The following is a 113,758-nucleotide window of genomic DNA, read 5'->3' as shown; positions in this document are numbered from 1 at the left end:
CGTGGTACGCCGCCACCCGGTACGAGTCCAGCCGCAACCGTTCCGCCAGGCTTTCACAGCGCGCGTGGGTGAGCGCGTACACCAGGGTCGGGGTGTCGTGGGCCAGCACCACCTCGACGGTCCGGTCGTCGACGGCCCGGTCCTCGGGCAGTCCGGGCCGGGTGCGCCGCACGGCCAGGCTGATGCCGGGCCGGTCGAAGTCGGCGACGATCACCTGGGGCTCGCGCATCCGCAGCTGCCGGGTGATGTCGGCCTGCACCGGCGGCGCGGCGGTCGCGGTCAGGGCCAGCACCGGCGGGCGGCCGAAGGTGTCGATGACGTCGGCGAGCCGCAGGTATTCCGGGCGGAAGTCGTGGCCCCACTCGCTGACCAGGTGGGCCTCGTCGACGGCGACCAGGGTGATCGGCCGGGGGCCGGTGGTCAGCTCGCGCAGCGTCTCATCGTTGGCCAGCTGTTCGGGACCGAGCATCACGAAGTCGGTCGCGCCGGCGCGCAGGGCGGTGAGGACGTCGGCGCGCTGGCCGCTGTGCAGGCCGGAGTTGAGCAGCACGGCCCGTAACCCCAGCGCGGTCAGGGAACGGACCTGGTCGCGCTGCAGCGCGATCAGCGGGGAGACGACAACGGTGACGCCCGTACGGGCCAACCCGGCGACCTGGTAGATGGCGCTCTTGCCGCTGCCGGTGGGCAGCACGGCCAGGGTGTCGCGCCCGGCGGCGATCGTCTCGGCGGCGCGGCGCTGGGCGGGCCGCAGGTCGAAGCCGAACACGGACCGGGCCAGCTCAGCGACGTCGGGCATGGGCCGACTCTAGAACGGCTCCCGGTAGGGACGGCTGCGTACCCGGTCGTGGAGCCGGCGCAGCCACGGCCGGCGGACCTCGGGCCGGCGCGCCAGAGTGGCGACGAAGATGCCCCAGTCGGGCCGGAACGGGCCGGGTGGCTGCCGGGGCGGCGGGTCGTCCCGCCGGGCCTCGTCGGGCATCGCGCCCGCCCCGGGCACCGGCCGGCGTTCGCGGTGGAAGGCCAGGTGGCGCCACACGTCGTAGGCCAGCGGGACGGCCCCGGGCGCCGGCCAGAGCTCGCCGTTCTGCGGGTGCCGCGGCACCAGGACCAGGTCGGCGGTGACGTCGGGCAGCCCCGGTCCGGCTACTGCGAGGGTCCGGGCCGGTGTGCCCGCCGGCAGCAGTGTCTCGATCGACCGGCGGAAGACGTCGGCGACCGGGCCGTCGGGCACCGTCACCGGCGTACCGTCGGTTTCGGCCAGCAGGTCGGCCAGCGCGGCCGCGACCGCGGCCGCCCAGATCGGGTTCCACCAGCCGTCCGGGTGGATCGGCGGCAGCACCGGTCGTTGCGCGGGCAGCGCCTCCCAGCTGGTCACCGCCGGCGGGCCGTCGGCACCGGCGAGGCGGTGCACGGCCGGCGGGTGCAGCCACACCGCCTGCCAGTACGAGCAGTCGTCGATCCGCGTGGCCACCTCGCGTCCGCACCGCTCGCAAGCCAGGTTGGGCCCGTCCCGGCCGTCGAGCCCGCAGCAGTAGCCCGCGCTGCACCCCGGGATGAAGACGGTCCCGCGCACGTCACCGGGCGCGATGACCACAGCCCCGCGCGGTCCGCCGGGCAGCAGGTGCGCCGGCGCGTACCAACCCCGGGCCTGCGCCTCGGCCGCGCCGACCTCGTCCCAGGTGCGCCACGGCGGTCCGAAGGGTTCGGGGTTCACCGCGTAGGTGCCGGGCTCCATGAGCGGGCCCAGCAGGTCGTGGCCGTACAGCTGGCCGGCGTGCACCGGCAGCGCCACCCGCGACACCGGCACGGTCAGGACGGCACCGCAACCCGCACACGCGAACACCGCCACAACCTAGCGGTCGGGCAGCTCGACGGTGATGGCGAGGCCGCCGCCGGGGCGCGGCTCGGCCGTGATCGTGCCGCCGTGGGCGGTCACGATCGACCGGACGATGGACAGGCCCAGGCCGCTGCCCTCGGTCGAGCCGATCCGGTCGGTCAGCCGGCGGAACGGTTCGAACAGGCCCGGGATCTCGTATCCGGCGATGACCGGCCCCGGATTGGTGACGGTGAGCCGCTGACCGGCGCAGGAGAGGCGAACCTCGCCGGCGGGCACGTTGTAGGTCATCGCGTTGCGCAGCAGGTTCTGCACCAGGCGTTCCAGCAGGATCGGGTCGCCGTGCACCGGCGCCGGAGCCAGCGAGGCGTGCAGGGTGATGCCGGCGGCCGCCGCCTCGGGCCGGCCCGCGCTCACGAGCCGCTCGGTGACCGCGGCCAGGTCGACCGGTTCGCGGGTCGTCAGGTGCTGTTCCGAGCCGGCCAGCACCAGCAGGCCCTCGATGAGCCGTTCGTGGCGGGCGTTGACGCTGAGCAGGGTCTCGCCGAGCCGGCGGGTCTCGGCGGGCGCGCCGGGCCGGCTCAGGGCGACCTCGATCAGGGTCCGGTTGATGGTCAGCGGGGTGCGCAGCTCGTGCGAGGCGTTGGCGACGAAGCGGCGCTGCGAGCCGAAGGCCGCGTCCAGGCGGGCCAGCATGTCGTCGAAGGTGTCGGCCAGCTGCCGCAGCTCGTCCTTGGGGCCGCTCAGGCCGATGCGCTCGTGCAGGTTGCGGTCGGCGACCCGGCGGGCGGTCGCGGTGATCTGCTGCAGCGGGCGCAGGGTCCGCCCGGCCATCAGCCAGCCCAGCCAGATGCCGATGACGGCGACCCCGGCCAGTGCGATGGCGCCGCGTTGCAGCAGCGAGGTCAGCGTCTGCCGGCGGAACTGCGTCTGCAGCTCCCCGGCCAGCTTCACCAGCTGCACACTCTGCAGCTCCTGGGTCGGGGCCGGCTCCGTCGGGTAGGTCTCGGCCGGGACGGACGGCGCGGCGGCGACCCCCATCCCCGGTACGGCCAGCACGGCGTCCTGGCTGAAGGAGCTGGTGTTCAGCGCCTGGGCCAGCAGCAGGTAGGTGATGGCCAGCAACGCGGCCCCGGCCAGCAGGAACACCCCGCCGTAGAGGGCGGTCAGCCGGGCCCGGACGGTCAGTCGGTGGGTCGTCACGGGATCTGGTACCCCACTCCGGTCACGGTGGTGACCACCTGCGGCGGTCCGAGTTTGCGGCGCAGGTTCAGGATCGTCACCCGGACCACACCGGTGAACGGGTCGGTGTGCTCGTCCCAGGCCTTCTCCAGCAGCTGCTCACTGCTGACCACCGCCCCGTCGGCGCGCAGCAGCTCCTCCAGCACGGCGAACTCCTTGCGGGACAGGGCGACGTGGTGGCCGTCGCGGTAGACCTGGCGGCGGGTGGTGTCCAGGCGTAGGCCGGCGCGTTCCAGCACCGGTGGTGCCGCCGGGCGGGCCCGCCGGCCCAGGGCCCGGACCCGGGCGATCAGCTCGACGAAGGCGAACGGTTTGGGCAGGTAGTCGTCGGCGCCCAGGCCCAGACCGGCCACCCGGTCGGCCAGACCGCCCGAGGCGGTGAGCATCAGCACCCGTACGGGCGAGCCGGAACCGACCACCGCCCGGCACACGTCGTCGCCGTGCACCACCGGCAGATCCCGGTCCAGCACGAGCACGTCGTAGCTGTTCACCGCGAGCCGTTGCAGCGCGGCATCCCCGTCGTACGCGGTGTCCACGGCCAGTGACTGCAGCCGCAGCCCCTCCGCGATCGCGTCGGCCAGCACGACCTCGTCCTCTGCCACCAGTATCCGCACCGGCACATGGTGCCTGGCGAACCCGTTAGAACCCTGTTAGCGCCGGCGCTAATGACCGGTTAACCGGCGTTCTGGTGTCGTGGCTCCGACCCGAGAAGGAGCTGTGATGACACACCGATACCGGATGCGGCTGATCGCCGTACCCCTGCTGCTCGTGGCCGCGCTGAGCGGATGCACCGCCGACAAGAAGGAGCAGCAGGTGGCCTCGGCCGGCGGCAAGCCGAGCGCGGGCGCGTCGGCGCCGGCCGACAACGCGGCCCTGGGCCGCAAGTTCGCCCAGTGCATGCGCACCGCGGGGATCGACGTGCCCGACCCCGGCCCCGACGGGATGGTCGGGATGCCCGCCACCGCCGTCGGCGACGAGGCCTCGGGCAAGAAGATGGATGCCGCGATGGAGAAGTGCCGGGAGTTCCTGCCCGACGGTGGTGAACCGCCGAAGGCCAGCGCCGAGGACCTGGCCAAGGCCCGCGACTACGCCAAGTGCGTGCGGGAGAACGGCGTGCCCGGCTTCCCGGACCCGGACCCGGAGACCGGCGGCTTCAAGATGGATGCGGACGACACCACCGACCTGGAGAAGCTGTCGAAGGTCGGCGACAAGTGCCCGCAGTTCGGCACGGGAGTGATGCCGGGCATCGAGGTGAGCCGGTGACCCGCCGCACCACGCTGGTCGTGATCGCGGCGGTGGCCACCCTGGGCGCGACGGGCGCGGCCGCGGTCGTCCTGGACGACGAGCCGGACACCCCGCCGGCGGCTGCGGGACCGGCGGCCACCACCACGGTACGGCGTCAGACGCTGGCCAAGTCGGTCACCGTCGACGGCGAGCTCGGCTACGGCGAACCGGTCCCGATGAAGTCGGCGGCCGGCGGCACCGTGACGTGGCTGCCGAAACCGGGCCGCACGATCGAGCTCGGCGGCACCGTGCTGCGCGCCGACAACCGCCGGGTGGTGCTGCTCACCGGCGTCCTGCCGCTCTACCGGCCGCTGTCGCCGGGTGTCGAGGGCCCCGACGTCCTGCAGTTCGAGCGCAATCTGCGCGACCTGGGCTACGGCGGCTTCACCGTCGACGACGAGTACAGCGCCGCGACCGCCCGCGCGGTCCGCACCTGGCAGAAGAAGCTCGCGCTGCCGCGGACCGGCACCGTCACCTCGGCGTGGGTGGTCGTGGCCGCCGGCACGATCCGCGTCGCCGAGCACAAGGTCCGCGTCGGTGATCCCGCCTCGGGCGAGGTGCTCACCTACACCGGCGCGGCCGCGGTCGTCACGGTCGACGCCGAGGCCGACGCCGCCGACTGGGCCCGCCCCGGCGCCAAGGTGTCGGTCACCCTGCCCAACGGCAGCAGGGCCCCCGGCACGGTGACCCACGTCGGCGCCAAGGCAACCGCCGAGCAGGGCAAGGATCCGACGGTCCCGGTCACGATCAAGCTGCGCGACCCGAAGGCCGGCGGCGGGCTGCGCGAGGCCCCGGTCGAGGTCACCTACACCGGTGAGCAGCGCCGGAACGTGCTGAGCGTGCCGGTCGCGGCGCTGGTCGCGCTGGCCGAGGGCGGGTACGGCCTGCAGGTCGTCGAGGCCGGCGCCACCCGCTACCTGCCGGTCCGGGTCGGCATGTTCGCCGACGGCCGCGCAGAGGTCAGCGGGGCCGGGCTCGCCGACGGCATGACCGTGGGGATGCCGGCATGATCCGGATGAGCGAGGTCGGCAAGACCTACCCCGGCGGCGTCGCGGCCCTGAACGCGGTGTCGATGCACGTGGACGCCGGCGAACTGGTCGGCATCGTCGGCCCGTCCGGCTCCGGCAAGTCGACGATGCTGCACCTGCTCGGCGCCCTCGACCGCCCGTCGACCGGCACCGTGAGCATCGACGGCCACGACGTGGCCAGCCTGCCCGACAAGGCCCTGTCGGCGTTGCGGGCCCGCACGATCGGCTTCGTCTTCCAGCAGTTCCACCTGGCGCCGGGCGTGTCCGCCCTCGACAACGTCGCCGACGGCCTGCTCTACACCGGCGTACGCCGCCGCGAGCGCCGCCGCCGGGCCGCGAGCACCCTGCAACGCGTCGGCCTTGAACACCGGGCCCACCACCGCCCGCACGAACTGTCCGGCGGCGAACGCCAGCGCGTGGCGATCGCCCGGGCGGTCGTCGGTGACCCGGCGGTGCTGCTGGCCGACGAGCCGACCGGCAACCTCGACTCCGTGGCCAGCGCGGGCGTGCTGGAGCTGCTGCGCTCGCTGCACGCCACCGGCACCACGGTCGTGCTGATCACCCACGACCGGGAGATCGCCGGGGGACTGCCGAGATGCCTGCACATGCGCGACGGCCGGCTGGCGCAGTCATGACCGCCCGCCTGCGTCCCGCCCGCCTGGCCCCCGGCGACGTGCTGCGGGTCGGGGCAGCCGGCCTGCGGACCCGGCCGCTGCGGATCGTGCTGTCCGCGCTGGGGATCGCCATCGGCATCGCCGCGATGCTGGCCGTGGTCGGCATCTCGGCGTCCAGCCGCGCCGACCTCAACCGCACCCTGGACCAGCTCGGCACCAACCTGCTCACGGTCGCCCCCGGGCAGACGATGACCGGCGAGGACGCGAAGCTGCCCGCCGAGTCACCGGCGATGGTCCGGCGCATCGCCCCCGTCGAGTCGGCCACCGCCACCGGCCGGCTGGCGGCGAAGGTCTACCGCAACGAGTACATCCCGGTGGGGGAGAGCGGCAGCATCGCCGTCCTCGCCGCCCGGCCGGACCTGCTCGGCACGGTCGGCGCCCGGCTGTCCGCGGGCCGCTGGCTCAGCGACGCCGCCGACGGCCCGGCCGTCGTGCTCGGCGCGGCGGCCGCCCGGCGCCTCGGCATCGAAGCGCCCGGCCCGCGGGTGTGGCTGGGCGGGCAGTGGTTCAGCGTGGTCGGCGTCCTGGCGCCGGTGCCGCTGGCCCCGGAACTCGACTCGGGCGCCCTGGTCGGCTGGTCGGCCGCGCAACGGCTGCTCGCCTTCGACGGCTCACCGACCACTGTCTACACCCGCTCGGCCGAGGAGTCGGTGGAACAGGTCCGCCAGGTGCTGGCGGCGACGGCCAACCCCGAGGCCCCGAACGAGGTCAAGGTGTCACGGCCCTCCGACGCGCTCGCGGCGGCCCGGGCGGCCGACAGCGCCCTCAACGGCCTGCTGCTGGGCCTGGGCGCGGTGGCCCTGATCGTCGGCGGGGTCGGGGTGGCCAACACCATGGTCATATCGGTGCTGGAGCGGCGCGCGGAGATCGGCCTGCGCCGGGCGCTGGGGGCGACCCGCGGCCAGATCCGGCTGCAGTTCCTGTGCGAGTCGCTGCTGCTGGCCACGCTCGGCGGTGTCGCGGGGGTGCTGATCGGTGCCGCGGTCACCGCGGGCTATGCCGGGTACCGGTCGTGGTCGCCGGTCGTGCCCGGGTGGGCCCTCGCCGGTGGGGTCGCGGCGACGATGCTGGTCGGGATGGTGGCCGGGCTGTATCCGGCGGCCCGTGCGGCGCGGCTGCCCCCGAGCCAGGCGCTGTCGCACTGACATGTCGTAGTCTGGCCGACTTTGCTTCTCCAGGAGGTCGCGATGCCGAAGTATCCGCCGCAGGTCACCCAGCGCTTCCACGGCACCCCCGAGCAGGTGGCCGCCGGCCGGGTGGGTGCACCGCCGGCCAGGTGGGACTCGATCGTCATCGAGCCCTACGACCCGGCCTGGGCGCAGCGGTTCGCCGCTGCCCGCGCCGGCCTCCACGAAGCTCTGGGTGATCTTGTCGTCGACGTCGCGCACGTCGGCTCCACCTCGGTGCCGGGTCTCGACGCCAAACCCATCGTCGACATCGACCTCCTGCTGCCGGCCACCGAGCCGGAGTCCGGCTATCTCCCGGCCCTGGAAGGACTCGGCTACCGGCTGGTCCTCCGGGAGCCGTGGTGGTACGGGCACCGCATGCTGGTCAGCGCCGCCGAGGACATCAACCTGCACGTCTGGCCTCAGGACGCGCCCGAGCCGATCCGGCACCGCCTGTTTCGTGACTGGCTCCGCGCGCATCCCGACGACCGGGACCTGTACGCCTCGGCGAAACGCCGCATCGCCCGGGACACCGTCGCTCACCCCGGCGACTACAACCTCGCGAAGAACGACGTCATCGACGCCATCTACGCGCGGATCTTCGCCGCGACCGACTGACCTCGGGGCTGTCCCCCGGTCCGGTGATGGACTCTGCGTGGCGGCTGCCCTTCAATGAGCAACAGCGTGGTGACCTGCGGGACCGGGCCGGCTACCGGCCGTACCGTCGCGCCCGGCGAATCGCAGATCCCGGTAATTCCGGATTGAACCGGGATGGTCATCGCCGGCCGGGGGTACTCACGCCGCTCGCATTCCCGCACATCGGTCCACCACGGACCGGTCCCTCGAACAGGAGCGAGACGCGATGACCGAGCCGTCCCCGACAAGACGGGCCCCGCAGGAGCCGCAGCTGTCTCCCGAGCAGATCGAAGCCGGCGACAAGTACGCCGACCTGCACGATCCAGGCCCTGGCGAGCAGTACGCGGGCGAGGCCGTCCCCGACCCGTGGGAGGAGGCGTCCGATGGCGAGCTGGAGCCTGGTGCCGTGCCTGGTGACTCTCAGAACTGAGTTCAACACGCTGTCACCCGGCCGGGACAAGTCGACCGACGGGTCCATCGGCGACACCGCACACTCGCAGAGCTCGTCGGATCACAACCCGGACGAGACGGGCAGCACCCCGTACGAGGACGCCGACTCGATCAACGAGGTCCACGCCATCGATGTGGACAAGGACCTGCGCAAGGCCGGCTGGAGCATGCAGAAGGCGGTGGAGATCATCGTCATGCGGCACCGTGAGGGCCGCGACAACCGCCTGCAGAACGTGATCTACAACCGCCGGATCTGGTCCCGCTCCTGGGGGTGGACCACCCGCACGTACACCGGGGCCAACGCCCACACCCAGCACGCGCACTTCTCCGCCCGCTACACGACCGCCCAGGAACGCGACACCCGGCCCTGGGGCCTACTGGAAGCCGAGGACGACGACATGGCCACGATCACCCAGTCCGACTTCAACGCCCGCATGGACGCGTGGTGGACCGCCCGGATGAGCCCGAACGCCCGCGAGAACCCGCAGCGCGCCGCCCTGCGGGTGGCGCCGTGGCAGCAGAACGTGGGCCGCACCGGGCGCAGCGCGCACGAGGTGGTGTTCACCGACATGCTGCAGTTGCTGCAGCAGGCCGCCGGGCAGAACCCGCAGGCGGTGGGGGAGCTGGTGGTGGCCGGGATGGAGGACACGGCCGTCGCCGACGCGGTGATCGGCGCGCTGGCCGATCCGAAGCGTTCCGACGAGGAGATCGCGGCCTCGCTGCGCACCGCTCTGGGCGACCGTGCCGCAGAGGTCGGCCGGCTGCTCGCCGCCTGATCAGGCCCGAGCTGCCGGGGCAGGCCCGGTCATGGGGCTCGGCGTGCCGAGATGCCCGCCAGCACCGTCCCCACGCAGAGGGCGGCGGCGCTGAGCCCCAGCGACCAGTGGATGCCGACGACCGCGCCGAACAGCCCGACCGTGACCCCGCTGCCGAACCGCAGCCCGTTGGCCGACATCCCGTAGACCCCGATGACCCGCCCGCGGTCGGCGGGCGGAGCGAGCAGCTGCACCAGGGTCTGCCCGATCGACATCGACGCCAGGTTGGCCACCCCGCCCACGACCAGCAACAACACCGACAGCGGATAGCTGGTCGAGACAGCGAACAGCACGGTGCTCAGCCCGTAGACGCCCGTACTGACAACGGCCGCGGCCACGGTCGGCCGCAGCCGCCCGGTGGCCTCGAGCAGAATGCCGCCGATCACCCCACCGGCGCCGTTGGCGAAAAGCAGGATCCCGTACGCCGTCCCGGCGCTGCCCGCCCCCAGATCCTGCGCGAAGATCGGCATCGACGACTGCATCGAGGCCCCGACGAAGAACGACCCCAGCCCACCCAGTATGATCATGCTGACCAGCGTCCGGTTGGCACTGACCTCCCGCAGCACCCGCACCGAGTCGACAATCCCCATCCGCCGGCGCGGCGCCCGATCGTCGCGGGTGTGCCCGGTGAACTTCGTCCGGAAGAGGAACAACGTCAGCGGCAGATAGAACGCCACATTGACGAAGATCCCGGCCGTCGGCCCGAGCCCGAGCAGCAACGCCGACCCGATGACCGGCCCGAACAGCACCCCCAGGCTGCGGAACGTGGCATTCAGGCGTACGGCGGAAGGCAACTCGTCGTCGCCCACGAAGTCGTGCAGCATCAACTGCTCGGCCGGCCCCCACAACGACCCGGCCAGCCCGTGCAGCACCAGCAGCACACACGCCGACCACACCTGCAGGGAATCGGTCAGGAACAGCACACCCCAGGCCACCGACACGAGAGCGAACAGCGTCTGCGCCGCCTGAATCACCCGCCGGCAGTCGAACCGGTCGGCCAGCCCGCCGAAGTACACGGAGAAGAACAGAAAAGGCAGCCAATGGCTGATGACCTGGAAGCCGGCCAGGGCGGGGGAGTGGAACTTCTCCCAGAGCACCCAGTACGTGATGACGTGCTCGATGTTGTCGGCCATCATCGCGAGCGCCGCCCCGAAAAGATAAGGACGACAGTCCTTGTTCCGGAGGGCGGCGAACTTCCGGGGAACGACGGCAGCCACCGGCGCGTGCGCGGGTATTCCGCAGGCGGCACACATGACAGTCAGACCTCCCCGCGGGCAGCTTCCCCGACCTGACCGGTGACCGCACCGCCGGTGCCGCACCAGGTGACGTGAATTACCCGCTGGTGCCGCGTCGCGCCGCTGTCTAGGGTCTGGCGATGCCCCTGCTCGCCGTGACCATGGAAGCGCCCGACCCGGCCCGGACGGCCCGGTTCTGGGCTGGTCTGTTGCGCCGCGACGTGGTCGAGGACGCCGGTGGCCTGCTGCTGCCGGGCGAGGACGCCCAGCTCGGCCTCCGCTTCGTCGCCGGCCGCGCCGGCCTGCTCGGAGCGAGCCGCATGCACCTGCACCTGACCAGCCGTGACCTCCAGGAGCAACGGCAGACGGTGGCGACGGCGCTGCAGCTCGGCGGCAACCACCTCGACGTCGGACAGAAGCCGGAAGAGGAACACGTCGTCCTGGCCGACCCGGCGGGCTACCCGTTCTGCGTGATCGAGCCCGGCAACGCCTACCTTGCGGGGTGCGGCGTCCTCGGCGAACTCACGTGCGAGGGCAGCCGCGAGGTGGGCGTGTTCTGGAGCAAGGCACTGGGCTGGCCGCTGGTGTGGGACCAGAACGAGGAAACCGCGATCCAGTCCCCACGCGGCGGCACGAAGATCGCCTGGGCCGGCCCACCCGTACCCCCGAGATCCGAACCGAACAGGCAACGCTTCGAACTCACCGCCGCGGCAACCGACGACCTGATCTCCTTGGGCGCCACTCGCTGGGAGAACGGTGCACTCGCCGATCCGGACGGCAACGAGTTCCACCTCAGGTAGACCTCGTCAGGCGCGGGCACCCCGCATCGCTGCCACCACCGCCGTGCGTACGGGTTCGTGAATGAGCGGCGGCAACTCCTCGGGCCGGAACCAACGGATCTGGTCATGTTCCTCCGGAGCGACGTTTGCCGGTGTCCCCTGCCAGTCACCGACAAGCCAGGCGCTGAAGCGCGCGGATCCCTCTCCGTGGCCCTTCTCCAGCCGACACAGATGGATCGCCGAGCCTGGTGCTATCCGCACGCCGAGTTCCTCGTGCATCTCCCTCGCGAGCGCGACCAACTCGGTCTCGCCTGGATCGATGTGCCCGCCGGGCAGATCCCACACGTCCGGGTAGACCTGGCGGTCCGGGCTTCGGTGGACGAGCAGGACTCGACCGTCGCGAACCAGCGCCGCGACCACGATCTCAGGCATGCCTCGGGATTGTGGCATGACCGTCCGACAGAAAGCCGCGACTGCGGCGGTCAGTCCCGGTCACGGCGCGGGCCGAGCAGCCGTTCCAGCAGTCGCGGTTCGCCGGGCCAGGCGGCCATCAGCACCTCCCGGGGCACCCGCCGCCCCGCGTACCGCAAGGCCAGCGCCACCACGACGATGTCATCCAGCGGCCCGATCACCGGAATGAACTCGGGAATCAGATCGATCGGACTGGCCACCCAGATCCCGGCGATGACGATGGCGATCCGAGCCCGCCGCGGCACCCGAGGATCCTTCCGCAACCGCCGCACGGTGGTGACACAGTCCGGAATGAACGCCGCCAGATCCCGCAGAATCCCCGGCGGCAACCGCCGAGCCAGGACCAGCAGCAACGCCCAGCTGACCACCAGACAGGCCACGGCGACACCGAGCCCGATAAGCCAGTCCCGCAAGCTCGTCACCCACCGAACCCTACGGCTCCGCAGCCGCCCCCGAACCCAGTCCCGCCGTGTCAGTCGCGGTGCCAGCGCAGCGGACCCGGGTGCAGGCTCCACCAGAGCCGCCGCCACCAGGACCTCTTGGCCCGCAGCGCCTCGGCATACGCGATCGCCTGCTGCCCGGCCCGCTCAGCCTGCTGCCCATCAGCCGCCCCGGGCGCGAACCCCACCGTGTTGACGGCGCCCACAAGCTCATCCAACGGCGGCATCTCATAGCCCGCAGGCGGCGCGGCAGCCCGCACAGCGCCGAGCCCGTCACGATCCGGCGCATCCTCCGGCCGCCACCCGACAGACGCGGCATCCACCGCGACGACGCCGCCCGCTGTCTCCGACGCGGACCCCGCAGCGGCGCCTCGCCCTCGACCGGCGTCGTCGCCCGGCCCAGCCCCATCGGCCATGCCGGCCTGCCCCGCTTCGCTGCCGCCGGGGCCGTCGACGGCGTCCCGCCGAGCCGACCCGCCCAGACCCGACCCGCTCAGGCCCAACCCGCCCAGGCCCAACCCGCCCAGGCCTTCATCCGATCCGTTCCGGCTCGTGCCTGACGTGCGGGAATCCGCGCCCAATCCATCCAAGTCCGTCCCCGACCGGCCAAGACCCGCGCCCCACCCGCCCGAACCTGGGCCGCCCGGACCGGGCCCGCCCGGACCGGGCCCGCCCGGACCGGGCCCGCCCGGCCGTGAGCCCCCCGGATCCGAAGCGGCACGCGGCCGCCCCCACCGCCGAGCCTTCCGCTCCCGCGGCACCGGCGGCAAAGCCGCAAAAGCCGCCGCCTCGGTAGCCGCCAAATGCCCAGGAACCGGCCTCCCCGCCAACCGCAGAGCGTCCGTGAACTCCAACCAGGCCCCAGTGATCCGCTCATCCGGCGCCCCCACCCCGAGCCGCCGCTGCCGCAAACCCCGCCGCATCACCACCACAGTCGCCGCCGCCGCGATCAGCACCAGCAGCACCGACCCCGAAGCCCCGGTAGCCACCAGCACTCCAGATGCTCCACCGCCCCCAGCCGCCGGCGCCTGAGCAATTACCGGAGGCGCCGAAGCACTCGGCGCCTCGGATGCCGGCGGCGGCTCGGAAGGAGGCGGCGGCGACGGCTTGGGCGTGAAGTCCTCCTCAACCGGCCGCGGCTGGTCACTCTTGGGCGACGGATCAAACGCCACCCACCCCAGCTCGTCGAACAACACCTCGGGCCACGCAACAGCATCACCACCGGTGACCGTGCCCCCGCCCTCGGGCACGTCGAACCCGACCACCACCCGCGCCGGCAGCCCGGTCAGCCGCGCCAGCAACGCGAACGACGCCGCGAACTGCTCCGACGTCCCCCGCTGCCCGCCCTGGTTGCGCGGCCCGAACAGGAAGAACTGCAGATTCGGGTACGCATGCCCGCTCGGCGAGTCCGCGACCTTGCGGTAGTGCTCGGCCAGGAACTCCTCGATGGCCGCCGCCCGGTCGAACGATCCGGCGTTGCCGTCGGACAGCTGCTCGGCCAGCCGCGTGATCGAATCGGGCACTCCCGCACCGACGGTCAGGAAACGCGCCACCGCGTCACCGGTGGGGGAGTCCGCCGCGGGGAGCAGGTTGAAATCAGGCTCCTGAGCTTGGGACGTCACCGTGTACCGCAGCCCCGGCTTCAGTCCCTCCGGGCTGATCAATGTGCCACTCGCCGGGTCGTACGCGACGCGTACCCCGTCCACGCCGGTCGGCGTCGGGACCACCGGCAGGAGCCGCCCGGTCAGCTCATCCACCGTGATGTCCTGCGTGACCTGCCGCGACGGCACGTCGGGCAGCGCGGCCGCGGCCGGCAGCACCCGCCCGGCGTTGCGGTAGGTCGCGCCGACCCGCCACGTCACCCCGTCGTAGTCGGGCAGCACCGCGAGCCGTAACCGCATCCTCCCCTTACCGGCAGCGTCCGGGGCGACGTCGAGCAGCTTCTGCTCCGGCGTCAGCGCCCAGCCGGAGATCCGGTTCAACGGACTCTCGTCCAGGCTGTCCACCTGCGGCGGTTCGACGTACCGCCGGGGGTCGACCGGGGTCGCGGAGACCCGGCCGCCGACCCACGGCCCGACCACGACGATCAGCCCGATGAGGACCACCAGCCCGGCGGCCGCTCCGGCCAGCGCCCGTCCGCGCACGGCCGCGCGGGTCTTCGCCGGTACGCCGGACAGCGCCGGCCCGCTCGCCGGCCGGGCACTGACCGCCAGCGCGACGGCGACGAGTCCGGCGAACAGCACCGTCGGCCACCCGGCCGTCCCCGCATTCGGCCCGACGACGTAGAGCGCGCCTCCATAGAGCGCAGCCGCCGGCACACACCCGAGCAGCACCCGCCCGGACCGCACCGCCACCTCGGCCCCGGCCAGCCCGGCCAGCCAGGCCGCCACCACCGGAACGACGACGGTGTCCGGCGTCGACTCCACCGGAATCATGGCGGTGAGCAGCCGCGGAATCCCGTTGACCAGCGCATCGGTGACGATGCCGCCGAGCGCCCCGGTCATCTCGGCCCGGTTCGCGGCCACCCGCAACGCCCCGAGCGTGTACCCGGCCAGCAGCAGCACCGACATCGGCGCGATCGTCCACGAGGGCAGCCGCCGCGCCGCCACACTGACCCCGACGGACCCGAGCGCCGCGCCCGCGACGAGCTGCATGAGCAATGCGTCGGCATAGATGCGCTCGAGCACCACCCCGGACAGCCCGATCAAAATCACCAGAGCCACGGGTACGACCGCAGCCCGCGCCCACCTCACCATCGGAGCACCCCGCCCGAGGTGTCCAGGGACCGTCGCCGCCGCCTCGTCACCATCCCCGCACCCCGTCCCAGGCGCCGGCGAACTGCACGCCGTCCTCGGCCTCGATGACGATGAGCCCGCCACCGGCCGACACCGGCGCAGCGTCCCGGTCACCGAACAGCCCGGCGATGACGACCGGATAAGCGCCTCGCAAGGCGGTCACCGCACCCAGATCGGCCCGCCCACCCGGCCCGGTCAGATAAACAAGCGTGTCCCCGAGCCGGTTCTGCCGCAGACTGCGCAAGGTCTGGCTGAGATCACCGGCCCGCAGCTCAGCCTCGGTGAGCACATCCAGGAACGGTCCCTCGGCCATCCCCGACACCAGATGCAACGCGACCGGAAGATCCTCCCGAACGGCGGCCGCCACGATCGAAGCCGCAGCCTCGCAACAGGACTCGAACGAGTCAGCCGTCCCGGCACGAACGTCGGGATGTGCCCCGGCCCGATCATCGAGCAGCACAATGATGGTCGGCTCACTGGTGTCGAGCTGCTCGCGAACCATGAGCTCACCGACCTTGGCCGAGCTCCGCCAGTGCACCCGCCGCAGCTCGTCCCCGATGACGTACTCCCGCAACGAATCGAAGGTGATGCTGCCCTGCGGCACCTTGTCGATCCGCCCGTCCAGACTGCGCGCCATACCGGCCGGGACAGCCCGCAGCAGATGAATCCGCGGATGCACCCACACGCTGGTGACCCCGCCATAGGTCCGCGACAACGTCATGAGCCCCAGCGGGTCGGTCCGCGTGACCCGCAGCGGACCAACCGGCACCACACCCCGCCGCTGCGTAGGAACGGGATACTGCACGGTGGTGTCCCGCCCGGGCCGCAACCGCAGCAGCGGAACGGGCACACTCGCCGAACCACACCGATCCGCGGCCACCAGGTTCGCGGCCCGCAGCTTGCTGGTGTTGTGCACGGTGAGCGTCATGGTGGCCGGCTCGCCGCGAGCCACCCGGTCCGGGCTGGCCACCCGATCGACGCCGAGCCCCGGACGCCACACGGCGAAGACGACCCCGCACAGCACGGCGACAGCCGCAGCGGTGCCGAGCAACGCCAGGTCCGGATACCCGAACCTGAAGCCGGCACCGAGCAGAGCCAGCGCGGCAACAAGGACGCCTGCCCCGCGCGCGGTAACACCGCCAAGCCGCCTCACGCCGCCACCGACCGAGGTTCGCCGAAGCCGGCCAGGCCCTGGTAGCCGTCGCTCCGCCACCGGCCCAGGCCCGCCGCGCACCAGCAGCAACTACCGCCGTGCCGACCCGCCCTGCGCTCAGTGCAGACGCTCATGCTCCGACGCGCTGGTTGTCGGGCAGCGGCACCGGCACCGATCGCACCGCGTCCTCCAGCACCTCCACCGCCGTGACCCCGCGCAACTGAGCATCCGGCGACAACAGCACCCGATGCGCGAACACCGGCCCGATCAACGCCTTGAAGTCCTCCGGCAGCACATACCCGCGCCCGTTGATCAGCGCGTAAGCCGACGCCGCCCGGGTCAGCGCGATAACCCCACGCGGACTCACCCCCACCCGAACCTGCGGATGGTCCCGGGTCGCGGCGGCCAGACGCACCGCGTACGTGTAGAGCGGGTCAGCGATGTGCACCCGCAACGCCATCCGCACCATCTCCCCGACGGTGGCCGTGTCGGTGACCGGCTCCAGCGCGTCAGGCGAGCGCATCGCCGCCCCGCGCAGCACCTCGACCTCGACGTCCTCGGCGGGATACCCGACCGACAGCTTGACCAGGAACCGGTCGAGCTGAGCCTCCGGCAGCCGGTAGGTCCCGTCCATCTCGACCGGGTTCTGCGTGGCCACCACCAGGAACGGCTGCGGCACCGGGTGCGGCACGCCGTCGACGGTGACCCGGCGCTCCTCCATGACCTCCAGCAACGCCGACTGGGTCTTCGGCGACGCCCGGTTGATCTCGTCGGCGATGACGATGTTGGCGAACACCGGACCGGGGTGGAACTCGAACCCGCGACTGGCCTGGTTGAAAATCGTCACGCCGGAGACGTCGGAGGGCAGCAGGTCGGGCGTGAACTGGATACGCCGCCACTGACCGCGCACGGCCGCCGCGATCGCCCGGGCCAGCGTCGTCTTGCCCACCCCGGGGACATCCTCGAGCAGCACGTGCCCCTGGGCGAAGAACGCCGTGAGTGCGAGCCGGACGACCTCGGGCTTGCCCAGCACCACCGTGCCGATGCGGTCGGCGAGCTGGGCCGCGACGGCGGCGAAGCCCTGGATGTGCTGGGGCGGCAGGGGTTCGTTGCTCACAGGGGTTCCTCAGCAGGTGGGCAGGTCGTTGATGTCGTCGCCGCCGTCGAGGTTGAGCCAGGCGAACGGGATGTAGTTCTTACCCTCGTACTTGACCTGGACCCACCAGTTCGACTCCTTGTGGTTGTTGTAGATGTAGGAGTCGATGCTGGTGCCCTTCTTCTTGCAGTACGCCTCCAGCCGGGTGCCGGGCTTGGCCCAGCCGACCTGCTTGCTCTGCTGGGACGTGCTGGCGAAGATCTCGTTGCCGTTGCGGCCGTCGCGGTCCTTGTCGCAGTAGTCCGCGGTGTCGCCGTTCTCGCCGTTGTTGCAGGTGGCCGTGCCGAACAGCGCGTCGGTCGCCTGGTTGCGGGTGCGGGCGTCGCTGGTGCCGGCAGCGGTCTTGGCCGTCACCGTGAGCGTGTAGCTGGTGCTCGGCTTCAGGCCGGTGACCTTGAGGCTCGAGCAGCTGCCGGACGCGGAGCCGCCGCCATTGTTCGACTTGACCGTGCAGGTGGCCTGCGCGCCGCCGGCGTTCACGCTGAACGAGACAGTCGCCGTGTTGAACGTCGCGGACGACCCGGTGATCGTGACCACGGGCTTGGGCAGCGTCTTCGCGGTGGCGGTCGCCGCTTCGCTCTCGCCGGCCTCGTTGACCGCGCGGACCTCGACCGAGACGTTCTCCCCGGTGCCGAAGCCGTTGAGCGTCACGCCGGTGCCGTCGGTGACCTCGGTGGTCTTCCCGCCGGCGGCGACCACGTACTTGGTGATCGGGCGACCGTTCTCGGCCGGCGCGGTCCAGGTGACCTGGATGGTGCCGGCCTTGTCGCTGACGGTGGCCGCGTCGATGTTCTCCGGCCGGTTCGGCTTGGCGAACGGCACGACGCTGTTGCTGATCGGTGAGGCTTTGGAGCCGGCGCCACGCTCATTGATCGCGACGACCGTGAACGCGTACTGCTTGCCGTACTCCAGCTCGCCGTCCTTGATGGTCATGGACGTCTCGCCCTTGACCTCGCCGAGCGGGGCGGAGGTGCCGTCACTGACGGCGGTCACCGCGTACCGCTCGATCTCCAGGCCCTGTCCGTTGGCGGCCGGCCAGCTGACCGCGACCGTGCCGTCGGGTTTCGCCTCGGCCGTCGCGGCTGTCGGTGCGTCGGGGACCTCGGAGGTCGGGCGCACCGGGTTGCTGGTGCGGGCCGGGCCGTCGCCCTTCTTGTTGACCGCGTGCACCGCGAACCGGTAGGTCTCGCCGTTCGTCAGGCCGGTGACGTTGAGCGAACGCTGGTTGGCGCCGACCTGGAAGGTCTTGTCGGCGCCCTCGACGACGTACTTGGTGATCTCGGCGCCGTTGGCCGGGGCGGCCTGCCAGGACACCCGGGCTTCGGCGTTGCCGGCGGCGGCGCGCACGTTGCGCGGCGCGCCCGGCTTGCTGACCGGGGGCTTCTTGGGCTTCTGCGGGGGCGGCGGCGGGTCCGGCGGGGTGGGCGGCGGGTCGCCCCCGAGGACGTCGTCGGCGTACTTGTCGACGACGCGGACCTGGTGGGCGTTGTCGACGACGCGCGCGGTGGAGGAGCCGGGGGCGTTGATGAACAGGTAGTTCTCGCGGACCTCGAGCTCGAGAGGGCCGCCGGCCTGCTTGAAGGGGATGCTCTTCTGCTCGCGGCCGGCGGTGTCGAACACGTGCACGGTGCCGGTGGACTCGTCGGCGACGTAGAAGAAGCCCTCCCAGGCGACCGCCGGTTGGAGTTCGCCGCCGTCACCGGGCACCACGAAGTCGGCGACGCCACCGGTCGACGGCACCGCGTACACGTGCCGGGCGTCGGGGACGGTGACCGGCACGACCTGCCCGTCGGTGTGCTCGGGCAGCGTGCCCGGGCCGCTGAGCGGCAGGACCTGCTGGGTGCGGGTGTCGCCGCGGAAGGTCGTGAGGGTGTTGGTGGTGCGGTCGAGGACCGCGACGCCGGTCTCCAGGGTGGACAGGGCCAGATCGTGGCTCGGCGTGGCGACACTCTCGGTGCGGATCTGCACCGGACCGGCCTGCCCGCCCGCCCCGCCGGTGGCATCGCCGTCAGGCAGGGGAGCAGCGGTGATGGCGGACACAGTGCCCTCGCTGGGCACGGCGATCCACAGCCGGCCCTCGCCGTCGAACACGCCGCCGGTGATGCCGGGCGGGTAGCGCAGGGATTCGCCGATGGGGGTGAGCGAGCGCGGGTCGAGCTGACGCACCTCGCCCTGGACGGCGTCGATGACGAACGCGGAATCCTCGTGCAGGGCGACGCTGACACCGATGCCGGCGGTCATGGCGGGCCCGACGAAGATCTGCAGGGAGGTGAGATCCATCGAGCTGATGACACCGGTCTGCATGTCGCGGAGCAGGACGAAGCGGTCGTTCTGCGAGATCTGGACCTGGTGGCCGCGAGCCTGGGGAACGTTGACGCGGGTGTCGACCCGGGCGGTGACGCCGTTGATCCGGGCGGCCTCGCTCTTGGTCTTGCTCCACACCCAGGAGGCGGCGTCGTAGCTGGCGACGGCCTGATCGGCGGCGCCCAGGCCGAGGACGGTGAGTCCCAGGCCGGCGACAAGGCTCAGGACAGTGCCCATGGTGACGAGCCCACCACGACTGCGCCACCGGCGCTTGCGCTGGCCGATCACGACATCTGCACTGGCCACAGCCTGCCTACCTCCCCGTTTGCCGGCGGCGCCCGTTCAGGACGCAGGCCATCATAGGGGGATGGCGGGTGGTGTGGACACCCGGCGAGTCACGGTTGTGGATAGTGATGATCGCCGAGAGTGATCATCATTTGCCGGGCGAGGGCTTGGCCGAGCGAGGGACCCGGCTGGTGCAGACCTGCGGCGAGGTGGAGAACTGGCTGGTGGTGTAAACGGCCACGACAGCGAAGCAATAGTCCAGGTCAGCGTTGAGTCCATTGAGATCGAACGTGGTCGTGGTCGGGCCGACCTGACCCATCGGCCGAAGCTGTTCGCCGGGCTTGCCCCCGGTGACGACGAAAGAAGCACGACCGTTGGCCGGATCAGCCCAGAACAGCTTGACCGACGATCCGTAGTCGCGCATGCGCACATCGCTAGGAGCGGGGCCGGCCAGAGTTGGCACATCAGAGGCCGGATCGTCACCCCGATTGGCCAGGACAACAACAAGCGCGACCACGGCGATGATCACCCCGAAGACCGCGGCGATCGCCGCGAAAAGGGCCGGGGCCTTCCGGGAGTACGACGAATCGCCGGTGCTCGTGGGGACGGCCGAGGTGATCGGCGGCGCGGAGATGATCTGCGGCATGGGCTGATAGACGTCGCCACGAAAGTCGGTCGCGGCAGGCGGTGGTCCAGGCTGCGCAAAAGCCGGGGGTACGCCGTGAGCGCCGCTCGGCGGGACATGAGGCGGCACGGGCTGCCCGTAGGCGGGCGGCGCTGACTGTGACGCGGGGGTATGGCCGTAGGCAGGCGGCGCCGATCGTGACGCGGGCGGCTGGTCGTAGGCAGGTGGAGTCGACGGTGACGCGACGGTCTGGTGGTAATTCGGCGGCGCCGGCTGTGACATGGGCTGGTCGTAGCCGGGGGAAGACGGCGTTGGCGCGGGCACGGCAGGCTGGCCGTAGCTCGACGGTGCCGGCTGCCCGTAGGTCGGATCCGCTCGGAGCTGTCCCGGGTCGGGTTCGGGGAAGTAGCGGGGTTGGGGCTCCGCCACGGGCTGCTGTGGCACAAGGCTTTGCTGGGGCCGTACCAGTGCCTGTTGGTCCTGGGGTGCCTCCCGCTGCGGCGGAACCTGGAAGCGTTGCAGCTGATCGGCCGGCAGCTCCATGCGTACCGTCGGTGGGTCTTCCCCCAGGTAGGAGCCCGCGCGGACGACGGCCCAGTGGTCCGCGCCGAGCACGGCCGGGCCGTGCGCGGCCACCCGGCCGAACGCGCGCCGGGCCTCGTGCCGGTTCTCCATCTCCTCAGCGACCACGCCGAGATCAAAGGAAATCCCCAGCATCACCGGGTCGGTGTCCCCGAGCCGCCACTGCCCGGCCGCGTACGCCTCCTCCAGCACCCGCCGCGCACCGGAAGGATCATCGGCCCGCTGATGCACGGTGGCGAGCTGCTGAGCGGTGAGCAGGACGTCAGGGTCGTCCTCGCCGAGATTGGCCCGTCCCAGATCAACGGCATGCTCGAGCACAGCGCGCGCCTGGCCAAGATCGCCGGAATCGGCAAGGGCCTGCGCACGCTGCCGGGCGGCGAAGAGCGGGGACGGCTGAGACACGCAGGCCATGCTGCCCTTTGCCGTCCGGCGGCGCCAGTGCGGACAGGCGCGGTGTCCCGATATGTCCGGTCCGGGGGTGGCGTGTGGGGGTGCCGGAGGGCCGTGTATATTTCTCTCCTGTGCAGCCCGCCGGGCGGCCACTTGCGGATGCGAACCGCAGGTCGAACCGGTTACGCTGTGCTCACCTTGTCCGGGTGGCGGAATGGCAGACGCGCTAGCTTGAGGTGCTAGTGTCCTTTATCGGACGTGGGGGTTCAAGTCCCCCCTCGGACACACATTAAGCACACGGCCGAGATCGGAACTGACGATCTCGGCCTTCAGTGTCTTCAGGCCCGGCTTGTAGGTCATCATCAGGCCGATGCGGCTGTAGAGCTCCGCCTTGTCGCGTGGATCAGCCTGGCGGAGGACGTCGAGCAGGCTGCTGAGCCCGTCGACAACCGCCCCAATTTGATCTTCGTTGAGTCGCTGTGGGGGGCCGCGCTGATCCGGAGGGCGGCGGCAGCGGTCGCCCGGACAGCGGACGTCTCGCGGATCCAGCCGGCGATGAGGGCGGGGTCGGTGCCGGCGTCGAGCGCGGCGCGTTAGCGCTCGGTCTTGGCGTCGCAGTCCGCGATTCTCTGCTGGAGTCGTTCGCTCTCGTCGTTGGCTTGGTAGGCGGCGAGTTGGGCGCGGTAGTGAGCATCGGCCAACGCATGGAGGTTCGCGGTGAGGGTGCTGCCGCTCAGCTCTTGGCGCAGGAAGCGATCGATGGGCTCGATAATGGTGTCGTAGCGTAGGTAGAGCAATGGCGGGTGGGCGATCTCGTGTTGCCGGGCGAAGTCGCGGGACGCCTTGCAGCGGTAGTACAGCCGGCCGTGGTTGGGGTTGCCGACTGCGAATGGCCCGTCCCCGCGATCGAGGAGGTTGTCGAACCAGATCGTGAAGTCGTCGGCGTCCCGCTGCTCCATGAGGTCCCGAACAGCCGCGAGATCGACTATCTCGTCCTGCTCCTTCTTCTGGACGAATGCGGCCAGATGAGCCGCCCTCCTCCGTGGCAGGTCGGGCTGCGCACGACTTTCGCTACGCCGGCCGACGTGACCACGACACGATCGCAAAAGCCTTGCGGCCGGTATACACCGCATCGACCGAGCCGCGGGCATGGATGGGGCCACTCGCGAGCTCGCGGGACGGCCCTCAAATTTCCAGGAACGGTTGGAGGCTGCCGTCGGGGAGCCCGATGAGCAGGGCCCGGTCGAGGAACGAGTTGTTGACCTCGCAGCTCGTCTCGGGGATCAAGATGCAAGCGTGGCAGGCCGCGCGGTTGAGGCTGTCGGCACCGGATGCCTCGGTTTCCATGCACAGCGGATCGGACGAGCACCAGGAGATGCGTTCCATCGCGGTTCGTAGGGCTGCGGCGAGGTGTCGGGGTTCACCTTCGGCGACGACGCCGCCGAGGCTTCCGGCGGAGTCGCTGGTCGCGGTGTAGATCAGCACGCCTGCCATGTCATCGGAGACGTAGAGCCTTTCGCGGAGGGCGGCGGCGGGGTAGCCGGCGTTGAGGCTCCATTCGTTGATCATGGTGTGGGCCAGGGTGTGGACCAGCACGAAGCGGGCGGTGACCGGAGAGGCGGGCGCGACGGGTCCGGTGGTGCCGGTGCGGGAGGCGAGCAGCGCCTCGTGATGGGCGCGGATCATGGCCGCCCGGTGGCGGGCGGGTGCCGAGGCCGGGCTGATCTCCCATTCGCGGAGCCGGTCTTCGTCGAGGCGCAGGAACACGCCTTCGCCGATGACCTCGATGCCGGGCAGCCAGGTGGTGGCGGTGAGGCTGAGGGGAGCGTGTCGTGCGGTGTCGGCGAGATTGGTCGGTGGGTGCAGTCTGGTGAAGGCCTGCAGGACCCGGACCTCGCGGAGGCGTTTGACCAGCATCGGTGTCGCCAGGGCGCGGGGGAGGGGGTGGTCGGGGTCGGGGCGGGCTGCGACGCAGGTGAACTCGTGGGTGTCGGCCTCGTGGGAGAGCTGTTTGAACTCCTCGACGCGCAGGTCGTCAGCGGCTTCGAAGCCGGTGGTGGTGGACGGGTCGGGTCGTTCACCGGCGAGGTAGCTCTCGTAGTCGCGGACCGCTCGGACGACTTCCTCGGCGGTGTAGCGGTCGCCGAAGGTCTTGGCGGCGAGGCGGGCGATGACGTCGTCGGGTTCGCCGTGCCACATCGTCAGGTGGGGGTGGATGTCGGTGTACAGCTGTCGGGAGAACGGCGGGATGGACAGGGCGGAGCGCATGACGGCGAACCAGGCTGCGGACGAACCGCGTTGCAGGACGCGTGGAGGCTTGTCGCAGCCCTGTTCCCGGGCGCCCTGTCCGAGCCACGGCCGTCCGCCACCGCAGGTGTATTTGATGCGTTTGAGCGCTCCGGCGCTGAAGGCGCCCTCCATCGATGAGTATTTTCCGCAGCTGCAGCGGATCTCGATGGAGCGTAGGGCGGCGGTGCGTCCGGTGGTGGAGAACGAGAGACGGTGCTGGGTGTCGTGGCCGCCGCCGGGGCGTCCGACGTGTACCCAGTGCCAGTAGGGGAAGTCGCCGAGGTGCCCGTCCTCGCAGACGACCACGAACCGTGACGGGGTGAGCTGGCCGGAGCAGGCCGCGCATTCGGTCTTGTCGGGTGGTGAGTTGAAGTCGCCGAAGCGGCGCAGGTTCTCCTGGCAGCCGTCGGGATTGGCGGTGGTGCGTCCGGGGCAGCTGTACATGTCGGGGAAGCGGCGGACCCGGACACCGTCGCCGGCCGGTGGGTCGGCGTACGGGGGCAGGCGGAAGCGTTCGACGCCGAGGCGGCGTTGCAGGCGGAACTCGCGTAGTTCGGGTGCGTCGTCGGTGTTCCAGCCGTCGAGGCCGCTGATGATGTAGGACTGTTCGCCGACGGCGACCATGGAGCCGATGCCGTAGGTGGTGATCAGTTGATTGCGGCGGACGCTGCCAAGGGGCTTCTTCTTCGGTGGCGGCGGGGCGGAGCCTTGTTTACTCTTGCGCAGGGCCATGTCATCGCTCCAGGTACAGGTCGGATTCCACGTCGACGTCGCGTAGGCTCCACATGGTGTCCCAGGCCTCGTCGAGGTCGTCGTCGCCTTCGAACGAGCGCAGCAGGGCCGATCCCGGTGGGCGTTTCCTGTTCGGCTGCTTGCGCGGCGCCTCGTACAGCAGGGCGCCGGAGGCGGCCATCGCGCACCAGTCGTCGATGAACGCGTCGAGTTCGTCGGCAACCTGCTGCTGCTCGGCCGGGGCGACACGGGCGACACGAGCGACGATGACCGCCGCGTACCGGCGGACCTCGGTCACGAAGCCGGCGACGTCACCGGCGGCGGTGTTGGGTCGGGCTGGCGGGTGCATCAGCCGGACGAGCCCGACCAGAACGGCGTGCAGGGCACGGTCGCGGGCCCGGGCCGCGAACGGGGTGACGCTGGTCGACTCGACCTGCCGGTACAGCGCGGAGTGGTAGGGGCGGAACCCCTCGTAGTGCGAGCGGTCCCGTGAGCGTGCGGCGTTGAGCATCGTCACGACCAGGCCGGGGTGCAGGCGACCGACGCGGCTGGACGCCTGGATGTACTCCGCGGTGGTCTGGGGCTGTCCCATGATCGCCATGAGTCCCAGGCGGTCGACGTCGACGCCGACGGAGATCATGTTGGTGGCCAGTACGGCGTCGACGGTTCCCGGGTCGGGCAGAGCGACGAACAGTTCCCCGAGTTGGCGGGGGATCTCGCTGGAGTCGATGCGGCTGGTCAGTTCCCGCTGGTGCACGACGTCGCGCACGGCGACGTCGTCGCGGACGGCGAGCTGACGCAGGCGTTCCACGACGTCGGCGTGGACCTGCAACTCGGCGGCCGACAGTAGTCGCAGGCTGCTGAAGTAGCCGATCAGCGTCCAGTAGGCGTCGCGGACCGCGTCGTTGCCGTCGGTGGTGAGCGCACCGTGCAGCAGCGCCGCGTAGGTGCGGATCAGCAGGCTCGCCTGGCTGGTCCCGGGTGCCATCAGTCCCAGATACAGCCGGGAGCCCTTCGCGTCTGGTGCCGCCTCGACGGCGAACCAGGAGTCGCGGGCGTCCAGGGCCGCCGGGGGGAACTGGCGCACGTCGCGGTCGAACAGGCGCAGGGTCTGGTCGCCGGCGCGGCGGATGGTGGCGGTCGAGGCGATGATCTTCGGGGTGTCTGCGGCGACGTCGATGGCGCACTCGTACAGCCCGGAGAGGCTGCCCAGCGGCCCGGAGATCAGGTGCAGCTCGTCCTGGACGACCAGCTCCGGTGGGGGAGTGCCGTCCGGGGCGCCAGCGCGGTTGAAAAGGTGGGCGACCTTCTCGCGCCAGGCGATCTGGGCGAACTTGTCGGAGGTCGCGATCACCAGGGTCGGTCGGACCGTGTAGAGGTCCTCGTCGATCACGTGGACCGGCACGCCGGTCCGGAACGGGCAGCTCTGGTCGTGGCAGCGCAGCGTGGCGGTGCCCGCCGCGGTGTCGATCGTGTGGTTGGTGTGGTCCATGGCGGTTCCGCACCAGGGGCAGGCCTGCAGCTGTACCGGGTTCTTCTCGCGCAAGGTCCTGCCGTTGCGGAGCTGGTCCAGGCTCTTCTGAGCGTCGGCGAGGGTGTTCGGTGTCGCGGCACGGCCGACCCACATGCCGATGGAGATCGGTTCGTCGCCCAGCGGTGCGGTGCGGTCGGCGCGGATCCGTTCCATCGCGCAGATCAGCGTCGCGGCCCGTTCGAACTGCTGCAGGGTCAGCAGTCGCAGGGTGTAGCGCATGATGACGGTGACACCGCCGCCGGTGCGGTCCTGACCGCGCTCGTGGGCCCTTAACCGGCGCAGGAAGGTCGTGAACGCGATCAGGCCCAGGTAGGCCTCGGTCTTGCCGCCACCGGTCGGGAACCACAGCACGTCGGCGATCCGCCGGTCCGCATGGTCGCGGTCGGTGACACCGTTGAGGCAGAGCAGCAGGAAGCCGATCTGGAAGGGCCGCCACGCCGGGGTCGTCTCGTCGGGTCGTCCGGTGCGTCCGGCGCGCATCCAGGCCGTGCGGGCCCGTTGGGTGGCCATGGCCCGGTTCATCAGCCGGAACGCGGTCATCGCCGTGGGATCACCGGCCAGCCGGGCGATACCGCTCTCCATGCGGCGTGCCGTCTCGGTGCAGGCGGCGAGCTGGTCGGCCGCGACCGACGCGAACTCCGTGGCCTGGAACGCCGCGGCGTGCCCGGCGCGGTCGGTGATCCACGCACGGTACTGCGTCACGACGCGTGTCAACGACGCGAGGACCTCGGTGTCGGTGCCGGCAGCGAATCCGAGCATGGACTGCTGCTCCACCTCCGGGTTGGAGTCGCTCAACAGCACGTCGGTGCGGGGCACGAACGAGGTCCACACCGCGTCCGTGCGGGCGGGGGCGACGTGCGGGCGTTCCCGGGGCCCCGGGGGATCCCAGCGCCAGTCGGCGGCGCAGCCGTGTCCGGTGGCGAAGTGGGGTGCGTGCCGGTGCAGCAGGCGGCTCTGCAGGACCTCCGGGTCGGTGCTCGGTGTGATCCGGCTGCGGTCGACGATCGCCGCGGCCCCGTCCGTGGTCGACACGGTGATCACGGGCTGGAACAGGCACCACCGGTCGACAAGTTCCGCCGGGTCGGCTTCGGCGACGTTCACGATCCCGACGGTGATGGTCGCGGTGCCGTGCTCGTCGGTCGCGCGTACCCGCACACGCACCTGGACGTCGGGGACCTCCGCGAACGTGTGCGTGTTCGACCCGACCGCGGTGGTGGTCACCGGGATCGGGTCGAACACCAGGGCGCGGCGTCGCCAGCGCACGGTGTCGGCGTCGTCGGTGGCCCGCAGCTCGCGACGCTTGGCCTCGGTCGGTGCGCCTGCGGCGTCGATCGGCTCGTACCGGGCGGCCCGGATCCGCAGGTGGATCGTGGGAGCGCCGACGGCGTCGACGGCGAAGGTCATACCCATGGCGGACGGCGCCCTGCTGTTGGCCAACGACACGCCGGTGTCCGGCGCCTCGCCGTAGTCGACGCGGGCGAGGTCCACGTCCGTCTCATCGACGGCCTGTTCCACGACGACTGCGGCCTGTCGCGACGGGTACAGCACACCGGTGACGTAGGCCGTGGCGGGCTCCTCGTCGAGGATCTCGTCCGCGCCCTTCGCCGGTCCGAGCAGGTCGTTCTCGACGCCGTCGACGAGGGTCCGACGGAACGCGTAGTGCCGGTCGGGTGCTGCCATCACTGGTCCTCCTTGCGGTCGAAGTCGAAAGAGGCGAGGCCGACGAGACGCGGAGCGAGCCACACGCCGTGTGGGCCGAGTCCGGCGCGTTCGCCCGCCGCCCGGCTGCCGGCCACCGGGACCACCGCCTGGACCCGGACTCCGCGGATCGTCCGCGGGTAGAGCGGTGTCCAGGACTTCGTCCGCTTCATCAACCGGTGCAGAGCCGCCCGGAACGCGTCCGACATCACGGCGATCGGGTCACCGTCACGCACGACGAGATACTCCGGGGCTAGGTCTTCGCCCGAGGAATGGTCGTGGAGTCGTTCCAGCACGACGGCGTCGCCCGGTACGACGTCCTGCCGCAGTGTGCGCTGCATCCCTGCGGGATCAGCCGTGAATCCCGTCAGACCCGCCGGTTCCTCGACGTGCACGTCACCGGCCAACAGTTCCACGCCGCGCGGCAGCCGGTTGCGGCTGTACCGTGCCCAGCGGCCGGTCCGGTCGTCCTTACGGACGTCCCACCGCCCCAACGGATCCAGGCGCAACAGGTCCCGGCGGGTCCGGGTCAGAGCGACGTAGAGGGCCCGGGCGGCCTCGGCGCCGTCCACGTCCTCGCCGTCACGCAGCGGACCGGGATCGGCCACCAGCACCCGGTCGAACTCCAGGCCCTTGGCCCGGTGGAAGGAGGACACCACGACCGGGGCCCGGGGCAGGTCGAACTCGTCGGGCAACCGCCGTGCCGCGAGCAGGGCCCGCAGCCCGTCCAACGCGACGGACCGACCGCCGGGCCCGGGCGCGACCCGCAGCAATGAGCGCCAGACGACCTCGCCGTCGACACCGCCCGGCGCACCGGTCACGGCCTGCTCGATCTGATCGCGGGTCGCGGCCCGGCCGGTCGACCGGAACAGCGTGTCGATCCAGATCGGGACGATCCGGTCGCGGGCGTCGCGGGTCACCGTGTGCGCGACGCCCGCGCCCGCCAGGGCCTCCGCGGCCAGCAGTGCCTCCCCGTTCGTGCGGCACAGGATCGCGGTCGTCCCCGAGTGCGACCGCACGGCGTCGAGCACGAACCTGTCCGTGAGAGCGCCGAGGTCGAGCACCGGTGGCCCGAGGCAGTCGCGCAGCCCGCGGTAGGCGGCCTCGGCGGCCGCCGGGTCGCCGTCGTCGACGGCCCGGCGCAGCAGCGGCCCGTACTCAAGGGCGGTGCGGGCCTCGTCCGTGCCGGCGCGGAAGTTCTGCGTCAGGGTGAGCTGCACCAACGTCGAGGCGAACGTGTCCCGCAGCTGGCGCACGAACAGCCCCGCCTCCCGGGCCCGCTGGTCCGGATCCTTGACCTGGAAGCCGTAGATCGACTGGGCGGCGTCACCGACCACCGTGAACCCGCAGTCGAAGCGTTCCAGCAGTTCCTGGACGAGCTGTCGGCGGCACCCGACGAGGTCCTGGACCTCGTCGACGATCACATGGCGCAGGTCCTCGAACAGGTCGTCGGCCCGTCCCTCGCCGAGTGCCAGCGTGGCCGACGTGATCCGCTCGTCGAACGACGTCTGCGTCCAGTCGCGTTCCGGTGTCGTCTCGACCAGGATCCGCAACGCCCACGAGTCGAAGGTCTGGGCCCGCACGTAGCGGCCGCCGCCGGGCAGTGTGCCCAGCCGCTCGGTGATCTCGCGCACCGCGGCGCGGGAGAACGACAGGACGAGGATCTCCTGCGGCCGCAGCCCGCCGTCGCCGGTCAACCGGTCGATGCGCCGCATCAGCACGTGCGTCTTGCCCGCCCCGGCGCCGGCGGTGACCAGCACCGCCGCGTCCGCCGGCTGCTCGACGACGGCCCGCTGCTCGTCGGTCAACACTGCTGTGGCGAGGTCCACGCTCATCGGTTCGGACGCCACAGGTGCTCGAAACCGGTGAACGCCAGCGACTTCTCCCAGTTGACGATGTTGTCCTTCACGTCGAGGATCAGGCAGCGTTCCTTGCCCCCGTTGCGCGGACCGCGGAGCCCGCGACCGATCATCTGCTGGTAGAGGTTGGGGCTGTAGGTGGGCCGGGCGATGACGACCACCCGTGTCGCCGGGGCGTCGAAACCCTGGGCGAGGACACCGAAGTTCGTGATCACCCGGATACCGCCCCGGCGGAACCGTTCGATGAGCACGCGGCGCTCCGGGGTCGGGGTGTCGTTGTCAATCGCGGCGGAACTGATCCCCCGGCGATTGAGCATGGCCGTGAGCAGCTTCGAGTGGTTTACCGACGCGGCGAAGACCAGCACCGGCCAGTCCGGGTCGAGCGACGCGATCTCCTTCAGCAATGTCTCGTTGCGCTTATGGTCCTGACCGATGCGTTCCTCCGCCGCCGAGGGCAGGAACCGCACCGACGCCGCCGACGCGCGTTCGGCGTCGGTCACCGAGACTGTGGCTCCCGGGAGCTCCCGGTGGTCCACCCTGGCCAACATCCTCTGGTCCTGTAGGTAGGAGTACGGATCGACGTCGGGGAACAGGCCGTCGTCCAGGCGGTAGCCACCGAACCGTCCGACGAGCTGCCGTGTCTCGTCCTCGTCCGGGCGGAACGGTGTGGCGGTCAACCCGACCAGCGGCCGCTCGGTCCGCGAGCGGGTCAACCCCAGCTGTTCCAACAGGGCGGTGTAGCGCTTGTTGACCGCCCGATGGGCCTCGTCGACGACCACCACCGAGGCCTCGCGTAGCCACGCGTACGCGGGTGTCTTGAGATGCTCCTCGAGTTTCACATCCGTCGCGACGACCAACTGCGGATTGTCGGTCACCGGTGTCGCCGAGTTCCCGCCCCAGAAACGGTTGACGGTGAGCCGCTGCCGCGGGCCGACCTTCGACCACACGAACTTCCAGCTCTGCACGGCCTGCTCACACAGCTCGTCGGCCTGCGCGATCCACAGCACGGGACCGTCGAGGCCCCCCTCGCGCATCACGCGGATGATCGCCTCCACGGCCACCCGGGTCTTACCGGCCCCGGTGGGCAGCCGGAGCAGACCACGCCCCGGCGTCGACCGGCTCAGCAACTCCATCAGAGCGGCGACCGTCTGCTCCTGGTAGGGGTGCAGACCCGGCAGCTCCGTCGGCCCGAACACCTCCTCAAGCTCCGGGGGGGAGACCTTCGGTGAACCGGCGAAACCCTCGGGGAACCGTAGATCGTCGACGAAACGCCGGGCCGAGATCGAACCGTTGAACGCCCCGGGGGCGTCGTCGTGCGCGGCGCGGATGTCGGCACCGTAGTGCCGCAGCACCCCGTCGCCGTAGGCGTGGATCGCCAGCTCCGCCACGAGTTCCGGCGCCGACACGCCCCCGTCGGCGCGACGTTCGGCCTCCTCCAGACCCGACGGCAGACCCGTTCGCAGCTTCTGCTCACCGACCAGCGCCAGCAGCTTGGCCGCGGGGGTGGCCGCCTGACGCACCCGGCGGCGGTGCTCACCACCCTGCTGACGCCGCAGCCCGTCCAGGATCGCCAGGCGACCGCGCTCCCCGAGCCCCATCTGCAACGCGGCGTCGATCCCGCTCAGCAGCGCGTCGTCGTTCTCCGGTAGCAGCACCAGGACGGTGTTGCCCTCAGTCGCCTCGGACAAGACCCTCGGCTGCAGACCGTGCGGGGAACGGGTGATCTCCTCGAGCTCGGTGCACCGCGTGACCGTCCAACCGTCGAGCCCCGGCCGGTGGACCCGAAGATGCGGGAAGAGCTCGAGCAACGGCGTCGCCGGGGATTCGGCGACGTACCGGATCTCCTGCTTGATCGCATCACGCGACGACCGCATCCCCCAGGTCTCGACCATCAGCGCCGCCGCGTCGACCGACGGCACCAACAGCGCCGGCACTGACGACGAGACCAGGATGTCGTACTCCGAGCGCTGCGCCGTCACCACGATCTCCGCGTCAGGCACCTCCGAACTCCACACCGAACCGACCCGGCAGCGGGTCGTGACACCCTCCGGCCAGTCACCGCCGGCCTCGAGCACCAGGGCGTACACGGTGCCGGGCAACTCGTCGTCCGAACTGTCGGAGGCCAGCACCAGGGCCCGTTCGAGCATCTCGGCCGAGAGGTCCTCGACACGGGCCGGCAGGTCGAACGCGTCGGCCAGCGCACCGGGGACCTCGGCGACCGGCAGGACCGCACGATACTGCCCCAGAGCCGGCGCGACGCAGGCGGCGACCGGGGTGACACCCAACGACGTGCGTAGGTGCCCGACCGACTTCGCCATCCACACGAACGGCGAGTCGACGTTCATCTGCGTCGCCGCCTGCCTGCCCATCTGCACGGTCCACGTCGACACCAAGCCGTGTGCGGGCAGGCTGTGCAGGAACGCCGCACCGCCCTCCGGCGACAGCACGTGCAGGAAACGCAGTGGACCGAACGTATTTGCACCGTCCAGACGCATCGTAGACACCTGCGGACGCCGTGCGGTGTCCTCCAGGGTCTCCACATAGGCGCGCCACGCCGCCTCCCGGTACTCCACGTGGAACCACTGTTCACCCGCCGGATCCTGGTTCGCGATCGGGCGGTCTACCATGCCCAACTCGACCAGGACCTCACGGTCACCCGCGTGCATCGTCATGTCCACGGCGATCGAGGCGTCCCTGCTCCCGTCCGCGGGCACCACCGGCCCCGGCAGCAGACAGGAGCCCACCGGACGGAACCGACCGTCCATCGCACGGACCTTGATCAGATCGACCGTGTCGGGCCGGTCCCGGATGATCTCCATCGACGCCAGCGGACCGGCGGCCCGCGACAACGCCCAGAAGGCGTGCCACTGCTCGTCGGCGTAGCCGTACAGGCCCTGGCCGAGGACCGCGGCGAACCGGCCCGCCGCATCCGCCTCGTGGATGCCGAGCACGGTCAGCGCCTCGGGCACCTCGGCCTCGGCGACCACGTCCTCGCTCACGTACACCAGGTCGTCGGCCAGCGCGTCGTCCCCGGAACGTCGGAAGACACCGCCCAGTGACGGCGCCACCAGACTCCCGGAGTCCGACAGGACGATCCGCGCCCGGACCGCCTCCTCGGCCAGCGCATGGTCGGCCTCCACCAATCCGGCAGCGATCCGGATCGCCGCCGCGGACCCCTGCGCATTGCGGTCCGCGGCCAACGCCTCCAGCCAGAGCCGCACCGACGCGTCGGGTCGCCCCGCCCCAGCGAGGATGAGATTCACCCGCGCCCGCCGATCCCGCTTCTCCGCCGAGTGGTGCACCCACTCCGCCGGAGCACCGCCACCAGAGGCCCACAGCTTCAACCACTCCTCGCGCAGCCCTTCGGGATGGAACTGCATCTCCACGGGCAGGCGGAACGCGCCGAGCTGGTCCACCAACGACCGTCGCTCCGCCGCGGCCGTCCAGATCGCGGCGGTGAGACGTTCGTCGGCGAACTGCGGCGCCTCGCGGCCACGACCCGGCAGGAAGTCCAGGTAGCCGGCCGGATCGGAGGACTCGGAGATCAGCGGCAGACTGTCGACGACCAGTCCCGCGGCCACGTCTAGCAACTCGTCGTTGAACGCGTTGCCGTCGAAGATCGCCTGGCGGTCCTCCGACGTCTTCCACGGCGCGTTCAGGATGCCGCGCAGCGTGGTGGCGAACTTGGTGGGGAAGAAGGCCCAGAACACCCCACGCGCCCCACTGGCCGCCGGCACCGCCCACGACACGTCGATCTCCGGCCGGTCGTGCAGTTCCCCCGCCGCCTGCAGCGCCTGCGGACTGGGACGATGAGTGCGGGTGAACACCCGCCACTCCTGAACGCTCAACTTGTCGGGGTCGGTCGTCTCCTCCAACGTGTGCCGATCGCCGGCCACACGCTGCACGATCCGTCGCCGCTCCCGGGGCTCGTACCGCCGGTCCTCGAGCGTCAGGCTCCCGACATGCGGTGAGAAGAGCAGGAACTCGATCGGGAACGAGGCCAGGTCAGCGCTCAGACCGTCACCGCGATCGCCGCGCAGCGGCAACCGGACCACCGTCGTCGCCCAGGCGAACAACTCGTCGAGCACCGGATCCAGCTGTCGGCTCCGCGCCGCGTCGAGCGGCCGCGCCATCCGCAGGACCGGGGTCTCCTGCAGCCCGGGACGGACACCGCGGATCTGCTCCGAGGACCAGTCCCGGTCGAAACCGAAACCGAAATCGACCCCCTGCGCGCGGCTGAAGAACTGCGGAGTGTCCGAGATCGCGAGAACCGATTTGACGCCCACCCCGAAACGACCGATCTGTCCACCGCGTTTACGCGACACACTCATCCGGAGAATCGTGTCCGCGCCCTCCGGAGTCACCGGAGCTCCCTCGTTGGCGCAATACAGGTGCGTAGCCGTCAGGACGACGGCGATCGCACCGCCCGGCGTCCCCCGGATCTCGTCGGCCGCGTTCTGTACGAGCTCGAAGACCTGCCGGTCCCCGTAACCGCCCTGCGCGATGCGCCGTTCATTGTTGGCGTGCTCATCGACGAGGCCTGGGTCGACCCGATAGGTCTCCAGGACACGACGGGACTGAGCGACCACCACATCGATGACGCTCGGACCGGATCCCGATTCGCTGTCGTCGTACACAGCCTGACCCCCACAAATCGACAGCGGCGACACCCGACACGTCGGGCGTTCAGCGGTTGAAGCAATGAGGGGATCTTAGGTCACGGCAAACGGATTTTATCCGATACGCAAGGCCCTCAAGGACCACTTCCGAACTATCTCCGGCATTTTGACGGCCAGGAGCAGGGGTACCCGGTACCATCAGCCGGAAAGTGTCGCCAAGAGAGACCTTTTTCCAAAGACGAGTGTCGCGAATGGCAAGATGAGCAACTGATCGTCGAGGACCGGGCGTGCCGACCCGCGATCCTTCACGGTGATCGCCGGGACGCAGCCTTCGACGTACCCGTGGACGAGGACAGACGAGAACGGCTCCCGTGCCGCGGCGTCCACCGCCGGATGCCGTCGCGACGGCCGTCGCTCCTGAGCTGCCGGCGCGACGGTCGTCCTCCCGCCCGAACGCGACGAAGGCCGGAACCGTCGTGACGGTTCCGGATGTCCTACTCGCCCCGATCCGCAACGGACCGGACCGCAGTATGCCGCGAACGAAGCCGTGCCACGGTGCGCGCGGATCAGCGCAAGGCAACACTTCGATTTCGTCGCGCTCTCCTTTTGGATCAAGCGGCATCCGGCCGGTGACCGGCCATTTGTTCGGTCTCCTCGTCATGGACGAGGCGCAGAAGTTGGCACCGCCGAGCCCGATGACCGCATGCACGTAGAGCACGTTGGAGCTGGCTGTCCAAGCGCGTAAGTACGGTCTCGGGCTGATCTTCGCGACTCAGGCGCCCTAGAGCCTGCACGACCGAATCCCCGGCAACTCCACGACACAGCCTTTACGGACTGCTGAAAAGCCCCGTTCAGATCGAGGCCGTTCGGGAGATGGCGAAGGCTGAAGGCGGGGATGTGCCCGACATCTCGCGCCTGACGGCCAGGGAATTCCACCTAGCGGATGGGGGAAGCCCGCCTCGCAAGATCAGGACATCACTCTCTGTCACCACCCGCGCAGTCCACTGACAATTGAGGAGGTCATCGATCGATCGCGCAAAGGCGAGACCGCATCGGATCGGTAAGGCTTGTGCCCTCGGCTTCGCGCGAGATAGCGTCCCCAGGTGTTTCAGCGCGCGACGTGCTGAGCGCACAGCAGACAACGCTGGCCCAGAAGGTGGTCACGACGAGACGGTCAGCTTGCGGGCTGCGATCACCGTGTGCGCATCTCGAGTGTCGATCTCGGACACGTCAACCCCCACCACGATCATTCACGTTTCGGCGGATGATCGCGTTGGGGATTTTTGATTGCCGGTCTGGCCTGCGGGATGCTGATCCCGGGCAGTGACAGCTGCCCCGTGTCGGCAACGTCCTGAGCATCGGGGTCGTCCTGCCCGGCCTGGGCGGGACCGGTGTCCAGGTTGATGCTTATCGATGTGCAGACGATCGCTATGCCTCGGCCGCGTAGCTGGCCGGCCACACCGGAGACGGGGATTGCGTCGCGGGTGGTGCCGAGGTGGTGCGCCAGTTGCCCTCCGGCTTCGGCAAGGGCTTGGTCTTCGCGCACGTAGAGCGTCTTCATCCGGTGTGGCTGAGCGTCGCTGGCGCTGGTGTAGCCGTGTCGGCATCGGTAGCGGGCTCGTCCGTGTGCCCAGTGTCCTTCTGCCCGGCGCCCGCACAGCCCGCAGATCACCAGGCCGGTCAGTTGGTAGCGCTGTGGGTTGGCGTCGTCCGGGACGGCGAGGGCGGTGATGTGTTGCGCCGCGACGAAGGTCGCCTCACTGACGAGGGCCTGATGTGCCCCGGGTGGCGAGACTTCCCATTGCTCGCGTGGATTCCAGGCGCGGGAGGGTTTCACTCCGGGCGGCCGGCTGTTCTTTTCGCCTGGCCGCAGTTCTCGGTGATCGGTGTGTTGCCGGTTCCATACCTGTCGGCCGGTGTATCGGGGGTTCGCCAGGATCGCTGCGACTGTCCGCAGCGTCCAGGCGGTGCCGGAGCGGTGTGGGTTGCGTGCAGGGTCATGTGCCGACGGTGGTGGCATGCCGAGGGCGTTGAGGCTGCGGGCGATGCCTGCGGTGCTGAGCGCGGCGAGGCGCTGTTGGAACATCCATTGCACGTGCGGTGCGGTTTCGGGGTCCGGATCCAGGCGTAGGAGCCGTCGGCCCCATCGTGCGTGCTGCGGGTTGGGATGCGGCCCGGCGTCTGCCATCCGATAGCCGTACGGTGGCCGGCCGCCGAGGTGCCGGCCCTGGGTGCGGACTTGGGCGCACATCGCCGCGGTCGTGCGTCGGCGGGCGCGCAGGATCTCGCGTTCGGCTTGGTGGCCGAGGAGCAGGAGCAGGGCCTGGTGGGTGGCGTCGGTCAGGTCGACCGGGCCGTTGAACTCGGCCAGCCACGTGCTGATGCCGTAGGCCTGCAGCTGCGCGAGGATGCTGCGGGCCTGCCCGGTGGTGAACGCCCGTTCGAACTCGCCGATCACGACCGCATCAAACCCGCGATCAGGGTCGGCCGCGGCGTCCAGCAGCGCGGCGGCCTGAGGGCGATGGTGCCAGGCCAGTGCGCGGGAGTAGCCGACATCGAAGTACTCGGCCACGATCCCGCCGCGGCCGGAGATTACCCGCGTGGCGTTCTGCCGCTGCCACTCCCGTGACGATGCCGGGTCCTGGAACCGGCCGGTCGAGGTACGCCCGTAGAACGCGAACCGTAGGCCATGTCCGGCGCACCGGGCCTGCTGGTGGCCGCGGGTCCGTGGTGGCGCCGGTGGCCGCTGCAGCCACGCCGCCAAGGATGGATCTTGGGCCTCGAGGGCGGGGCGAGGGAAGTGGTCAGCGTTGTGCTCACCTCACATTGAGGCAGTAAGGAGTCGATGCCGAGGTACCCGCCGCGGGCGTGGTGCTGAACTCATCGATAGGTGATGTCACTCGGAAGGGAGTTCAGCAATGCGCCCCCTGACCGACTCTGGTTGCCGGACCGGCGGCCGGGAGCAGATAGACCGTGCCTCAGCAAAGTCTGATCTGCCGTCCCATCCGGTACCCGGTGCCACCTCGCTGTTTTGGGTCCGCAGCCATCAAGGCAGGATCCTAGGATGCCTTGCTGGCGGTGTCATGCTGCACGCCTGCGCCAGCCGTCCGGGTCCTCGGCGTCAGAGATTGGATCGCCTGCATCGGCAACCTCGTCGACCAATTCAATCGACAGCGAGGGCCCGCGCTGCGCGTATGGCGAAGTCCGGCGCCGGGCAAGGGTTCCGACCTTCGTGCACACTTGGCGGTCCGCCGAGCGTCCGCAGAGGGCTTTGGTCGGCGGCCAAGTGGGTGTCGACAGGCTCTCATGTGAACGGTGGTCGGATTGTCGGCGACAGTGTGGAACCGCTGCGCATGGAACTTCTTGTAGTCGCGCTGGCGCGTTCGACCGGGTCGAGATCAGCGGTCGCGTCGACGAGAGCGGCCAGCCGGCATGTGTCGACGTGACCGCCACGCCCGCTGTCGCAGGCGACCATGCTCGTCGGGTGGTTAGGTGATCAGCGGTCTGCAAGCGTCGGTCGGCGCGGGAACGTAGGGCTGTCGACGAGCCCTGTGTGTCCAGTCGGAAGGCAGTTCAATTTTCAGGCCGATTCTTGTTCAGCCTTCGACGACGGTCGGAGGCCAGGTGCGGATCGCGCGGCTTCTCGTCGTCGTGATCGAATGTCGCCGATCGTCACGATGCACGCGAGGGGGACAAGCGGTGGGCGCTACGGCACAGGATCGGCAATGGCGGCAACGCCGTCGCTCCACGCTGGTGGTCGGGACCGCGGTCGTCCTGGTGGTCATCACGGCGGCTGTCGTCTGGGTGTATGGGCGGCAGGCAACAACCGAGACCGGGCGCCGCGGCCGTCTGCGCCCGCCGCTACCACGCCGAGCAGAGCGCCGCGAGTCGCCGCGGTCACCTACGAGGTGTCAGGCGAGGGCCGAGTGGACATCTGGTACACCGATCCGGCACGCACGGAAACCACGACCCTGTTGAATCAGCCATTGCCCTGGCGAGTGGATCTCGCACCGCACGCGGTGTCATTCGTGCAGATCACCGCCCGGCGTACGAAGAACGGCAGTGAAGGGCAACCGGTGAGGGCGCTTGTCGACGGCGTCGAAGTCTGCAGCGGTACGAATGTGGGTGGCTACATGAAGTCCACCTGCTCGGAGCTTGTGCCGCCGCTGTGACCCAGCCACCGCCGGCACTCTCTACGAGGTCATGATGCGTCGTTACCCGCCCGGCGTCGGCGCTCAGGAGATTCAGCTCTGACGACAGCCTTACAAGTGCGAAACGTCAGCTTCGCCAGTACGTCGTGCTTCATGCCCAGCGGCGCACGGACGTGCCGCGGTTAGCGCGGTACGGCCCGGTGTGGGACCAGGGGGGCGTCGCGACGTTGGGGCTTGGTGACTGGTCGGCTCGTTGCGGTTCAGCGGGCGTGGCCGGCCGGCACGACAGGCGTCGCGGGACTGCAACCTCGAGCGGCGGCTGCCGTGCTGAGTGTCCGATCGGATACTGCCTCGTCGTCCGATCGGCCACTTCTGGGGTGCTTCGACGTTTCTCAACCTGACCCTAGCTGGATATCGACGAGTGCTTGCCCATCGATGTCTGCTTGTCAAGATCGTGTGTGACGGCGGTGTGTGTCATAGCGTGTGCCCCGCGTGGGTTCTCCGCTGAGCTCCGCGACTTCACGGGGGGCGGGCAGCGATGGGTACTGCGTCATGGGCTGGATCGGTGCGTCGGAGGCGATCGTGGTTGTCCGGGGCCCTCTTCAGCGCTCTGGCACTGTCCGCGTTGGTAGGAGCGGCGCCGGCGGATGCCGCCCCTGTCGCGGCTGTGCCGGCCCTTCAGCCACCACTGCCGCAGACAGCCACCACTGAGGCGCAGGCCGCCGCGCTGGCGTATCGGAGTCGCAAGCCGGTCGAGGTGACCGGTCGGACCACCGAGACGTTGCGGGTGTGGGCGTTGCCGGACGGTTCGTACCGGGCGGAAACGCACGTGGCGCCGGTCCGTACCCGCGACAGTAGCGGGCGCTGGGTGGATGTGGACCTGGCGATGCAGCGCCGCTCGGACGGCAGTGTGGCGCCGAAGGCTCATCCGTACGGGCTGACGTTGTCAGGTAAACGCAATGCGGACACCACTGGGTTCGTGACGCTCGGGGCATCGGACACCCGCACGGCTCTGGGATGGCGGGGTGCGTTGCCGGAGCCGGTGCTGGACGGGCGTAAGGCCACGTACCGGGAGGTGCGCCCGGGTGTTGACCTGGTCGTGGAGGCGGGCCGGTCGGGCTACGAGTACTTCGTGGTGCTCAACAACCCGCAGGCTGCGGCGGCCATGGCGACGATTGCGCTGCCATGGGATGACGGGTCGATGACGGCGAGCAGCCGTGCAGTCGCGGGGGCCGAGCTGAGCATGCAGTCGGCGTCAGGTGCCGGCGTGCAGGTGTCCGAGGCGCTCATGTGGGACGCCCGTACCGCACCGGACACCGGGGAGCCGGCGCACGTCGCGGACGTGGATGTGACGATCCGCGGCAACGCCGGGGGTGGCGCCGACATGGTGCTGACGCCCAGCGCGGCGTTCCTGGCCGACCCCGGGTTGAAATACCCGGTGACGGTCGATCCCGCGATCAACGTCGATCCAAAATTTGACGCGTACGTACAGAACACCATCACCAACACCGACAAGTCCGGTGCCGACGTGTTGAAGATCGGCCGGGTCGTCGACCCTGCGGAAGGCTGTTCCTCGGAGTGCAAGGCACGGTCATACCTGAGCTTCGGCGGGCTGGCGGAGCTGCGCGATTCGAAGGTGGACAAGGCGGAGCTGTTCTTGTGGAACTCCCATTCGTGGTCGTGTACCGCGGCGAGCTGGGAAGCGTGGCGGGTCGACTATGTCGACGAGACGCTGCGGTGGGGCAACCAGCCGACATGGCGGGAGAAGGACGGCACGTCCACCGGAACCAAGGGCTACAGCTCCGGTTGCGGTGACGGCTGGGTGTCGGTGTCGGTGCGGAATACCTTCCAGCATTTGCTGTCAGGTACCGATAACCGGGCCAACGTCGGGCTGCAAGCGACCAACGAGAACACCAACGCCGGCTGGAAAAAGTTCAATTCCTCCGAGGCTTCATCGCACACGCCGTATGTCAGCATGATCTACAACCGCCGGCCCAACACGCCGACCGGATTGAAGATCGACTCCTGCTATTCGGCCTGCAACAGCCCGGCGGTCGTGCGGTCCGGGACGCCGCGGTTGTGGGCGACGGTCTCGGATCCGGACGGCGGGACGGTCCGTGCCGAGTACGAGGTCTACAACAGCACCAAGGGCACCCAGGTCGCGAAGTCCGGTACTGCGGTGACCGGAGTGTCCTCCGTTAGTTCCCGGCCGTGGCGCGTCGCCCCGTTCTCCAAACAACCGCTGCCGGACCACACCTATCACTGGCGTGCTCGAGCTTGTGACAGCTATCAGTGCGGCGACTACTCGGCGTGGTTCACGTTCGTCGTCAACACGCAGGACCCGACGCTGCCGACCGTCACCAGCGCGCAGTACCCGCCGAAGACGACCGGAACGTGGAGCGGCGGACCGGGCCAGCCGGGGACATTCATGTTCACGCCGAACGGCGCGAGCGAGGTGACGGAGTACGTCTACTCCCTCAACGACGCCAACCCTGTCACCGCCGCGGCCGGGGTTGCCGGCGCGGAGCGCCTGGCCGCCAGCCAGAGCAGCATGTCCAGCCTCAGTGGTATCACGCCGGGCGGTTCGGCGGTCGTCACCCGTGACACCTCCCGAGGTCACACCGGTGGTGACTCGCTGAAGATCGTTCCGACGGCGACCGGTGATGCCACCGGCTACCACGAGTACGCCGCGGTCGCCGGTGACGCCGGCGGCGGGTTCCGTCTCGGGATGCGTGCCGGAGGCCGGTACCGGGTCACCGGGTGGGTGTACGTACCGGCCGCCACGGGCCTGAACCCGACTTCGCCCGGACGCGGTCTGCGACTGGCCCCTTCCTACATCGTGTCGGGCAGCGTCTCCCACGTCATGTCGCCCGCGCCGACCGTGACCGACACCTGGGTCCAGCTGTCGGTGGTCATGAGCGTTCCCACCAATGCCACCGAGGCATACCTGCGGGTGTGGAACGGGTTCGCCGCCGGCAGCGGCAAGGCGGTCTACTTCGACGACCTGTCGGTTCAGGAACTCACCGGGACCACGCTGGGCGTGTCCCTCACCCCGACCAAGGACAGCACGAACGTACTGTCGGTGCAGTCGCGTACCGCCACCGGTGCTACCTCCGATCCCCGGATGTATTCGTTCCTGGTCAACACCAGCGATGGTGAGTGGCGGTGGGGGATGGACGACAGCGCCGGCACGGAGGCGACCTCTCAACCGGCCGGCCACTCCGCCACCTTCGGCGTCGGCGTGGGATGGGCCGAATCCGGTCGCTTCGACGGAGGGGTCACCCTCGACGGGACCGGCCGGCTGGCCACCGACGGCCCAGTCCTCAACACCAGCGCCGCGGCCGGGTTCACCGTGGCCGCCTGGGTACGCCTGACCGATCTGAGCGCGTCCCGGGCCGCCGTGTCGCAGCAGGGCACCAACGCGTCGATGTTCACCCTCGGCTACCGCAACGACATCGACCTCGACGTCGACGGCGTGCCGGACCCGGCGTGGTGCTTCACCGTCACCAGCGCCGATACGGCCAACGCCGGCGGCACCAGCATCTGCACCACCCAGTACGTCGTGCCCGACGACTACATCAGCCTCATCGGCATATACGACAAACCCGCCGGGAAGCTGCGCCTGTACGTCCAGGGCACAGCGGACTTCGGCGGAGCCGAGCCCGACGCCGTCGATGCGCCCGCCGCCTGGTCGGCGACCAACGCGCTGGTCATCGGCGACAGCACACCCACGCAGCCGTGGGTCGGCGACCTCGACCATGTCTACGCCGCCCAACGTGTCTGGGACGCCGCGAAGATCGCCAGTCATGCCCAGGCTTGAGGCCCCGAACGTGCCGAACCGATCCTGCGAGCCGGAAAGAGGTCACCGCGTGACCGCCGTACACTCTTCACGTCCCGGCCCGCTCGTTGCCGGCTCACGTCCTGCGGGTCGACGTCGGCGCGGTATCGCCGCCGCCATGGCGGCCGCTGTCGCTGTCGCGGTCGCCGTGCAGGCGCCGGACATGGCCGAAGCCGCGCCGCCCTGGACTCCCCGCACGCCGGCCGAGGCCGCCGGCGTACCCGTCAAGCCCCTCAAGCACACCGTGCTGCCCACCTGGACCGCCGCCAAGAAAGAGTTACACGGCGCCGCGACGGTGACCTGGCCTGCTGCAGGCGCCGCCACCGTGGACCTGCCCGTCGCGGCCAACGCCACGAAAACCGCTACCCGGAGTACGGCAACGCGGGCCGGCACGCTGCCGGTCTGGCTGTCGGCCACCGCCACGCCCGCCGGTGGCGCCGCCAGCCGCACAGCCGCAGCGGTAACGCCGGTGCGCCGGGCCGCGGTCGAGGTCGCCGACCAGGCGGCGACAGCCAAGGCCGGCATCTCCGGGGTACTGCTGTCCATCGCCCGCGCCGACAACGTACGCCAGCCCGGTGGCGTCGACGTCCGCGTCGACTACCGGGCCTTCGCCCAGGCGTACGGCGGTGACTGGGCCTCGCGGCTGCGGCTAACCTCCGTGGCGACCGGCCAGCCCCTTCCCACCGTCAACGACGTACGCACCGGTACGGCCAGCGCCACCGTGCCGGTATCCGCCGACGGCCGGGCCACCATGGTCGCCTTGTCCGCCGGCGCCTCCGGCGACAGTGGCACCTACACCGCGACCAGTCTGTCGTCGGCCGCGACCTGGAACGTCTCCCAGCAGACCGGCGCGTTCTCCTGGTCATACCCGCTGGCGGTACCGCCGGCGATCGGCGGACCGGAACCACGCCTGGGTATCGGCTACGCCTCCAGCTCTATCGACGGCCGAACGGCGGGCACCAACAGCCAGGGCTCCTGGATCGGTGACGGCTGGGAGATGTGGCCGGGATACATCGAGCGGCAATACAAGCCCTGCGCCGACGACCAGGACGACATCCGCGGTAAGGCTGCCAACAACAAGAACAACTTCGGCGGAGACCTGTGTTGGCTCAAGCCGGAGGGCAACGCCACCATCTCGTTCAACGGGCGCGCCACCGAACTGGTCAAGTCCGCCGGTGACAGGTGGAAAGGCGTGTCCGACGACGGCTCGCGCATCGAGCTGCTCAAGAACACCTCGTACGACAACGGTGACACCGACGGCGAGTACTGGAGGGTCACCACCACCGACGGCATCCAGTACTTCTTCGGCCGCAGCAAAGGCCCCGCCGGGGCATCCGGCACCACGGCGACCAAGTCGGTCTGGACCGTGCCGGTATACGGCAACCACTCCGACGAGCCCGGCTACGCCGCCGGCGACTTCGCGGGCTCGCGCACCACACAGGCCTGGCGGTGGAACCTCGACTACGTCGTGGACACCCACGGCAATACCATGACCTACTTCTACGACCGGGAGACCGGCGCCTACGGCCGAGAAGGTGACAAGGACAAGCGGACCACATACGACCGCGGCGGGTGGCTGTCGCGCATCGAGTACGGCAACCGCGTCGACGCGAGCGCCACCACCCAGCCCGCCGCCCGGGTGCTGTTCGACGTGGCGGACCGATGTGACAGCAGCTGCTGGTCCGGTACCGATCCGGTGCAGGGCTCGTGGCGTGACACGCCCTGGGACCAGTTCTGCAAGGCGGCGCCCTGCGTCGACCAGCAGGCGGTCACCTTCTGGACGGCCAAGCGACTGTCGCGCATCCGTTCTCAGGTCTACACCGGCACCGGCGACACCTTCTCTGATGTCACGTGGTGGACGCTGCGGCACAAGTATCTGCAGACCGGTGAGAACAGCGGCGACCCGATGTGGTTGGCCGGCATCACCCGTACCGGAAAGGTCATCACCGCAGGCGGCGGCGAGGAATCCGAACCGGAAGTGGTGTTCGACGCGGGCAGCGAACCACGCCCGAACCGGGTCGACGCCAGCAGCTCCGACGGCCGCTCAGACCTGTTCCGTTACCGTCTCAACACCATCACCACGGCATCCGGCGCCCAGATCGCGATCAGCTACTCCCAGCCGGAGTGCCTGCGCACCGCGCTGCCGACGGTGCACAACAACACCAAGACGTGCTTCCCGCAGTACTACGCCCCGGCCGGGGAGACGGCGAAACTCGACTGGTTCCACAAGTACCGGGTCACCCGCGTCGACGTGTACGACAACACCGGTGGCTTCGATCATGAGCAGGTCAACTACGACTATCTCGACGCCCCGGCCTGGCACTACGACAACTCCGAACTCATCGACGAGAAAAAACGTACCTGGGGCCAGTTCCGCGGCTACGGCAAGGTCCGCGTCCGTAAGGGTCTCGAATCCGGGGTGCAGTCGGCCATCGAGTACCGCTACTTCCGCGGCATGCACGGCGACAAACAACCCAACGACGGCACCCGGAACGAGACGGTCACCGACTCCCAGCAGCAGGCGGTCACCGACTACGACGCCTACGCCGGCATCGCCCGGGAAGTGACCACCACCCTCGGCGTGGGCGGCCCCTGGCTCTCCGGCACCATCAGCACACCCGCGGCCACGCAGACCGCCAGCTCCGGGCCGCTCAAAGCGGCGATGGTCAACACCCCCACGGTGCGCAACCGCACCAAGCTGTCCAACGGCAGCACCCGCTGGACCAAAACCGTCGTCACCTACAACGACGACAACTTCCTCGAAAGGGTCGACGACCTCGGCGACGAAGCGACCACGGCCGACGACCGGTGCATCCGCACCTGGTACGCCCGCAACGACGGCAACTGGATGCTCGGCGCGGTCAAGAAGACCGAGACTGTCGGCGTCAACTGCGCGGCCACACCTACCCTGCCCGTTGACATGCTGGCCGGCAGTCGCACCACTTACGACGGCGCCGACAAGGACTGGAACACCTACCTGCCGGTCAAGGGTGACGTCGCCAAGGTCGAACAGATCAGCGCCTGGTCCGGGACCACGCCGACCTGGACGACCACCGCAAAATCCACCTACGACGAGGTCGGGCGGATCAAGGACACCTACGACGCCCTCGACTACAAAACCTCGACCAGCTACACGCCGGAGCTGACCGGGCCGTTGACGGCGACCACCGCCACCGACGCGATGGGCCGCGCCGTCACCACCACCTTCGCCACGGCGTGGCAGGTGCCGGTGACCACCGTCGACGACGCCAACACCGCGCGCACCGACGTCACCTACGACGGTCTCGGTAGAAGCCTCAAGGCCTGGCTACCCGGACGCGCGAAGACCACCTACCCGAACGCGCCCTCCATCGAGCACATCTACCTGATGCGCAACACCGCACCGACCGCCGTCACCACCAAGACGCTGCTGCCCACCGGCACCACCGCCTACCGCACGTCGATCACCCTGCTCGACGGGCTCCTGCGCGAGCGTCAGACCCAAACCCAGGCCACCGGCGGCGGCCGGGTGCTCAGCGACACCGTCTACAACTCCCGCGGTCTGGTCGACTGGGTCGCCCAGCCCTACTACGACACTACGAATGCGCCGCCGTCCACCGAGGTCGTCGGCAACACACCCGGACAGCCCTCGCTGCCCGTACCGGCGCTGACCGCCAACGTCTACGACGGAGCAGGCCGCGTCACCGACTCCATCTTCAAGATCGGCGTCAACGAAGCCACCAACGAGAAATGGCGCACCACCACGGTCTACGCCGGCGAGAAGACCACCGTCATTCCGCCAGAAGGCGGTACCGCGACCGCCGGCATTACCGACGCCCGCGGCAACGCCGTCGAACTGCGCCAGTACAAGAGCCGCGCCCAGGCAGGCAGTGACGACCCCGCCACCTACGACAAAACCATCTACCGCTACACCGACCGCGGCGAACTCGCCGGCATGACCGACGCCGCCACCAACAACTGGAAATACACCTACGACCAACGCGGACGAAAAATTAAGGACGAGGACCCCGACCGCGGCACCTCCACTTTCACCTACAACGCCCTCGGCCAGCTCCTCACCAGCACAGACGCTCGCGGCGTCACCCTCGCCAACACCTACGACCCGCTCGGCCGCCGAACCTCCGTCCGTGACAACACCACCGACGGACCCAAACGCGCCGAATGGATCTACGACACCCTGCAGTACGGCGTAGGTCAGCTCACCAAATCCATCCGCTACGAACCCGCCGGCTCGACCAACGCCTACACCTCCGAAGTCACCAAATACGACCCCGCCGGCCGGCCCCTCGAAACCCGGATCACCCTCCCCGACACAGAGAGCGGCCTGTGCGCCGCTAGCGGCACCACCCCCTGCACCTACACCTACGCCGCCACCTACCGGGCCGACGGGCAAACCGCCACCACCAGCCTCCCGGCTGTCACAGGCCTACCGGCCGAGAAACTGACCATCGGCTACAACGACGTCGGCAACCCCTCCATCCTGCTCAACGCCGGAGTGCAGATCTACGTCAACGCCACCACCTACAACAAACTCGACCAGCTCACCCAGCTCGTCCTCGGCGAACACGGCAAACGGACCGAGCTCACCCAACTGATCGACACCCGCACCGGCAGGCTCACCAACACCAGCGTCCTGCCGGAAAAGAAACCCGAAGTCCTCAACTACACCTACCAGCAAGACCCGGCCGGCAACCTGCTCTCCATCACCGACACCCCCGCGGGCGGTGCCACCGACACCCAATGCTTCCGCTACGACCACCACCGCCGCCTCACCGAGGCATGGACACCCTCTTCCACCACCTGCCCGCCCGACCCCGATGCCGCCGCCCTCGGTGGACCGGCCAGGTACTGGCAGTCCTACAGCTACGACCAGGTCGGCAACCGCACGGTCGAAACCGACCACGTCAACGCCACCGTGCGCGCCTACAAGTACCCCGCCCCCGGTGGACCTGTCGGAACCCACCCGCACGCCGTCACCTCCGTCGAAACCACCGGCGCTACCACTAAGACTGACGTCTACGGCTACGACGAGACTGGTAACACGCGCACTCGCCCCGGCGGAACAGCTGGCCAAACCCTCTCCTGGGACCTCGAAGGCCACCTCGCCACCGTCACCGACTCCACCGGCAAAACCAGTTACCTCTACGACGCCGACGGCAATCGCCTCATCCGCCGCGACCCGACCGGCGCCACCCTCTACCTGCCCGACGGCACCGAAATCCGCAAACCCACATCCGGATCCGCCACCGCCACCCGCTACTACGCCTTCGGTGCCACCCCGATCGCCACGCGGACCCCCACCAGCCTCACCTGGCTGACCGGAGACCACCACAACACCAGCGAAGCAACCGTCGCCAACGCCGACCTCAGCGTCTCCCGCCGACGCACCCTGCCCTTCGGCGCCGACCGCGGCACGGCCCCGATGACCTGGCCCATGACCATGGACAAGGGCTTCGTCGGCGGGACCAAGGACAACACCGGCCTCACCCATCTGGGCGCCCGCGAGTACGACCCCACCCTCGGGCGATTCATCAGCGTCGACCCGCTACAGGACCTCACCGACCCGCAGCAGTGGCACGGCTACGCCTACGCCGGCAACGCACCCACCAACAGCAGCGACCCCAGCGGACTCATCGAAGAAGACTGCGCCAAATTCGACTGCTACGGCTACAACCCCGACACCGGGTGCTACAAGGGCTGCGGCTCCACCGACAACGTCAACTGGGGAAAAGGCAAGGGCAAAACCGGCAGCGCACCTGCCAAGAACAACGACCCGGACGTCATAACCACCTCTGTCGTCCTTCCAGCCGGAATGAAGAAGGGTGACAAGGAAGAATTCAAACGCCGCTGGGTCGAACAATCCGGCAAATTCCTCGCCGAAAAGAACCTTGGCGGCTCCACGAACGCCCTTCTCCTCGCGCAGGATCAGGCCGACCTGGCGAGGCATGTCTGCGATGCCATGGGGCGGGAGAAGTGCGGCGCGTGGTATGGCAAGTTGTACGACGTCCACCTCGATACGTTGATCGCCACGGGCCTTCCTGGAATGGACGGCATCCTCGATGGGCAGATCCGGCTTGAAGGGCTCTCTGGCGGGTCAAAGTCTGCCGCCGGTGCGACGACACCCAAAACGAGAGTATGTAATAGCTTTTCCGGCGAAACCCGCGTCCTCATGGCCGACGGCACCCACAAGCCGATCAATGAGATACAGGTAGGCGATCGCGTCATCGCCGAAGACCCGGAATCTGGCGAACGCGGCGCGCGCACCGTTACTCACGCCTTGGTGCACGGCGATACGCTCTACGACCTCAACGTCGGCGACCAGCGCATCGTCACGACAGAAGACCACCCGTTCTGGAACAAAACTTCCAAACAGTGGCAACGGGCTGACAGCCTCCCGATCGGCGACGAGCTGGACGCTGGATCCGGCAACGCTGTAACGGTGCAAGGCTTCGACCCGAACAGCCGACACTTCGACGCCGCTTACAACCTCACCGTTGACGACCTGCATACGTACTACGTGCTCGCCGGCGATACGCCAGTGCTCGTACACAACGTAGGCGAAGGTTGCGTTGTCGACCAGACACTCGGTGCTGGCAAGCATGCGCAGGAGGGTGTTGCGTTGGTGGACGGTGACATCAACGCGCCTGGCGTTAGGGATATGATCAACGAAGCAGGTGACGCTCATGGATGTCACGTCTGCGGTTCCACGAATCCTGGCACCAAGTCGGGAAACTGGGTTCCCGACCACCAGCCACCGACTACGGCCGTTGCGCCAGGGACGCCGCAGACCGCCTACCCCCATTGCCTTCCATGTGCTAGACAGCAGGGTGGAATCGTCCGGCAACTGAACGAGGGAAACTATGACTTCCCCTGATGAAAACCTGCTCGGCTCGTTCGTGACGTTCTTCGACCACGGGCTGCTCATGATCGATGAATCGGAAAGCAAGGCAGCTCACGATGGGTGGGACGCTACGACTGAGTATGTCCACTTCGATCAAGATTCGCTATACATTGCCGTGCAGAGTGTCGTTGACGGTGCTGTCATGGTGAATGCATATCGTGAAAATGCTCCGGGCAGCGAGACTGAGGGATTGGTCGAAGCCTTCTCCGGTGAAGTCGAGTCGAAGTACGGCAGGTTCAAAATCCACGACTCAGACGATAAGGCGGTGTTAGTAATTGCGGGAAGGTCGGGACGGAATCAATTGACTGTGCTTTTAGATGAGCTAAATTGGGCTACGCGCGTGGTTGTAGTAATTGGTACGCCGGCCTGACTAAAAACTGAGCAGTGGAGGGGCTAGAATTCGACCTCTGGCGGCGGGAGCTAGCCCTCCACTGCATCATGGCAGAAAGAAATCTAGCTATTCCGGTAGTAGCCGACCAGTGAAGTCATCAATTGGTGTATCGGCTCATCTGCTGCCGCCTCCGCTCACTACGCATAGAGACTGTGCGGCCGCCCGGCGGTTAGGCTTGCTCGTATTCATTGGCGTTGCGAATCATTACGGGCTCTCGGAGCACCTCATGGACGGACATCATCCGCGCCACGAGCCGGCCCAGCGCGTAGACCACGGAGTCCTCAGCCATGCAGGCTCTGCCTGTAGTAGTAGTCGTCGAGCGTTCGCCTTGTTCCGCGGTCGTCGAATGTCGAGACGCGGCCACCAGTCCTCGTCGGCAGCCACGTTAGGCTCAGCGCATGGACACTCACCAGCGGCATAAGCGGCCTCGGCGGAGCCATCGTCACCCGCGTGGCCACCGACGGCATCAAGGTCATCACCCTGGACATCGCCGACGGCGCCGACCTGAACGTCGATGTCACCGACGCGGCAACTGTACGAGCCGCCGCGGAACAGGCCTGCCCGTCGACATCCTGATCAATTCGGCCGGCATCGTCGGCCCGGACGCGCCCCTGTGGGAAGTCCCGCTCGACGGCTGAGCTCGCACCTTCTCCGTCAACGTCAACGGCACCCTGCACACCTGCCAGGCCTTCGTACCTGGCATACGCGAACGCGGCGCGCGAGGCAGCTGGACAGCACTCACATGCCGCTGGTCGTTCGCGGCAGCCGACGGCGAGTCGTTACGCGGCGTGGACCTTCCGACACCGGCCGCGTCCGACGGTAGAAATCCACGAGTGTTGCCGGTTCTCGGCAACAAGGCCACCGAAAGTCCAGCCGCCGCCGGGTCAGTGGCTGTGTAGCTCGATGTGGTCTTGGATGTGCTGAGCGAATCCCTCCGCGGTGATCAGTTGTTCGCGCAGCGCTTGCACCCGTGCCTGGGCCGCGGTGTGGAACATGGCGAGCCGATCCTGCAGACCGGCCCGTTCGTCGCCTTCGGCGGTGGCGAGCCCGTTGAGCAGCTGCAGCAGGTCGCGCATCTCCTCGAGGGTGAACCCGAGCGGCTTCATTCGTTTCACCACGCGCAGCCGGTCGAGGTCGGGCTCGGTGTAGAGCCGGAACCCACCCTCGCTACGCGCCGACGGCACGACCAGGCCGGCGTCTTCATAGTGGCGGATGGTGCGGATGCTCAAGCCGACGCGTTCGGCGGCTTCGCCGATCTGCATGTGCCGTCCGGACATGGCCTCAGTGTGCCCGGTGGCCATCAGTGCCCGGCTTTCAGTTTGCCGGCCAGGTTTTCGTGGAAGCTGGCGCTGGCGTCGTTGAGGCCGACGATGTCCACGGCCTTGCCGCGGGTCTGGTACTTGGTGGTGATCGCGTCAAGGGCGGCGACCGAGGAGGCGTCCCAGATGTGCGCGGCGGTCAGGTCGATGACGATGTGCTCGGGGTCGCCGGTGTAGTCGAACTGGTAGACCAGGTCGTTGCTGGAGGCGAAGAACAACTCGCCGTGCACGTAGTAGATCCGGGTGTTGCCATCAGGGTCCAGGACGCTGGTGACCTGCGCGAAGTGCGCGACCCGGCGGGCGAAGATCACCATCGCGGTCAGGACGCCGAGGACGACGCCGATGGCCAGGTTGTGGCTGGCCAGGGTAGCGACGACGGTGACACCCATGACGATGATCTCGCCGGCCGGCATCCGCTTGAGGGTGGCCGGGGCGATGCTGTGCCAGTCGAACGTCCCTACCGACACGATGATCATCACCGCGACCAGGGCGGCCATCGGGATCAACGCCACCACGTCACCGAGCGCGACGACGAGGATCAGCAGGAAGACCCCGGCGAGGAAGGTCGACAGGCGGGTCCGGGCACCGGACGCCTTCACGTTGATCATGGTTTGGCCGATCATGGCGCAGCCGCCCATGCCGCCGAAGAACCCGGTGACGATGTTCGCGACGCCTTGGCCCCAGGACTCGCGGGTCTTGTTGGAGTGGGTGTCGGTGATGTCGTCGACCAGTTTGGCGGTCATCAGCGATTCCATGAGGCCGACCAGGGCGATGCCGAGCGCGTACGGGGCGACGAGTTTCAGGGTGGCCAGTTCGTAGGGCAGGTCGGGCAGGCCGAGGGTGGGCAGGCTGTCGGGCAGGGTGCCCTCACCGCCGACGTTCGGCACGGTGATGTGCGCGACGACCGTGAACACGGTCAGGGCGACGATCGCCACCAGCGGGGCCGGGACCGCGGTGGTCAGCTTCGGAAGGAACACCATGATCGCCAAGGCGAGGGCGACCATCGGGTAGACCAGCCAGGGCACCCCGATCAGGTGCGGGACCTGGGCGGTGAAGATCAGGATCGCGAGGGCGTTGACGAAGCCGACCATGACGCTGCGCGGGATGAACCGCATCAACTTCGCCACTCCGACCAGGGCAAGAATCACCTGGAAGAGGCCGCCGAGAACGACGGCGGCGATCAGGTAATCAAGGCCGTGTTCCTTGGCCAGCGGGGCCACGACCAAGGCGATCGCGCCGGTGGCGGCGGAAATCATCGCGGGCCTGCCGCCGGTGAAAGCGATGGTGACGGCCATCGTGAACGAGGCAAACAGTCCAACCCGCGGGTCGACGCCGGCCAGGATCGAGAACGAGATCGCCTCGGGAATCAATGCCAGCGCCACGACCAGGCCGGCGAGGACCTCGGTACGCAGTACGCGCGGAGAGGACAGCCAGGCAGGGCGAGACGGCCGAGGCGAGCGGGCCGCCGACAGTAGCAAGGACATAGAACTCATTTCTCGTCGAAGCGCACGCCTGTGAGGCGCACACCAGCACACCGCTTGCAGATGTGCAGCCGAACTACGGATTGCTGCGCGAGGTGTCACCGCCGCGCCACCGGTGGGCGCCTTCGCCCACAGGGGCTGCCGAGGGGTAGGAGCGCCGCATCTCGGCAATGCCCCGACCCTACTCTTCGGTGACAGGAGAGTTGATCTGAGGAGGACGTGGTGGTGATCACCGCTGATTGCAGCGCCGGGTACATCTCTCAATTGTCTTGACGGAGTGAGTACTCACTCCGCATCATCGGGTTATGACGACAATGCCAGGCCGGCGCCGCGCGCCGGGAATGACACCAGAACAACGACGCGAGACCATCGTGCAGGCTGCCCTACCGCTCGTCGCCGAGTACGGCGCCGCCGTGACCACCGCGCAGATCGCACGCGCCGCCGGCATCGGCGAAGCCACCATTTTCCGGGTCTTCGACGACAAGGACGACGTCCTACAGGCCTGCGTTACCAAGGCCCTCGATCCCACCCAGGTATTGCAGGATCTGCAGTCCATCTCGCTGGATCAGCCCCTGGCCACCCGCCTGACCGACGCCGTCGAAGCCCTCGACGCCCACCTCGCCCGGATGGGCACCGTCATCGGCGCACTCCACGCCTCCGGCACCCCCCATCGTCGGCCACGGGCCACGCCCACCAACGACGACCAACCAGACACCCGATCCTCCGGTCGCGACGCCTCCCGGGCCGCCACCCGGCAAGCCCTTAGCGAACTGTTCGAACCCGACCAGCGGCACCTGCGTCTGCCGGCCGAGACGCTCGCGAACGCCTTCCTCGCTCTGTTCTTCGGTCGCGAACGAGGTCGTGATCAGCAACCGCCGCGAGTCCCCGCCGAGCAACTCGTCGACCTGTTCCTGCACGGCGCTCTTACCACCAAGGAACCGGCATGAGGTCCCGGCCGGCCAGAGACCGCCGAGACAAGACCGCGCGACGACGACTCCGCATGCTGGGCACAGCTGCAGCCGCTTTGGCACCCGCCCTGATTTGGATCGCCACAGTCCCGATCCTTGGTCATCAGTTACAGGTTCCCGTCCGCGACGGTCAGCGTCCGCAGGAGATCGGCTTGATCGCCGTCGTCCTCGTCGCCGTCATCGCGGCTGTCGCGGCGTGGACGGTCATGGCGGCGCTGGAGCGACTGACATCCAAAGCAAGCCCAGTCTGGACGATCGCAGCAGCCGTTGTACTCCTGGTATCGCTGCTGCCGTTGGCCGGGTCCGGCATCCACGCCGGCACCCGCGTCGCTTTGGGCCTGATGCACATCGCCGTCGCGGCCGTCGTCGTGCCTTTCCTCCTGGGCACCAGTCGAAAGCGGTCAACCAACGAAACAGGCAGTTCGCAAGTCCATCACCCATCCAGCCTTACGGGCGCTTCGGCGGTGTCTCATGACCGCGCCCACCCTCCGGAATCTCCTGCCGAAATGGGCTGTATCGGCAGCGTCCGACGGCACCGGGTGCCCGCGGATCGGGATAGATGAAGAAAGCGTTCGACGACCGCGGTCACCAGGTCATCACCTCCAGCTTAGACTCACCCGGCGCCTGGCCCGGCGGAATAGCGCAGCTGACGGATACTGACTCTTCGCCAGCAGCGGCGTTCGCGGCCCTGGCCGACCCGGTCAGCCGCGCCTTCTACGACCGCGACCGCGCCCCAGGCAAACGCCACGACGCCGCCCTGATCGTCCGCGGTACGGCCGTAGATCTTGGCCTGCCCGCTGGGCCAGGTGGTGGCCCGGGCGCCGGCGGGGTCGATGGCGCCGGGCACGGTGGCACGTGCCGCGTTGGCGCTCGGCGGGACCGACACGGGCCGCCGCTTATCGCCGTCGCGTCCCCATTGGCCCTCGCCCTGACGGCTGCCCGGTCGATCGGCAACCCTGGCCAGACCGGCGCCTTCATACCGCCGGCCTGGCCTGGCTGCCCGGCGTGACCACCATGAACACCGACACCGCCCCGGTGACTGATCGTGGGCATTCATGAGTGCTCAGGACGGACTGACGCTTCCGCCCGGGCCCTACTCCCCTTCAGCGTCGCGGCCGCGGGGTTCCTGCCGGCCGTTGTTCGCGGTGGCGCCGGGGTCGTGCGGGGACTGCTGATCGGCCGGGATCTTGCGGTGCTCGGCGCGCGGGCTCTTGCCGGTAGCGCCATTGGGGCCGTCGCTGTCCTGGACCAGGCGGGTTTCACCGCTGCGACGCATCTCGGGCTGTTGAACGTTCGGCATGATCACTCTCCTTGGCTGGGCGGTTGCGATCGCCCTGAAAGGCACAGCGCCCGAAAGGGTGGCCGGATATGCTTGCCGGCACGCTTCACGTGGGGCGGAAACTATTCGGGGGAGGAATCGGACGACGCCGCCGGACACGGCTTTTCGAAATGGGTCGAGTTGAGTATGAGCTGCCCGGCACGGTTAGCATTCGCGTCGGCGTCGAGTGTGGCGTGTTCGAGCGCGGCGGCAGCCGGCTGGTCCAGGTAAACGTTTGTTCCGGGGACGGCGACCTCGCCACCTGCGTTGTCCGGCACGATCGAGAGAGCGAATTTGTCGTCGTCGACCTTCCTGATGCTCAATCCGGCATGCGGATAGGTTTCGGTGTTGGTCATTCGCCGTACGGCGCGTGCGGCATTCTCGGTTACGGCTACCATCGTGGATCCTCCTCGCGGGAAAGAGCTTTCTTCTTCGCGCTTGCCCACCGTGCTCTCGGACAACCCGATCCGACCGAGAAGTCATGAGACTTTCACCCAATCGCGAGGATCGTCATGCGACCGTCATGCGATTGCTGCAGCTGACCGATTCGGTCGGTGGTGCGGCCTCGGGCTGCGGGCGATAACGACCCGCGGCGCGGGACGCCAGTGCGCATGACCCCGCGGCTTCACGAATCTGTCATCGATTCGCGGAAGAGCCGCCATGCTGGTGCGGCATTGTGAGTTCGTCAGCGTACGGCCGACGGCTGGAGGGCCAAATGGAGCGACCCCTCGATGAACCCTGCACGGTCCCCGGCGGTTCTGTAACAGTCGTCGAGTTGCATGGTGACCTGGACCTCGACACGGCCGATATGCTGCGTGACTGCCTGGAGGACGGCGTCGAGCGGGGCACCGACATCGTGGTGGACCTCGCGGATGTCACATTGATCGACTGCGTCTCGCTGGGTGCACTCGTGGAGGCCGGGCGGCTGGCTGAGCGCCGGGGCCACCAGTTGTGCCTGGCGGCGCCGCAGCCCGCGATCCGGCGTACGCTGGCCGCCACCATGCTCGACAAAGTCTTCCGTCAGTACCCGGATCGTCGCCGGGCGGTCGGTGGCTTGTCCGCCGGCTGTGCACGCTCCTGACAGTTCACGGCTCCGGCAGCACGACTCGGCGCCCCGCACGGCCAGGCACGATCAGCTCCGGTGATCCGCAACCGGATCACCGGACGGCTCGAGACGGATGAACGGCAGCCGCCGGCCCAGCGCGGCGAAGTCCTGGTCGCTTCCGTCGACCTCGTACCCCATGAACCGGGCGAGCCGGCGACCCATCCGGCGGTGTCGCCGCGCGTAGGCCACCATGCATCTGGCTCCCTCGTCGGACGACAACCGCCGTGCTGTCGCTGTCCGCCGGTGATTGCCCACGGTGATCCGGGTCCGGGGATGAGCCAGCAAGTTGCGATACCAGTCTGCTCGGGCGCCGAATCCGGAGGCCACGGTCAGCGTTCCGGCGACCGGGTCATGGTCGACGACTTCGAGGACCACGTTGTGAACACGCCCGCTCCGCCGTCCCACGTGCTCCAGTCGGATCAGCCGGTGCCCGAACAAGGCACCCAAGCCGATGCGGTACACCGCCAACGGCGCTTTCAGCAGCAGCCGACGAAGTCCATGCGGTGGTCCCGGAGGTTCGATCGTACGCATCGCCGGTGACGCTCAGACCGGGTGGCCGTTGCCGCTACCACCGCGTGAACCCGGGCGGGCGGGGTTGTCGATCGGGAGTATGTCCCCATCTTTCATTGCCGCCTCCTCAGCGCGGGCCGAACGGCACTCGGAGCCGTTCAAGATGCCGTCCTCGCACACCGCCATTGTTGCGGGGGCACGGCGATATGGCCAGGAGTGGCGTCATTTCCACAGGGGCTGGTTGCGCATTGCTGCCCATCGCCTCGAGCCGCGAGCAGGGAGGGCGCCGTGCTGGATCAGAGCCATGCCGGATTCCTGAACCTCGCGGCACCGCGAAACTTGAAGATTTACCGGCGGACGGATGACAGTCGTGTGACAGCCTCTGCCGCGACCGTGGCACAGTGATGCCATGGAAGGCGTGGTGGAGCGGCAGTATGCGGCCGCGGAGGATGAGGTCGTCGGTGCGCTCCTGGCCACCAGCCGCGTGTTTGTCGGACTGGCCGCTCGTTCGCTTGGAAGCCTCGGCGAGGACGTGACGCTGGCGCAGTTCCGCACCTTGGTCGTGCTGGTCTCGCGCGGGCCTCAGCGGGTCGTCGATCTGGCTCAGGAACTCGCGGTCACGTCGTCGACAGCGACCCGAATGTGTAACCGGCTGGTGCGTAAGGGCCTCGTCGTGCGCCGTGAGCGCGCGGATGACCGTCGCGCCGCCTGGATGACGCTGACCCCTGCCGGACGGGATCTGATCGGCGAGGTCATGAGCCACCGGCGCGCGGCGATCGCCGATCTCGTCAGTGACCTGTCGCTGATCCGGCCGGTGGCCTTCGCCGCGGTGCTACACGCCTTGGTGGAGGCCGCCGGTGAGGTGCCGGACGCCCAGTGGTGGAGTCAATGGGCGTCGTCGGTGGCCGGTGAGGAAGCCCTCGGATATCCGGGTTCTCAAAAATAGATGCACATGTGAACGATTCTTGAGGCGCACCCGTACCTCCCTCCGAGGACACGTCGAGCCGTCCGGCGTGTGCATGTGGAGGTGTGGAGATGAACCGTCCGTCGCCGGCATGGCGTGCAGCCTGCCCGTTGATCGCTGTACTGATCGTCGGGGCCGCGGTGCCGTCTCCGGCATCGGCTGGTCCGGCGGTGCCGACTCAGCTCAACGCGGCCGACATGATGCTGCTCAACGGCGTACGTCAGGCCGGTCTGTGGGAGATCCCGGCCGGACAGATGGCCGCGCAACGCGGCGGCAAAGCAATCGTCCGCAAGGTCGGCACGATGATTGCGGACCAGCACGTTGAGCTGGATCAACTGGTGGTCGACGCGGCGAACAAGCTGGGCGCCACGATTCCGTCCGCACCGACAGCCGATCAGGCGGGCTGGGTCAACGAGATGCAGAACGCGAACGGGGACCGCTTCGACGACATCTTCGTGGCTCGGCTCCGGGCGGCCCACGGCAAGATCTTCCCGGTGATCGGCGCGGTGCGTGCCGGTACGCGCAACCCCGTCGTGCGGAAGCTGGCCGACGAAGCGAATATCTTCGTGATGAACCACATGCAGATGCTGGAGAGCACCGGTCTGGTCCGCTACGACAAGCTCGCGCCGGCCGCGTTGCCGCCCGCGCAGGACACGTCGCAGGTTGCGCTGGCGCAGGCGAACGTGGGAATTCGTCCGGCGATGGACCCGCGCCTGCTGTGGGTCGTTCTGGTGGTCATGCTCGGCGTGGCGGCCGTTGCGGCCCGCCGCATTCTCCGGCGGAGCACCAGGTGACGCGGCGAGCCGAATAGGTGCTGTAGTGCACGTATCGCCGGTGACGCATGCGTGGTAGCTGTCCGAGCGCAGGCCTTCCTTCGTGTGACCAGCAGCGAGGATTGCTGCGTGTGGGACTTGAGCATGGCAGCATGCGGCGTTGCTCAATCTGACCGGCTCGCGGGCGGGCAAGTGGTGCCGGTGACGGTCACTTGCCGAGTTCCCTGTTCGGATGGGTCGTGTGAATGTCATAGGAGTGGCGAATCGTTGATCGATAATCGTCATAGACGAGGTGAATGCTCGATCGTGTCAGAGCCGCGCCGCGGCACGCCGCGGTTCATTGTCTACGATTGGTGGAGATCCGATGACACTCATGATCAGCACTCACCGGTTGGCGGAACCGACGATGGCGATCGCGATCGAGCCGCAAGGCGAGATACGCTCCGAAGACGCCCACAAGCTCAGCGATCGAGTCATCGCGGTGCTGGCCGCCACTCGTCCCCAGCGGATCGTCGTGGATCTCAGCTCGGTGACATCGCTGTCGGACGCCGGAATCGTCGCGCTGCGGTCGGGCCATGAGGATGCCGCCGCTCAAGATGCGAATCTCGTGGTGGTCGACCCGGACCCGCAGGTTCGGGAGCAGCTTCGGCGGGGCGGCCTCGACGATCTTCTGGACGGTTCGGGCAGCGGTAGTCGTTCGTAGCTCGACGTACGAGAGTCGTTCTGAGCATCGAGTGGCAGATCGAGGGAATCGCGTTGCCGTTTTGCCTCGGTCGGGTCGTCACACAACTGATATGACAGCGCGGGGAAGACGATATATCCGCACGCGAGCATGAAATGCTGTCGCGGTCGACGCATTCGACCCCCGCGAATCAGTCGTCGGCCGCGGCGCCATCGGCTGGCGCACCATCCGGTCGGCGCAAGGCAACCGGCCGGATGGTGGCCTTCGACCCTCGGCACACCGCTGTTCACGGCCGCCGCCCGGCCGAGCCTCCTCGGCCGGGCGGCGGCCGCTCAGGAGTTACCGTGGGCGAGCTTCTCGTTCGCCGGTTTCTTGAACTGGACCTTGCGTTTGCCCTTCATGTAGTCGGCCAGTGTCCGGTAGACCGCGGGATTGACCTGATCGTGGCGCAACCGGTCACGGTGGTTCGGGTAGTCGGGGTTGACCAGGTAACCAGCCACGATCAGGGACGCGGTGCCCGCGATCAGAGCGGCGGTCTTGTCCTTGTCGGTGGTACCCGTCTTGCCGAACACGGGATGTCCGACGATGCGCTTCGTGGCCGCGGCGGTGCTGCCGTCGCATCGGCCGAGCCGAGCCGAGTCGCCGACCGGGCAGCGGGCCGCGTCAAGCGCCGCGCGCGCCACATCCTTGCCGGTCGCCCGGACGCAGCGGGATTTGCCGACGGCCAGCTTCTCGCCGTCCTGGGTGACGATCCGCTCGACCGGGGTCGGAGAGCAGTGTCTGCCGTCCGCGGCCAGCGTGGCGTACGCGTTCGCCATGTCCAGAGGCGTCGTGGAAGATACTCCGAGGGTGAAGGCGCCCCATTGGTGGGCCCGCTTCGGTGACGCGTACTCGGCGTCACTCGCGGACCGGAACTTCACACCGAACCTTTTGGCGACCGCCACCGCGTTCTCGGCGCCAACCCGCTCCTCCAGCGGAACGAAGTACGTGTTGATGGATTTACCGAAGCCGGTCCACATGTTGTAGCGACCCTCGCCGCCGCCTCCGGCGTTGCCGGGACACCAGAAGTGGGTGCCCGGGCAGGCGGAGTCGTTGTCGCGGTCGACGATGTAGTGGGTTCTGGCCCGCTTTTCGGCCTTGATGGTGTAGTCGAGCGGGTAGCCGTCCTCCAGGGCTGCGACGATCGTAAAGATTTTCATGACTGAGCCGGCCTGGTAGCCGGTGATGTCGCCGCCACCGGTGAGCAGCGGATTGGTCGTGTTCGGGTACGAACCCCGGATGCCCTTGGCCGCCTTCTTCGGGTCGGAGCTCAGTCTGTTCTCCGGGTCGGACGGATTGTCCAGCTTGTATCGGCGGTTGGCCGCGAGCAGCCGTACCTTTCCGTTGCCTGGCTCGACCGCGGCAAGCAGCAGAGCGTTCTTGTTCTTCTGCGAGATCAGCTGGGCGATCCGGTGCCGCGCGTGCTTCTGGGCGTCGACGTCCAGGGTCGTGGTGATCCGGTATCCGCCGCTCTTCAGGCGCCGCTCCCGGTCGTACGCGTTCGCTCCGAACTCAGAGCGACTCATCCACCAGCGGTAGAAGTAGTCGCAGAAGAAGCCCCAGCTGTTCCTGGCCACCGACACGCAGCCGTTACCGACCTGCTTGACCTTGTGAGGTATGGCTTCCTTCTTCGCGGCGGCCGCCTCGGCTGCCGTGATCATGCCCATCTGGAGCATGCCGGGAATGACATAGCTGTTTCGGCGCTGTCGGATCTGCTGATGACCGTCCCGGCTGACAGGGTTCATACTGGTCGGTGCCTTCACGATGCCGGCGAGCATGGCGGCCTCGCCGATCGTGAGGTCATTGGGCTTCTTGCGGAAGTAGAGGTAGCTGGCGGCCGCCACGCCGTACGCCCGGTTGCCGAAAGGGACGATGTTCAGGTAGCGCTCCAGGATCTGGTTCTTGGACAGTTGCTCCTCCACCTGCAGCGCATACTTCATTTCGGTGACCTTGCGTTTGGCCGTGTCCTCGGTCGCGTCAACCACCTGCTGCGGCGTCGTCGCCGAGTACGCCAGCGACATCCGGACCCACTGCATCGTGATCGTTGACGCGCCCTGCCGGGATCTGCCGTTGTTGTTGTTCACGAAGGCCCGGACGGCTCCCTTGAGGTCGACGCCGTTGTGGTGGTAGAACTCCCGGTCCTCGGCCGCCACGATGGCGTCGCGCATGTATTTCGAGATGTCCTTCAAGGGCACGTCGCTGCGGAACTCGTCGTAGAACTGTGCGATCTGGGTCTTGTTGTCCGACGCGTAGATGCGGGTGATCTGGGGGGAGGAGAAGTCGCGGAGCTGACTCGGCAGGCTCGCGAAGGCCCGGCTGCCGTCCCTGGCGATCAGACCGGACATGGCAGCGGCCGGAAAGGCAGCCGCGGCCACGACCACTCCCGCCACCACGCCACAGACCAACAGCGACAGTGCATTGAAGGAGAAGGTGTGATCGTGGTGACGCTTCCAGACCGTCACTGCGCCTCCATCCGCGATCCTGAGTGCTTAAGCTGCTGACTCGTCACCGTTTCAGCTCACTTCCCGCGACCGATGCCAGCGCATGGCCGCCATATGGGCAACGGCTGCGTCGCCTACCCCTCCGGTCGGTCGTTCACGCGGTGGTGTCCGGATTCCCGAGGTTGGCGTACGACGGCGATCGAGCCGGCGGAGCCGGCTCGATCCGCTTCGTTCGGGGCCCTCAGTCACCGGCAGCGGGCCGGTCAGTGCCGGCGGTCAGTGAGTCGGTGCCGCGCGGCTGTGCGGGGGCTCGGCTTGCGCTCGGAGGCGAACCGGACCTTCTCGAAGCGCGCGGTGACGGGCTGGGCGTAGCGCTTGCCGTTAACCGGGTCGTGGCGCATGAAGGTCGGAACAGCGATGCGTACAGTGAGGACGAGGCTATGGCCTTCGGCCTTCTCGTTGACGAAGGCGATGACGTAGTCGCCGGCGCGGCAGGTGGCGGCGCCGTCTTCCTCGGCCATGGCGTGCAAGGCCTTGCCGTGGGCCTCGCCTTCAGTGCGAGCGACCTTGAGCTGGTCCGCGTCCGCTTCTGCGCTGCTGTGCTGCGGGGGGTTGTGCCGGCGTGCGTGCGGTCCGGTCCGGGCGACTGAGCCGAGCAGAGTTTTCTGCTGAGCGCGGACCGGCGCCTCCGGCGAGCTGTCACGCAACCGTCATACGCCCGTCGGGACTTCGCCATGCGGGCGTTGAATCGTCGCAGGGGTCATCGCGACCGGAACGACGATGAGAAACGAGGAGAGCCCCCATGCTTGCTGTCACCGAGAACGCCGCAGCGGCCATTCGTGACCTCACCAGTCAGCCAACCGTGCCTGACGGTGCCGGCTTGCGGATCGCCGCCGACCCGCAGGGTGGCGCGTTGAGCCTGAGCCTGGCTCCGCTGCCGAAGGCGGGAGATCAGATCGTCAATGCCGCCGGGGCGCGGCTGTTCATCGATGCCGATGCCGCGACGCTGCTCGACGACAAGGCGCTCGACGCGGTGGTCGACGGGACGGGAACGGTCGAGTTCGCCGTGTCGCCGCAGTCGGACTGACCACCGTCCCCGTAGACCGGCCGATGCGCGGTGTCTGCCACCGTCACGACGAGGCGCAGTCGCCGTCGCTGGTGCGGTACACCGCCGCGTGCACAGCGACCACCCGGCCGTCATCGGCCATCACGGGGTCGGCGACGACGCGGACCCGTGAGGTGACGCCTTCGCGATGCAGCCGTGGCGTCAGGTCGAACGGTTCACCGGCACGGGTCACACGGTGGATCGCGGCTTTGACGGCGGCGGCGTCCTCTGCGATGACGTACCGGGGCAGGGCGGACAGCTTCACCGGTCCGCGGACGGGATCGCGCCGCATGACCCGGTAGGTCTGCGCGGACCAAGTCGTCTCGCCGTTGACGAGGTCCCATTCGGCCCACCCGGCGTCCGTCGCGCGCTGCAGGCGCTCCAGGCGGGAGGCCACGCGTCGCTCGCCGTCGTGGTACTGCCAGTGCGCGAGCAGCCCGTCACCGAATCGGGAGGCCCGCGTGCTCAGGACCACCGGCAGCTGTCCCCGGCTGGTGTGCACGGAGGTCGGCGTGGGTGCCAACCGGAACGGTTCACCGGTCAGCAGTGCGTGCCGGTAGCCGTCGAGGATACCGTTCGTCGTCGCGTGCGGGTGCAGGTCGAGCATGCGACGCCCGCAGATCTGATCAGCGCCGCGCCCGGCGGCGTCGGTCGCCTCCGGGCTGCAGCGGTCGAAGCGGAAGTCGACGATCTTGCCGTCGTGGTCACGTACCGGCGCCAGCAGGGCGAAGGAGTCCGGCAAGGATTCCAGCACCGCCTCGACCCAGTGCGCTGCCGGCGAGGCGACCGGCGACCCGTCGCCGTTGCGCAGCAGCTGCGAGACCCGCCGGCCGCATGCCTGGGCGACCGCAGCCACATACGCCCTGATGCCGATCTCGGGTGTGCCGACCTCGGCCCAGAGGATCGAGGCGACCCCGAAAGTACGTCCGCCGTCACGCAGGGGGATGCAGGCGCGGAGCTCGCCCTCGCCGAGCAACTCGTAGCCGAGCTCGGCGGCACGCTCACGGTCGAGCCAGAGGGGACGCCCGTCGGTCACGGCACGCAGGAAGGCGACGTTCAGGTTGCTCGGCACCCGCTGCCATGCGCTCGCCAGGTTCCGCGGCAGTCCGTACGTGCTGACGAGCCGCACCGCGCCGTCGGGCTCGAGCACGCCGATCAGGACGGCCGTGACCCCGAGCTGGCGCAGACCCTCTGACCAGGCCACCTCGGCGAGCCTCGCGGTGTCCTCGGTCGATCCCAGCGCGGCGCAGGTCAGGTGGTAGCGCGCAGTGATGTCCTCGGGGAGCAGGGAGACGGCGTGTGCCGACTCGGCGCCTTCGTCGAGGTCGACGTGCGGATGTGTCACGTACCGCTCGGGCTTGAAGGAGTCGTCGTCGTGTTCCGGCGCGGGCTCTGGCATCGGTGCGGCGATGCCGAGCAGGCCGCCGGCCACCTCGGCCACTCTCATGTTGCTGCGCTGAGAGATCTGGGAGATGTGCGTGAACGCCTCGTCCGGCGTACAGCCCAGCCGTCCTACGAGCAGTCCTTTCGCCTGCTCGATCACGGCTCGGCCGCGCTGGGCGCGGCGTAGACCGTCCACCTCGCCCTGCAAGCGCTGAACGGCCGCAGTGAGGCGGGCCATCTCACCGCCGGAGGTACTCCTTCGTGCACGGCCAGGCATTCTTACTCCCAAGTGTCCTTGTTGTTCAGAGATGGCCTACGTGAGCTAGTAGGCGCCTGCCTTGACATAGTGTCGGCGGGCCACTGAACGAACCCGCGACAGTTTGATGACGAATCCGTGTTGCGGAACTAGGCCGATGCAGGGGCGGTCATCCGGAGCTGGAAGCTCCCGCAGCTGGTGTTGAGTCCAGGCAACCGGGCCGCTGCCGGCCCCCTTGTGCGGCCGGCAGCAACGAGCCGCTCGTGCTGTCGTCACGCGTCCCGGTTCCTCCGATCTGACGCACCTGGGAGAATCTGAGGCGTTCGGTGGGCCCCGGCCAAGGAGCAACTGGCTGTCGAATCAGACGGTTGCGTATCCGGAAACGCGGTGTGCCCGGGAACGGCCGGAGCCCGCCGAAACGGTCAACGAACTGTCACGGGACAGCCACACAACCGCTTTACCCCCGGGTAATGCGAGGGAAGTACACCGATTCCTCTCCCGGACAAGAAGGTGATCACCATGAGGATCGATCGGATGATTCTCGCCGCAGTGCTGCTGACCTGTCTTGCAGCCTGCGGAGACGACGAAACCGACCCCTCCGCCGCAGGTTCGCCCACCCCGCCGGCGGCTTCCACGCTGCCGGCGACCGCCGCCCCACCGCGAGCTTCGATCCCGCCGGCGGCCTCCAGCCCGCCTGGAGTCGAGCCGTCCGCTGCGGTGACTCCGTCGGCGAGTACCGCCCCGTCCTGCGTCACCGGACGGTGGCGCGCCACGGGCGTGGCGTCGGCCGGCAGCATCGGTGACGCCCGTGGTCGCATCGCCGGCGGTACCGGAACGGCGATGACGGTCGGTCCCGACGGACGGACAGAGGTGGACTTCCGGGCGGCGAAGCCGCTGACCTTCACCGCTGAGGCTGCTAGTACGGACGTGCACGGCACGGTCACGTACAAAGGGTCCTTCCGGGGATCGGTCTCGTTCGAGGGCAGCGGTGGCACCGGACGGTGGATACCCCAGGGGCGGATCAGCTGGAGCGACCTGAACGCCACCGTACGGCTCAGCGAACCGTTCGCCGTCACCCTGCTCGACGGGGTGAACCTCGGCGACGTCACACGGAACACGTTGTCCGGTGCCGGTGGCGCTGTCGACATTCAGCCGATTCTGCGCGGCGGGACCTACGACTGCGCGGGTCAGACGCTGCGGCTGCGCACCCAGGCCAACGGTCCCGACGTGACGTGGACGTTCACCAAGGCTTGATCCTCGGCCCGGCCACTCTGAGCCGAGGCCTCGACGAGGCGGGCGTCTCGCATCGGGCGCGACCGGGCGCTGCCGATAGGTCAGCGGTGCAGTTTGTAGCCCAGCCCGCGGACGGTCACAAGGTGCTTGGGCGTCGACGGATCGTCCTCGATCTTCTGCCGGAGCCTGCCGACGTGGACGTCGACCAGGCGCTCGTCGCCGCCGTCGTACTGCCATACCCGCTGCAACAGCTGCTGGCGTGACAGGACCTTGCCGGCGTGCTCGGCGAGCTCGCAGAGCAGCTGGAATTCCGTACGGGTGACCTGCACCGGCGCGCCGTGCAGCCGGACCTCGCCGGCCTCCGGCTCGAGCTCGAGGTCGCCGAAGCGCAGGATGTGCACCGTTTCGGGGCCGATGGCGCGGGCTCGGCGCCGCAGCGCTCGCAAGCGCGCGGTCAGTTCCTTGACTGCCACCGGTTTGATGAGGTAATCGTCGGCGCCGGCCTCCAGAGCGGCCACGATGTCGTGGGTGTCGTCGCGGGCGCTGATCACCACGATCGGTGCGTCGTCGGTGCGGCGGATCTGCCGGATGCACTCGAATCCGTCGATGCCTGGCAGCATCAGGTCCACCAGGACGGTGTCCGCGGGCCTGCTGCGCTGAGCCGCGAGACCTTCCTCGGCGTTGGCTGCACCCGTCACGGTGTAGCCCTCGTCCTCCAGCGCCATCACGAGTGAGAGCCGGATCCGATCGTCATCCTCGATCACCAGTACAGCGGACATCATCGCATCATCCCCCTGGCCGGGCCTCCGGGCGACCGCAGGGCCGGCGACGTGGCGGACTGTCACGTAACCGTCATGGGGACGCCGGGTCGTCGCCACATGGTTTCGCCAGCCTGGCTACGACGTCGTCAGCTGAGGAGGTCCGGATGCCGGAGCACACCATTCCCGAGACCACCGTCGTGGTCACCGAGGCGCTGGAGGGAACCGCCGTCCAGCTGTGGGGCGATACGATCGCGGCCGCCGTGGGCCTGGAACCGGCTCTACTGGTGATTGACCTGCACGACAGCCCCAGTATCGACGCCTCTGCCGTTGTCATGCTGCTGCAGACGCACCGGTCGATGGTGTGCGCGGACGGGCGATTGCTGGTGCGTGGCGCGGCACCACGGGTCCGGCGGATGCTGGGCCTGGCCCGGGTGGACCGGGTCCTGGACATCGAGGATCGCGCTGCCGGTGAGCCGGCCGTCCCGACGGTGAGGCGCTGAGCATGGTGCCGCTGTGGCCTGACAACGACGGCTGGCAGCCTCGAGGACACGGGTCTGACGACTGGGTCGCCGACGAAGTGCTCGACGCCGAGGACTTCCTGAGCCGGCGGGTCGCCGACGAGATGAACCAGGATCCGCACGTCAGCGGCGGCCAGATGGTCGTGACAGTGCAGAACGGCGTCGTCATTCTCGAGGGTTACGCCGACACCCCGGCAACCCGCGAAGCGGCCGGGCGGCGTGCCTGGGCCACGCCCGGTGTCTTCGACGTGTGCAACATGCTGAGCGTCGATGTGCACCGCGACCAGGACTGATCAACCGTTACGGTCCGACGGCGGGCACAACGCCCGGGCGATCGGGTGACCCTGTGACGGAAGGCCGTGGCAAGACGTGCCACACGTAGCAGACGAGGACCGGCTGAAAGGGTGGGAGCACCGGACCGCTCTGCCGCTGACCATCCTGTCCGTGCTGTTCCTGGGGGTCTATGCGGCGCCGATTCTGGAGCCCGGCATTGACACGGGCTGGCGGCAGTTCTGCGCGTCGGCCAACATCGTCATCTGGGCGGTGCTGGGGGCCGAGTATGTGGTGCGCCTGACGCTCGCCCGAGACCGGCACCGGTCCGCCCGCACCCATTGGTTCGATCTTGTGGTGCTGTTGCTGCCGATCCTGCGGCCGCTGCGCGCGCTGCGGCTGGTCGTCGCGCTCAAGATCCTGAACCGCCTTACCGAGATGCTCACCCGGGGACGGCTGGCCGTGTACGTCGCGGCGAGGACTGTTACGGCGACTATTCACCGGCGACCGTGGAGGGGCGCCTGGTCGCACTCGCGATGATGATCGGCGGCTTCGGCCTGATCGGCTTCGTCACCGGTTCGCTGGCCAGCTGGATCGTCGATCGGATCTCGGTCGAGGATCGGCAGCGCGACGCGACTGGTACGGCGGACGCGGCGGCGCTGCTGGATGAGATCCGGGCCCTACGTGCTGAGGTAGCGGAGCTTCGGTCCGAGGTCAGCGTCGCCGTGCCCGGCGGGTGTGCGGTCACCAGCGGCCGCGAGGCGCCTCCCGCCTCATAGGGCCTGAGCAGACGCCGTACCGATCTGACATAGTGCGGTCTCCTGATCAGGAAAGTGCGGGAAAGCGGCATCCAGCCGCATGGTGTGCAACACCGTCAACACGAAGCGGGACGGCGCCGCCAGCGAGACCGTTCCGCCGTGGCTGCGAGCCTCCTGCCGTGCCCGCACCAGCAGGCCCAGACCGCTCGAGTCGATGAAGTGGACCGCCCGCATGTCCACCACCACGTGGGCGTAGCGACCGGCGGCCGTCATCAATCCGTCGCGGAGCACCTCGACCAGGCTGGAGTCGACATCGGTCAGCGGGGTGATCACCACGGCGTCGTCGTGGACGCGGATGTCGTACGACGCGCCGTGCGCAGGCGCCGGCGCCTCGCGCACCGTGTCCGGAGGCCGGGCCACGGTGATGCTGCACCGCGGGCACCGGTGGGCACCGGTGGCGAAAGGCGAGCCGGTCCAGCCGGAACTGGCGATCAGAGGCCAGACCACATCGTTGTCCCGGGTCACCTCCGGAGCAGTCTCCTCCGAACCGCACTGGTCACAGATCAGCACAGCGGTCCGGCTGGTCCGCGGCACGGCCGTCATCGTGTCCCGGCCACGCGGTCGTAACGACCGGAACCCTGCCGCCGGTCGGTGGTGGTGACGACAATCGCCACGGCGAGCGCGGCCAGCCCGATCTGCAACCCGACTTCGACCGGGCTGACGTGCAGCGAATCGATGCCGACGAGCCGGGCGCCGATGGTGCCCAGCAGGGCAGCACCCACCCCGACCGCCGGGGGCAGCCAGAGCGGCAGGTGCCGGGTCGAGCGCCCGATCCGGTGTCCGACGACGCCGATGACCAGGCCGATGGCCAACGCGGTGAGAAGACTGGTGACGGTCATCGCCTACTGCCCTCCGAGCGGCTTCGTGCGGGAACGGTGGTACGCCGATCGCATCCCGGCCACACCGGGCCAGCAGAGACCTGACGGCGCGGGCCCGCCCACCGTCCTTGCCGGCACGAGCAGGTCGACGTCCATCCGATCAGCCTTGCCGAGGCACCCGGCGAAATCCCGCCGGACCTGTGACAGTTGCATGACAATGCCGCCGGGACAGGCCGGCGGCGTGCCGCCGGCCCGCCCCTCGCGGCATCATGCGGATATGGGGATCAGGCGACAGAGAGCGCATGATCGGGGTTGGCCCGCGACCTGCGCCGGGGCCATGGTGGTCGGCGACGGCGACCGGGTGATGCCCTGATGCGCCGGCTAGGCCTGCGGACCCGGGTCAGTGCGGCGTTCGCGATCGGCGCTTTGCTGCTGTCCGCCTGCGTCACGCTCGTGTCATACGAGCTGACCCGGCGGACCCTGTTCAGCGAGCGCGAGCGTACGTCGGTCAGGACGGCGTACTTCGACGCAGCCGTGGTCGACGCGGGCCTACAGGCGAGCAACCCGGACGTGCTGGAGGTATTGCGCTCGCTCGACACCGGCGCCGACCGTTACGTCCTACTGCAGCGCGACGGCCGATGGTTCTCCCGCACCGCCGATCCGGCTGCCACCGCCGCGGTGTCCCCGGCGTTGCAGGCCATGACCCACGGCGGCGAGGCAGGAGCTCAGCGGGTCCGCCGGGCCGGTGAGCCGGCTTTGGTCGTTGCGGTGCCTTTGTCGTCCTCGGTGGTGTTCTACGAGGTGGTGTCGTTGCGTGAGCTGGACCGGACGCTGCAACTGCTCGCCCTGGTCCTCACCGCGGTGGCGATCATGGTCGCCGGTGGCGGGGCGGCGGTGGGGTGGTACGTCACCCGGCACGCGCTGCATCCGCTGACCGCGGTGGCTGATGCCGCCCGCACGATCGCCGACGGCGATCTGGATGCCCGGCTCAATCCGGAGACCGAGCCCGACCTGGCCCAGATGTCGGAGTCCTTCAATCACATGGCCGACCAGCTCACCCGCAGAATGGAACGTGACCGGCGGTTCGCCGCCGACGTCAGCCACGAGTTGCGGTCGCCGCTGCAGACGCTGTCAGCGGCGATCAGCGTGGTCGACCGTCGCCGTGATGGCCTCGATCCCAAGGTGGCTACGGCTTTCGGGTTGATCTCCGACGAGGTGGCCCGCTTCCAGGCTCTGGTGGAGGACCTGCTCGAACTGGCCCGTGCGGACCGGCCGGCCAACCGTGAACCGACCGACATACCGGCGCTGGTGACGCGGGTGTGCCGGGCGCGGGGCCTGACCGGAGAGCTGTTGCGGATCGAAGGAGACGTCCCGATGGTCTGGCAGGTGGACAGCCGGCGCCTCGAGCAGGCCCTGGGCAATCTGGTCGACAACGCGACGCGCTACGGCGGCGGTGTCGAGGCTGTCCGCATCGGCCGGGTCGAAGGCCAGCGCGGCTATCTGGAGGTGGACGACTCCGGGCCGGGCATCACCGAGGAGGACCGAGACGTGATCTTCGACAGATTCGTGCGGGGCCGGGCGGCGAACGCTCGGGGTGGGACCGACGGCACTGGCCTGGGGCTCTCGATCGTGGCTCAGCACGCCGCCGCGCACCAGGGCTCGGTTGACGTGCGGAACCGTCCGGGCGGCGGTGCCCGCTTCCGCATCGAACTCGCGGGGTGTCTGCCGTGAGTCGATCGCGGCGGCTCGCCGTCGTGATGCTCGCCACGGCACTGCTGAGCTCGTGTGGGGTCTCCACGCAGTCTGAACCGCACGCGGTGGAACTGCCGCGCCGGCCGTTGACCGAGCCCCACTCCAACGCGGCGTCCGAGGGTCCGACCGGCGACGTTGCCGAGGTGCTGTGCATGGTTCGAGACGACCGCCTCGTGCAGACCGTGCGCCGACTCGCCGCGCCGCCGACCGCTCAGGAGCAGATCGATCACCTACTGGCGGGTCCCACCCAAGCAGAGCGCGAACGCCTCATGACGACCGCGCTGGCCGGTTTGTCGGTTGAAGTGCGCGTAGGCGATGACGCCACGGCTCAGGCCGAGATCACCGAAGCGGACGAGGGCAGCGCGCGTACCGACGAGACCCTCGCGTACGCCCAGATCGTGTGCACGCTGACTTCCCGGGCGGACGTTGCGTCGGTGTTCCTGTCACGGGACGGGGATCGGCTCGAGGTTCCGCGTGCTGACGGGTCTCTGTCGCGAGGCCCGCTCTACGGCAGCGATTACATCTCGTTGATCGCGCCGGCATGACCGAACCGTCGCCAGCGTGCGGCAAAGGGGCGGACAGCTTGGATCAAGCCCAGGAACGCACGTCTTGCGCGATCAGGATCTTGTGGTCCTGGAACTTTTCGTAACGGCTGTCGCGCACCAGTCCGTAGGTCCAGGCGAGACGGTCAAAATCGAAGGTGGCGATCACGCCTCGCATCGTCAGCAGGTCGCCTTGGCCGGAATGCTCCGGCAGGTGGCCGAGGGTGAGCAGGCCACGATTCGGAAGATCGACATCCTCGACGACGAACGACCGCTCGCTGATGACGGTGACAAGCACGGCGGTCACCGTGATCCGGTCGCCGACCTCGCTGTCCGCGATCGTGCGCACGGTCGCCGTGGCCGAAGGGCTCGGCACGGTCGGGTCGGTACCGTGCCATCGACCCGGTGACGAGCAGGCGGCCATCGCGAAGATCAGCAGAACGGTGACCGATGCGGAGAACTGCTTCAAGCTTGCCTGGAGCATGAGACACCTCCTCGGATTGGTGGCGCTCCTCCAGATGTACCCCTTTCCGATTGGCTTCTTCCCGGAATCCGATGTTTGGTGAGAGACGATGCCGGGAGGTCCGGATCGTCATGAATCTGTCACAGACCCGGGTAAGCCCCGCCATGTTGCCGCGGGAGACTCCCTCCGGAACCGGGCGACAGATGGGCCGATGATGACAGTTGTTGCCACCAGTCAGAACGAGCAGCACGGCCAGACCAGCCTCAGCGGCTTTGCGGCGCGCCGACGCGGTGGGGCTCTGTTGCTCGTGGCGAAGCACACCGTGGTAGGCCGCGCTCTGCAGACCGCCCGGATGGGCCACGCGCTCCGCGCGTTCCTTACCGTGCCGCAAGCGATGTCGGCGGTGCCGCTGGAGGAGTCCTCCCGTACTGGGACCATCCGGCAGCGAGGGTAGCGCGGGGTGCCGGTGATGCCGTGGGGGTCGGAGCGCTCCCCGCAGTCGAGTTGCACGACGCACCGCCGAATCTGGCATGCCTGGCGCTACCTCTCCAGCGGTCCCCGGCGCCCGACTGTTCGGCGTGGCTGTCCTCGCCATCGGCATCCTGGGCCCTGAACAGCCGTGTCGACTGTCGATGGCCGAATGCCTCGGACGGTCATGCAACTGTGATGTCCGCGCGGGCTTCCTGCCACATTCAGCAGGCAGGTTGGTCTGGACAGGCAACCGTCGATGAGCTGGGAGCCGTCCCATGTACTTCTGGATGTATCCGGAGTGGTACCCGACAACGCCGCTGCGCGGTACCGCCGCCGACCCCGCCGTCCGTGCTCGACCGGACCGCCGGCGCACGGTCGATCAGCGACTCCTGCACGAGGTCGCCCGGGCGCTCCTCGACGATCCGGCGGTGTCCGACGGCTGCATCGATCTGCACGTACAGAACGGGATCGCCATTCTGGATGGCGACATCGGGTCGCAGCAGGCACGCCGGGCAGCGGTCGCTGCCGCAGCGTCGATTATCGGGATAAGGGACGTGTGCGATGCTCTGTTGGTCACCGGCGCGTCACGCCAGAAGTGAAACCCACCATGCCCACCCGGCGCGCCGATGGACGGTTGTCGCGGTCCTGACGCTGAGCGTCGCCGTCTCCGCGGCTGCGTGCAGCCCGGCGGTATCTCCGGCGGGCGCCGATGATGCCACCGGCCCGTCATGGAGGATCGACGAGCGTCGCAGCGCGGGAGCGGCGACGCAGACCTCGCCCGCGACGCTGACCGGAGTGTCGATTGAACCGCACGACGCGTACGACCGGGTGGTGTTCGCCTACGACGGCGACCGCCCCGGCTACCGGGTCGCCTACGACGACCGAGCCGATGATCGGATTTTGACAGTGACGATTAACCACGTCGAAGGTTCTCGCGAGCAGCGCCTGACGCCGCAGACTGAGGCTGTGGCCGCGATCATCCAGCATCCGGACCGCGGCCTGGTCACCGACGTCGTGATCGAGCTGGCCGGCGAGGCGGCAGATGTCCGCCTCGCGTTCCGCGTCGGTCTCGATGTCGGTACTTTCTACGTGGACATCAGCCATCCGGACCAAGCCGCATCCGCGGCAGGCGATGATGCGGCTCGCACCACCGCTGGGCCTGGGGGCGCAAGAACCGAGCCCGGCGCCACCATCGGCTGACCTGCGGACGCCGGCCGGAGCCGCTGTCACCGTTGCCGGCGTGTCGCGGGAGCAGCGAGAGCCCCCATGACGAGCGCGACCACAATGGACGAGGCACCGACGAGGATGATCCATCCCGTCGACAGGAACACGCCCAGACCGGCTGTCAGCACGCCCAGCACGGCGATGACCGCGATGAAAGTACGCATGAGCTGCCTCCTGGAATCATTGGTGATCCCAGCCTCACGCGCCTCGGTGGTGGTCTCGACACGACGATGTGACATGTCCATGACGATGCCGGCGACTGCTGCGGAAAATCGGGCGCACCCCGAAAATGGAGCGTGCGGGCGCCCGCATCGGTGCGCCCGCACACTGACCGCTCGGTGAGTTCAGCACCACAGACCACTCTCCGGTGGGCCTACAACGGTAATGCCGCGAGCACGTGACAATCCCATGACGGTCGATCTGGCCGGAGCTCCCGTGGCGAACGGCGCAGAAGGGGACTGGCTCCAGGCAACCGGCGCCCAGGCCGTGCGCCGTCCCGATTGTCATCCGACTGTCATCGGTCAGTGCGGCTTCCGCCAAGGGCAGCCCCCAGCCTGAACGGGCGGACTCTGTGAAGCCGAACGGAGAACACCATGATGATGTGGCCCTTGCCGGAGGATGGACCGTCCCCCGATGGCCGGCGCCGATCTCCTGCCACGGACGATCCGGACCTCTGCCTCACCTACCAGGTCGCGGACACCCTCCTCAGCGATGTCCGTACTCGCCATCAACGGGTCACCGTGCGGGTGCACAACCGCGTCGTGATGCTCAGCGGCACCGTCGACAGACAGATCCACAAGCAGGCCGTCGGTGACGCGGCGCGTGATGTTGCCGGCGTGGTGGACATCTGCAACGCGATACGAGTGACCGGCGACAAGGCCGATTCCCGCGTCGAGAGCACCGACGAATTCCAGAAGATCATCGACCGGCTGAGGGTCGACCATCCGCCGACAACCGATCGGCGCGCCGCACCGGCAAGACATCCGGTCGTATGGGCCGCCTCGGCAGCCGGCGTCTGGGGACTGCTGACCCTGTTGATGGTCAGCTCTCAATGGACCGCGGTGGCACTCACCTGCCTCACCGTGGGACTGATACTGACGGTGGCAGGCCGTCGTCAGACGTGACAACGCCCCAACGTCGATCGTCGCGACCCGTGCAGGAGATCGCTGTGCGGCAGCAACCTGACGACCCCGAAGAGCACGGGGTTCCCGAGCCGGTCGATGCGTCCGACGCCGACGGCGTCGCGGGCAACGCGTGGTGGTGGCGGAGGCCACGCCCGGTTCTTGCGGTTATGGCGGTCCTGCTGGTGGTGACGGCGTCGGTAGCACCGCTCATGGTGGACAGGACGACGAAGCTCAGCGTGGCCGACGTCCCGTTGCGCTTGTCGGCGCTCGAACACCGGGTGCGCCTGGGTGAGACCGGCAAAGGTGCCATGGACACCACGGCGCTGGTACACCCGGGTGAGGGAACATTGGTCGCTGACCGGGATACCGGGCAGATTTTCCTCCTCGAAGCGGCTGACAACAGATTGTGTGTCCTGACGGTCAACGAAGGCTCCGGCGGCGCCGGAACGCAGTGCTGGCCACGGTCGGATCTGCTCACCACCGGTGTCGTCCAGGTCTACGCGCCGGTCGAGTCCGGTTCCCGGGTTATCGTCGTGGTGGCGCCGGACGGCTATACGAAAGCCGCGGCCGGCGACACCAGCGCTGTCGTGTCGGCCAACGCGGCCGTGCTGGAGCTGATGGCGCCGCAGCACCACCTGACCCTTTCCGGGCCGGGAATGCCGACGGTCACGTTCACTCTGACGTCGCCGGGTGCCACGGCGGCGGCCGCCCGTCACATCGCCGGCTTCGCCACGGTGTGAACCGGGCCTGCTCAGTTCTTCTCCGGTACCTCCACCCGGCACTGCCGGGCGAGCCGCTCCACCTCCTGCTGAGCTTTCTGCAGACGGTCGAGCAGCTCCTGCAACCGCCCGGAATTGAAATTGCGCGCGGCCTCGACCGCTTCCCCGACCGTGGACAGAGCGGTGCGGGCCCGCTCGAGGCCCTGCTCGCAGCTGGCCGGCACGGTGATCGTCCGGTCGCCCGAGGAGGCAGCCGGTGACGCTGTGGCCGTCGCAACCGGTCCGGGAGCAGCGGCGATGTCGTCGTTCGTGTTGCCCGCTGTCGCCATGACGGTTCCCCCGAGCAGAAGCCCGACAACGAACGTCAAGGCGGGAACGATCCAGAACCACGGACGTGACCGGGAGGCGTCGATCGACGCGTCGGATGGGTGAGCGGGTCGGGACATGAGCGCCTCCTTCGAAGTCAGGTGAAAATCGCCTACCCGCGGCTGAGGGACGCGAAGCGATTTCGGGTAGCGGCTCGCCATGGCTGAACTGATCCGCCGGGCAAACGCCGCGACGTTGAACGTGATCGATGGCCTTGTGCTCTTCTGGTTGCTGCTGTGGACGGCGGTCGGCGTCTGGGTCGGGCTCTCACTCTGGGAGCTGGCGGCAATCGGCGACACCCTGGTGCAGTCCGGGCGCACGCTCGACAGTGCCGGGGAGGTGCTGCAGGACGCCGGCGGTCTGCCTCTGGTCGGCCGGTGGCCCGGACAGCTGGGCGATCAGGTCCGAGCCACTGCAGCCGAAATCGTCGGCAGCGGGCATGACGCGTCGGCGTACGGCAGGAGGCTCGCGGTTCTGCTCGCCGTCACGGTCGGGATCGCGCCGGTCGTGCCGGTGCTGGCTCCTTACCTGCCGGCCAGGATCGCCCGGCGCCGGGAGGTCGCCGCCCTCACCCGCCTGCTGCGCGACCCGGCCCGCCGCCGGATGGCCGACTTCTACCTGGCGCACCGGGCGGTGGACATGGTGCCGCTGCACCGGCTGCAACGGGTGACCGACGACCCGTGGCGCGACCTGACCGACGGGCTGCCGCAGGCACTGGCCGACGCGGAGCTGATCCGTTTGGGGCTTCGTCGCGACACCGTCCGGGACATCCGCTCGTGACAGTGGCCGGAAGGCCGCGGCGGTCGATCGTCGGCGCCTACGCTCGGCTGGTCGTCCGGCTGCGGTGGTTCATCGTGGTGGCCTGGGCGGCCGTGGCGGTGGCCGGTCCGACCGTCCTGCCGGGTCCGAGCGGGGGGTCCGGCGGAGTGGACGGATTCGTCTCCGTGGACAGTCCGGCCATCCAGACGGAGCTTCGCTCGGTGCAGATCTTCGGGTTTCCTCTGCTCAGTCGTGTGGCGGTGGTGCAGCGCGACGCAAGCGGCCTCTCCCCACTCACCCAGGCCGAGTCCATCGCTCGTGCCGCGGCGGTCACCCAGGGTCAATACGACGACCTCGGGCCGATCCTGGGGGCCATCCCGGTGCCCAACACCTTCGGTGCCTTTCCCGGGGCGCGGGAGAGCGGCACGACGGTGATCACTTTGCTGTTCATGCCACCGAGTGTCGGGTTCAACGAGCAGACGACCGCCGCGAGGTCGTTCGTGGCGAACCACTTCGGCCCCGAGGACAGCGTCGTCGGCGTGACCGGCACGGTCCCGGCCCGGACGGAACAGGGTGCCGTGCTGCAGCGGTGGCTCACCACCGTGGAGATCGTCACCCTCGCTGTCGTGGTGTTCATCGTCGCGATGGCCTTCCGGTCGTTGCTGGCGCCTCTGCTCGCGCTCGTGACCGCCGGCACGGCGATCTTGGTCACCCTCAGTACCGCCGGAGCGGTCGCCGGCGTGCTCGGGGTGTCGGTGCCGGACGAACTGGAACCTCTGCTCGTCGCCTTACTGCTCGGCGTGGTCACCGACTACGTGATCTTCTATCTGTTCGGAATGCGCCGTGAGTTGTCGCTGGGCGCCTCCAGGCTGGTCGCCGCCGAGCGGGCCACCGCCCGGTTCACCCCCATCGTCACCGTCGCCGGCGTCACGGTCGCGTGCGGTACGGGCGCCCTGCTGGTGGCGCGCTCGCCTTTGTTCCAGGCATTCGGTCCGGGCATGGCCCTGGCGGTGCTGATCGGCATGGCCGTCGCGGTGACGCTGGCCCCGGCGATGCTGGCCATCCTGGGTGGTGCCGTCTTCTGGCCCAGCCGGCCCCGGATCGCGCCGGTCGTCGCGTCCGGCGCGACGGAGGTCGCCTCCACACGGTGGACACGGTTGCTGGTGCGCCGCTCCACCGCGGCCGGTGTGCTGATCGGCTGCGTCGGGGCGCTGCTGTTCATGGCCGCGCCGGCCCGCAACCTGGACCTGGGCCTGTCCTTTGTGCCTTCCCTGCCGTCGGACAACTCCGTCCGTCAGGCGGCCGTCGAGGCTCGGACCGGCTTCTCCGAGGGCATCGTGTCACCCACCGTGCTGCTGGTTGAGAGCAAGGGGATCACCGGACAGCGCGTCAACCTGGAGAAACTCGGGGCGCTGCTCGAGCAACGACCCGGGGTCGCCGGCGTGCTCGGGCCCGGTGACCAGGCGCTGCCGACCGAGCTGGGTCTGGTGCTTTCCCGCGACGGCAATGCCGCCCGGTATCTGATCGTGCTCGACGATCAGCCTCTCGGTGCGTCGGCCGTCGACACCGTCGCCGGCCTACAGGACGATCTGCCGGGCCTGTTACGAGCCGCCGGGTTGCCCGGTGCACAGGCCAACATCGCGGGTGACACCGCCATCGCCGAGGGCGTGGTGACAGCCACCATGGATGATCTCAAACGCATCACCATCGCCACCCTGATGGTCAACGTGATCCTGTTGGTGATCTTCCTCGGCGCGGTGGTGGCCCCGCTGTACCTGCTGGCGGCCAACCTGCTCGCCCTGTGTGCGACCCTCGGCCTCACCACCTGGGTGTTCCAGGACCTGCTCGGCCACGACGGACTGACCTTCTATGTGCCGTTCGCCGCCGCAGTGCTGCTGGTGGCCCTGGGCTCCGACTACAACATCTTCAGCGTCGGCCAGGTGTGGCACGAGGCATGGCGGCGACCACTGCGCTCGGCGATGCTGGCGGCCATACCCCAGTCCACCCGGACGGTCACCGCCGCGGGCGTCACCCTCGCTGCCAGTTTCGGCCTGCTGGCGCTGGTGCCGCTGAGCCCGTTCCGCGAGCTGGCGTTCGCCATGGCCGTCGGAATCCTGCTCGATGCCATCCTGGTGCGCTCGCTGCTGGTACCGGCGCTGCTCACCCTCGTCGGACCGGTCAGCGGCTGGCCGGGTCGCCGCCTGCGCCGTTCCGGCCGCGACGGCGCGCCCGATGAACGGGCTCCGGCGGCGGGCGCCACGCCCGCGCCGCCACCATCGCTGCTCCTTCCTCCACCGGTAGCGGCAGCGCCCCTCGAACGGGCCGCGCCGGCGCCGCCGTCGAGATCGCGGACATCGCGGTGCGCACGCCCTGCGCGTGAGAGGGCCCTCGTACGCATTGTCGTCCTGACGGGCATGCTGGCCGTCGTCAGCTGGCTCTGGCGGCGACGGCCGAACCGCCGCTGAGTCCCTTACGCCGGCATCCGTGGGTCGCCATGGTCCCCACTCGTGTACGAGCCCGGACGGTTGTCCGCGGCCAGCTCCCCGGCGTCCACGGGCTCGAACCCCAGTTGCTCGACCAAGTCGATGACCTGTCGCTTCGCGTGCGTGTGGTCGCCGGAGACAACCACGCTGCTGTGAGCATCGGGGCTGCGTTGTTTCCCGATGCGCCGCCACCGGTTTTCAGTTCCCGCCCGATCCCTTGTTCGGCGGACTACCGGGTGGTGGTTTCTTCCTCCGCCAGGGCCCGCCGCTGCTTGCCGACGCCGTTTCTGCAACCCGTTGACCACGTGGGAGGACGAACGGCGCCGGCAGGCAGGGCAGTGACGTCTCTGCTGTGACGGCCCTGGATGGCCTTTCGCCGGCACCCGGGCGACGAACCGGAGCAATCGTGACCGGAAGCCGGGGAACCAGCGACGGCCTCTGCACGGTTGTATGTCAACTCGGTGACGTCTACGGACTCGGCGTTTCCACCGGGCAGCCGCGGGGATAGCGCAGACGAACCTCGATGGCGCAGGTGTCAAGTAACGGCACCAAGGGCCCACCCCGGCCCACCACTGCGACCCGAGGCCGTTGCGCCGCAACTCCTGCTGCAGGCGGATCCGACGTGATCGCCGCCGCGTACGGCAGGCCTACCTGCGCCGTTCACCCCTCTGCGTCCTTCCGGGAGTCACCATGTCCTCAGTCCTGCACGCCAGTCGCGTCTCTGCCCCGCCGGGCATGAACGGGCCAGGCAATGCCGACCCCGATGAGCGGGACCGGGAGAGCATCGAGATCATCCGTCGGATGCGCGACCCGGGCTGTCCGGCCGCCGAGCGGCGACGGCTGCGCGAGCAGGTGGTGCGGTGGAATCTGCCCTTGGCCCGCGGCCTGGCGTCGCGCTATCAGCACCGCGGTGAGACGCTCGACGACCTGCTCCAGGTCGCCGCGCTGGCGCTGGTCAAGGCCGCTGACGGCTACGACCCCGGGCGAGGGCACAGCTTCACCGGCTATGCCGCGCCGACCATCCTCGGAGAGCTCAAGCGGCACTTCCGGGACCGGGTCTGGGCCGTGCACGTGCCCCGGAAGCTGCAGGAGCGGTGCCTGGAGGTGACCCGGACCAGGACTGACCTGGCGCAGCGAGTGCACCATGCCCCGTCCGCAGCGGAGATCGCGACGGCCATGGGTGTCACGGAGGCGGAGGTCCGTGCCACCGCGGCCAGTGCCTCGGCGTATCGGGCCGACTCGCTGAATCGGCCGGTCGGCGGGCGCGACGACGCGGTCGAACGGCAGGACCTGCTCGGGTGCGAGGACGTCTCCTTGGAGGACCTGTGCAGCCGGCTGACCGTACGAGCGGTCGTCGACAGGCTGCCCGGCCGGGAGCGCCGCGTCATCGAGGGCTACTTCTTCGGCGGCCGCACCCAGGCGCAGATCGCCGACGAACTGCACACCTCCCAGATGAGCGTCTCGCGGCTGCTGAGCCGTACCATCGCGAAGCTGCGTAACCTCCTGGCCGATCAGGCAACGCCCGCACCGCGGCAGCCCCTGCCTGACTCCGGCCGGGTGCGGGTGCGAACGCACCGGCTCCGGCCGGGATACCTGGTCGCTGCGGTGCGAGGCCCGCTCGACGATGCGGGCGTGGCCGACATGCGGGACGCGCTGGTCGAACTCGCGGTCACCCACCGTCCGCCGGTACTGATCGTGGACCTGCGACATGTCGGGGACGCCGCGGTTACGGTGGCAGGTGCGCTCCTGGACGCCTACCGCGCCGGCGGGCACACCGGCACACGCCTGTGCGTGGTGAACGTACCGGCGCAGCTGCACGTGCTCCTCTGCCGTGCTGGCCTGCACCGTCTGTTCGCCTGCCGACCGATCCCGCCCACCACACCTCCGTCGGTGACCAGTCCGGTTGCCCCCGTCGCGGCGGCCGATCCGGTGGTGGCAGCGACGGACGTCCATCCGGCGACGGTGGGGTGCACCCGCCGTTCCTGCGCACGCGCCACCAGCACGACGGTGCGGGCGGCGGCATCGCGAGCTCTCACGGGCTGCCGGCGTCGCTCCACGGGCTCGCCGTGCCGGCCCGCCACCACCAGGCATCGGCGGCACTGCATGGGCCGAAATACCGGCCGGAACGGGCTCAGCGGGCATTTACCGGGTAGCGACGCGACATGTCCACTTCCCGCAAAGCCCTATTACACACCGTTCTCATCTCATCCCTCCTGGCGCTGTCGCTCTCTCTTTCCGGATGCACCGGCCAGGACAAGCCCGCAGCCGCCCCGCCCAGCGCCGTGGCCGCGCCCGCCGCCACGCTGCCTGAGGTCGTCGCCCGGATGGAGCCGTCGGTGGTCACCGTCCTGGTCGGCAAGGGGCTCGGGTCCGGTGTGGTCTTCCGCGACGGCGGTCTGGTACTCACCAATCAGCATGTGGTCGGCGACGCGCGGACCGTGCAGCTCGCGCTGGCGGACGGCTCCCGGGTCGACGCCCGGGTCGTCGGCACCGACGTCGTCACCGACCTCGCGGTGTTGCGTGCCGAGCGCACCGAACTGCCGGTCGCGCAGTTCCGCACCCAACTGCCGCAACCGGGGGAGACCGTGCTGGCGATGGGCAGTCCGCTCGGGTTGATGAACACCGTCACCGCCGGCATCATCTCCGGGGTAGGGCGCGAGATCCCCGGCTCAGCCAGCCGGAGCCGCGCTCTGGTGGACCTGTTGCAGACCGACGCGCCCATCTCGCCCGGAAACTCCGGTGGCGCGCTGGTGGACGCGAGCGGTCGGGTCGTCGGCATCAACGACGCCTACCTCCCGCCGTCGACCGGAGCGGTGTCGATCGGTTTCGCCATTCCGTCGGCCACCGCGCTCGACGTCGCCGACGATCTGCTCGACGACGGCCGGGTCACGCATCCGTACCTCGGGGTGGCCGTCGACCGGCTCACACCGCAGATCGCCCAGGCGCTGAACACCGGCACCGACCGCGGTGTGCTGGTCCGAGACGTCGTCGCGGGGGACCCGGCGGCACAGGCGGGGCTTCATCCCGGGGATGTCATCACCGCTTTCGCCGGCGAGCCGGTGCCGACCGTGGAGGCGTTCCTGGGTGCCTTGCGGGGCGTCGACCCGGGCGACAGCGTCGAACTGACGCTGCTGAGCAACGGCAAGCAACAGACGGTCAAGCTGACTGTCGGTGCTGCCGAACAGTGATCCGAACGACACCTGTGACAGCTAGGGGGATGACCATGGCAAGCCACGTTCCGCGTCGGCTCGCGGCAGCGGTGGCGGTGTGCCTGCTGACCGTGGCGACGGCCGGCTGCGTCGAACAGACGGCGCCGACTCCGGTTCCCGTCCCGGCCAACGGATCCACCGCCCCGGACTACTTCGGCACCACCGACTTCATCGGCCGGACGGTGACCGTGTCGGGCACCGTCACGAGGCTGATCACCGACACCTCCTTCGAGCTGGACACCCGCGAGTACGGCGATGACTCGCTGCTGGTGCTGTGCGAGCCCGGCCGCGCGGTATCCGCGGGAGACCGGGTGCGGATATCGGGCAACGTGCAGAAGTTTCTCTACGACGTGTACGCCGCAGACCATCATCTGGCCGGCGACGCTGCCACCTACGCAGAGTTCACCGGTGAACGTTTCCTCGTGACCGCCGAGGCGATGACGGCCGGATCAACCGAGGCTGACCAGGCCGGTGGATCAGCGCGCTGAGAGGAGCAGGAAATGACGAGCGCAGGAACGGGGCTACCGGTGGTCGTCGGTGTCGACGGCTGCGAGGGGTCCTTGGCGGTGGTGCGGTGGGCTGGGCATTACGCGGCCGATACCAGCGCCGCCCTGCGCCTGTTGTCCGCGGCCCGGCATCCGACCACCTGCCGGCGGCCTGCTCGGCACCCGTCCGCCCTGGCGTCGTGCCACGGTCCGCGATGCGTGGTCACGCGCTGTCCGGCGTCGACGCACCCCGGGGGTGGGCGGCGTCGACGTCCCGCAGTGCGGTGCGGCCGCCGGCCTGCTGTGCCGGGATGACGCTGAACGTGCCGTCGGTCTCGAGCACCACCGCGGCCACCGTGGCCAGATCACCGATGCCCTGCGACCGCACGGCCTGGAAGATCTCGTTGTCGGTGACCCGTTGCCGGCGCATCGCATCGATGAGCAGCTCGCCGTCGCGCAGCAGCAGCGTCGGCGCCGACTTGAGGGCTTCGCGCAGCGGCGACCAGCGTACCGAGAGCCAGGTGGCGGCGAACTGCAGGGCGATGAGCAGGATCAGCGCGGCGGCACCCTCGGTGAACGACACGTCGGTGGACAGCAGAATAGTCGCCAGCGTGGAACCAAGAGCCACCGTGACGACCAGGTCGAAGGCGTTCATCTTGGCCAGCGTCCGTTTGCCGGACACACGCAGGACGGCGATCAGCAGCACATAGGTCAGCACGCCGATGAGACCGATGCGCCCGAGGTCGGCCAGCTTGTCGAAGAACATGGTTCGTCTGTACCCCACCGGCGGAGTCACCGGTCGCTGCGGCGCAGGAAAATATGCGCCGAAGCTGCCGGCGAGTGCGGCGAAGACGGTCACCGAGTACAGCGCGACGATCACCGCGGCCAGGTGGCTACGGCCCAGAGGCTCGCCCGAGATGACCGACAGCGCCCCGTCCGGGTCGCGACGCAGAGGCATCCAGTTCAACCTCCGCGGGGACATCCGGATCTGGTCCTTCGACCTACTCGCCAGGCATGGTGTCGATGCCACCGCAGGCGGGGTTTCCGAGCGGGCCCTGGCCGGGCCGGCGATGCGTAATGCCGGTCTGAACGGGCAGTGCGTAAAGGATGACGGAGATCTTCGGCGAGGAGTGGCTGTCGCAGGCGGTCGACCTGCTGGTGCGGTTGGTCGAGGCAGCCGGCGCTTTGATCATTTTTGCGGGAGCCATGGTGGCCTTCATCCGGTTCGTCATTGTTGCCATCCGCGACCGGCGTACGGAGAGTTTCGTGCCGGTCCGGCTGGGCCTCGGCCGGTTCCTCGCGCTGAGGCTGGAATTCCAGCTCGCCTCGGACATCCTGCGGACCGCGATCGCCCCCACGCTACGGGAGATCGCCGAACTGGCGGCTGTCGCGGCGATCCGTACCGCGCTCAACTACTTCCTGGGCCGCGAGATCAAGGAAGAACGCGCTGAGCTGGCCAAGCGCCAGGGCGATGGCGCCGGCACCGCCGGGCCGCTGCGATGACGACCGCGGTGCAGTACGCCGTTCTCATCTGCGTGCTGGCCGGCCTGATCAGCGGTGTGGTGGCGGTCGCCGTCTCCCGGGACATCCGGATCGGGCTGCGCATCGCCCTCGACTTGTGGCTGGCCGCGGGTCTGCTGCGGCTGGCGCTGCCGCAGTCCGGCGACCAGTTGCTCGCCGCGGCGGTCATCATCGTCGTCCGGCAGCTGGTCGCCGCCGCATTGCGCCGACCGGCAACGCGGTCTGCGCAGCCGTCGGGGACGCGCCGGGACACAGCTACTGAGCTACTGCCCCGCGATTGAGAGACGGCGAGCCCGGCAAGGGGACATGCGCATGGCTCAGCATCGACACCCGGAGGTCTCCGATGATGCCGTTTCCGCCGTTCGACGGCTTTCCCGAGAGCACGCCGTCGGCACCGCGTCCGTTGCCCGCCGGCCGTCCGATGCCTGCGGACCGGGATCTGGCCCTGCTCGTCGCCGACCGGCTACGCGCCGCGCTGCCGCAACCCGGCCAGCGCATCGTGATCGAGGTGCAGAACCGGGTCGTGGTGCTGGAGGGGCTTGTCACGACGCCGGATCTGCGCCGGCTCGCGCATGAGCTGACGTGGCGGACCCCCGGTGTGCTCGACGTCTGCAACCGCTTGGCGTGCTGGGACGGCCAACCGGGAGACGGCGGGTGGGCCGACGACGTCAACGCCGAGTCGTGACAGCCCTCGGCCGGGCGGGAAGGGCGGCGCGGTGATCGACATGGTCCTGGCGGTGAGCGGGGTGCTGGGTGTTGCCGTGGCCGCGTTGTCCGGACGGATCCGCCGGCTGCCCGCGTCCGTGCCGATGCTCGCGATGGCCACCGGGCTGGTGCTCGGCCCGGCGGTCACCGGGGTGTTGCCCGTGCCGTCCCTGATCGAGGACCCTTCTCCTTATCACGAGGCAGGCCGGATCCTGCTGTCCGTGTCGGTGATGGCGGTGGGACTGCGCTACCCGTTACGGCAGGTGCGGCGACATTCGGGCACCGTCCTGGTCCTCCTTGTGCTCGGCATGCCGGTGATGGCGGCCGCCACCGCCGGCGTGGCCGGGGTGACCTTGGGCGTGGGCCTGGCCACCGCGCTTCTGGTAGGGGCCGCTCTGTGCCCGACGGACCCGGTGCTGGCCTCCGGTGTGGTCACCGGCGAACCGGCCGAGCGGGACATCGCCGAGCGCAGCCGGCAGGTGTTGTCGTTGGAGTCCGGTGCGAACGACGGCCTCGCTCTGCCCTTGGTGCTGGTCGCGGTCTCGATTGCCGGGCCGGTCAGCTTGGGCGCGGCAGTGCTGGAGTCGTTGTGGCAGGTGGTATCCGCCGTGCTGCTCGGCAGCCTGATCGGATGGGCAGCGGGGCGTGCGCTGAGGGCCGGCGAACACCATGGAGCAACCGAAGGGGCGCCCGTGTTGTTCTTGACGCTGCTGCTGGCACTCGGAGTGCTCGGACTCGGCGGACTCCTGCATGCCGACGGCATCCTGGCGGTGTTCGTCGCCGGGCTTGCCTTCAACGCGGCGGGCACGGGCGGGGAACGCAGCGGAGCGGCCAAGGTGGACGAGGGAGTGAACCGGTTCGTCGTCATCCCCCTGTTCCTGGCATTCGGGGCGGCCCTCCCGGTGGCCGCCTGGGCCGACCTGGGATGGCGCGGTGCGCTGCTCGTGCCCGGGGTGCTGCTGCTGCGCCGAATTCCCCTTCTGGTGCTGCTGCGTCGTCCCTTGCGGCTGGCATGGGCCGACTGCCTCTACCTGGGGTGGTTCGGCCCGGTGGGAGTGTCCGCGCTGTTCTACCTGACACTGGAAGCCGACCGGCTGCGAGTGGACCCGGCGGTGCTCGCCGCCGGTTCACTGGTCATGGCAGCGAGTGTGCTCGCTCATGGACTGACCGGCACACCGGGGCGACGGCTGTACGCCCGCGCCGCGCACCGTCGAGGGCTGAGCGTGGCGGGCCACCACGCCGACCATTCACGCTGATGACCGGCGGCTGGGAGTGCACACCATGGCACCACGGACCCGTCCGGCGCGCCGGACGACCGGTGCCCGTACGGCGATCCGGACGCGCTGGAGGTGACCGTTGATCAGCAGCCGATCCGAGCCGGAGACGTCCCGGGCCGCCACCGACTCGCCACTCAGTGTCGTACGCGGGTACGGGCTGCGCGCTTTCGCGCGGGAGACGTTCGCACGGCTGCGCTACAGCGACGGCTTCAGTCACGCCCGCGCACTGGCCCTGCTGCTCTGTCTGGCCGTGGTGCCGTTGCTGATCGCCCTGACCGGGTTGGCGGACGAGGTGGGCCTTGCGCAGGGCGGCAGAGTCATCGCCCTCACCACGCTGTCACTGACCCCCGGCCGCAGTGACGCGCTGGTCCGGCGTCTGTTGCTGGAGGAGAACTCCGGAGACGCCGGCGAGGCCGCCCTGGTGACCGGTCTCATCACAGCCGGGGTCGCGGTGACCGTCGCGATGGCGCAGATCGAAAGGGGAGCGAATCGCCTCTACGGCATCGGCCGCGACCGGCCGACAGGCCACAAGTACGGTCGTGCCGTCATGCTGGCGGTGGCGTCCGGGGCTCCGGCGTTCTGCGGCTTCCTGCTTGTCGTAGGCGGGCGTGGGTTCGGAACCGCCATGCAGCAGGTGTACGGATGGGGGACACCCTTCGAGCGGATCTGGACCCTGCTGCACGTACCGGTAGCGCTGATCCTGACCGTGACCGCCGTGGCCGCACTGTTCCGCTGGGCGCCGCGGCGGCGTCAGCCGTCGTGGAGGTGGCTGCTGCCCGGTGTTCTGCTGTCGACGTTGCTGTGGATCCTGGTCACCGCATTGCTCGCCGGCTACGTCACCAGCGGATTGTCCTTCAGCCAGGTCTACGGACCACTGACCGGGGTGGTGGCCCTTCTGCTGTGGGCCAATGCCGGTGGCGTGGCGCTGTTCGCCGGCCTCGCGTGCTGCGCCCAATTGGAGGCCTGTCGCGCCGGCGGCAGCGCGGGGCGGAGAGTCGCCGCTTCGGGCGCCAGAGCGAAAGGCGACGAGCACGCCGGTGGGTGCGCCGGCTGAGCCGGCGCACCCACCGCTGGAGCAGCCCGGCTCAGCTCATGCCGGCCAACAGGTCACGGCATGCCTGCTCACACGTACGGCAGGCGTCGGCGCACACCCGGCAGTGCTCGTGCATGTCGGCGTGACTCGCGCATTCGTCACCGCAGGCCTGGCACGCCGCCGCGCAGGCCTCCAGGAGCGTACGGCTGACGTTGGCGTCGTAGCCGGTGTGCCGGGACAGGACCCGGGCAGTGGTGGCGCAGATGTCGGCGCAGTCCAGGTTGGTACGGATGCACTTGGTCAGCTCGGCCACCATGTCCTCGCTCAGGCATGCGTCCGCGCAGGCGGTGCAGGCCTCGCTGCACCCAAGCAGCGCGTCGACGGCGGCGGCGAGCTTGTCGCGATCGAAGTTGATCTCTGCCGGGTACGTCTTCAGCATCGGCATGGTCGTGGTCGTCACGGTTATCTCCGTTCTGTCGGTTCCAACCCGTGTCGTGCCGCGTCTACCCGTCGGTGCAGCACCTCACTCGAGAAGAGCACGGGCGTGTCAGCGGCTCTGCAACGTTTCATCTCAGCGAGTTCACGACAGCTGCACGACTGCCGGGGTTCTCGCCGCCTGAATTCGGCAGGTGGACGCTGGGGGTGGTGGGGGCGGTCCGGTAGGCGTCGGCGGACTGGGCCCGGTGGTGGTCCGGGCCAACACCTAGCTCCGGTGACCGGTGCCGCGCATCTCCACGAGGTGTGCGGCTCGGCACACCTGCAGCACCCGATGCACCAGCGGCGTGGGATCGAGCAGAACGAGACGGCCCCCGTCGTGGCGCAGGCGTGTCTGCGCCCTGAGCAGGCAGCTGACCCCGGCCGCGTCGAGGAAGGCGCAGCGGTTCAGCTCGACCAGGACGCAGTCGGGGCGGGTCGCCGCTACGGCGTCGAAGGTCGCGGACACCGCGGCAACTGTCGCCATGTCGAGGTCGCCTGTCACCGCGAGCCGGACAGTGGAGACGGCGCAGGAGCGGGTGGGAGTTACCAAGATGCTCATCGTTCACCTCAACCTGCTCGGATGGACGCCTTCAGGATGCGGGGGCTGTCCGGCGAACGTTCGGCAGGAGGATGTCGGTTGGGTGACAAGGAGTGCCGATGTCTCAGGGCAGGCGGGTCGATTGTCATGCAACCGTCACGTAGGCGCCGGACCGCCGCCAAACCCGGGCGCGACAGTGGGTGGATGAGGATTGGGGTTCCGAAGTCTGCGCATCCGATCGGTCGAGCAGTGGTGACTGAAGTTGTGGAGTTCACCGAGGGCGCCGGCCGGCCTGCGATCGAACTGTCGGAGCATGAGGACACCGCCGTGGTCCGCTTACGCGGTCCGGTCGACGCCGCTTTGACGCCCAACTTGCGTGACGCTCTGACCTGGGCTGTCCGCCATCACACGGCAGTGTTCGTGGATCTGTCCGCGGTGTCGGCGGTCGACGACGCCGGACTCGGCGCGCTGATCCGGGCCCATCGGCGCGCTAGCAGCCTCGGTGCGGCTCTGTGCCTGATGGCACCGTCGCCGCCGGTGTTGCGCGCGCTGGACGCGCCGCGTCTCAGCGATGTGTTCACCGTCGTCGACGTCGCTCCCGCGGCCCCCGAGGACCTCGCTCCGGGACGGGCCGGTCACTACCGCAAACCCGGATCTGAGATCATCGGCGGCACTGAACGGGCACCTCAGCGTGCCCGTGGCTTTAGCCCTGTGCTCGGCGGCGTCGCGTCCGGCTCGGGCTGCTCGGCTTTGTCGCCAGAGCCGGTCGGGTGCGGCGACGCGGGGGTATCGTCGCTGCTGGACGGTTCCGGAGCCGCCGGCGACCCGGGTGCTCCGCCATCCGGCGGCCAGCTTGGGGAACCCGACGGGTCCTCGGGTGCCGACGACTCCACTGGTCGTGAGGATTGCCCGGATGAAGGGTGCGGCGCCGGGATCGGCGCGTCTGTCACCGTGTGGGACGCTGTCGTCGATGATGATGAACTCCGACCGGGATCATCTGTCTTGACCGTCTCATCGGCAGCACCACGCCCACCGGAGTGGTTTTCGGCGGTGGCTGTATCCGTCGGCCCGGGCGTCGAGGACGTCTGCACCCGGGTGACGGCCTGCGTACACGGGACACCGCCCACAGAGAACGCGCCGGGTACACCATCTTGCTGCTCATCGAAGGTGCCGCGGACCGTCATCGCCGCCTTCGCGCCGCTGGCCAGCCGGTCGGCTGCCGTCAGGGTCACGATGCGGCTCTGCTGTGACCATCGCGCCCCGGTCACCTCGGCGACGCGCTGACGCTGCGGCAGCCGGAAGCGCACGGACCAGTCCCGCAGGTCGCCGCCGCCGATGTTGGTGACCGCGAGACGTGCAGTGAACGAGCCGTCCGGCAGGCGCACGCTTGCGTACTCAGCCTTGCAGGCCGTCGCAGTGGCGAGACCGTCCTCTACCGGCTGCGCCTGAGCAGCGGGCTGCTGGTTGCCCACTCCGGTCAGCTGCACGGCCAGGGCGGCGCAGAGCGCGGCCAACAGAGCCGCGCTCAGTCCAGCGACCCGCCGGGGGCGGGTCATCCGGACGTCTGCCCGAGTGGCGGGTGTGGGTCGCGCCGGCGGACGAGCGGGCCGCTGCCGGGGCCGCAGAGCCGGAGCCGGCCGTACGAGCTCCTGCAACATGGTCGCGACCTCACGAGCACCCGGACGGTCGTCCGGCGAGGATGCCAGGCAACGCCGATACAACTGGACGAGATCGTCCGGCACCTCGTCCTGGTCCGGTAGCTCCGGTAACGGATCGCGGGCGCGCTCGGCCAGGACACCACCGGAGTTCGCCGGCCTCCACGGCGGATGGCCCGTCAGGCATTCGAACAGCAGCACGCCCAAGGCGAAGACGTCACCGGCGGGCAGAACCGGGCCTGGCCCCAGCTGCTCCGGAGGCAGATAGCCCGGCGTTCCCCAGATGCGACCGGCCCTGTCGGTGACGCCGTCGCCGGCTCCTGCCGCTACCCCGAAGTCGACGACCTTTGCCCCGGCGCGCGACAGCATGACGTTGCTGGGTTTGATGTCGCGGTGCACCAAGGCGTTCTCATGGGCTGCCGCCAGCGCGTCGGCAACCTGCGCGCAGACCGTGGCCGCTTCACGCCACGGCAGCGGGCCGGCCTCGGTGATGCGTGCCGCCAGCGTCGGGCCGTCGACGAACTCCATCACCAGGAACGGCTGCCGGCGGCCGTCGCTCAGCGTCTCGCCGTAGTCGTGAACCGCGGCGATGTGCGGGTGACACAGCCGGGCGGCGATCATCGCCTCCTGGCGAACGGCGTCCTCCGGGGGATCCTCGCTGAGCCCTGCCGCCAACACCTTGACCGCGACTGTACGTCGCAGCACCTGATCGTGTGCGCGCCAGACAGTCGCCATGCCGCCCCTGCCCACCGGCCTGTCCAGCCGGTAGCGCCCTGCGAGCAACGACATGCCACCTCCTGGAGTACGAGCTTCATGGGCCCGGTCAGGAGCCGGAACCTCTACCCCGTGCCGGTCGACGGGGGCTGGGAACCGGCCCAGGTGCGGACCTCGTCCGCGATCAAAGCCTTGCGGCTCTCGAAGCGGTGGTACACCCGCCGGTCGCCGAGGTCGTACCCGTCCTGGAAGCGGGAGAACGCGAAAACGACCACCGATCCGGTCACCGTGACCAGATCCTGTGTCCGCACAGGCGTCGCGCTGAGAATCAGCAGTCCCCGTTCGGGCAGGTCCGCGTCGTACACGGTGAAAGAGTGGGGCGACGACACGCCGGTCACCACGGCGGTCACCGTCAGCCGGTCGCCCACGTCACTGGCTTCCATCGTGTCCAGTGCGGGTTTGGACGAGGACTCCGGTGCCGCCTGCGCCGTGTTGTCGAACGCGCCGCAACCGGACACGGTTACGCATGCCAGCAAAGTGAGTGCCGACGACAGCCTTGCCGCTGCGCGTCCGAACCGTCCTGCCATGAGACCTGCCTGCCTGCCTGTCGACGTCCAGGTGATGCTCAAGCAGAACGGTAAGAGCCCAGCTGCGCGAAGCGCACACAAGTCCATGTCAGCTTCGTGACGACTCACCGCGGACTCGGCGTCATCCGATTGTCATGATGCCGTGCAGGCGCTGTGTGAAAGAGAATCTACGGTCGTTGGAATGCTCGCCGACCACCTCAGGCAAGACCGTTGACAGGGGCCACCACGGTCGAGTTCCTCCTGGTGCAGGATGATCCGGCGGAGGAGCTCTACACCCGCGAGACGTTCGAGACCTACAAGGTCCTGAACCGGGTCCATGCGGTTCACACCGTGTCGCAGGCGCAGGCCTTCCTGCGCCGGGACGCCCCGTACGCGCATGTCCCGGTACCGGACGTCATTCTGCTCGACCTCAACCTTCCCGGCCGCGACGGCCGCCATCTTCTTCGTTACCTCAAGAATCATCCGGCGGCCACGGTACCGGTGATCCTGCTGGTCGACTCGCCTGTCGCCGAGGGCATCCTGCGCCGCGAGAACCTGCCGGTGCAGGGCTACGCCACCAAACCGGTCGACCTCGCGTGCCTGAGCAGCGTCGTGCGGTCGTTGGACTCCGTCGCCTTCGTGGTCCTGCGGGTGGAGTGACATACATCAGCCGGCGAAGATGTGTCTTGTCGCGGGGCCGTATCACCGGCCGGATCGGTGTTGATCCGCTGCGCAGAGCTCGGACGATCGGTGTCGGCGGGCGCGTCCGTGGCAGTGTCGTCCTCGCTTGCGCTGTCGGGGCCGGCCCCGGGCTGGCTCCCGGCCGGATCCCGGTCTTGAAAGCCGAGGACCGCGTGAAAGGCCAGCGCACAGGCGGGCACCGTGATGAGGCCACCAGGGCCGCCGCCGCACCGGCCACCGTCGCGCCGATGATCGGTACGAAGGCAGCGAGAAACGTCAGTACCGCCAAGGACAACGCCAAGGGCACGTCAAGCAGGAACAGCGCCGCACCGATACCCAGAGCATCGATTGCGGCCACCGCGACGATGCCGTGGGTGTAGGACGTCAGCGTCCGCCAGGCGGCATGACGGGCACGATCCACAGCCCGCTACGAGGCGGACGGCGCGAGGTCGACCAGCCAGGACCACATCCGGTCGCCGTCGCGCACGAAGAAGAACAGGACGACGACCGCCACCAGGCGTCGAGCCGGCTCTGGTTCAGGCCTGGCAGTGCACTCACCAGCGTCTCGCGCGACCGGTCGGCGCCCTGGACGATCTGCACCTGCGGATTGTCGAGCCGGCCTGACGCGCGGTACCCGAGGAAGTAGAACGCGGCGCCGATCAGAGCGAGCAGACCCGCGACGCTCAGCAAGGCCGCCAGGGACCGCGGCATCCCCGCCCGTTTGAACCGGTCGGCCAACGGTGCGATCAGTGCGGTCAACAGCACTGCGGCGACGACCGCCATGGTCAGCGGCGCGACCCGCACCAGCATCCGGATCAGCACGTAACCCGCCACCGCCAGGACCAGTACGGCCGCAGCAGCCTTGCCGGCCCGCAGCAGGCGCCGGTACGGTGTCGACCCGGCACCGTCGCTGACCGGATCCACAGCCCGCCTCAAAGCTGTCTGCCCGGCTCGGCGCCGGCGGTGTTGTCACGACGTCGGCGCCGTGATGGCTTCCGATCGGCCACAGTCGCGACCAGAACGACTGCGCAGAGGCCGAAGACAACCTGGACGATCAGCGCGCCCGGGCTGAACTGGCCGATGCCGAGGCCGGCAATTCTCGCGACTAGCGTGCCGAGCAGGACCGCAGCGATCGCCGTTGTCGGCGTCACCCACAACGGCACACGTCCACGCGGCACGACGAGCACCCCGCCGAAACCAAGGGCGAGCCCGAGGGCCAGGGCGGTGACGAGATTGGTCGGCGTCATGGTGATCAGTCCTTCCGGTAGGCGGGACCGAGCCTCAGATGGCCGCAGCACCGCTGGGCCGGGCCCGTAGGTCAGGATGCGGACGGCGTCACGGCGGCGGCGCTAGCGGACGGGTCCGCCGACGGGCCGGCGTAACACCGGTTGCTCGGCTCCGGCCGGACAGCGTTGCTGGGCTGTACCAGCGCTTGCACGGTGACGGAACCGGCACGGTCGAAAGCGAACGTCACCGGGATGGTGCTGCCCGCGAGGATCTCCCGGTTCAGCGCCATGAGCTGGACGTGATAGGCGTCGAACGGGGGAACACCAGGAGGCGCCGTCGCCGGGTTGGGTTGTACCGGCCGCAGCGTCAAGGCCGCAACGTCGGTGCCGGTGCCGTCACAGTCGGCATCCCAGCGGATCTGCGTCGTGCCGGCGACCGGGCTGCTCACCGAGCGCAGCACATCGGCCGTCGGTGCTTCGTTGAAAACCGTGAACCACAGCCGGGCCTCGTCCCCTGGCCGGTACCGCACGTCGGATGGGGCATCCACATGCACGCCGATCAGCCGTATCGGACCGACGCGCGCGTTGGTGCCCATGAGGCTTTCCTGGAACGGCGCCTGGGGATCGCCAGGGACCGCCTGCGGATCTTCGGTCTGGCACCCGCTCGCCATGGCTGTCACGACGAGCGTGACGACGGCCACGATCGCTGCTCTCATCTTCATCATGGCGGGGGCCTACCCCGTTGCATGAGGGGCCATAGCGCGAGAGGCCGCGGATACCGCATCTGATCGGACGTGGTGGATCGTCGGTGAATCGTCATGGATCTGCGGCGGCTTCGCCATGTCGCGGACCGAGGCTGGAAAACCATGACCGGACAGCGAAACGACAGATGATGATCACGTCCATGTCTCACCCAGCGTGCCCCATGGAGACAGCCGATGCGTAGCGGTGGACGGCTGCGATTCGCCGTCATGGTGATGCTGCTGCTCACGCTGCTGTGCTTACCGGTCGTGATCGTGCAGCAGAACTGGGCCGGGCTTGCGGTGGTCGTCCTGGCGCTGCTGGTCTCCACCCGCGAGGTCATGGCCGCGATCCAGCACGGCAGGACCGACCAGCGGGCACGGACGCCGCCACAGATATCACGAGAGGATCGAGACAGTGACCAACCATGCAGCACAACTGCTGAAGCTCAGTGACACCGATCTGATCATCGCGAATCCGGCGGAGGACATCCGCGGGCGCACAGCCAGGGACGTCAACGGCGAGAAGATCGGCAAGATCGAGGACCTGCTCATCGACAACGAGACCAACGAGGTCCGGATGCTGCGCGTCGAGCACGGCGGGGTGCTCGGCTTCGGAGCCACGCCGTCATTCGTACCGGTGGAGGCCATCAGCCGGATCACCGACGAGGACGTCCATCTGCGGCGGGCCGGCGCCGAGGTCGCCCAGGCGCCACGCTATGAGCCGGAGCTGACGGACGAGAGCGAGTTCTACGGCCAGGTGTACGGCTACTACGGGTACCCGCCCTACACCACGTCGGGCATGGCCTCCACCCTGCCTTACCCCATGGTCGCCACCCGTGGCATGGGCATGTACTGACCGCTCGAGGTGCCGGGCCGCGGACGCCGCGGCCCGCCACCTCACCTATCGACCGATCGGAGGAACGATGAACGCCGACGACAAGCACGGGACGCCACGAGGCATCCGCGAGGTTTTGGACGCTCACCTGAAGTGCCGACAGGCCGGTGACCTCGACGGCGACATCCGCGACAACTATCACCCGGACGTGGCGCTACTGTCCGCCGAGGGAGTGCACCACGGCACCGAGGCGGTGCGGGCACTCGCCGGTGTGCTGCGCCGGTACCTGCCCGACGGCGACTACCGGTACCGCCAAGTACTGACCAGGGGAGAGGTCGCAATGCTCATCTGGTCGGGCCGCTGCGCGGACACTGACACCAAGGTGCATGACGGAGTTGACTCCTACGTTGTCCACGACGGACGCATTGTGGCCCAGACGATTCACTACGCCACCGCACCCCTCAGCGAGCACCCGGCGTGACCGCGGCGGGCCGCTGGACTGCCTCGCTGGCCGGGCGCATGAACCACCAGCAGACGGCGACCCAGCCCGCCGCCAGCAGCAGGCTGCCCGCAAGGTCGAGGGGATGGTGCACCCCCCAGTACAGTCGTGCCGCACCGACGTAGGCCGGCACAACCACCGCGCAGGCTAGTGCGACCCACCGTGGCCAGCCCTGCGACCAATGCCAGATCAGCAAAGCCAGAGCGCCGTAGAGGCACAGCGGCGCGGCGAAATGACCCGAGGGAAAACTGGCGGTCGGCGGAATCTCCGGTCCCAGAGTGGGCACGTCCGGCCGCGGCCGGTTCACCGCGCTGGAGGAGACCAGGAACAGCGTCACCTCGCCGAGCATCACCGTAGCGAGGAAGATCACCGGGCGTAGGCGTCGGCGCAGTGCAACGATGAGGACCACGGCGGCCAGGGTCGCCGCCAGAATCCAATGCGTATTGCCGACCTTGCTGCCGACGGTGGCGATCGGATCGAGCAAAGGCCGCCGTTGCTGGGCGAACCACCGCACCACGGCCTCGTCGGCCGCCAGCAGCGCCGAGCCGGCCAGCACGCGGACGACGAGCAGCCCCGCCCCGTACAACATGCCAAGGACCATCACCCACGCCACTATCAGGCCGGTGGCGACGCGCCCCGGGTGAGCGGGGTTGCCCTGCCCATGCGTGGCCGGCCGTAGATGGTCGCCGGCCTCGGGCGACAGCCCGGCGCGGACTTCCCGTACGCCGGTCGGCGAATCGCCGTGCCAACGATGGAACGCACTCGCCGTGACGGCCAGCCAAGCGCCTCCGAGCAACCACCCGGCGACAACGTCGCTGATGTGGTGCACGCCGAGGGCTATCCGGGTGAAGCCGACCGCCGTCACGAGAAACACCGCGGTTGTGATCACTGGGACACGCCAGCGTCGTCGAACCGCCGGCAGGAAGACCAGCAGCAGCACGCCGTACGAGACGAAGGAGCCGAGGGCGTGTCCGCTGGGGAAGCTCATGCCCGGCGCGAACGCCACCGGCATGTCCACCACCGGACGTAGCCGGCCGACGAGCAGCTTCAGGGTCGGATCCAGCACCAGAGCGCCCACGGCCGTGATGACGACGTAGGCGGCCAGCTGAAACTGACGCCTGATCAGCAGGTAGGCGGTAGCCAGCACCAGCACGCGGGTCAAAATCGTGTGACCGCCGAAATCGGTCAGGCCACGCAGGACGTTGAGCAGCAGGTCGTTGCCGGCCACCCAATCGTTGAGGCTGTCGGCCACGCGCTGATCCGCGCGGTACAACGGTGTCCACTGCTCGCGGACCAATACCAGCACCAACAGGAACCCGACACTGCCGGACACCAGGACCAGCAAACCTGCGATCGACCGTACCGCGAACCGGTCGAGGCCTTTCGGTGGTCGCAATCGAACGTTGTCGAGCATCTGATCCTCCCGTGTCCGAGGGCAGCGGCCGGCGGTTTCCATCCAGGTCCACCGCTACCCGGCTGAATCCCGGCTGCATCAAATTCCCCAACCCGCTTACGGCAGAAGGCGCCGGCCGCCGCTGCGAAACCCATGTCGATTGATGCTCGGAAGCTTGTCGAGTTCATGACGTTTCAATCCGACGGGTTTTCTGACCCGTTACGCCGGAGACTTCATGGTCGACGGACAGGAGGACAACATGAAAGATGATCAACTGCCACGACAGAATGTGTCCCATCCGGCGCGGCCATCGACGACAAGTGCCGAGCCGGCCCACGTGGGAGTAGCGCAGCGGGTGATCGCGGTGCACACCGACCACGACAGCGCCGTACGGACCTTGAAGGCCCTCACCGATGCCGGATTTGCCGAGGACCGCACGACAATCGTCGGACGGGATCTGACCTTCGTCGAGCGAGGCACCGGCCAGCTGTCCACGGCTGAGGTGACGGGTCGCGGGGCGACAGCAGGCTTCGCCATCGGCGGCCTGACCGGATGGCTGCTCGGATTGTTCGACCTGGTCACCGCGTCCGTGGCGACGTGGTGGCTCATCGCCAACGCGGCTCTGCTGGGGGCTGTCCTCGGCGCCGTCGCAGCCTTGCTGGGCTACGCGATCACCCGCGGGCAACGATCATTTCTGACCGGGCCGACACTTACTGCCGCGCACTTCGATCTGCAGGTAGACGCCGATCTGGCCGACAGCGCCGTTCGTATGCTCGCCGGCCGAGGCGCTTCAACCACGCCATGAATTCGGCGTGGTGGTGTTCGGCTACCTGTGCAGGAGACCGAGGACCGCAAAATAGAACAACGTCACGACGATGAAGCCCAGGCACAAGACGAACATCATGCGCATGAGTGCGCTCACCCGCCTATCGCGGCAAGTACCCGTAGTAGCCGTACAACTTGTCGAAGGTCTCTGTACCGTCAACAAGGGTGGGCTCGTATCCTGGCGCACCGGCTACCTGGTCACGTGACGCACCCACGTACACGGTGTCATCGGTCATCCCGGTCACCGCTGTCGCCGGAATAAGCGACGTTGTCACGCCGAAGCCGAGAATGCCGCCGTGCCCGATCTGCAGGAAGCGGACCTCTCGTTCGGCCTCGTCGATCAGCAGATCGTCGATCTTGCCGAGTTCGTCACCGGTTCGATCGCACACGGTGCGGCCCCGAAGATCCTGAGCCGGATCACTGAGGATCTTGCTGCTGTCACTGAGCTTCACCAGCGGTGTGGTGCTCTGCGATGCCATCGTTCACTGCCTTCCCTCGTCCCAACCGGCGCGGTCCAGCAACCACGCGGACCGGGCTCCCTACCCAGACTTGCCACCTTCGGGCGCGAGCATCACGCGAACCCGTGACAGTTTCATGACGAAACAGCGGTCACTGACCAGTGATGCGGCAGATCAGCCGCGGCGCCGGTAGATGCGGGCCATTCGAGCCTCATGCCGGACGATGTACGACAGGACGAGCGTACCCACGGCCACCGCCAGAACGACTCCTGCTGCTGAACCCAAAACGGCCGCGGTCGTGATAGCGGCGGCCATGAGCAGAACGCAGGCCACGAACGCGATGATGGACCACGCGGTGCGAACGTTCATGTCAGCGCCTTCTCTGTCGTCGGATAGATAGGCGAACCTCCCGCCACAATGAGCCGTCGATACGTACGCAGCAACGCAAACGCATGACAATTCAACAACTCGACCCATGTTCGAGCTTTGACCGTCAGGCTGCGATCTTCCGGCGGCGCCTGCCGCAGGCACTTGCTTCTGGTTGACGATGTCGACACGGGTCGAGGTCGGGCAGTGATGCGGCCGGGACGCCGACCTCGTCGGTCCCAGCTCGAAGTTACCCGGCTCACCGGCCCGAGCTCGTATGCCCGGTACGCCTCAGTCACCGCCCTGTGCCCGTCGTGCCGTCTGCTCACAGGACTCGCAGCACGGCCGGCTGTTCATCGTTGGCCGGCGACACAGCCTGCCATCCAGGTTCCAGTCGGCGCTGTTGGCAGTCGGTGGTCTCCGGGTGTGTGCTGCCTTCGAGTCGATGGGGGTTCGCCGCGCCTGGCGCGGTGACCCCAACGAAGACTCTGCCGGGGCAACGCACTCTGTTGATCGATGTGTTGGATTAGTTCGGGGATCGTTCTCGAGGTTCGCGGTAGATGGTGATCGCTCGATGGCGTGAACGATGAGGATCGTCACGTCGGTCGATGTGCGGCTGCGCGACGACCTGCGACAGGTCTACCGCGACCTGCGGAACTGGCTGGAAACGGGCCAGGCAGTCTTTCCCGGGCCGAAGCCGCCGTGCTGCGCCTGGGCATCCTCGGGTGGAACCTCGACGACCTGCGCCCCCTACTCGACGCCCTGGCCGAGCGCCGCCCGGACAGCGAGGTGCGGATCCGTGTCCTCACCTTCGCTGACCCCTTCGGTCCATGTGCTGATGTCCTACCCGGCGGGCAGGATGGGCGCGGGAGGTACAGATGAGCGACATCGCGGACGTTCCACCCGCCGTTGTGGGCCGGCTCCGGGTGATCTGCGGGGCACTGCCCGAGGCGTACGAGGAGCAGGCGTGGATCGGCCTGCGGTGGCGGATTCGCCGGCGGACGTTCCTGCACGTCTACACCACCGACGGGAGGGGGTCGGCGTACATCGATCTGGACGATCCGGCCATCCTGATGACCTTCCGGGTGCCGCCCGGGGAGTTGGCCGCATTGGCGCATGCCGGCCCTCCGTTCTTCCGGGCCGACTGGGCAGTGAATGTCGTGGGAATGGTGCTGGACGACGAGACGGACTGGGTCGAGGTTGCCGAGCTGGTGATGGACAGCTATCGCGTGCAGGCGCCCCGCCGCCTCGCGTTCCGGCTGAAGGCAAGTGGATGAACCGCCGGCTACCTGCCCACGTTGCCGCTCATCCAGGAAGGTCATTCAGAAGTCATCCCCAGGCTCGATAGATCTCCGGCATGGTGACAGGTCCGTAGTATGTCGGGGAAGTCGTGCGTGATCCGGTGGTAGCCGGTCTTGAGGATCTTTTACGACTTCAGATGCGCGATGGCGGGTTCGACGGCTGCCCGGATGCGGTTGACCGAGCGGTTGTGCGCCTTCTGGCCGTCGGTGAGTTCTCCGCCGCGTGGCCCGGTGCGCCGTCCTGCTGGCAAGCACCCAAATCAGCATGCCGCAGACCGCGGCCACGACTTGCGCGAGGGCACATCGTCTTCCGCCGTGCGCCCGCGGCGGCAGGAGGACGGCCCCACCGTGTTGCGGCAACTGGGTCAGCCCAGCGCACACTGGTGCCGAGAAGAGTGCGAGCCCCTCGAGCTGGACCGTCATCACCTGGAAGCTCCTCGGCGGGGATCCAATACTCCAATACGTCGCAGCCACCGGCCTGGTGAACCTCGTAGCGGTCCAGGTACGAACGCTGCACCTGGAACCGGGTCACGTAGCCGACGCCACCGGCAGGGACGTTCCACTCGCGGGCGATCTTTGTGGCGTACCAGCGGTTGAGCACCGGGTAGAAGATCGGCTGGTCGGGCAGGCGTGGTGGCCAAGCCTGCCATCCGGACGCCGCGACAAGGTCGAGCTCGGCCTGCCCGGTGGGCCGCCACAGGGCAATCGTGTCGGAGGCGTCGATGGGTCTGCTCCCTGCAATCATGATTGTCGCGTGACCGTGGCGAGTACGTGTGCAACTCTCTGGGTGCTGTCGGCGAGGTGCGCTGAATCGCTCCTGCCCCGCCGGGCAGGACAGCACCACGCGGCGGTCTCGTCATCGAGGTTCGGCCGGCAGACCCGCCCACGGAACCGTTCTCCCGCTTTCGGCCGGTGAGCTCTCGGCCGAATTCTCGTGACCGGAGGCGGCGGAATCGATCGGTCCGGATAGGGTGGGGCCATGAAGAAGCCCCTTGGCGTCGCGGTCGTGGTCATCGCCCTGGCGGCTGCCACGTCGCTCAACTCCATCGGGGTCGCTTCGGCGGGCCAGCAGCCCGTGCCGGCCGTGGTCGCCTCCACCCCGATGGCGCGCGTGGCCGTGCCGGCATCTCCGGCGATCAAGGACAGCGATCCGTCGCTCACGTTCGCGCAGAACGGCCGTATCGTCACCGTCACCCGCAGGTCCACGCCGGTCGCCACCGTGACGCTCGCCTCGACCACCTGGTCGGCTCACTCCGCCACGGCCGTCCTCGAGGTCACCGCCACCCGTCCGATCATCGTCGACCCGGCGATGTTCATCCTCTACGACGCCGAGGGCTGGGAGAATGAGGCGGAGCAGAGCAGGCCGGTACGGTTCGGAGCCGGCACCGCCGCGCTCACCCTGACGTTCACCGGCACCCCTGCACGACCCGAGGCTTTGGGCTGGGTGGCGCAACCCGACGGGGATGCCGTCGCGGTGTGGGAACGCGGCTGAGCACGACCGCCGTTGCTGGGGTGGCGAGCGAGCCGGAAGAGAGCCAGGCGGGCGTTCGGAGCCTGACGGTCACGGGACTACCAACTCACCCGTCGTGATCACCGTGTGCCTATCCCTGGTGTTGAGCCTCGGACACTCCTACGCAGCATCCCTGCGTTACCAGATGTACGTGTGGTCAAGCGCGCCTGACCACGAGAACTCAGCTTTCACGACACCCTCGAACGCCGCTGTTCCGGCTCGGGGGTGTTCGTCATGAGCGAGCTGTCTCAGCGGCAAGTGATCCCCGCGGTAGCTCTGGCAGATCGGTCGGATCCGCCTCGCTGGCGGCCGCCATCTCGGCCTACCGTCCGCCGGTCGTTGCCGTTGGCGAAGTTGTCGGAGAAGCGTGCCGGTTCGGCCGGCTATGGCGTGAGCACCTTGGACGCGAGCGGGCGGATCGCCGACCGGACGATCATGCGCGCGCTTGCCTGGGCTGCCGGCCAGCGGCTCGATATCCGCGAAAGCAAGGGCCTGACTGTCGTCGCTGCTGACGACAACGGCCTGTTCCGGGTCACGAAACGGGGTTACGTGCACCTGCCCGCGGCGGTCAGGCACTGGTGCCGGTTGGGACCCGGCGATCGGGTGCTGCTGGCCGCCTATCCCGCTGCGGACCTGCTCGTGGCCCACAGCCCGGCCGTGCTCGACACCCTGGTCGACGCCATCCACGCCCAGGTGCTCGGTGGTGAGCAGTCATGAGCGGGTCGGGTCTTGATGAGGCGGCGGTGAGGTCGCCCGGCTGTTGTTGTCGCGGATGGGTATCTCGCCGCATGATCTGGTCGCCTCGGCCCCGGTGCGCCCGCTCGCGCCGACGTTCGCCGAGTATGTGCCGGTCGTGGTGGCGGCGGCGACGCCGGGCTCGAAGAAGGCGTACGGGATGTGCTGGAACCGGCAAGGTAGCCAAACCGCGCCGGTTATCCAGCACCCGCCGGGCCGTTCCGGATGCCCCGCTGGCGGAAATCAATGACGTACGTACCGGCGTTACGACCATCTGTGGGTCCGGATCGGCCAGCAGCTGCCGTGGGCTGCGAGTCAGCAGATCAGCACCCACTGGCTCCGCCACACGACCTTGACGTGGGTGGAAGCAGGGCGGCTCCTGGCCGCGGGGCCGCCACGAGCGGGTGCTGGCCCGATCCGACTCGGGCCGGCCGATCGGCGCAGGCCCGCCAGCGGGCCACCCCGGCACGGCGGTTATGCCGGTCGCGGGATGTCCGACGCCTGGGGTGAGCCGTGGCGGGACCGGCCGCGGTCGGCCAGGATCAGCGGCCAGCGCCGCCGAGGCGGCTCCCGACCGCCGAGCCAGGACGGCACCCATCAGGCGCCGGTGAACACCCGTGGCTCAGCCGTCCAATGCGCCCGAGCCCGGTCCAGCGCCGTCTCGTACGGCTCGCGGGTGTGGGCCCAAGGGGACTCTGACCGCCGGACGACTACGCCACCACGTACCGCTACGACGAGCTCAACCAGGTGCTCGAGGCGAGGGACGCCGCTCTTCTGGTGCGCACGCACTAGGACACGCGGGCGGCTCGTTCGGATGCACCAGGCCGGAACGGTCGCGCGGGACGACGCCCCGCGGGCCGCCGGACGGAAGTGTGGGAGGGACTTCACAGGTCGCCCATGAGAGGAACTTCCGTGTCCACAGCTGCGGTTTCGCCGGCGCGTACGGTCGCGCCGGTCCGTCCAGGAAGGCGGTCCATCGGTGCCCTCGGCATCCTGGCACTAGCCCTCGGCACCCTGCAGTCGGTGGTGGAGCCCGCGCTCCCGCTGCTGCAACGGGAGCTGGGGGTGGGCCCGGCCGAGGGGGCGCTGGTCGCCAACGCGCTGCTCATCACCGGCGCGGTGCTCGCCCCGGTCGCCGGGAAGCTCGGCGACCGCTACGGCGGCAAGCGGGTGCTGCTTTGGCTGATGGCGGCGGTCTCGGCCGGTGGCCTGCTGGCCGGCCTGGCGCCGAACCTGCCGGTGCTGCTGCTTGGCCAGATCCTGCAGGGCGTCATGGTGGGTGCGCTGCCGCTCTCGTTCATCCTGGTACGCCGGCATCTCACGGCCGGCGAGTCCCAGGCCGCCATGGGGGTCGTCCTCGCGCTGTTCACCGGTGGTGGCATCATCGGGATGTCGGTCGCCGGGCCCATCGCGCACGGGCTGTCCTGGCAGTGGATCTTTGTGCTGCCGACCGTCGTGATCGTCGCGGCGACAACGGCTGTGGCCCGCTTGATGCCGCCCGACCCGCCGGCGCCGTCCGGCGACCCGGTCGACTGGCCCGGCGTCGCCCTGCTGAGCGCCACATTGCTCGCGCTCATGCTGGTTCTGGTGGCGGTGCCCGGCGGTGGCCTGCCGCCGCTGGCGGTCGGTGCCATCGTCCTGGTGGTGGCCGCCCTCGCCGCCGGGTGGGTGATCGTCGAGCGCCGTGCGGCCACGCCGATGGTCGATCTGCGAATGCTGGCCAGGCCGGCGATGCGCTCCTCGATCGTGCTCACCTTCCTCATGTCCATCGCCTTCGGGATGGTGGTCATCCTGCTCCCGCAGATGTTCGCGGTGTCCGCCGACGGGTACGGCTTCGGGCTCAGCACCACCGACATCGGACTGCTCCTGCTGCCCGGCGCCATCGCGGGAGCGGTGAGCGACTCGGTCGGCGGCATCGCGGCGCGGCGCTTCGGCCCGCGTGCCGTGGTCGTCGCGGGTATCGGCGTCACGGCGGTCACCATGGTCGCCCTGGCGGTCCTGCACGACGCCGCTTGGCAGCTGGCCGTCGCGAAGGTGCTGACCGCGTTCGCCGCGGGCGCCGGCACCACGGCGCTGCTCGCCAGCACTGCCTCCGCCGTCGCAACCAGGGACACCGGCATCACCACCAGCCTGCTCGTGGTGACCCGCCTCTTCGGCACCATCGTGGGCGCCCAGGTGGGCGGCACGATCCTCGCCGCGGGGACCGGCCCGGCGTCCGGCGCGCCGAGTGAGGCCGCCTTCGCCGTGGGGTTCGTCGTCGCCGGCCTCGCCAGCGCCCTGTCCCTTGTCGCCGTCCGCGCTACCCGGAAGGGAATCACGTCATGACGGGCGAACCGAAGCGCACGGTTCTCATCGTGGGAGCCAGCATCGCCGGGCCCGCGCTGGCGTACTGGCTGCACCGGTCCGGATTCGCGGTAACCGTCGTGGAGAAGGCCGGCGCGCCGCGTGCCGGTGGCTACCCGATCGACGTCCGCGGCACAGCGATCGAGGTCGTGCGACGGATGGGCATCCTGCCGCGGCTACGCGCGGCGCACGTCGACATGCGGCTGTGCACCTTCCTGGACGCCGGCGGTAGCGAAGTGACCTCGCTGGCCCCGCATGCCGTCGCCGGAAGCGTCGAGGGGCAGGATCTTGAGGTGCGTCGGGGCGATCTGACCGCGAGCCTCCACGGGCTGGTCCGCGACGACGTGGAGTTCCTGTTCGGCAACTCCGTCGCGACCCTCGACCAGACCAGGCAGGGGGTCGACGTGACCTTCCGCGACGGGCGGCAGCGCACGTTCGACCTTGTCGTCGGCGCCGACGGCATGCACTCACAAACGCGGCGGTCCCTGTTCGGTCCCGAGGAACAGTTCCACCGCTACCTCGGCTACGGCATCGCCATCTTCACCATGCCGAACACCCTTGGGCTCTCCCACGAGTTCCTGGTGTGGAACACCCCGGGCAGAGCCGCGGGACTGTACGCCGTCGGCGACAGCCCCGAGCTGCACGCCTTCCTGCACTTCCACCAGCCCGAACCGCCGACGCGGGCGCTGCGGGACCCGGTCGTCCAGCGGGAGCTGATCGCCTCGGTGTACGCCGGCGCGGGGTGGGAGGTGCCCGGGATCATCGCGGTTATGCGCGACGCCGAGGACCTGTTCTTCGACACGGCCGGCCAGATCCGCATGCCGCACTGGTCCAGCGGCCGCGTCGCGCTCGTCGGCGACGCCGCGTACGCGCCGTCGTTCCTCACCGGGCAGGGCTCGAGCCTCGCGCTCGTCGGCGCGTACATGCTCGCCCACGCCTTGGCCACGCACGACGACCACACCGCCGCCTTCGCCGCCTGCGAACGCGCCCTGCGCCCGTTCGTGGCCGCCAACCAGGCGCTGGTCGACAACGGGGGAGCCACGCTCTTCCCCGTCACCGCCCAGGCTCTCGAGCAACGCAACGCCGCGCTGCGTGCACTCGCCGCCCTGCCCGCGGCGCCGGTCCGGCCGGCTCACTCGGTCCTCGTCCTGCCCGAGATGCCGTGAGGGGCGGCGGCCTGACACCGCGATCAATGTGGGCCGTCGGGCGTGGTTTGCGCCAGACCGGTCCGGTACGCGATGACGACCAGCTGGGCCCGGTCGCGGGCCTCCAGCTTCGTCATGGCGCGCTGCACGTGGGCCCGGACGGTGAACGGGCTCAGGAACATCCGCTCGGCGATCTCCTGATTGGACAAGCCGCTCGCCACCAGCGCCACCATCTCCCGTTCCCGAGTGGTGAGCAGGTCGAGCTGTTCGTGGTGCCGCTGCGGGATCTCGTCCGGGGTGGCCAGGAAACGGGCGACCAGGGAGCGCGTCGCGGCGGGGGACAGGAGGGTGTCACCGGCGGCGATCGTCCGTACCGCGTGGAGCAGCTCACCGGCCCCGATGCCCTTGCCGATGAAGCCGCCGGCCCCCGCGCGCAGCGCCTGAGCGACGTACTCCTCGGTCTCGTACGTGGTGAGGATGAGGATGCGGGTCGCGCGCAGGTCCGGGTCCGCGCAGATCTCCGACGTGGCGGTCAGGCCGTCCACGCCGGGCATCCGGATGTCCATGACCACCACGTCGGGGCGCAGCTCGCGGGTCAACCGCACCGCCTCCCGACCGTCGGCGGCCTCACCGACCACCGTGATGTCGTCCGCGCTGTCGAGCAGCAACCGGAACGCGTCGCGCAACAGCGCCTGGTCGTCGGCGAGCACCACCCGGAGCGTCACCGCGTACCCCCGTCCGCTCCGTCGCCCGGTGCGCCGCCGGGCTGGAGCGGGAGATGGGCGCACACGCGGAAGCCACCCTCCAGGCTCCTGCCCGCGGTGAGGCTTCCGCCGACCGCGGCGGCGCGTTCCCGCATCCCGATCAGCCCGTAGCCGGGCGGACGGTCCGGCGCGGTATGTGTCCTCCTCCCGCCGTCGTCGGCGATGGTGATGGTGACGTGGTCCTGGTGCCAGGCGAGGCGGACGTCCGCGCTGGCGGTACCGGCGTGCTTCGTCACGTTGGTCAGGGCCTCCTGAACGATGCGATAGGCGCTGAGGTCCACACCGGGCGCCAGGGCCCGGGCCGTGCCGTCCCGGTGTACCGCCACCCGCAGGCCCGCGCGGCGGAAGGACTCGAGGAGCGCGGGAAGCTGGTCCAGCCCGGGCGCCGGTTCGGCCGGCGCGGCCGGGTCCCCGGACTGTCGCAGGAGCCCGACCGTCGCCCGGAGGTCGTCGAGTGCCTGGCGGGTGGTCTCGACGACCTGGTGCAGGCCGGCCCGGGTCTGCTCCGGCCGGGCGTCGAACAGGTGGGCGGCGACCGTGGCCTGCGCGTTGGCCAGCGTGATCTGGTGGGCCACGAGGTCGTGCAGCTCGCGGGCGATGCGGATCCGCTCCTCGGCCACCCGGCGGCGGGCCTCGCGGTCCCGGCTGTCCTCGGCCCGCCGGGCCCGTTCCTCCATGGCCGCCAGGTAGGCCCGCCGGTTGCGCACCGAGCTGCCGAGCACGCCGGCCACCAGCGGGACCGCCGCCACCGCGCCGATCCGCCCGGCATCCTGCCAGGAAAGGTCGTCCCACGAGGGGATGGAGGCGACCAAGAGCGCCGCCGAGGCGAGCAGCGCCGCGCCCGCCGCACGGGCCTCGGTGCTCGTGGTCAGCGCGTAGCAGTAGGCCGCCACGGCGACGGGAGCCGCGACGAGCGGGTTCAGCGGAAGTCCGAAGGGCTGGACCAGCACACCGAACGCGACCGTGGCCAGCAGGACCGCCAGGGGTGCCCGGCGCCGGGCCGCCAGTACACCGCAGGACGCCGCGGCCATGAGGTACACGGCGGCAGCCGGCGGGGAGAGGGTGCCGTCGGCCTGCACCACGCCGCCGAGCACGAAGATTGCGAACGTCGTCGCCGTGACCGCCGCTTCGCGCCACCACCGTACGCCGGGCCCGTCGCCCTCGGTGACGGAAGGTCCAGCGGCGTCTGGCGGTGAGCGGAGAGGGCCGGAAGGTCCGTGCACGACCCCAGGATAGGGGGCCCCGCTCGCGCCGCACCCCGTCGTCCTGCCGCCCGGCGCTCACGGCCCCGGGTGCTCGCCGCGCGCGTGGATGTGGTCCACGGTGGCCCCCAGCACGTGCGCGGCCGGTCCGCGGCCGCGGACCGGCGTCGTCGTACACACGCTGCTGATCTCCGCCCAGCCGGATGGGCACAGCCGTTCGCCGGCCATGGCGACCAGGACGCCGTTCTCGCGAACGCCGTGGAAGGCGCCCAGCTCGATCGTGCGGGGCCAGAACGGTCCGGGCCGGGTGGTGGCGACAGAACTGTCATGACACGGGTGGCAGATGGATCCGAGGTCGGGCACGAAGCCGCTGTCGCAGGCACCGCACACGATCCGCAGACAACGAGGGCACTCGCTGGATGCACGGATTCCAGCTCGGTACCGCAGATCCCGCTCGTCCCGGTGAGCGTCGGTGCTTGCCACGGTCGTACTGCCGGCAGTGGTGCCCACCCATGGTGATCGCCGTGGTGCAGGATGATGGTGTCATCTCCGTGCGGGCGGCTTAAGCCGGGTTTTCAGCCGTTGTTTCCGTGGCCCACGTTATGCGCAGCAGCGCCCTCGTCGCCGCGGTCGGCTCTATACCTCGCTCGGGCTGTCGTAGTCGTCGGCGCATCGAGATCGGGGTCGTGGGCGGCGGTGGCCGGAATGCCACAGTCCGGGATGCTTGCCGCCGCCGGGGCACGGCCAACCTTCGACGTCATCGGCGTTGACGGCGACCTCGCGGCCGCAGGCGAAATCCCGTCATTGTCCCGTCGCCTGTCTTGACGAGTATTTCGGTGCCACTTCCGACGATGATCGGTTCACCGCCGCGGATGCCCGAGACGTACTGACCTACGCCGTTATCCCGCAACGCCGCGAAGGACTCCGCGTCGAGTCCATGGAACACTTCCATCTGCTGATCGCCCTGCCAGCGCACGGTGTGCCGGACACCGACGGCCTTACCCACGCCGGTGTTGCGGGTTTCGAGGGTGCCGAGGTGGAACTCGTCTTCTCCGAACGACCTGTGGCTCTGCCGTTCGTTGACAAATCGGCGTGCATGGTCGCTCTCTCCGGCGAAGAGCAGCGCGGCGGCAGCCGCTGTTCGTCCGAGCACCCGGGCCAGCCACCCAGAGCGCTCCGCCGGGATCGGGTAGTACTCGCCGGTCGGCGGCGGCGTACTCGGCGGCATCTGAGTGGGGGAGGGAAACAGACTGAGCTGCTGTGGCACGCCGGCCACGGCGCCGGCGGGCGCCGCGGTTGACGCCGGGTCCGAGGTCAGACTGAGTTGTTCCGCGTCCTCGTCCAAGTCGCTGGTTTCGCCTTCCCACAGACCCTCACGCTGCATGCGAGCGGTCGGCGCGCGGGTACCGATCCCGTATGGGCAGCCGTGGCGGACACCGCCGAAGCGGCCGTATAGTGCCGCGGCGCTGGATGTCGCCGCCGCGTGCCTGAAAGGGCTTCGGTGCGATGCAGCTGACCGGCCCCGGCGCCATCGGGCCGCCCCGTGATAGCGATGCCGCTGTCGACGTGCTGCGCAAGCCGGTTGAGCTGGGCGTCAACCACATCGACACGGCTCAGTACTGCGGGCCGGACGTCGTCAACAAGGTGATCCGGGAGTCGTGAAGCGGCCGCAGGCGTAGAGGCTCGTCACGCGGTCGCACCAGTCGCTGCTCTGGCAGGTGGCGTAGCCGCTTGCCGCGACCGTGCGGTTCCAGCCGCCGGCGTTGCAGTTCACCCAGTCGTACACCCGTACGTCGGTGTTGGTGTCGTTCCACCAGCTCTCGCCGTCGTCCTTCGCCGAGCTGCCCATGTTCCAGCAGTGGCCGGGAGCCCCGGCGATCCCGTTGAGGCTGTACCGGTGGAACTCGCCGTCGTAGTTGGTGCTGTCCCACTGGCAGAAGTAGGTCCAGCTGCACTGCCCGAGGCTGCGCCGCGAGACGAGGGCGACGCTCTCCACCTCGTTCACCTGCCGGAAGGTCAGGACCTCGCCGGTGCTCACGCGCTCCTGGTAGGTGCTGCCGATCTTGTGTGCGGCCCCGGGTGGCAACACGGTGGCCGCCTCCGCGGGCTCGGCGGCGAGCAACACCAGCGCAGCGGCGAGCACTGTCATGAGTTTTCTGATCATCCCCGTGCCTCTCCCGTGAAAGGTCCAGCCTGCGGCGCGGCGCCTACGCTAAGCGAGGGCCCGGCGACTGTATGGCCACAATAGAAGGAAGTTCAGGTTCAGCGGAAGGGCCTCAGCCGCAGAGAGCCGCCAGGATCTCCGCGACGGATTCCGGCTTGTGGCGCAGCGTGGCCCGGCCCACCGTCAACTCGCAGCGCACCACGGCCGGATCGCCGGTCGCCGCGGCGCTCAGCCGTACGGTCGTACGCCGAAAGCTTCCCACTAACCTTCGGCGACGGGCTCAGCGACATCGGGGATGTGGCTACTGCGGGGCGGTGCACCGCCGGTTGGAGGATGTCCGCGGCGCACCGCCCGGGTACGGCACCCGCCACGACGGGGTGCCGCCTGGCCCGGCCGAGACGCCGGCACAAGGCCTGGGTACGTCGGTCATAGGCCCTCGAGACAGGTCGGTGCGCGGAGGTGATCCAGGCCGGGGCGGTGATCGGTGAGCAGGGCGGTACCGACGCCGCGGTTCTGCCGGCTGGTGCACACACCGATGCAGGCGAGGTAGTGATGCGGTGTGACGGGGTGGTGCCGTTTGAGCGCTTGTGCGAGTCGGCCGAGGCGGAGCCTGAGCCGGCTGCCGTGCGCGTCGCATCACGCTTGTTGCGGTTCCCGTACACGATACGAGAGGGGCCCGGCTGCGCTATCGACCCACGATCACCTTGTAGCGGTGCGGGTGTAGGTCTCGTCGTTGCGCAGGTGGGCCAGAGCGAGTAGTGCGTGTCAGTCCGGGATCAGTCGCCTCCATCGGGACTTGCGCTGCTGGCGGTGTCTGCGGATTCGGCGGCCAACCGCGGCGACCGGCTCAGGATCGTCGAATCGGCGCCTTCGCCGCAGCCACCGCTTTGGTCGGACAGACGCTCGAGCACGAGCCGTAGGAGAACACGCTGCGGGCGGCGGGCGCTGCGCACCCGGACCCGGGCCAGGCTCCGTCACCGACCTGGGCCTACCGCTGGAGCTGGCACGCAGGTTCCGCATGCGGGCTATCGGAACCGACTCATCGAATCGCTTCGGGCGCCGAGCAGCTACCGTTCCACCGGATTGCGGCGGCCCGCCAGCTCCAGGCCGGAACCGGCGGTCCGCCGTCCGCGGATGCGCGCATCGGCCGCCGACAAAGCCCGTCGGCACGCTAGTGCGTCGTCTCACGTGTGGGGCGGTGCGTTCGTCCGGACCTGTTACCAGGTTCGAACGGCATTTCCTTGTCCTGACCGGGTGCTGAAAGCGACCAGGACCAGGAACCCGTAGAGGCCGCTCGCTCAGGGCGAGGCACAATGTGGCGATGAGTGTGCTCGATCACCGGGCGCTGAACCGGGCAACGTTGGCGCGGCAGTTCCTGCTACAGCGAACCGAGCTGTCGCCGCTGGCGGTGACCGAGCACCTCGTCGGTCTCCAGGCGCAGACACCGCACACCTGGTATGTGGGTCTGTGGGCGCGTGTGGCCGGATGCCGGCCGGCCGCGGTGGCCGATCTGCTCACCTCTCGCCAGGCGGTGCGGATGGCGTTGATGCGTTCGACGATCCACTTCGTCAGCGCGGCCGATGCGGTGGCCTTGCGCCCGCTCGTGCAGCCCGCGCTCGATCGGGACCTGTTCCGCAACAACACCCACGGGCGCTGGATGCGCGGCCTCGACACCGACGCGGTGGTAGCGGCCGGCCGCGAGATCCTGGCGGAACGGCCGCTCACCCCGGCGGAACTCGGCGCGGCGCTGCTGGAACGGTGGCCCGACAACAATCCCGCGGCGCTCGCGTACGCGGTGCGTAACCTTCTGCCGGTGGTGCAGACCCCGCCGCGTGGGGCGTGGAAGCGCAGTGGCCGCCCGATGCACGCGCCGCTGGACGGATGGGTCGACGCACCGGTGCGCACCGCGTCGTTGGAGACGTTGGTGCAGCGGTACCTGGCGGCGTACGGGCCGGCGACCGTCCAGGACATGCAGATGTGGTGCGGGCTCACCAAGCTGAGCGAGGTCGTCGAGAGGCTTTCACTGGTGAAGTTCGCCGGCGGCTACCTCGACCTGCCCGACGCGCCACGTCCCGGCCCGGACACGCCGGCGCCCGTGCGATTCCTGTACGACTTCGACAACCTGCTGCTCTCGCACAAGGACCGCGGCCGGTTCCTCACCGACGAGTTCCGCACCAGGGCGGTGACGCCGCACGGGCCGGTGCCTCAGCCCGTGCTCGTCGACGGTGTCACCGCGGCGGCGTGGACGGTCGAGAAGACCCGCGGCCAGGCCACGGTGGTCGTGCGGACGTTCCTTCCGCTGTCCGCGGCCGACCGGGACGCCGCGACGGTCGAAGCGCTCGATCTGTTGGCATTTCTGGAACCCGGCGCGGCCCACGAGGTCAGGTTCGACGCGGCGCCATGACGTCGAGCACTCGACGCGCTGATCGAGGTGTGCATCCATGGCGCGCCTCCGCCTTCGGATCGGTCCGCTGAGCAACGGCGGCGCCGTGCCGATCGGCAGCCGGCTCGCCGCGCTTTCGATCGGCTCGAGAAAGGATGCCCCGGCGTCGTGGGCTCGGCCCGTGTCCGCCCCACAGGTACCCGGTCGGCGGCTCAGGTTGACGGGGCCAGCGGCCACTGGAAGTTGCGCAGGAGAATCTCGGGGTCGCACCAGACCAGCGCACCCTCGGACTTGAGGTGGATGTCGAAGCGCACCTCCACCTCGGCGAAGACTGTGTCGGCGACCGCCCGTCCGGCATGCGGGAAGCGGACCTCGGGCAGCGGGGTGAAGCCCGGCATGCCCGCGTGCCGCGAATATCCCAGGTCCTCCAGGTCGAGCAGGGTCCGATCGCTGACGGCCTCGCCGAGGATCACCGGGACCGGCCCGTTCTGTCCGAAGCCAAGCTGGAAGATGGTGTGCCGCAGGTGCAGGCGGCAGGACGCCATGCCGTGCCCCTGCAACAGGTCCCAGTCCGGCGCGAAGCCCACCACCCCGCCGAACAGCTCGACGAACGGCCGTGACACCCACCACCCCGACGGCGGCGCGTCCCGGGGGAAGCGGTCCCCGGTGATGGTGAACCGCGCGGTGGCGCCGAACACTTCATTGCGCGAGACGTTCCACTTGTTTATTTTGGGCCCGCCGAAAATGTGCAGCCCGTCGTTGCGCCAGTCCATCGTGTGCCCGCTGGTGTCGAACGGCTGCGTGAACGCCCACCAGAAGTCCGGCGGCTCGGGCGCCGGCAGGTGCAGGTTCCAGTCGCGCACCCGGTCGTGAATCAGGCGCCGCTTGATGTCGAGTGCCCGCTCCAGAGCGTCCGCGACACCTGTGTGGTGCCGCCGCTGAATCTCGATCATCGTGTCGAAGAGTTTCTCGGTGTCGATCCGAGCGTCCGCGAAGGTGGCGCGGAACAGGTCGCGCCGCGCCCGCACATCCTCGTCGGCGAGTTCCTCGGTGCGTTCGAGGTCGTTGGTCAGGGCGAGCGCCTCGAGTTGGGAGTCGAGCCGGCGGGTGAGCGCCGCAAGCTCCTCCGGGTCGAGCTGCTGTTCGCGGTTGACGAGGGTTTCGATGGGCTCCGGCATGGCGACTCCCCGAAAGAGGTGGTTGTCGCCCGCAGTATGGTGCCGTCGCCGGCGCAGCCGTGACGTTGAGTCGTCAAGACGTCACGGTCCCGTGTCGCCCGGTCGGGCGGTGGGGTGCCGCCGAATGAACCGACGGCACCCTGCCCTACCTGTCCGCGAGGATTACTGCAGCGACCATTGCTGGTTGCCCTGGCCACCGGCGATGCAGTTGTAGACCTGGAGACCCGTACCGTTTCCGGTGGCCTGGCCGATCGCGTCCAGGCACTTGCCGGATGCGGTGTTGACCACGTTGCCGTTGCTCTGCAGCGTCCACTTCTGCGCGCCGCTGCCGTTGCAGGTCCACAGGTTCACGGCTGTGCCGTCGCTGCCGGTGTTCAGGCACTTGCCGCTCTGCGGGTTGACCAGTGTGTTGTTGGTGTAGTTCCACGTCTGGTTCCACTGGCCGGTGCAGTCGTACAGCTGGAGCCGGGTGCCGTCGGCGGTGCCGTAGCCGGTGATGTCCGTGCAGCGCCCGCTGGCCCGGCCCTTCAGTGCGCCGGTGGTCGCCGGCGGGGTCGAGGTCGGCGGGGTCGACGCGCTCGGAGTCGCCGACGGCGAGGACGGCGGTGTGCTGGGGATCAGTGAGCACTTGGCGGTGTACCGGGCGACCCGGGTGTTGTCCTGCAACGCCGGGCACATGAACGGGGTGTACCGGGTGTCGCCGTCGACGAAGATCTTCAGCCACGGGATCTGGGTGCGCAGCTCGATGTCGTTCGGCTTGGTCCAGAACAGGTGGTCGGCGCCGCTGTACTGCACGTACGCGCCGGGGGTGGCGGCGGGCAGACCGGGATAGAGACCGTCGAGGTACGAGGGGGTCACCACCGTGTCGTTCAGGCCGCCCTGGATCAGCGTGGGCACCCGGTCGTTGTTCAGGTTCCCGGACGGGAAGTACGGGGCGAGGCCGATCGCGGCTTTCAGCGACGGACGCTGGGTGGCCGCGTAGAGGGCACCGCCGCCGCCCATCGAGTGGCCGATCACGGAGAGCCGGTTGGCGTCCACCCGGTCGCGTACGGGGCTGCGCTGTGTCAGGTAGTCCAGCGCGGCCAGCAGTTGGGTGCCACGGGCGGTGTCCCAGTCGGTGGTGCTGTTGGTCTCGACGCCGATGACGACAAAGCCGAAGGAGGCCAGCCGCGGGCCCATCCACGCTTCCTCGTCGGCGAAGCGGGCGGTGTAGCCGGGCACGATGGCGACCGCGCCCCAGGTGCCCTGGCTCGTGTCGGTCGGGTAGTAGATCGTGCCCCCGTTGAAGCCGTTGCCGGGCGACACGCCGACCTGTGCGGTGGCGAAGGGTCCGTAGGTGGCCGCGACGCTCGCCACGGTCGGGTCCGGGCCGCGCTGGTACGGGCTGTCAGCGGACGCCGACCGGGCCGCGACCACCGCGACGGCCAGCACCACGCCGATCGCCACCGAGGCGCGGAGCATGCGCAGACGCCGGCGGGTGGCGTCGGTTCGTGGCGGCGGCGCGGTCGCGTCGACGGGAGTTTCGCCGATGTCGGGCTGGTGCATCGTGGTACTCCTCTGCTGTCAGTGACGGGTTGGGGGCGGTGGCCGCTGCCGGCAGGCGGGTTCGCCTGCCGGCAGCGGCTCGACAGCTGGGGCGGAGTGCCGTCAGCGCTGCAGGGTGAGTACGCCCGGGCGCCACGGCAGGTTGTTGTAGTCGCCGCCGGCGTTCGGGTCCTTGCCCTGGTAGAGCAGTTGCAGGTTGCAGGGGTCGACGGTCTTGGTCTGGTCCGGGTTGGTGCGGACCAGGTCTCCGTGGCTGATGTC

At 69.2% G+C, this 113,758-nt stretch carries 105 protein-coding genes, 1 tRNA gene and 4 pseudogenes (1 of these 110 cut by a window edge); 55 read left to right on the top strand and 55 right to left on the bottom strand.

What is annotated here, in order from left to right; genetic code table 11:
- The 4 genes in view from AB0C12_RS13070 to AB0C12_RS13055 are tightly spaced (at most 9 nt apart) and all read right to left on the bottom strand, a layout consistent with a single transcriptional unit that may run on beyond the window.
- Positions 1-796: the beginning of a RecQ family ATP-dependent DNA helicase gene (locus AB0C12_RS13070; RefSeq protein WP_360547353.1), read on the bottom strand. Its footprint begins 830 nt before the window's first position; 796 of the gene's 1,626 nt are visible here — the first part of the coding sequence; its start codon is at positions 794-796; the stop codon falls past the left edge of the window.
- A 9-nt stretch (positions 797-805) separates the two neighbouring features.
- Positions 806-1,843 carry a hypothetical protein gene (locus tag AB0C12_RS13065; protein ID WP_360547351.1) on the bottom strand — a complete coding sequence of 346 codons (1,038 nt, stop codon included), beginning with the start codon at positions 1,841-1,843 and terminating at the stop codon, positions 806-808.
- 9 nt (positions 1,844-1,852) lie between these two features.
- Entirely contained in the window at positions 1,853-3,037 is a 1,185-nt protein-coding gene (locus tag AB0C12_RS13060) for an ATP-binding protein (RefSeq protein ID WP_360547350.1), read from the bottom strand.
- Positions 3,034-3,690 (bottom strand): response regulator transcription factor, encoded by a 657-nt coding sequence (locus AB0C12_RS13055; RefSeq protein WP_360547348.1) that lies wholly within the window; start codon positions 3,688-3,690, stop codon positions 3,034-3,036. Before AB0C12_RS13055 ends, AB0C12_RS13060 begins: the two co-directional genes overlap by 4 nt.
- 106 nt (positions 3,691-3,796) lie before the next feature.
- Here AB0C12_RS13055 and AB0C12_RS13050 point away from each other — a divergent pair, with 106 nt between their 5' ends.
- The 7 genes from AB0C12_RS13050 to AB0C12_RS13020 all read left to right on the top strand — a co-directional run bounded on the left by AB0C12_RS13050 (position 3,797) and on the right by AB0C12_RS13020 (position 9,090).
- On the top strand, positions 3,797-4,339 hold the full coding sequence (locus tag AB0C12_RS13050; RefSeq protein ID WP_360547346.1) for a hypothetical protein: 543 nt from the start codon (positions 3,797-3,799) through the stop codon (positions 4,337-4,339).
- On the top strand, positions 4,336-5,370 hold the full coding sequence (locus AB0C12_RS13045; protein WP_360547344.1) for a peptidoglycan-binding protein: 1,035 nt from the start codon (positions 4,336-4,338) through the stop codon (positions 5,368-5,370). Before AB0C12_RS13050 ends, AB0C12_RS13045 begins: the two co-directional genes overlap by 4 nt.
- On the top strand, positions 5,367-6,023 hold the full coding sequence (locus tag AB0C12_RS13040) for an ABC transporter ATP-binding protein (protein ID WP_360547342.1): 657 nt from the start codon (positions 5,367-5,369) through the stop codon (positions 6,021-6,023). The genes AB0C12_RS13045 and AB0C12_RS13040 overlap by 4 nt, the downstream gene beginning before the upstream one ends.
- Positions 6,020-7,207 carry an ABC transporter permease gene (locus AB0C12_RS13035; protein ID WP_360547340.1) on the top strand — a complete coding sequence of 396 codons (1,188 nt, stop codon included), beginning with the start codon at positions 6,020-6,022 and terminating at the stop codon, positions 7,205-7,207. Before AB0C12_RS13040 ends, AB0C12_RS13035 begins: the two co-directional genes overlap by 4 nt.
- A gap of 42 nt (positions 7,208-7,249) precedes the next feature.
- Positions 7,250-7,846: a GrpB family protein gene (locus tag AB0C12_RS13030; protein ID WP_360547338.1), complete on the top strand. Its 597-nt coding sequence runs from the start codon at positions 7,250-7,252 to the stop codon at positions 7,844-7,846.
- A 244-nt stretch (positions 7,847-8,090) separates the two neighbouring features.
- Entirely contained in the window at positions 8,091-8,294 is a 204-nt protein-coding gene (locus AB0C12_RS13025; protein ID WP_360547337.1) for a hypothetical protein, read from the top strand.
- Complete coding sequence (locus AB0C12_RS13020) at positions 8,278-9,090, top strand: hypothetical protein (protein ID WP_360547335.1); 813 nt, start codon at positions 8,278-8,280, stop codon at positions 9,088-9,090. Before AB0C12_RS13025 ends, AB0C12_RS13020 begins: the two co-directional genes overlap by 17 nt.
- Positions 9,091-9,119: 29 nt before the next feature.
- On the opposite strand, the gene AB0C12_RS13015 is transcribed toward AB0C12_RS13020, so the two are convergent.
- Positions 9,120-10,382 carry an MFS transporter gene (locus AB0C12_RS13015; RefSeq protein ID WP_360547333.1) on the bottom strand — a complete coding sequence of 421 codons (1,263 nt, stop codon included), beginning with the start codon at positions 10,380-10,382 and terminating at the stop codon, positions 9,120-9,122.
- A gap of 122 nt (positions 10,383-10,504) precedes the next feature.
- Here AB0C12_RS13015 and AB0C12_RS13010 point away from each other — a divergent pair, with 122 nt between their 5' ends.
- The gene (locus AB0C12_RS13010) at positions 10,505-11,164 is read left to right on the top strand and encodes a VOC family protein (RefSeq protein WP_360547331.1); all 660 of its coding nucleotides are present in this window, start codon (positions 10,505-10,507) and stop codon (positions 11,162-11,164) included.
- Positions 11,165-11,170: 6 nt separating this feature from the next.
- Here the strand turns inward: AB0C12_RS13010 and AB0C12_RS13005 are convergent, their stop codons facing one another.
- From AB0C12_RS13005 to AB0C12_RS12975, 7 genes are all read right to left on the bottom strand, one after another.
- Positions 11,171-11,575, bottom strand: a complete 405-nt coding sequence (locus tag AB0C12_RS13005) for an NUDIX domain-containing protein (protein WP_360547329.1) — start codon at positions 11,573-11,575, stop codon at positions 11,171-11,173.
- A gap of 50 nt (positions 11,576-11,625) precedes the next feature.
- Positions 11,626-12,027, bottom strand: coding sequence for a DUF1232 domain-containing protein (locus AB0C12_RS13000; RefSeq protein ID WP_360548974.1), 402 nt, complete (start codon positions 12,025-12,027; stop codon positions 11,626-11,628).
- Between the two features lie 59 nt (positions 12,028-12,086).
- On the bottom strand, positions 12,087-14,810 hold the full coding sequence (locus AB0C12_RS12995; protein ID WP_360547327.1) for a DUF3488 and transglutaminase-like domain-containing protein: 2,724 nt from the start codon (positions 14,808-14,810) through the stop codon (positions 12,087-12,089).
- A gap of 46 nt (positions 14,811-14,856) precedes the next feature.
- Positions 14,857-16,002, bottom strand: a complete 1,146-nt coding sequence (locus tag AB0C12_RS12990; protein ID WP_360547325.1) for a DUF58 domain-containing protein — start codon at positions 16,000-16,002, stop codon at positions 14,857-14,859.
- A gap of 130 nt (positions 16,003-16,132) precedes the next feature.
- Complete coding sequence (locus AB0C12_RS12985) at positions 16,133-17,119, bottom strand: MoxR family ATPase (protein ID WP_360547323.1); 987 nt, start codon at positions 17,117-17,119, stop codon at positions 16,133-16,135.
- 9 nt (positions 17,120-17,128) lie between these two features.
- Positions 17,129-19,768: a fibronectin type III domain-containing protein gene (locus AB0C12_RS12980; protein WP_360547321.1), complete on the bottom strand. Its 2,640-nt coding sequence runs from the start codon at positions 19,766-19,768 to the stop codon at positions 17,129-17,131.
- 127 nt (positions 19,769-19,895) lie between these two features.
- Positions 19,896-21,356: a tetratricopeptide repeat protein gene (locus AB0C12_RS12975; protein WP_360547319.1), complete on the bottom strand. Its 1,461-nt coding sequence runs from the start codon at positions 21,354-21,356 to the stop codon at positions 19,896-19,898.
- 188 nt (positions 21,357-21,544) lie between these two features.
- On the opposite strand from AB0C12_RS12975, the gene AB0C12_RS12970 reads away from it, so the two are divergent.
- Positions 21,545-21,629: transfer RNA gene (locus AB0C12_RS12970), tRNA-Leu, on the top strand.
- Positions 21,630-21,937: 308 nt separating this feature from the next.
- On the opposite strand, the gene AB0C12_RS12965 is transcribed toward AB0C12_RS12970, so the two are convergent.
- From AB0C12_RS12965 to AB0C12_RS12940, 6 genes are all read right to left on the bottom strand, one after another.
- Entirely contained in the window at positions 21,938-22,303 is a 366-nt protein-coding gene (locus tag AB0C12_RS12965; RefSeq protein WP_360547317.1) for a hypothetical protein, read from the bottom strand.
- A 226-nt stretch (positions 22,304-22,529) separates the two neighbouring features.
- Positions 22,530-24,365: a DUF1998 domain-containing protein gene (locus AB0C12_RS12960; protein WP_360547315.1), complete on the bottom strand. Its 1,836-nt coding sequence runs from the start codon at positions 24,363-24,365 to the stop codon at positions 22,530-22,532.
- A 1-nt stretch (position 24,366) separates the two neighbouring features.
- Entirely contained in the window at positions 24,367-27,579 is a 3,213-nt protein-coding gene (locus AB0C12_RS12955) for a helicase-related protein (RefSeq protein ID WP_360547313.1), read from the bottom strand.
- Positions 27,579-29,432 (bottom strand): UvrD family DEAD/DEAH box helicase, encoded by a 1,854-nt coding sequence (locus tag AB0C12_RS12950; RefSeq protein ID WP_360547311.1) that lies wholly within the window; start codon positions 29,430-29,432, stop codon positions 27,579-27,581. Before AB0C12_RS12950 ends, AB0C12_RS12955 begins: the two co-directional genes overlap by 1 nt.
- A complete protein-coding gene (locus tag AB0C12_RS12945) occupies positions 29,429-34,093 on the bottom strand; it encodes a DEAD/DEAH box helicase (RefSeq protein ID WP_360547309.1) in 4,665 nt (1,554 codons plus the stop codon). The genes AB0C12_RS12950 and AB0C12_RS12945 overlap by 4 nt, the downstream gene beginning before the upstream one ends.
- A 1,228-nt stretch (positions 34,094-35,321) precedes the next feature.
- Positions 35,322-36,839: a recombinase family protein gene (locus AB0C12_RS12940; RefSeq protein WP_360547307.1), complete on the bottom strand. Its 1,518-nt coding sequence runs from the start codon at positions 36,837-36,839 to the stop codon at positions 35,322-35,324.
- Between the two features lie 1,162 nt (positions 36,840-38,001).
- Here AB0C12_RS12940 and AB0C12_RS12935 point away from each other — a divergent pair.
- The 5 genes from AB0C12_RS12935 (at position 38,002) to AB0C12_RS12915 (ending at position 49,932) form a co-directional block, all read left to right on the top strand.
- The gene (locus AB0C12_RS12935) at positions 38,002-38,247 is read left to right on the top strand and encodes a hypothetical protein (RefSeq protein WP_360547305.1); all 246 of its coding nucleotides are present in this window, start codon (positions 38,002-38,004) and stop codon (positions 38,245-38,247) included.
- 736 nt (positions 38,248-38,983) lie between these two features.
- Positions 38,984-42,046, top strand: coding sequence for a DNRLRE domain-containing protein (locus AB0C12_RS12930; protein ID WP_360547303.1), 3,063 nt, complete (start codon positions 38,984-38,986; stop codon positions 42,044-42,046).
- Between the two features lie 136 nt (positions 42,047-42,182).
- Positions 42,183-48,938 (top strand): polymorphic toxin-type HINT domain-containing protein, encoded by a 6,756-nt coding sequence (locus AB0C12_RS12925; RefSeq protein WP_360547301.1) that lies wholly within the window; start codon positions 42,183-42,185, stop codon positions 48,936-48,938.
- A complete protein-coding gene (locus AB0C12_RS12920; protein WP_360547300.1) occupies positions 48,925-49,335 on the top strand; it encodes a hypothetical protein in 411 nt (136 codons plus the stop codon). Before AB0C12_RS12925 ends, AB0C12_RS12920 begins: the two co-directional genes overlap by 14 nt.
- 471 nt (positions 49,336-49,806) lie before the next feature.
- Complete coding sequence (locus tag AB0C12_RS12915; protein WP_360547298.1) at positions 49,807-49,932, top strand: hypothetical protein; 126 nt, start codon at positions 49,807-49,809, stop codon at positions 49,930-49,932.
- A 308-nt stretch (positions 49,933-50,240) separates the two neighbouring features.
- Here AB0C12_RS12915 and AB0C12_RS12910 read toward each other — a convergent pair whose 3' ends face one another.
- Positions 50,241-50,633 carry a MerR family transcriptional regulator gene (locus AB0C12_RS12910; protein ID WP_360547296.1) on the bottom strand — a complete coding sequence of 131 codons (393 nt, stop codon included), beginning with the start codon at positions 50,631-50,633 and terminating at the stop codon, positions 50,241-50,243.
- Positions 50,634-50,656: 23 nt separating this feature from the next.
- Positions 50,657-52,159, bottom strand: coding sequence for a SulP family inorganic anion transporter (locus tag AB0C12_RS12905; RefSeq protein WP_360547294.1), 1,503 nt, complete (start codon positions 52,157-52,159; stop codon positions 50,657-50,659).
- Between the two features lie 302 nt (positions 52,160-52,461).
- On the opposite strand from AB0C12_RS12905, the gene AB0C12_RS12900 reads away from it, so the two are divergent.
- Complete coding sequence (locus AB0C12_RS12900; RefSeq protein ID WP_360547292.1) at positions 52,462-53,103, top strand: TetR/AcrR family transcriptional regulator; 642 nt, start codon at positions 52,462-52,464, stop codon at positions 53,101-53,103.
- Entirely contained in the window at positions 53,100-53,687 is a 588-nt protein-coding gene (locus tag AB0C12_RS12895; RefSeq protein ID WP_360547290.1) for a DUF6069 family protein, read from the top strand. The genes AB0C12_RS12900 and AB0C12_RS12895 overlap by 4 nt, the downstream gene beginning before the upstream one ends.
- Positions 53,688-53,737: 50 nt before the next feature.
- On the opposite strand, the gene AB0C12_RS12890 is transcribed toward AB0C12_RS12895, so the two are convergent.
- The 3 genes from AB0C12_RS12890 to AB0C12_RS12880 all read right to left on the bottom strand — a co-directional run bounded on the left by AB0C12_RS12890 (position 53,738) and on the right by AB0C12_RS12880 (position 54,798).
- Positions 53,738-54,010, bottom strand: a complete 273-nt coding sequence (locus AB0C12_RS12890; RefSeq protein WP_360549066.1) for a hypothetical protein — start codon at positions 54,008-54,010, stop codon at positions 53,738-53,740.
- Positions 54,011-54,217: 207 nt separating this feature from the next.
- Positions 54,218-54,424: a hypothetical protein gene (locus AB0C12_RS12885; protein WP_360547288.1), complete on the bottom strand. Its 207-nt coding sequence runs from the start codon at positions 54,422-54,424 to the stop codon at positions 54,218-54,220.
- Positions 54,425-54,525: 101 nt separating this feature from the next.
- Positions 54,526-54,798 carry a hypothetical protein gene (locus AB0C12_RS12880; RefSeq protein WP_360547286.1) on the bottom strand — a complete coding sequence of 91 codons (273 nt, stop codon included), beginning with the start codon at positions 54,796-54,798 and terminating at the stop codon, positions 54,526-54,528.
- Between the two features lie 359 nt (positions 54,799-55,157).
- Here AB0C12_RS12880 and AB0C12_RS12875 point away from each other — a divergent pair, with 359 nt between their 5' ends.
- On the top strand, positions 55,158-55,523 hold the full coding sequence (locus tag AB0C12_RS12875) for an STAS domain-containing protein (RefSeq protein ID WP_360547284.1): 366 nt from the start codon (positions 55,158-55,160) through the stop codon (positions 55,521-55,523).
- A 51-nt stretch (positions 55,524-55,574) separates the two neighbouring features.
- Here the strand turns inward: AB0C12_RS12875 and AB0C12_RS12870 are convergent, their stop codons facing one another.
- Complete coding sequence (locus AB0C12_RS12870) at positions 55,575-56,078, bottom strand: nitroreductase family deazaflavin-dependent oxidoreductase (protein ID WP_360547282.1); 504 nt, start codon at positions 56,076-56,078, stop codon at positions 55,575-55,577.
- Between the two features lie 388 nt (positions 56,079-56,466).
- On the opposite strand from AB0C12_RS12870, the gene AB0C12_RS12865 reads away from it, so the two are divergent.
- From AB0C12_RS12865 to AB0C12_RS12855, 3 genes are all read left to right on the top strand, one after another.
- Positions 56,467-57,003, top strand: coding sequence for a MarR family winged helix-turn-helix transcriptional regulator (locus AB0C12_RS12865; RefSeq protein ID WP_360547280.1), 537 nt, complete (start codon positions 56,467-56,469; stop codon positions 57,001-57,003).
- Between the two features lie 89 nt (positions 57,004-57,092).
- Entirely contained in the window at positions 57,093-57,815 is a 723-nt protein-coding gene (locus AB0C12_RS12860; RefSeq protein WP_360547278.1) for a DUF4142 domain-containing protein, read from the top strand.
- Positions 57,816-58,158: 343 nt separating this feature from the next.
- Positions 58,159-58,497, top strand: a complete 339-nt coding sequence (locus tag AB0C12_RS12855; RefSeq protein ID WP_360547276.1) for an STAS domain-containing protein — start codon at positions 58,159-58,161, stop codon at positions 58,495-58,497.
- A 311-nt stretch (positions 58,498-58,808) separates the two neighbouring features.
- On the opposite strand, the gene AB0C12_RS12850 is transcribed toward AB0C12_RS12855, so the two are convergent.
- Together AB0C12_RS12850 and AB0C12_RS12845 are read right to left on the bottom strand one after the other, a co-directional pair.
- Positions 58,809-60,977: a transglycosylase domain-containing protein gene (locus tag AB0C12_RS12850; protein ID WP_360547275.1), complete on the bottom strand. Its 2,169-nt coding sequence runs from the start codon at positions 60,975-60,977 to the stop codon at positions 58,809-58,811.
- A gap of 242 nt (positions 60,978-61,219) precedes the next feature.
- Positions 61,220-61,663: a hypothetical protein gene (locus AB0C12_RS12845; protein ID WP_360547273.1), complete on the bottom strand. Its 444-nt coding sequence runs from the start codon at positions 61,661-61,663 to the stop codon at positions 61,220-61,222.
- A 95-nt stretch (positions 61,664-61,758) separates the two neighbouring features.
- Here AB0C12_RS12845 and AB0C12_RS12840 point away from each other — a divergent pair, with 95 nt between their 5' ends.
- Positions 61,759-62,043 carry an adhesin gene (locus tag AB0C12_RS12840; RefSeq protein ID WP_360547271.1) on the top strand — a complete coding sequence of 95 codons (285 nt, stop codon included), beginning with the start codon at positions 61,759-61,761 and terminating at the stop codon, positions 62,041-62,043.
- Between the two features lie 43 nt (positions 62,044-62,086).
- Here AB0C12_RS12840 and AB0C12_RS12835 read toward each other — a convergent pair whose 3' ends face one another.
- Entirely contained in the window at positions 62,087-63,682 is a 1,596-nt protein-coding gene (locus tag AB0C12_RS12835) for an ANTAR domain-containing protein (protein WP_360547270.1), read from the bottom strand.
- 858 nt (positions 63,683-64,540) lie between these two features.
- Between AB0C12_RS12835 and AB0C12_RS12830 the strand changes: the two genes are divergently transcribed.
- The gene (locus AB0C12_RS12830) at positions 64,541-64,954 is read left to right on the top strand and encodes a hypothetical protein (protein WP_360547268.1); all 414 of its coding nucleotides are present in this window, start codon (positions 64,541-64,543) and stop codon (positions 64,952-64,954) included.
- Between the two features lie 80 nt (positions 64,955-65,034).
- Here the strand turns inward: AB0C12_RS12830 and AB0C12_RS12825 are convergent, their stop codons facing one another.
- Positions 65,035-65,712, bottom strand: coding sequence for a response regulator transcription factor (locus tag AB0C12_RS12825; protein ID WP_360548972.1), 678 nt, complete (start codon positions 65,710-65,712; stop codon positions 65,035-65,037).
- A gap of 146 nt (positions 65,713-65,858) precedes the next feature.
- Here AB0C12_RS12825 and AB0C12_RS12820 point away from each other — a divergent pair, with 146 nt between their 5' ends.
- The 4 genes from AB0C12_RS12820 (at position 65,859) to AB0C12_RS12805 (ending at position 67,261) form a co-directional block, all read left to right on the top strand.
- Entirely contained in the window at positions 65,859-66,194 is a 336-nt protein-coding gene (locus tag AB0C12_RS12820) for an STAS domain-containing protein (protein WP_360547266.1), read from the top strand.
- Positions 66,195-66,196: 2 nt separating this feature from the next.
- Positions 66,197-66,505 carry a BON domain-containing protein gene (locus AB0C12_RS12815; RefSeq protein WP_360547264.1) on the top strand — a complete coding sequence of 103 codons (309 nt, stop codon included), beginning with the start codon at positions 66,197-66,199 and terminating at the stop codon, positions 66,503-66,505.
- Positions 66,506-66,656: 151 nt separating this feature from the next.
- A complete protein-coding gene (locus tag AB0C12_RS12810; protein WP_360547262.1) occupies positions 66,657-67,022 on the top strand; it encodes a hypothetical protein in 366 nt (121 codons plus the stop codon).
- Entirely contained in the window at positions 66,992-67,261 is a 270-nt protein-coding gene (locus AB0C12_RS12805; RefSeq protein WP_360547260.1) for a hypothetical protein, read from the top strand. Before AB0C12_RS12810 ends, AB0C12_RS12805 begins: the two co-directional genes overlap by 31 nt.
- On the opposite strand, the gene AB0C12_RS12800 is transcribed toward AB0C12_RS12805, so the two are convergent.
- Together AB0C12_RS12800 and AB0C12_RS12795 are read right to left on the bottom strand one after the other, a co-directional pair.
- A complete protein-coding gene (locus AB0C12_RS12800) occupies positions 67,256-67,834 on the bottom strand; it encodes an STAS domain-containing protein (protein WP_360547258.1) in 579 nt (192 codons plus the stop codon). The two genes, AB0C12_RS12805 and AB0C12_RS12800, sit on opposite strands and share 6 nt — an antisense overlap.
- 5 nt (positions 67,835-67,839) lie before the next feature.
- Positions 67,840-68,139, bottom strand: coding sequence for a GlsB/YeaQ/YmgE family stress response membrane protein (locus AB0C12_RS12795; protein ID WP_360547256.1), 300 nt, complete (start codon positions 68,137-68,139; stop codon positions 67,840-67,842).
- Positions 68,140-68,490: 351 nt separating this feature from the next.
- Here AB0C12_RS12795 and AB0C12_RS12790 point away from each other — a divergent pair, with 351 nt between their 5' ends.
- Together AB0C12_RS12790 and AB0C12_RS12785 are read left to right on the top strand one after the other, a co-directional pair.
- Positions 68,491-69,849 (top strand): HAMP domain-containing sensor histidine kinase, encoded by a 1,359-nt coding sequence (locus AB0C12_RS12790; RefSeq protein WP_360547254.1) that lies wholly within the window; start codon positions 68,491-68,493, stop codon positions 69,847-69,849.
- A complete protein-coding gene (locus AB0C12_RS12785; RefSeq protein WP_360547252.1) occupies positions 69,846-70,415 on the top strand; it encodes a GerMN domain-containing protein in 570 nt (189 codons plus the stop codon). The genes AB0C12_RS12790 and AB0C12_RS12785 overlap by 4 nt, the downstream gene beginning before the upstream one ends.
- A gap of 43 nt (positions 70,416-70,458) precedes the next feature.
- Here AB0C12_RS12785 and AB0C12_RS12780 read toward each other — a convergent pair whose 3' ends face one another.
- Positions 70,459-70,896: a hypothetical protein gene (locus tag AB0C12_RS12780; protein ID WP_360547250.1), complete on the bottom strand. Its 438-nt coding sequence runs from the start codon at positions 70,894-70,896 to the stop codon at positions 70,459-70,461.
- 725 nt (positions 70,897-71,621) lie between these two features.
- Between AB0C12_RS12780 and AB0C12_RS12775 the strand changes: the two genes are divergently transcribed.
- Both AB0C12_RS12775 and AB0C12_RS12770 read left to right on the top strand, forming a co-directional pair.
- Entirely contained in the window at positions 71,622-71,945 is a 324-nt protein-coding gene (locus tag AB0C12_RS12775) for a BON domain-containing protein (protein WP_360547248.1), read from the top strand.
- 196 nt (positions 71,946-72,141) lie between these two features.
- On the top strand, positions 72,142-72,546 hold the full coding sequence (locus tag AB0C12_RS12770) for a hypothetical protein (protein ID WP_360547246.1): 405 nt from the start codon (positions 72,142-72,144) through the stop codon (positions 72,544-72,546).
- Positions 72,547-72,572: 26 nt separating this feature from the next.
- On the opposite strand, the gene AB0C12_RS12765 is transcribed toward AB0C12_RS12770, so the two are convergent.
- Entirely contained in the window at positions 72,573-72,734 is a 162-nt protein-coding gene (locus tag AB0C12_RS12765; RefSeq protein ID WP_360547244.1) for a hypothetical protein, read from the bottom strand.
- A gap of 429 nt (positions 72,735-73,163) precedes the next feature.
- Here AB0C12_RS12765 and AB0C12_RS12760 point away from each other — a divergent pair, with 429 nt between their 5' ends.
- Both AB0C12_RS12760 and AB0C12_RS12755 read left to right on the top strand, forming a co-directional pair.
- Positions 73,164-73,694 carry a BON domain-containing protein gene (locus AB0C12_RS12760; RefSeq protein ID WP_360547242.1) on the top strand — a complete coding sequence of 177 codons (531 nt, stop codon included), beginning with the start codon at positions 73,164-73,166 and terminating at the stop codon, positions 73,692-73,694.
- A gap of 29 nt (positions 73,695-73,723) precedes the next feature.
- Entirely contained in the window at positions 73,724-74,434 is a 711-nt protein-coding gene (locus tag AB0C12_RS12755) for a hypothetical protein (protein ID WP_360547240.1), read from the top strand.
- Positions 74,435-74,445: 11 nt separating this feature from the next.
- Here the strand turns inward: AB0C12_RS12755 and AB0C12_RS12750 are convergent, their stop codons facing one another.
- On the bottom strand, positions 74,446-74,781 hold the full coding sequence (locus tag AB0C12_RS12750; protein ID WP_360547238.1) for a hypothetical protein: 336 nt from the start codon (positions 74,779-74,781) through the stop codon (positions 74,446-74,448).
- A gap of 157 nt (positions 74,782-74,938) precedes the next feature.
- Between AB0C12_RS12750 and AB0C12_RS12745 the strand changes: the two genes are divergently transcribed.
- From AB0C12_RS12745 to AB0C12_RS12725, 5 genes and pseudogenes are all read left to right on the top strand, one after another.
- Entirely contained in the window at positions 74,939-75,559 is a 621-nt protein-coding gene (locus tag AB0C12_RS12745) for a hypothetical protein (protein ID WP_360547236.1), read from the top strand.
- 2 nt (positions 75,560-75,561) lie between these two features.
- Positions 75,562-78,003, top strand: a complete 2,442-nt coding sequence (locus AB0C12_RS12740) for an MMPL family transporter (RefSeq protein ID WP_360547234.1) — start codon at positions 75,562-75,564, stop codon at positions 78,001-78,003.
- 708 nt (positions 78,004-78,711) lie between these two features.
- Positions 78,712-79,827, top strand: a pseudogene (locus AB0C12_RS12735) (sigma-70 family RNA polymerase sigma factor); the annotation flags it as partial.
- Positions 79,828-80,183: 356 nt separating this feature from the next.
- The gene (locus tag AB0C12_RS12730) at positions 80,184-81,209 is read left to right on the top strand and encodes a trypsin-like peptidase domain-containing protein (RefSeq protein ID WP_360547232.1); all 1,026 of its coding nucleotides are present in this window, start codon (positions 80,184-80,186) and stop codon (positions 81,207-81,209) included.
- A gap of 35 nt (positions 81,210-81,244) precedes the next feature.
- Positions 81,245-81,718 carry a hypothetical protein gene (locus tag AB0C12_RS12725; protein WP_360547230.1) on the top strand — a complete coding sequence of 158 codons (474 nt, stop codon included), beginning with the start codon at positions 81,245-81,247 and terminating at the stop codon, positions 81,716-81,718.
- Positions 81,719-81,938: 220 nt separating this feature from the next.
- Here the strand turns inward: AB0C12_RS12725 and AB0C12_RS12720 are convergent, their stop codons facing one another.
- The gene (locus AB0C12_RS12720) at positions 81,939-82,673 is read right to left on the bottom strand and encodes a YetF domain-containing protein (RefSeq protein ID WP_360547228.1); all 735 of its coding nucleotides are present in this window, start codon (positions 82,671-82,673) and stop codon (positions 81,939-81,941) included.
- A gap of 149 nt (positions 82,674-82,822) precedes the next feature.
- Between AB0C12_RS12720 and AB0C12_RS12715 the strand changes: the two genes are divergently transcribed.
- The 5 genes from AB0C12_RS12715 (at position 82,823) to AB0C12_RS12695 (ending at position 86,272) form a co-directional block, all read left to right on the top strand.
- Positions 82,823-83,218 carry a DUF1622 domain-containing protein gene (locus AB0C12_RS12715; RefSeq protein WP_360547226.1) on the top strand — a complete coding sequence of 132 codons (396 nt, stop codon included), beginning with the start codon at positions 82,823-82,825 and terminating at the stop codon, positions 83,216-83,218.
- Positions 83,215-83,517: a hypothetical protein gene (locus AB0C12_RS12710; protein WP_360547224.1), complete on the top strand. Its 303-nt coding sequence runs from the start codon at positions 83,215-83,217 to the stop codon at positions 83,515-83,517. The genes AB0C12_RS12715 and AB0C12_RS12710 overlap by 4 nt, the downstream gene beginning before the upstream one ends.
- A complete protein-coding gene (locus AB0C12_RS12705; protein WP_360547222.1) occupies positions 83,514-83,921 on the top strand; it encodes a BON domain-containing protein in 408 nt (135 codons plus the stop codon). Before AB0C12_RS12710 ends, AB0C12_RS12705 begins: the two co-directional genes overlap by 4 nt.
- Positions 83,922-83,961: 40 nt before the next feature.
- Entirely contained in the window at positions 83,962-85,197 is a 1,236-nt protein-coding gene (locus AB0C12_RS12700) for a cation:proton antiporter (RefSeq protein WP_360548970.1), read from the top strand.
- A 100-nt stretch (positions 85,198-85,297) separates the two neighbouring features.
- The gene (locus AB0C12_RS12695; protein ID WP_360547220.1) at positions 85,298-86,272 is read left to right on the top strand and encodes a YihY/virulence factor BrkB family protein; all 975 of its coding nucleotides are present in this window, start codon (positions 85,298-85,300) and stop codon (positions 86,270-86,272) included.
- Positions 86,273-86,303: 31 nt separating this feature from the next.
- Here the strand turns inward: AB0C12_RS12695 and AB0C12_RS12690 are convergent, their stop codons facing one another.
- Together AB0C12_RS12690 and AB0C12_RS12685 are read right to left on the bottom strand one after the other, a co-directional pair.
- Positions 86,304-86,711 (bottom strand): four-helix bundle copper-binding protein, encoded by a 408-nt coding sequence (locus AB0C12_RS12690; protein WP_360547218.1) that lies wholly within the window; start codon positions 86,709-86,711, stop codon positions 86,304-86,306.
- Positions 86,712-86,954: 243 nt separating this feature from the next.
- The gene (locus tag AB0C12_RS12685; protein ID WP_360547216.1) at positions 86,955-87,287 is read right to left on the bottom strand and encodes an STAS domain-containing protein; all 333 of its coding nucleotides are present in this window, start codon (positions 87,285-87,287) and stop codon (positions 86,955-86,957) included.
- Between the two features lie 21 nt (positions 87,288-87,308).
- Between AB0C12_RS12685 and AB0C12_RS12680 the strand changes: the two are divergent.
- Positions 87,309-87,839: pseudogene (locus AB0C12_RS12680) on the top strand (STAS domain-containing protein); the annotation flags it as partial.
- Between the two features lie 113 nt (positions 87,840-87,952).
- Here AB0C12_RS12680 and AB0C12_RS12675 read toward each other — a convergent pair.
- Together AB0C12_RS12675 and AB0C12_RS12670 are read right to left on the bottom strand one after the other, a co-directional pair.
- Positions 87,953-89,710: a protein kinase gene (locus tag AB0C12_RS12675; protein WP_360547214.1), complete on the bottom strand. Its 1,758-nt coding sequence runs from the start codon at positions 89,708-89,710 to the stop codon at positions 87,953-87,955.
- Between the two features lie 50 nt (positions 89,711-89,760).
- Positions 89,761-90,264, bottom strand: coding sequence for a hypothetical protein (locus AB0C12_RS12670; protein ID WP_360547212.1), 504 nt, complete (start codon positions 90,262-90,264; stop codon positions 89,761-89,763).
- 168 nt (positions 90,265-90,432) lie between these two features.
- Here AB0C12_RS12670 and AB0C12_RS12665 point away from each other — a divergent pair, with 168 nt between their 5' ends.
- A complete protein-coding gene (locus AB0C12_RS12665) occupies positions 90,433-90,861 on the top strand; it encodes a response regulator (RefSeq protein WP_360547211.1) in 429 nt (142 codons plus the stop codon).
- 289 nt (positions 90,862-91,150) lie between these two features.
- Here AB0C12_RS12665 and AB0C12_RS12660 read toward each other — a convergent pair.
- From AB0C12_RS12660 to AB0C12_RS12645, 4 genes and pseudogenes are all read right to left on the bottom strand, one after another.
- Positions 91,151-91,240: pseudogene (locus AB0C12_RS12660) on the bottom strand (hypothetical protein); the annotation flags it as partial.
- A 26-nt stretch (positions 91,241-91,266) separates the two neighbouring features.
- Positions 91,267-91,818, bottom strand: coding sequence for a hypothetical protein (locus AB0C12_RS12655; protein ID WP_360547209.1), 552 nt, complete (start codon positions 91,816-91,818; stop codon positions 91,267-91,269).
- Positions 91,815-92,129, bottom strand: a complete 315-nt coding sequence (locus AB0C12_RS12650) for a GlsB/YeaQ/YmgE family stress response membrane protein (RefSeq protein WP_360547207.1) — start codon at positions 92,127-92,129, stop codon at positions 91,815-91,817. The genes AB0C12_RS12655 and AB0C12_RS12650 overlap by 4 nt, the downstream gene beginning before the upstream one ends.
- Before the next feature lie 71 nt (positions 92,130-92,200).
- Positions 92,201-92,809 (bottom strand): copper chaperone PCu(A)C, encoded by a 609-nt coding sequence (locus AB0C12_RS12645; RefSeq protein ID WP_360547206.1) that lies wholly within the window; start codon positions 92,807-92,809, stop codon positions 92,201-92,203.
- A gap of 270 nt (positions 92,810-93,079) precedes the next feature.
- Between AB0C12_RS12645 and AB0C12_RS12640 the strand changes: the two genes are divergently transcribed.
- From AB0C12_RS12640 to AB0C12_RS12630, 3 genes are all read left to right on the top strand, one after another.
- Positions 93,080-93,304, top strand: coding sequence for a hypothetical protein (locus AB0C12_RS12640; protein ID WP_360547204.1), 225 nt, complete (start codon positions 93,080-93,082; stop codon positions 93,302-93,304).
- Complete coding sequence (locus AB0C12_RS12635) at positions 93,267-93,707, top strand: PRC-barrel domain-containing protein (protein WP_360547202.1); 441 nt, start codon at positions 93,267-93,269, stop codon at positions 93,705-93,707. The genes AB0C12_RS12640 and AB0C12_RS12635 overlap by 38 nt, the downstream gene beginning before the upstream one ends.
- A gap of 67 nt (positions 93,708-93,774) precedes the next feature.
- Positions 93,775-94,167, top strand: a complete 393-nt coding sequence (locus AB0C12_RS12630; RefSeq protein ID WP_360547200.1) for a nuclear transport factor 2 family protein — start codon at positions 93,775-93,777, stop codon at positions 94,165-94,167.
- On the opposite strand, the gene AB0C12_RS12625 is transcribed toward AB0C12_RS12630, so the two are convergent.
- Entirely contained in the window at positions 94,148-95,599 is a 1,452-nt protein-coding gene (locus AB0C12_RS12625) for a phosphatase PAP2 family protein (RefSeq protein ID WP_360547198.1), read from the bottom strand. The genes AB0C12_RS12630 and AB0C12_RS12625 overlap by 20 nt on opposite strands.
- Before the next feature lie 214 nt (positions 95,600-95,813).
- Between AB0C12_RS12625 and AB0C12_RS12620 the strand changes: the two genes are divergently transcribed.
- A complete protein-coding gene (locus tag AB0C12_RS12620) occupies positions 95,814-96,383 on the top strand; it encodes a general stress protein (protein WP_360547196.1) in 570 nt (189 codons plus the stop codon).
- A gap of 121 nt (positions 96,384-96,504) precedes the next feature.
- Here the strand turns inward: AB0C12_RS12620 and AB0C12_RS12615 are convergent, their stop codons facing one another.
- Positions 96,505-96,882, bottom strand: coding sequence for a PRC-barrel domain-containing protein (locus tag AB0C12_RS12615; RefSeq protein ID WP_360547194.1), 378 nt, complete (start codon positions 96,880-96,882; stop codon positions 96,505-96,507).
- A 153-nt stretch (positions 96,883-97,035) separates the two neighbouring features.
- On the bottom strand, positions 97,036-97,230 hold the full coding sequence (locus AB0C12_RS12610; RefSeq protein ID WP_360547193.1) for a hypothetical protein: 195 nt from the start codon (positions 97,228-97,230) through the stop codon (positions 97,036-97,038).
- Between the two features lie 875 nt (positions 97,231-98,105).
- Here AB0C12_RS12610 and AB0C12_RS12605 point away from each other — a divergent pair.
- Entirely contained in the window at positions 98,106-98,504 is a 399-nt protein-coding gene (locus tag AB0C12_RS12605) for an MmcQ/YjbR family DNA-binding protein (RefSeq protein ID WP_360547191.1), read from the top strand.
- Between the two features lie 454 nt (positions 98,505-98,958).
- Here AB0C12_RS12605 and AB0C12_RS12600 read toward each other — a convergent pair.
- Positions 98,959-99,273, bottom strand: a pseudogene (locus tag AB0C12_RS12600) (ADP-ribosylation/crystallin J1); the annotation flags it as partial.
- Positions 99,274-99,507: 234 nt separating this feature from the next.
- Here AB0C12_RS12600 and AB0C12_RS12595 point away from each other — a divergent pair.
- From AB0C12_RS12595 to AB0C12_RS12580, 4 genes are all read left to right on the top strand, one after another.
- A complete protein-coding gene (locus AB0C12_RS12595; protein ID WP_360547189.1) occupies positions 99,508-100,020 on the top strand; it encodes a hypothetical protein in 513 nt (170 codons plus the stop codon).
- A gap of 357 nt (positions 100,021-100,377) precedes the next feature.
- On the top strand, positions 100,378-100,755 hold the full coding sequence (locus AB0C12_RS12590) for an AbrB/MazE/SpoVT family DNA-binding domain-containing protein (RefSeq protein ID WP_360547187.1): 378 nt from the start codon (positions 100,378-100,380) through the stop codon (positions 100,753-100,755).
- Between the two features lie 930 nt (positions 100,756-101,685).
- Positions 101,686-103,098, top strand: coding sequence for an MFS transporter (locus AB0C12_RS12585; protein WP_360547185.1), 1,413 nt, complete (start codon positions 101,686-101,688; stop codon positions 103,096-103,098).
- Positions 103,095-104,282, top strand: a complete 1,188-nt coding sequence (locus tag AB0C12_RS12580) for an FAD-dependent monooxygenase (protein WP_360547183.1) — start codon at positions 103,095-103,097, stop codon at positions 104,280-104,282. The genes AB0C12_RS12585 and AB0C12_RS12580 overlap by 4 nt, the downstream gene beginning before the upstream one ends.
- A 23-nt stretch (positions 104,283-104,305) precedes the next feature.
- On the opposite strand, the gene AB0C12_RS12575 is transcribed toward AB0C12_RS12580, so the two are convergent.
- The 4 genes from AB0C12_RS12575 to AB0C12_RS12560 all read right to left on the bottom strand — a co-directional run bounded on the left by AB0C12_RS12575 (position 104,306) and on the right by AB0C12_RS12560 (position 107,611).
- Entirely contained in the window at positions 104,306-104,986 is a 681-nt protein-coding gene (locus AB0C12_RS12575) for a response regulator transcription factor (protein WP_360547181.1), read from the bottom strand.
- Entirely contained in the window at positions 104,983-106,248 is a 1,266-nt protein-coding gene (locus AB0C12_RS12570; protein WP_360547179.1) for a sensor histidine kinase, read from the bottom strand. The genes AB0C12_RS12575 and AB0C12_RS12570 overlap by 4 nt, the downstream gene beginning before the upstream one ends.
- Positions 106,249-106,305: 57 nt before the next feature.
- On the bottom strand, positions 106,306-106,590 hold the full coding sequence (locus tag AB0C12_RS12565) for a hypothetical protein (RefSeq protein WP_360547177.1): 285 nt from the start codon (positions 106,588-106,590) through the stop codon (positions 106,306-106,308).
- Positions 106,591-106,984: 394 nt separating this feature from the next.
- Complete coding sequence (locus AB0C12_RS12560; RefSeq protein ID WP_360547175.1) at positions 106,985-107,611, bottom strand: hypothetical protein; 627 nt, start codon at positions 107,609-107,611, stop codon at positions 106,985-106,987.
- Between the two features lie 122 nt (positions 107,612-107,733).
- Between AB0C12_RS12560 and AB0C12_RS12555 the strand changes: the two genes are divergently transcribed.
- Positions 107,734-107,889: a hypothetical protein gene (locus AB0C12_RS12555; RefSeq protein ID WP_360547173.1), complete on the top strand. Its 156-nt coding sequence runs from the start codon at positions 107,734-107,736 to the stop codon at positions 107,887-107,889.
- On the opposite strand, the gene AB0C12_RS12550 is transcribed toward AB0C12_RS12555, so the two are convergent.
- Together AB0C12_RS12550 and AB0C12_RS12545 are read right to left on the bottom strand one after the other, a co-directional pair.
- Complete coding sequence (locus AB0C12_RS12550) at positions 107,864-108,376, bottom strand: peptidase inhibitor family I36 protein (RefSeq protein ID WP_360547171.1); 513 nt, start codon at positions 108,374-108,376, stop codon at positions 107,864-107,866. The two genes, AB0C12_RS12555 and AB0C12_RS12550, sit on opposite strands and share 26 nt — an antisense overlap.
- Positions 108,377-108,503: 127 nt before the next feature.
- A complete protein-coding gene (locus AB0C12_RS12545; protein WP_360547169.1) occupies positions 108,504-108,653 on the bottom strand; it encodes a hypothetical protein in 150 nt (49 codons plus the stop codon).
- Between the two features lie 1,059 nt (positions 108,654-109,712).
- Here AB0C12_RS12545 and AB0C12_RS12540 point away from each other — a divergent pair.
- Positions 109,713-110,795 carry a winged helix DNA-binding domain-containing protein gene (locus tag AB0C12_RS12540; protein WP_360547167.1) on the top strand — a complete coding sequence of 361 codons (1,083 nt, stop codon included), beginning with the start codon at positions 109,713-109,715 and terminating at the stop codon, positions 110,793-110,795.
- Between the two features lie 191 nt (positions 110,796-110,986).
- Here AB0C12_RS12540 and AB0C12_RS12535 read toward each other — a convergent pair whose 3' ends face one another.
- From AB0C12_RS12535 to AB0C12_RS12525, 3 genes are all read right to left on the bottom strand, one after another.
- Positions 110,987-111,952, bottom strand: coding sequence for a hypothetical protein (locus AB0C12_RS12535; RefSeq protein ID WP_360547165.1), 966 nt, complete (start codon positions 111,950-111,952; stop codon positions 110,987-110,989).
- 162 nt (positions 111,953-112,114) lie between these two features.
- The gene (locus AB0C12_RS12530; RefSeq protein ID WP_360547163.1) at positions 112,115-113,497 is read right to left on the bottom strand and encodes a ricin-type beta-trefoil lectin domain protein; all 1,383 of its coding nucleotides are present in this window, start codon (positions 113,495-113,497) and stop codon (positions 112,115-112,117) included.
- Positions 113,498-113,599: 102 nt separating this feature from the next.
- Positions 113,600-113,755 carry a non-reducing end alpha-L-arabinofuranosidase family hydrolase gene (locus tag AB0C12_RS12525; RefSeq protein WP_360548968.1) on the bottom strand — a complete coding sequence of 52 codons (156 nt, stop codon included), beginning with the start codon at positions 113,753-113,755 and terminating at the stop codon, positions 113,600-113,602.
- Positions 113,756-113,758 lie beyond the last annotated feature (3 nt).

Source organism: Actinoplanes sp. NPDC048967 (genome assembly GCF_040649415.1).
GTDB lineage: Bacteria > Actinomycetota > Actinomycetes > Mycobacteriales > Micromonosporaceae > Actinoplanes.
This window is presented reverse-complemented; position numbering and strand designations above follow the sequence as displayed.

Excerpts from the sequence above, each read along its gene's own strand:
- AB0C12_RS12685 (WP_360547216.1), bottom strand. The coding sequence starts at position 87,287 with ATGAGCATCTTGGTAACTCCCACCCGCTCCTGCGCCGTCTCCACTGTC.
- AB0C12_RS12605 (WP_360547191.1), top strand. The coding sequence starts at position 98,106 with ATGAGCGACATCGCGGACGTTCCACCCGCCGTTGTGGGCCGGCTCCGG.
- AB0C12_RS12905 (WP_360547294.1), bottom strand. The coding sequence starts at position 52,159 with ATGTCCTTGCTACTGTCGGCGGCCCGCTCGCCTCGGCCGTCTCGCCCT.
- AB0C12_RS12730 (WP_360547232.1), top strand. The coding sequence starts at position 80,184 with ATGTCCACTTCCCGCAAAGCCCTATTACACACCGTTCTCATCTCATCC.
- AB0C12_RS12955 (WP_360547313.1), bottom strand. The coding sequence starts at position 27,579 with ATGGCAGCACCCGACCGGCACTACGCGTTCCGTCGGACCCTCGTCGAC.
- AB0C12_RS12775 (WP_360547248.1), top strand. The coding sequence starts at position 71,622 with ATGTACTTCTGGATGTATCCGGAGTGGTACCCGACAACGCCGCTGCGC.
- AB0C12_RS12885 (WP_360547288.1), bottom strand. The coding sequence starts at position 54,424 with ATGCCGAACGTTCAACAGCCCGAGATGCGTCGCAGCGGTGAAACCCGC.
- AB0C12_RS12910 (WP_360547296.1), bottom strand. The coding sequence starts at position 50,633 with ATGTCCGGACGGCACATGCAGATCGGCGAAGCCGCCGAACGCGTCGGC.
- AB0C12_RS12640 (WP_360547204.1), top strand. The coding sequence starts at position 93,080 with ATGGTGATGCTGCTGCTCACGCTGCTGTGCTTACCGGTCGTGATCGTG.
- AB0C12_RS12925 (WP_360547301.1), top strand. The coding sequence starts at position 42,183 with ATGGCGGCCGCTGTCGCTGTCGCGGTCGCCGTGCAGGCGCCGGACATG.
- AB0C12_RS12710 (WP_360547224.1), top strand. The coding sequence starts at position 83,215 with ATGACGACCGCGGTGCAGTACGCCGTTCTCATCTGCGTGCTGGCCGGC.
- AB0C12_RS12995 (WP_360547327.1), bottom strand. The coding sequence starts at position 14,810 with ATGGTGAGGTGGGCGCGGGCTGCGGTCGTACCCGTGGCTCTGGTGATT.
- AB0C12_RS12560 (WP_360547175.1), bottom strand. The coding sequence starts at position 107,611 with ATGCAGCGTGAGGGTCTGTGGGAAGGCGAAACCAGCGACTTGGACGAG.
- AB0C12_RS13015 (WP_360547333.1), bottom strand. The coding sequence starts at position 10,382 with ATGTGTGCCGCCTGCGGAATACCCGCGCACGCGCCGGTGGCTGCCGTC.
- AB0C12_RS12815 (WP_360547264.1), top strand. The coding sequence starts at position 66,197 with ATGGTGCCGCTGTGGCCTGACAACGACGGCTGGCAGCCTCGAGGACAC.
- AB0C12_RS13025 (WP_360547337.1), top strand. The coding sequence starts at position 8,091 with ATGACCGAGCCGTCCCCGACAAGACGGGCCCCGCAGGAGCCGCAGCTG.
- AB0C12_RS12840 (WP_360547271.1), top strand. The coding sequence starts at position 61,759 with ATGCTTGCTGTCACCGAGAACGCCGCAGCGGCCATTCGTGACCTCACC.
- AB0C12_RS13030 (WP_360547338.1), top strand. The coding sequence starts at position 7,250 with ATGCCGAAGTATCCGCCGCAGGTCACCCAGCGCTTCCACGGCACCCCC.
- AB0C12_RS12610 (WP_360547193.1), bottom strand. The coding sequence starts at position 97,230 with ATGAACGTTCGCACCGCGTGGTCCATCATCGCGTTCGTGGCCTGCGTT.
- AB0C12_RS12540 (WP_360547167.1), top strand. The coding sequence starts at position 109,713 with ATGAGTGTGCTCGATCACCGGGCGCTGAACCGGGCAACGTTGGCGCGG.
- AB0C12_RS12960 (WP_360547315.1), bottom strand. The coding sequence starts at position 24,365 with ATGGCCCTGCGCAAGAGTAAACAAGGCTCCGCCCCGCCGCCACCGAAG.
- AB0C12_RS12880 (WP_360547286.1), bottom strand. The coding sequence starts at position 54,798 with ATGACCAACACCGAAACCTATCCGCATGCCGGATTGAGCATCAGGAAG.
- AB0C12_RS12625 (WP_360547198.1), bottom strand. The coding sequence starts at position 95,599 with ATGCTCGACAACGTTCGATTGCGACCACCGAAAGGCCTCGACCGGTTC.
- AB0C12_RS12860 (WP_360547278.1), top strand. The coding sequence starts at position 57,093 with ATGAACCGTCCGTCGCCGGCATGGCGTGCAGCCTGCCCGTTGATCGCT.
- AB0C12_RS12615 (WP_360547194.1), bottom strand. The coding sequence starts at position 96,882 with ATGGCATCGCAGAGCACCACACCGCTGGTGAAGCTCAGTGACAGCAGC.
- AB0C12_RS12580 (WP_360547183.1), top strand. The coding sequence starts at position 103,095 with ATGACGGGCGAACCGAAGCGCACGGTTCTCATCGTGGGAGCCAGCATC.
- AB0C12_RS12715 (WP_360547226.1), top strand. The coding sequence starts at position 82,823 with ATGACGGAGATCTTCGGCGAGGAGTGGCTGTCGCAGGCGGTCGACCTG.
- AB0C12_RS12780 (WP_360547250.1), bottom strand. The coding sequence starts at position 70,896 with ATGCTCCAGGCAAGCTTGAAGCAGTTCTCCGCATCGGTCACCGTTCTG.
- AB0C12_RS12720 (WP_360547228.1), bottom strand. The coding sequence starts at position 82,673 with ATGCCTCTGCGTCGCGACCCGGACGGGGCGCTGTCGGTCATCTCGGGC.
- AB0C12_RS12725 (WP_360547230.1), top strand. The coding sequence starts at position 81,245 with ATGGCAAGCCACGTTCCGCGTCGGCTCGCGGCAGCGGTGGCGGTGTGC.
- AB0C12_RS12825 (WP_360548972.1), bottom strand. The coding sequence starts at position 65,712 with ATGTCCGCTGTACTGGTGATCGAGGATGACGATCGGATCCGGCTCTCA.
- AB0C12_RS12835 (WP_360547270.1), bottom strand. The coding sequence starts at position 63,682 with ATGGCCCGCCTCACTGCGGCCGTTCAGCGCTTGCAGGGCGAGGTGGAC.
- AB0C12_RS12765 (WP_360547244.1), bottom strand. The coding sequence starts at position 72,734 with ATGCGTACTTTCATCGCGGTCATCGCCGTGCTGGGCGTGCTGACAGCC.
- AB0C12_RS12795 (WP_360547256.1), bottom strand. The coding sequence starts at position 68,139 with ATGACCGTCACCAGTCTTCTCACCGCGTTGGCCATCGGCCTGGTCATC.
- AB0C12_RS12875 (WP_360547284.1), top strand. The coding sequence starts at position 55,158 with ATGGAGCGACCCCTCGATGAACCCTGCACGGTCCCCGGCGGTTCTGTA.
- AB0C12_RS13010 (WP_360547331.1), top strand. The coding sequence starts at position 10,505 with ATGCCCCTGCTCGCCGTGACCATGGAAGCGCCCGACCCGGCCCGGACG.
- AB0C12_RS12630 (WP_360547200.1), top strand. The coding sequence starts at position 93,775 with ATGAACGCCGACGACAAGCACGGGACGCCACGAGGCATCCGCGAGGTT.
- AB0C12_RS13005 (WP_360547329.1), bottom strand. The coding sequence starts at position 11,575 with ATGCCTGAGATCGTGGTCGCGGCGCTGGTTCGCGACGGTCGAGTCCTG.
- AB0C12_RS12920 (WP_360547300.1), top strand. The coding sequence starts at position 48,925 with ATGACTTCCCCTGATGAAAACCTGCTCGGCTCGTTCGTGACGTTCTTC.
- AB0C12_RS13040 (WP_360547342.1), top strand. The coding sequence starts at position 5,367 with ATGATCCGGATGAGCGAGGTCGGCAAGACCTACCCCGGCGGCGTCGCG.
- AB0C12_RS12535 (WP_360547165.1), bottom strand. The coding sequence starts at position 111,952 with ATGCCGGAGCCCATCGAAACCCTCGTCAACCGCGAACAGCAGCTCGAC.
- AB0C12_RS13050 (WP_360547346.1), top strand. The coding sequence starts at position 3,797 with ATGACACACCGATACCGGATGCGGCTGATCGCCGTACCCCTGCTGCTC.
- AB0C12_RS12555 (WP_360547173.1), top strand. The coding sequence starts at position 107,734 with ATGCAGCTGACCGGCCCCGGCGCCATCGGGCCGCCCCGTGATAGCGAT.
- AB0C12_RS12950 (WP_360547311.1), bottom strand. The coding sequence starts at position 29,432 with ATGAGCGTGGACCTCGCCACAGCAGTGTTGACCGACGAGCAGCGGGCC.
- AB0C12_RS12760 (WP_360547242.1), top strand. The coding sequence starts at position 73,164 with ATGATGATGTGGCCCTTGCCGGAGGATGGACCGTCCCCCGATGGCCGG.
- AB0C12_RS12865 (WP_360547280.1), top strand. The coding sequence starts at position 56,467 with ATGGAAGGCGTGGTGGAGCGGCAGTATGCGGCCGCGGAGGATGAGGTC.
- AB0C12_RS12895 (WP_360547290.1), top strand. The coding sequence starts at position 53,100 with ATGAGGTCCCGGCCGGCCAGAGACCGCCGAGACAAGACCGCGCGACGA.
- AB0C12_RS12620 (WP_360547196.1), top strand. The coding sequence starts at position 95,814 with ATGGTCGACGGACAGGAGGACAACATGAAAGATGATCAACTGCCACGA.
- AB0C12_RS12790 (WP_360547254.1), top strand. The coding sequence starts at position 68,491 with ATGCGCCGGCTAGGCCTGCGGACCCGGGTCAGTGCGGCGTTCGCGATC.
- AB0C12_RS12595 (WP_360547189.1), top strand. The coding sequence starts at position 99,508 with ATGAAGAAGCCCCTTGGCGTCGCGGTCGTGGTCATCGCCCTGGCGGCT.
- AB0C12_RS12830 (WP_360547268.1), top strand. The coding sequence starts at position 64,541 with ATGACGGTCGGTCCCGACGGACGGACAGAGGTGGACTTCCGGGCGGCG.
- AB0C12_RS12855 (WP_360547276.1), top strand. The coding sequence starts at position 58,159 with ATGACACTCATGATCAGCACTCACCGGTTGGCGGAACCGACGATGGCG.
- AB0C12_RS12700 (WP_360548970.1), top strand. The coding sequence starts at position 83,962 with ATGGTCCTGGCGGTGAGCGGGGTGCTGGGTGTTGCCGTGGCCGCGTTG.
- AB0C12_RS12550 (WP_360547171.1), bottom strand. The coding sequence starts at position 108,376 with ATGACAGTGCTCGCCGCTGCGCTGGTGTTGCTCGCCGCCGAGCCCGCG.
- AB0C12_RS12870 (WP_360547282.1), bottom strand. The coding sequence starts at position 56,078 with ATGCGTACGATCGAACCTCCGGGACCACCGCATGGACTTCGTCGGCTG.
- AB0C12_RS12820 (WP_360547266.1), top strand. The coding sequence starts at position 65,859 with ATGCCGGAGCACACCATTCCCGAGACCACCGTCGTGGTCACCGAGGCG.
- AB0C12_RS12900 (WP_360547292.1), top strand. The coding sequence starts at position 52,462 with ATGACGACAATGCCAGGCCGGCGCCGCGCGCCGGGAATGACACCAGAA.
- AB0C12_RS12530 (WP_360547163.1), bottom strand. The coding sequence starts at position 113,497 with ATGCACCAGCCCGACATCGGCGAAACTCCCGTCGACGCGACCGCGCCG.
- AB0C12_RS12745 (WP_360547236.1), top strand. The coding sequence starts at position 74,939 with ATGGCTGAACTGATCCGCCGGGCAAACGCCGCGACGTTGAACGTGATC.
- AB0C12_RS12965 (WP_360547317.1), bottom strand. The coding sequence starts at position 22,303 with ATGGAGCAGCGGGACGCCGACGACTTCACGATCTGGTTCGACAACCTC.
- AB0C12_RS13035 (WP_360547340.1), top strand. The coding sequence starts at position 6,020 with ATGACCGCCCGCCTGCGTCCCGCCCGCCTGGCCCCCGGCGACGTGCTG.
- AB0C12_RS12650 (WP_360547207.1), bottom strand. The coding sequence starts at position 92,129 with ATGACGCCGACCAATCTCGTCACCGCCCTGGCCCTCGGGCTCGCCCTT.
- AB0C12_RS12675 (WP_360547214.1), bottom strand. The coding sequence starts at position 89,710 with ATGTCGTTGCTCGCAGGGCGCTACCGGCTGGACAGGCCGGTGGGCAGG.